The organism is Nonomuraea sp. NPDC059023, assembly GCF_042740095.1.
GTDB lineage: Bacteria > Actinomycetota > Actinomycetes > Streptosporangiales > Streptosporangiaceae > Nonomuraea.
Window position 1 is genome coordinate 56,649 of record NZ_JBHYIO010000020.1, and the last position, 110,014, is coordinate 166,662.

111 protein-coding genes and 3 tRNA genes (2 of these 114 only partly in view) are annotated in these 110,014 nt (G+C 70.2%); 57 read left to right on the plus strand and 57 right to left on the minus strand.

The features are described from left to right. Positions 1-383, plus strand: partial view of an ABC transporter ATP-binding protein gene (locus ACFWYW_RS30930; RefSeq protein WP_379619251.1) — the end only. Its footprint begins 595 nt before the window's first position; only the last 383 of its 978 coding nucleotides appear in the window; its start codon lies beyond the left edge, outside the window; its stop codon occupies positions 381-383. A gap of 847 nt (positions 384-1,230) precedes the next feature. On the opposite strand, the gene ACFWYW_RS30935 is transcribed toward ACFWYW_RS30930, so the two are convergent. Continuing rightward, entirely contained in the window at positions 1,231-2,199 is a 969-nt protein-coding gene (locus tag ACFWYW_RS30935; RefSeq protein ID WP_379619253.1) for a helix-turn-helix transcriptional regulator, read from the minus strand. Positions 2,200-2,244: 45 nt separating this feature from the next. On the opposite strand from ACFWYW_RS30935, the gene ACFWYW_RS30940 reads away from it, so the two are divergent. Next, positions 2,245-2,697, plus strand: coding sequence for a hypothetical protein (locus ACFWYW_RS30940; protein ID WP_379619255.1), 453 nt, complete (start codon positions 2,245-2,247; stop codon positions 2,695-2,697). Here ACFWYW_RS30940 and ACFWYW_RS30945 read toward each other — a convergent pair. After that, on the minus strand, positions 2,694-2,930 hold the full coding sequence (locus ACFWYW_RS30945) for a hypothetical protein (protein ID WP_379619257.1): 237 nt from the start codon (positions 2,928-2,930) through the stop codon (positions 2,694-2,696). The genes ACFWYW_RS30940 and ACFWYW_RS30945 overlap by 4 nt on opposite strands. Positions 2,931-3,452: 522 nt before the next feature. Here ACFWYW_RS30945 and ACFWYW_RS30950 point away from each other — a divergent pair. Further along, the gene (locus ACFWYW_RS30950; RefSeq protein WP_379619259.1) at positions 3,453-4,211 is read left to right on the plus strand and encodes an SDR family oxidoreductase; all 759 of its coding nucleotides are present in this window, start codon (positions 3,453-3,455) and stop codon (positions 4,209-4,211) included. Here ACFWYW_RS30950 and ACFWYW_RS30955 read toward each other — a convergent pair. The 6 genes from ACFWYW_RS30955 to ACFWYW_RS30980 all read right to left on the minus strand — a co-directional run bounded on the left by ACFWYW_RS30955 (position 4,208) and on the right by ACFWYW_RS30980 (position 11,499). Further along, complete coding sequence (locus tag ACFWYW_RS30955; RefSeq protein ID WP_379619261.1) at positions 4,208-4,942, minus strand: hypothetical protein; 735 nt, start codon at positions 4,940-4,942, stop codon at positions 4,208-4,210. The two genes, ACFWYW_RS30950 and ACFWYW_RS30955, sit on opposite strands and share 4 nt — an antisense overlap. Before the next feature lie 59 nt (positions 4,943-5,001). Then, positions 5,002-6,798, minus strand: a complete 1,797-nt coding sequence (gene nhaA / locus ACFWYW_RS30960) for a Na+/H+ antiporter NhaA (RefSeq protein ID WP_379619263.1) — start codon at positions 6,796-6,798, stop codon at positions 5,002-5,004. A gap of 78 nt (positions 6,799-6,876) precedes the next feature. Next, positions 6,877-8,247: a Dyp-type peroxidase gene (locus tag ACFWYW_RS30965; protein WP_379619265.1), complete on the minus strand. Its 1,371-nt coding sequence runs from the start codon at positions 8,245-8,247 to the stop codon at positions 6,877-6,879. Between the two features lie 237 nt (positions 8,248-8,484). Next, positions 8,485-9,477 carry a lytic polysaccharide monooxygenase gene (locus ACFWYW_RS30970; RefSeq protein ID WP_379619267.1) on the minus strand — a complete coding sequence of 331 codons (993 nt, stop codon included), beginning with the start codon at positions 9,475-9,477 and terminating at the stop codon, positions 8,485-8,487. A 52-nt stretch (positions 9,478-9,529) separates the two neighbouring features. Beyond that, positions 9,530-10,825 (minus strand): ATP-binding protein, encoded by a 1,296-nt coding sequence (locus tag ACFWYW_RS30975; RefSeq protein ID WP_379619269.1) that lies wholly within the window; start codon positions 10,823-10,825, stop codon positions 9,530-9,532. Then, positions 10,822-11,499: a response regulator transcription factor gene (locus ACFWYW_RS30980; RefSeq protein ID WP_379619271.1), complete on the minus strand. Its 678-nt coding sequence runs from the start codon at positions 11,497-11,499 to the stop codon at positions 10,822-10,824. Before ACFWYW_RS30980 ends, ACFWYW_RS30975 begins: the two co-directional genes overlap by 4 nt. Positions 11,500-11,610: 111 nt before the next feature. Between ACFWYW_RS30980 and ACFWYW_RS30985 the strand changes: the two genes are divergently transcribed. From ACFWYW_RS30985 to ACFWYW_RS30995, 3 genes are read left to right on the plus strand one after another with little or no spacing between them, the layout of a single operon-like run. Further along, positions 11,611-11,988 (plus strand): hypothetical protein, encoded by a 378-nt coding sequence (locus ACFWYW_RS30985; protein WP_379619273.1) that lies wholly within the window; start codon positions 11,611-11,613, stop codon positions 11,986-11,988. Next, on the plus strand, positions 11,988-12,587 hold the full coding sequence (locus tag ACFWYW_RS30990) for a TetR/AcrR family transcriptional regulator (protein ID WP_379619275.1): 600 nt from the start codon (positions 11,988-11,990) through the stop codon (positions 12,585-12,587). Before ACFWYW_RS30985 ends, ACFWYW_RS30990 begins: the two co-directional genes overlap by 1 nt. Positions 12,588-12,622: 35 nt before the next feature. Beyond that, positions 12,623-12,976 carry a hypothetical protein gene (locus ACFWYW_RS30995; protein WP_379619277.1) on the plus strand — a complete coding sequence of 118 codons (354 nt, stop codon included), beginning with the start codon at positions 12,623-12,625 and terminating at the stop codon, positions 12,974-12,976. On the opposite strand, the gene ACFWYW_RS31000 is transcribed toward ACFWYW_RS30995, so the two are convergent. Next, positions 12,952-13,446: a DUF523 domain-containing protein gene (locus ACFWYW_RS31000; RefSeq protein WP_379619279.1), complete on the minus strand. Its 495-nt coding sequence runs from the start codon at positions 13,444-13,446 to the stop codon at positions 12,952-12,954. The two genes, ACFWYW_RS30995 and ACFWYW_RS31000, sit on opposite strands and share 25 nt — an antisense overlap. A 62-nt stretch (positions 13,447-13,508) precedes the next feature. On the opposite strand from ACFWYW_RS31000, the gene ACFWYW_RS31005 reads away from it, so the two are divergent. From ACFWYW_RS31005 to ACFWYW_RS31030, 6 genes are all read left to right on the plus strand, one after another. Continuing rightward, positions 13,509-13,871, plus strand: a complete 363-nt coding sequence (locus tag ACFWYW_RS31005; RefSeq protein WP_379619281.1) for a hypothetical protein — start codon at positions 13,509-13,511, stop codon at positions 13,869-13,871. Further along, positions 13,868-14,248 (plus strand): hypothetical protein, encoded by a 381-nt coding sequence (locus ACFWYW_RS31010; protein ID WP_379619282.1) that lies wholly within the window; start codon positions 13,868-13,870, stop codon positions 14,246-14,248. Before ACFWYW_RS31005 ends, ACFWYW_RS31010 begins: the two co-directional genes overlap by 4 nt. A gap of 86 nt (positions 14,249-14,334) precedes the next feature. Beyond that, on the plus strand, positions 14,335-15,585 hold the full coding sequence (locus ACFWYW_RS31015; protein ID WP_379619283.1) for a CynX/NimT family MFS transporter: 1,251 nt from the start codon (positions 14,335-14,337) through the stop codon (positions 15,583-15,585). Next, positions 15,582-16,409, plus strand: a complete 828-nt coding sequence (locus tag ACFWYW_RS31020; protein ID WP_379619284.1) for a metal-dependent hydrolase — start codon at positions 15,582-15,584, stop codon at positions 16,407-16,409. Before ACFWYW_RS31015 ends, ACFWYW_RS31020 begins: the two co-directional genes overlap by 4 nt. A gap of 33 nt (positions 16,410-16,442) precedes the next feature. Next, on the plus strand, positions 16,443-16,658 hold the full coding sequence (locus ACFWYW_RS31025; protein WP_379619285.1) for a helix-turn-helix domain-containing protein: 216 nt from the start codon (positions 16,443-16,445) through the stop codon (positions 16,656-16,658). 2 nt (positions 16,659-16,660) lie between these two features. After that, a complete protein-coding gene (locus tag ACFWYW_RS31030) occupies positions 16,661-17,176 on the plus strand; it encodes a Clp protease N-terminal domain-containing protein (RefSeq protein ID WP_379619287.1) in 516 nt (171 codons plus the stop codon). 168 nt (positions 17,177-17,344) lie between these two features. Here ACFWYW_RS31030 and ACFWYW_RS31035 read toward each other — a convergent pair whose 3' ends face one another. Then, positions 17,345-18,223 (minus strand): RNA polymerase sigma-70 factor, encoded by an 879-nt coding sequence (locus ACFWYW_RS31035; protein WP_379619289.1) that lies wholly within the window; start codon positions 18,221-18,223, stop codon positions 17,345-17,347. A 77-nt stretch (positions 18,224-18,300) separates the two neighbouring features. On the opposite strand from ACFWYW_RS31035, the gene ACFWYW_RS31040 reads away from it, so the two are divergent. After that, positions 18,301-18,373 (plus strand) — tRNA-Ala (locus tag ACFWYW_RS31040). 1,135 nt (positions 18,374-19,508) lie between these two features. Further along, positions 19,509-19,575 (plus strand) — tRNA-Ala (locus tag ACFWYW_RS31045). 48 nt (positions 19,576-19,623) lie between these two features. Here ACFWYW_RS31045 and ACFWYW_RS31050 read toward each other — a convergent pair. Then, positions 19,624-19,857 carry a hypothetical protein gene (locus ACFWYW_RS31050; protein WP_379619291.1) on the minus strand — a complete coding sequence of 78 codons (234 nt, stop codon included), beginning with the start codon at positions 19,855-19,857 and terminating at the stop codon, positions 19,624-19,626. A 1,072-nt stretch (positions 19,858-20,929) separates the two neighbouring features. Here ACFWYW_RS31050 and ACFWYW_RS31055 point away from each other — a divergent pair. Together ACFWYW_RS31055 and ACFWYW_RS31060 are read left to right on the plus strand one after the other, a co-directional pair. Beyond that, the gene (locus ACFWYW_RS31055; RefSeq protein ID WP_379619293.1) at positions 20,930-25,396 is read left to right on the plus strand and encodes a LamG-like jellyroll fold domain-containing protein; all 4,467 of its coding nucleotides are present in this window, start codon (positions 20,930-20,932) and stop codon (positions 25,394-25,396) included. A gap of 97 nt (positions 25,397-25,493) precedes the next feature. Beyond that, the gene (locus ACFWYW_RS31060) at positions 25,494-26,099 is read left to right on the plus strand and encodes a hypothetical protein (protein ID WP_379619295.1); all 606 of its coding nucleotides are present in this window, start codon (positions 25,494-25,496) and stop codon (positions 26,097-26,099) included. Between the two features lie 816 nt (positions 26,100-26,915). Here ACFWYW_RS31060 and ACFWYW_RS31065 read toward each other — a convergent pair. Beyond that, positions 26,916-27,248 (minus strand): hypothetical protein, encoded by a 333-nt coding sequence (locus ACFWYW_RS31065; RefSeq protein ID WP_379619297.1) that lies wholly within the window; start codon positions 27,246-27,248, stop codon positions 26,916-26,918. A gap of 531 nt (positions 27,249-27,779) precedes the next feature. Then, positions 27,780-28,007: an SDR family oxidoreductase gene (locus ACFWYW_RS31070; RefSeq protein ID WP_379619402.1), complete on the minus strand. Its 228-nt coding sequence runs from the start codon at positions 28,005-28,007 to the stop codon at positions 27,780-27,782. A 4-nt stretch (positions 28,008-28,011) separates the two neighbouring features. Here ACFWYW_RS31070 and ACFWYW_RS31075 point away from each other — a divergent pair, with 4 nt between their 5' ends. Continuing rightward, positions 28,012-28,644 (plus strand): TetR/AcrR family transcriptional regulator, encoded by a 633-nt coding sequence (locus ACFWYW_RS31075; RefSeq protein ID WP_379619299.1) that lies wholly within the window; start codon positions 28,012-28,014, stop codon positions 28,642-28,644. A gap of 315 nt (positions 28,645-28,959) precedes the next feature. Here ACFWYW_RS31075 and ACFWYW_RS31080 read toward each other — a convergent pair whose 3' ends face one another. From ACFWYW_RS31080 to ACFWYW_RS31090, 3 genes are all read right to left on the minus strand, one after another. After that, a complete protein-coding gene (locus ACFWYW_RS31080) occupies positions 28,960-30,213 on the minus strand; it encodes a hypothetical protein (protein WP_379619301.1) in 1,254 nt (417 codons plus the stop codon). A gap of 72 nt (positions 30,214-30,285) precedes the next feature. Further along, positions 30,286-30,549, minus strand: coding sequence for a serine hydrolase (locus ACFWYW_RS31085; protein WP_379619303.1), 264 nt, complete (start codon positions 30,547-30,549; stop codon positions 30,286-30,288). An 81-nt stretch (positions 30,550-30,630) separates the two neighbouring features. Beyond that, entirely contained in the window at positions 30,631-31,764 is a 1,134-nt protein-coding gene (locus tag ACFWYW_RS31090) for a serine hydrolase domain-containing protein (protein WP_379619305.1), read from the minus strand. Between the two features lie 107 nt (positions 31,765-31,871). Between ACFWYW_RS31090 and ACFWYW_RS31095 the strand changes: the two genes are divergently transcribed. Next, a complete protein-coding gene (locus ACFWYW_RS31095; protein ID WP_379619307.1) occupies positions 31,872-33,074 on the plus strand; it encodes a sensor histidine kinase in 1,203 nt (400 codons plus the stop codon). 5 nt (positions 33,075-33,079) lie between these two features. Then, entirely contained in the window at positions 33,080-33,727 is a 648-nt protein-coding gene (locus ACFWYW_RS31100; protein ID WP_379619309.1) for a response regulator, read from the plus strand. Here ACFWYW_RS31100 and ACFWYW_RS31105 read toward each other — a convergent pair. Continuing rightward, positions 33,724-34,365 (minus strand): helix-turn-helix domain-containing protein, encoded by a 642-nt coding sequence (locus ACFWYW_RS31105; protein ID WP_379619311.1) that lies wholly within the window; start codon positions 34,363-34,365, stop codon positions 33,724-33,726. The genes ACFWYW_RS31100 and ACFWYW_RS31105 overlap by 4 nt on opposite strands. Positions 34,366-34,454: 89 nt before the next feature. Then, positions 34,455-35,207: a GNAT family N-acetyltransferase gene (locus tag ACFWYW_RS31110; RefSeq protein ID WP_379619313.1), complete on the minus strand. Its 753-nt coding sequence runs from the start codon at positions 35,205-35,207 to the stop codon at positions 34,455-34,457. A 69-nt stretch (positions 35,208-35,276) separates the two neighbouring features. Between ACFWYW_RS31110 and ACFWYW_RS31115 the strand changes: the two genes are divergently transcribed. After that, positions 35,277-35,612, plus strand: coding sequence for a nitroreductase/quinone reductase family protein (locus ACFWYW_RS31115; RefSeq protein ID WP_379619315.1), 336 nt, complete (start codon positions 35,277-35,279; stop codon positions 35,610-35,612). Continuing rightward, positions 35,609-36,076 (plus strand): pyridoxamine 5'-phosphate oxidase family protein, encoded by a 468-nt coding sequence (locus ACFWYW_RS31120; RefSeq protein WP_379619317.1) that lies wholly within the window; start codon positions 35,609-35,611, stop codon positions 36,074-36,076. The genes ACFWYW_RS31115 and ACFWYW_RS31120 overlap by 4 nt, the downstream gene beginning before the upstream one ends. A 1-nt stretch (position 36,077) precedes the next feature. On the opposite strand, the gene ACFWYW_RS31125 is transcribed toward ACFWYW_RS31120, so the two are convergent. Then, the gene (locus ACFWYW_RS31125; protein ID WP_379619319.1) at positions 36,078-36,482 is read right to left on the minus strand and encodes a MarR family winged helix-turn-helix transcriptional regulator; all 405 of its coding nucleotides are present in this window, start codon (positions 36,480-36,482) and stop codon (positions 36,078-36,080) included. 68 nt (positions 36,483-36,550) lie between these two features. Here ACFWYW_RS31125 and ACFWYW_RS31130 point away from each other — a divergent pair, with 68 nt between their 5' ends. The 4 genes from ACFWYW_RS31130 to fmdA all read left to right on the plus strand — a co-directional run bounded on the left by ACFWYW_RS31130 (position 36,551) and on the right by fmdA (position 39,733). Continuing rightward, entirely contained in the window at positions 36,551-37,597 is a 1,047-nt protein-coding gene (locus tag ACFWYW_RS31130; RefSeq protein ID WP_379619321.1) for a substrate-binding domain-containing protein, read from the plus strand. Positions 37,598-37,660: 63 nt separating this feature from the next. Next, the gene (locus ACFWYW_RS31135) at positions 37,661-37,876 is read left to right on the plus strand and encodes an FmdB family zinc ribbon protein (protein WP_379619323.1); all 216 of its coding nucleotides are present in this window, start codon (positions 37,661-37,663) and stop codon (positions 37,874-37,876) included. 5 nt (positions 37,877-37,881) lie between these two features. After that, positions 37,882-38,493, plus strand: a complete 612-nt coding sequence (locus ACFWYW_RS31140; RefSeq protein WP_379619325.1) for an AmiS/UreI family transporter — start codon at positions 37,882-37,884, stop codon at positions 38,491-38,493. Next, complete coding sequence (gene fmdA, locus ACFWYW_RS31145) at positions 38,486-39,733, plus strand: formamidase (RefSeq protein ID WP_379619327.1); 1,248 nt, start codon at positions 38,486-38,488, stop codon at positions 39,731-39,733. Before ACFWYW_RS31140 ends, fmdA begins: the two co-directional genes overlap by 8 nt. A 7-nt stretch (positions 39,734-39,740) precedes the next feature. On the opposite strand, the gene ACFWYW_RS31150 is transcribed toward fmdA, so the two are convergent. Beyond that, on the minus strand, positions 39,741-40,064 hold the full coding sequence (locus ACFWYW_RS31150; RefSeq protein ID WP_379619329.1) for a PLD nuclease N-terminal domain-containing protein: 324 nt from the start codon (positions 40,062-40,064) through the stop codon (positions 39,741-39,743). 139 nt (positions 40,065-40,203) lie between these two features. On the opposite strand from ACFWYW_RS31150, the gene ACFWYW_RS31155 reads away from it, so the two are divergent. Both ACFWYW_RS31155 and ACFWYW_RS31160 read left to right on the plus strand, forming a co-directional pair. Continuing rightward, entirely contained in the window at positions 40,204-41,010 is an 807-nt protein-coding gene (locus ACFWYW_RS31155) for an LLM class flavin-dependent oxidoreductase (protein ID WP_379619331.1), read from the plus strand. Positions 41,011-41,046: 36 nt separating this feature from the next. Then, positions 41,047-41,439, plus strand: a complete 393-nt coding sequence (locus ACFWYW_RS31160) for a DUF3224 domain-containing protein (RefSeq protein WP_379619333.1) — start codon at positions 41,047-41,049, stop codon at positions 41,437-41,439. Here the strand turns inward: ACFWYW_RS31160 and ACFWYW_RS31165 are convergent. Further along, on the minus strand, positions 41,427-42,197 hold the full coding sequence (locus ACFWYW_RS31165; RefSeq protein ID WP_379619335.1) for an alpha/beta hydrolase: 771 nt from the start codon (positions 42,195-42,197) through the stop codon (positions 41,427-41,429). The genes ACFWYW_RS31160 and ACFWYW_RS31165 overlap by 13 nt on opposite strands. A 63-nt stretch (positions 42,198-42,260) precedes the next feature. On the opposite strand from ACFWYW_RS31165, the gene ACFWYW_RS31170 reads away from it, so the two are divergent. Beyond that, positions 42,261-43,730: an FAD-binding oxidoreductase gene (locus ACFWYW_RS31170; protein WP_379619337.1), complete on the plus strand. Its 1,470-nt coding sequence runs from the start codon at positions 42,261-42,263 to the stop codon at positions 43,728-43,730. 72 nt (positions 43,731-43,802) lie between these two features. Beyond that, positions 43,803-44,894: a 50S ribosomal protein L11 methyltransferase gene (locus ACFWYW_RS31175; protein ID WP_379619339.1), complete on the plus strand. Its 1,092-nt coding sequence runs from the start codon at positions 43,803-43,805 to the stop codon at positions 44,892-44,894. Here the strand turns inward: ACFWYW_RS31175 and ACFWYW_RS31180 are convergent. After that, positions 44,884-45,843: a helix-turn-helix domain-containing protein gene (locus tag ACFWYW_RS31180; RefSeq protein ID WP_379619341.1), complete on the minus strand. Its 960-nt coding sequence runs from the start codon at positions 45,841-45,843 to the stop codon at positions 44,884-44,886. The two genes, ACFWYW_RS31175 and ACFWYW_RS31180, sit on opposite strands and share 11 nt — an antisense overlap. Before the next feature lie 13 nt (positions 45,844-45,856). Then, entirely contained in the window at positions 45,857-47,620 is a 1,764-nt protein-coding gene (locus ACFWYW_RS31185) for an asparagine synthase-related protein (protein ID WP_379619343.1), read from the minus strand. A 178-nt stretch (positions 47,621-47,798) separates the two neighbouring features. On the opposite strand from ACFWYW_RS31185, the gene ACFWYW_RS31190 reads away from it, so the two are divergent. After that, complete coding sequence (locus ACFWYW_RS31190) at positions 47,799-49,241, plus strand: von Willebrand factor type A domain-containing protein (RefSeq protein ID WP_379619345.1); 1,443 nt, start codon at positions 47,799-47,801, stop codon at positions 49,239-49,241. Between the two features lie 31 nt (positions 49,242-49,272). Here ACFWYW_RS31190 and ACFWYW_RS31195 read toward each other — a convergent pair whose 3' ends face one another. After that, positions 49,273-49,761 carry an EF-hand domain-containing protein gene (locus ACFWYW_RS31195; RefSeq protein ID WP_379619347.1) on the minus strand — a complete coding sequence of 163 codons (489 nt, stop codon included), beginning with the start codon at positions 49,759-49,761 and terminating at the stop codon, positions 49,273-49,275. An 83-nt stretch (positions 49,762-49,844) separates the two neighbouring features. Then, complete coding sequence (locus ACFWYW_RS31200; RefSeq protein ID WP_379619349.1) at positions 49,845-50,525, minus strand: tRNA-dependent cyclodipeptide synthase; 681 nt, start codon at positions 50,523-50,525, stop codon at positions 49,845-49,847. Positions 50,526-50,618: 93 nt separating this feature from the next. On the opposite strand from ACFWYW_RS31200, the gene ACFWYW_RS31205 reads away from it, so the two are divergent. Next, positions 50,619-50,691, plus strand: a tRNA-Ala gene (locus ACFWYW_RS31205). On the opposite strand, the gene ACFWYW_RS31210 is transcribed toward ACFWYW_RS31205, so the two are convergent. From ACFWYW_RS31210 to ACFWYW_RS31240, 7 genes are all read right to left on the minus strand, one after another. Then, positions 50,683-51,498, minus strand: a complete 816-nt coding sequence (locus ACFWYW_RS31210; protein ID WP_379619351.1) for a helix-turn-helix domain-containing protein — start codon at positions 51,496-51,498, stop codon at positions 50,683-50,685. The two genes, ACFWYW_RS31205 and ACFWYW_RS31210, sit on opposite strands and share 9 nt — an antisense overlap. A gap of 18 nt (positions 51,499-51,516) precedes the next feature. Next, positions 51,517-52,044: a DUF6879 family protein gene (locus ACFWYW_RS31215; RefSeq protein WP_379619353.1), complete on the minus strand. Its 528-nt coding sequence runs from the start codon at positions 52,042-52,044 to the stop codon at positions 51,517-51,519. Continuing rightward, the gene (locus ACFWYW_RS31220; protein ID WP_379619355.1) at positions 52,001-52,261 is read right to left on the minus strand and encodes a hypothetical protein; all 261 of its coding nucleotides are present in this window, start codon (positions 52,259-52,261) and stop codon (positions 52,001-52,003) included. Before ACFWYW_RS31220 ends, ACFWYW_RS31215 begins: the two co-directional genes overlap by 44 nt. Positions 52,262-52,705: 444 nt before the next feature. Then, positions 52,706-53,260: a hypothetical protein gene (locus ACFWYW_RS31225; RefSeq protein ID WP_379619357.1), complete on the minus strand. Its 555-nt coding sequence runs from the start codon at positions 53,258-53,260 to the stop codon at positions 52,706-52,708. Beyond that, positions 53,257-53,604, minus strand: coding sequence for a hypothetical protein (locus ACFWYW_RS31230; protein ID WP_379641122.1), 348 nt, complete (start codon positions 53,602-53,604; stop codon positions 53,257-53,259). Before ACFWYW_RS31230 ends, ACFWYW_RS31225 begins: the two co-directional genes overlap by 4 nt. A gap of 507 nt (positions 53,605-54,111) precedes the next feature. Then, a complete protein-coding gene (locus ACFWYW_RS31235) occupies positions 54,112-54,939 on the minus strand; it encodes a carbohydrate deacetylase (RefSeq protein ID WP_379619361.1) in 828 nt (275 codons plus the stop codon). After that, positions 54,936-56,357 (minus strand): MFS transporter, encoded by a 1,422-nt coding sequence (locus tag ACFWYW_RS31240; RefSeq protein WP_379619363.1) that lies wholly within the window; start codon positions 56,355-56,357, stop codon positions 54,936-54,938. Before ACFWYW_RS31240 ends, ACFWYW_RS31235 begins: the two co-directional genes overlap by 4 nt. Positions 56,358-56,583: 226 nt before the next feature. Here ACFWYW_RS31240 and ACFWYW_RS31245 point away from each other — a divergent pair, with 226 nt between their 5' ends. From ACFWYW_RS31245 to ACFWYW_RS31260, 4 genes are all read left to right on the plus strand, one after another. Beyond that, positions 56,584-60,567, plus strand: coding sequence for a ThuA domain-containing protein (locus ACFWYW_RS31245; RefSeq protein ID WP_379619365.1), 3,984 nt, complete (start codon positions 56,584-56,586; stop codon positions 60,565-60,567). 85 nt (positions 60,568-60,652) lie between these two features. Beyond that, positions 60,653-61,387, plus strand: coding sequence for a hypothetical protein (locus tag ACFWYW_RS31250; protein WP_379619367.1), 735 nt, complete (start codon positions 60,653-60,655; stop codon positions 61,385-61,387). Continuing rightward, a complete protein-coding gene (locus ACFWYW_RS31255) occupies positions 61,384-62,727 on the plus strand; it encodes a serine/threonine-protein kinase (RefSeq protein WP_379619369.1) in 1,344 nt (447 codons plus the stop codon). Before ACFWYW_RS31250 ends, ACFWYW_RS31255 begins: the two co-directional genes overlap by 4 nt. A gap of 55 nt (positions 62,728-62,782) precedes the next feature. Beyond that, entirely contained in the window at positions 62,783-63,025 is a 243-nt protein-coding gene (locus tag ACFWYW_RS31260; RefSeq protein ID WP_379619371.1) for a hypothetical protein, read from the plus strand. A gap of 12 nt (positions 63,026-63,037) precedes the next feature. On the opposite strand, the gene ACFWYW_RS31265 is transcribed toward ACFWYW_RS31260, so the two are convergent. Next, complete coding sequence (locus tag ACFWYW_RS31265) at positions 63,038-63,772, minus strand: DUF2071 domain-containing protein (RefSeq protein WP_379619373.1); 735 nt, start codon at positions 63,770-63,772, stop codon at positions 63,038-63,040. Positions 63,773-63,875: 103 nt separating this feature from the next. On the opposite strand from ACFWYW_RS31265, the gene ACFWYW_RS31270 reads away from it, so the two are divergent. Both ACFWYW_RS31270 and ACFWYW_RS31275 read left to right on the plus strand, forming a co-directional pair. Next, positions 63,876-64,424: an RNA polymerase sigma factor gene (locus ACFWYW_RS31270; protein WP_379619376.1), complete on the plus strand. Its 549-nt coding sequence runs from the start codon at positions 63,876-63,878 to the stop codon at positions 64,422-64,424. Continuing rightward, on the plus strand, positions 64,421-64,996 hold the full coding sequence (locus tag ACFWYW_RS31275; protein ID WP_379619378.1) for a hypothetical protein: 576 nt from the start codon (positions 64,421-64,423) through the stop codon (positions 64,994-64,996). The genes ACFWYW_RS31270 and ACFWYW_RS31275 overlap by 4 nt, the downstream gene beginning before the upstream one ends. A 7-nt stretch (positions 64,997-65,003) precedes the next feature. Here ACFWYW_RS31275 and ACFWYW_RS31280 read toward each other — a convergent pair whose 3' ends face one another. Further along, entirely contained in the window at positions 65,004-65,741 is a 738-nt protein-coding gene (locus tag ACFWYW_RS31280; protein ID WP_379619380.1) for a GNAT family N-acetyltransferase, read from the minus strand. Between the two features lie 159 nt (positions 65,742-65,900). Here ACFWYW_RS31280 and ACFWYW_RS31285 point away from each other — a divergent pair, with 159 nt between their 5' ends. Beyond that, on the plus strand, positions 65,901-67,448 hold the full coding sequence (locus ACFWYW_RS31285; RefSeq protein WP_379619382.1) for a serine/threonine-protein kinase: 1,548 nt from the start codon (positions 65,901-65,903) through the stop codon (positions 67,446-67,448). Here the strand turns inward: ACFWYW_RS31285 and ACFWYW_RS31290 are convergent. From ACFWYW_RS31290 to ACFWYW_RS31315, 6 genes are all read right to left on the minus strand, one after another. Further along, positions 67,445-67,642 carry a hypothetical protein gene (locus ACFWYW_RS31290; protein WP_379619384.1) on the minus strand — a complete coding sequence of 66 codons (198 nt, stop codon included), beginning with the start codon at positions 67,640-67,642 and terminating at the stop codon, positions 67,445-67,447. The genes ACFWYW_RS31285 and ACFWYW_RS31290 overlap by 4 nt on opposite strands. Before the next feature lie 25 nt (positions 67,643-67,667). Next, entirely contained in the window at positions 67,668-68,348 is a 681-nt protein-coding gene (locus ACFWYW_RS31295) for a GNAT family N-acetyltransferase (RefSeq protein WP_379619386.1), read from the minus strand. Between the two features lie 21 nt (positions 68,349-68,369). Further along, a complete protein-coding gene (locus tag ACFWYW_RS31300; RefSeq protein ID WP_379619388.1) occupies positions 68,370-68,777 on the minus strand; it encodes a hypothetical protein in 408 nt (135 codons plus the stop codon). Positions 68,778-68,912: 135 nt separating this feature from the next. After that, positions 68,913-69,416: a hypothetical protein gene (locus ACFWYW_RS31305; protein WP_379641124.1), complete on the minus strand. Its 504-nt coding sequence runs from the start codon at positions 69,414-69,416 to the stop codon at positions 68,913-68,915. Positions 69,417-69,599: 183 nt separating this feature from the next. After that, entirely contained in the window at positions 69,600-69,734 is a 135-nt protein-coding gene (locus ACFWYW_RS31310; RefSeq protein ID WP_379641125.1) for a hypothetical protein, read from the minus strand. A 233-nt stretch (positions 69,735-69,967) separates the two neighbouring features. Beyond that, complete coding sequence (locus tag ACFWYW_RS31315; protein ID WP_379619392.1) at positions 69,968-71,260, minus strand: esterase-like activity of phytase family protein; 1,293 nt, start codon at positions 71,258-71,260, stop codon at positions 69,968-69,970. A gap of 148 nt (positions 71,261-71,408) precedes the next feature. Here ACFWYW_RS31315 and ACFWYW_RS31320 point away from each other — a divergent pair, with 148 nt between their 5' ends. After that, a complete protein-coding gene (locus ACFWYW_RS31320) occupies positions 71,409-72,119 on the plus strand; it encodes a sulfotransferase family protein (RefSeq protein ID WP_379619394.1) in 711 nt (236 codons plus the stop codon). A gap of 49 nt (positions 72,120-72,168) precedes the next feature. On the opposite strand, the gene ACFWYW_RS31325 is transcribed toward ACFWYW_RS31320, so the two are convergent. Next, on the minus strand, positions 72,169-72,909 hold the full coding sequence (locus tag ACFWYW_RS31325) for an alpha/beta fold hydrolase (RefSeq protein ID WP_379619396.1): 741 nt from the start codon (positions 72,907-72,909) through the stop codon (positions 72,169-72,171). A 145-nt stretch (positions 72,910-73,054) separates the two neighbouring features. Here ACFWYW_RS31325 and ACFWYW_RS31330 point away from each other — a divergent pair, with 145 nt between their 5' ends. Beyond that, positions 73,055-74,998: an endo-1,3-alpha-glucanase family glycosylhydrolase gene (locus ACFWYW_RS31330; protein WP_379619398.1), complete on the plus strand. Its 1,944-nt coding sequence runs from the start codon at positions 73,055-73,057 to the stop codon at positions 74,996-74,998. A gap of 263 nt (positions 74,999-75,261) precedes the next feature. Here the strand turns inward: ACFWYW_RS31330 and ACFWYW_RS31335 are convergent, their stop codons facing one another. Further along, on the minus strand, positions 75,262-76,770 hold the full coding sequence (locus ACFWYW_RS31335; RefSeq protein WP_379609358.1) for an MFS transporter: 1,509 nt from the start codon (positions 76,768-76,770) through the stop codon (positions 75,262-75,264). Positions 76,771-76,834: 64 nt separating this feature from the next. Here ACFWYW_RS31335 and ACFWYW_RS31340 point away from each other — a divergent pair, with 64 nt between their 5' ends. Beyond that, the gene (locus tag ACFWYW_RS31340; RefSeq protein ID WP_379609359.1) at positions 76,835-79,888 is read left to right on the plus strand and encodes a BTAD domain-containing putative transcriptional regulator; all 3,054 of its coding nucleotides are present in this window, start codon (positions 76,835-76,837) and stop codon (positions 79,886-79,888) included. A 79-nt stretch (positions 79,889-79,967) separates the two neighbouring features. Continuing rightward, on the plus strand, positions 79,968-80,657 hold the full coding sequence (locus tag ACFWYW_RS31345) for a DUF4097 family beta strand repeat-containing protein (RefSeq protein WP_379609360.1): 690 nt from the start codon (positions 79,968-79,970) through the stop codon (positions 80,655-80,657). Here the strand turns inward: ACFWYW_RS31345 and ACFWYW_RS31350 are convergent. Next, a complete protein-coding gene (locus tag ACFWYW_RS31350; protein WP_379609361.1) occupies positions 80,638-81,216 on the minus strand; it encodes a TetR family transcriptional regulator in 579 nt (192 codons plus the stop codon). The genes ACFWYW_RS31345 and ACFWYW_RS31350 overlap by 20 nt on opposite strands. A 72-nt stretch (positions 81,217-81,288) precedes the next feature. Between ACFWYW_RS31350 and ACFWYW_RS31355 the strand changes: the two genes are divergently transcribed. Continuing rightward, entirely contained in the window at positions 81,289-82,143 is an 855-nt protein-coding gene (locus ACFWYW_RS31355) for an SDR family NAD(P)-dependent oxidoreductase (protein WP_379609362.1), read from the plus strand. Here ACFWYW_RS31355 and ACFWYW_RS31360 read toward each other — a convergent pair. The 3 genes from ACFWYW_RS31360 to ACFWYW_RS31370 are packed head-to-tail and all read right to left on the minus strand — an operon-like array spanning position 82,140 to position 84,656. Further along, positions 82,140-82,805 (minus strand): AIM24 family protein, encoded by a 666-nt coding sequence (locus ACFWYW_RS31360; protein WP_379609363.1) that lies wholly within the window; start codon positions 82,803-82,805, stop codon positions 82,140-82,142. The two genes, ACFWYW_RS31355 and ACFWYW_RS31360, sit on opposite strands and share 4 nt — an antisense overlap. A 49-nt stretch (positions 82,806-82,854) precedes the next feature. Further along, on the minus strand, positions 82,855-83,928 hold the full coding sequence (locus ACFWYW_RS31365) for a Gfo/Idh/MocA family protein (RefSeq protein WP_379609364.1): 1,074 nt from the start codon (positions 83,926-83,928) through the stop codon (positions 82,855-82,857). Further along, positions 83,925-84,656, minus strand: coding sequence for a sugar phosphate isomerase/epimerase family protein (locus ACFWYW_RS31370; RefSeq protein ID WP_379609365.1), 732 nt, complete (start codon positions 84,654-84,656; stop codon positions 83,925-83,927). Before ACFWYW_RS31370 ends, ACFWYW_RS31365 begins: the two co-directional genes overlap by 4 nt. A gap of 58 nt (positions 84,657-84,714) precedes the next feature. On the opposite strand from ACFWYW_RS31370, the gene ACFWYW_RS31375 reads away from it, so the two are divergent. Next, entirely contained in the window at positions 84,715-85,146 is a 432-nt protein-coding gene (locus ACFWYW_RS31375) for a hypothetical protein (protein ID WP_379609366.1), read from the plus strand. Here ACFWYW_RS31375 and ACFWYW_RS31380 read toward each other — a convergent pair. Then, positions 85,137-86,096 carry a GlxA family transcriptional regulator gene (locus ACFWYW_RS31380; protein ID WP_379609368.1) on the minus strand — a complete coding sequence of 320 codons (960 nt, stop codon included), beginning with the start codon at positions 86,094-86,096 and terminating at the stop codon, positions 85,137-85,139. The genes ACFWYW_RS31375 and ACFWYW_RS31380 overlap by 10 nt on opposite strands. Before the next feature lie 71 nt (positions 86,097-86,167). Here ACFWYW_RS31380 and ACFWYW_RS31385 point away from each other — a divergent pair, with 71 nt between their 5' ends. Next, positions 86,168-87,454 (plus strand): MFS transporter, encoded by a 1,287-nt coding sequence (locus ACFWYW_RS31385; RefSeq protein WP_379609369.1) that lies wholly within the window; start codon positions 86,168-86,170, stop codon positions 87,452-87,454. Further along, the gene (locus tag ACFWYW_RS31390; RefSeq protein ID WP_379609371.1) at positions 87,438-88,100 is read left to right on the plus strand and encodes a peptidyl-tRNA hydrolase; all 663 of its coding nucleotides are present in this window, start codon (positions 87,438-87,440) and stop codon (positions 88,098-88,100) included. Before ACFWYW_RS31385 ends, ACFWYW_RS31390 begins: the two co-directional genes overlap by 17 nt. Here ACFWYW_RS31390 and ACFWYW_RS31395 read toward each other — a convergent pair. Further along, positions 88,087-89,043: a DUF3616 domain-containing protein gene (locus ACFWYW_RS31395; RefSeq protein ID WP_379609372.1), complete on the minus strand. Its 957-nt coding sequence runs from the start codon at positions 89,041-89,043 to the stop codon at positions 88,087-88,089. The genes ACFWYW_RS31390 and ACFWYW_RS31395 overlap by 14 nt on opposite strands. A 98-nt stretch (positions 89,044-89,141) precedes the next feature. Here ACFWYW_RS31395 and ACFWYW_RS31400 point away from each other — a divergent pair, with 98 nt between their 5' ends. From ACFWYW_RS31400 to ACFWYW_RS31425, 6 genes are all read left to right on the plus strand, one after another. Next, complete coding sequence (locus ACFWYW_RS31400) at positions 89,142-90,173, plus strand: hypothetical protein (RefSeq protein WP_379641127.1); 1,032 nt, start codon at positions 89,142-89,144, stop codon at positions 90,171-90,173. A 5-nt stretch (positions 90,174-90,178) separates the two neighbouring features. After that, the gene (gene ftsH / locus ACFWYW_RS31405) at positions 90,179-92,323 is read left to right on the plus strand and encodes an ATP-dependent zinc metalloprotease FtsH (RefSeq protein WP_379609376.1); all 2,145 of its coding nucleotides are present in this window, start codon (positions 90,179-90,181) and stop codon (positions 92,321-92,323) included. Between the two features lie 578 nt (positions 92,324-92,901). After that, positions 92,902-93,546 (plus strand): DUF937 domain-containing protein, encoded by a 645-nt coding sequence (locus ACFWYW_RS31410; protein WP_379609377.1) that lies wholly within the window; start codon positions 92,902-92,904, stop codon positions 93,544-93,546. 16 nt (positions 93,547-93,562) lie between these two features. Further along, positions 93,563-94,144, plus strand: coding sequence for a Maf family protein (locus tag ACFWYW_RS31415; RefSeq protein ID WP_379609378.1), 582 nt, complete (start codon positions 93,563-93,565; stop codon positions 94,142-94,144). Between the two features lie 309 nt (positions 94,145-94,453). Continuing rightward, positions 94,454-95,215 carry a class I SAM-dependent methyltransferase gene (locus ACFWYW_RS31420; RefSeq protein ID WP_379609379.1) on the plus strand — a complete coding sequence of 254 codons (762 nt, stop codon included), beginning with the start codon at positions 94,454-94,456 and terminating at the stop codon, positions 95,213-95,215. 419 nt (positions 95,216-95,634) lie between these two features. Further along, on the plus strand, positions 95,635-97,194 hold the full coding sequence (locus ACFWYW_RS31425; protein WP_379609380.1) for an ATP-dependent DNA ligase: 1,560 nt from the start codon (positions 95,635-95,637) through the stop codon (positions 97,192-97,194). Between the two features lie 2 nt (positions 97,195-97,196). On the opposite strand, the gene ACFWYW_RS31430 is transcribed toward ACFWYW_RS31425, so the two are convergent. After that, positions 97,197-98,375: an AAA family ATPase gene (locus ACFWYW_RS31430; protein ID WP_379609381.1), complete on the minus strand. Its 1,179-nt coding sequence runs from the start codon at positions 98,373-98,375 to the stop codon at positions 97,197-97,199. 653 nt (positions 98,376-99,028) lie between these two features. Between ACFWYW_RS31430 and ACFWYW_RS31435 the strand changes: the two genes are divergently transcribed. Next, positions 99,029-99,358 carry a septal ring lytic transglycosylase RlpA family protein gene (locus tag ACFWYW_RS31435; RefSeq protein ID WP_379609382.1) on the plus strand — a complete coding sequence of 110 codons (330 nt, stop codon included), beginning with the start codon at positions 99,029-99,031 and terminating at the stop codon, positions 99,356-99,358. Positions 99,359-99,910: 552 nt separating this feature from the next. Here the strand turns inward: ACFWYW_RS31435 and ACFWYW_RS31440 are convergent. Continuing rightward, on the minus strand, positions 99,911-100,513 hold the full coding sequence (locus ACFWYW_RS31440) for a DUF1707 and DUF4870 domain-containing protein (RefSeq protein WP_379609384.1): 603 nt from the start codon (positions 100,511-100,513) through the stop codon (positions 99,911-99,913). A 132-nt stretch (positions 100,514-100,645) separates the two neighbouring features. Here ACFWYW_RS31440 and ACFWYW_RS31445 point away from each other — a divergent pair, with 132 nt between their 5' ends. Continuing rightward, positions 100,646-100,990 carry a hypothetical protein gene (locus ACFWYW_RS31445; protein ID WP_379609386.1) on the plus strand — a complete coding sequence of 115 codons (345 nt, stop codon included), beginning with the start codon at positions 100,646-100,648 and terminating at the stop codon, positions 100,988-100,990. A gap of 438 nt (positions 100,991-101,428) precedes the next feature. On the opposite strand, the gene ACFWYW_RS31450 is transcribed toward ACFWYW_RS31445, so the two are convergent. The 3 genes from ACFWYW_RS31450 to ACFWYW_RS31460 all read right to left on the minus strand — a co-directional run bounded on the left by ACFWYW_RS31450 (position 101,429) and on the right by ACFWYW_RS31460 (position 103,865). Beyond that, a complete protein-coding gene (locus ACFWYW_RS31450; RefSeq protein ID WP_379609387.1) occupies positions 101,429-102,487 on the minus strand; it encodes a DUF4192 domain-containing protein in 1,059 nt (352 codons plus the stop codon). 172 nt (positions 102,488-102,659) lie between these two features. Then, positions 102,660-103,391, minus strand: coding sequence for an EI24 domain-containing protein (locus ACFWYW_RS31455; protein WP_379609388.1), 732 nt, complete (start codon positions 103,389-103,391; stop codon positions 102,660-102,662). Between the two features lie 99 nt (positions 103,392-103,490). After that, positions 103,491-103,865: an FKBP-type peptidyl-prolyl cis-trans isomerase gene (locus ACFWYW_RS31460; protein ID WP_184973397.1), complete on the minus strand. Its 375-nt coding sequence runs from the start codon at positions 103,863-103,865 to the stop codon at positions 103,491-103,493. Between the two features lie 54 nt (positions 103,866-103,919). Here ACFWYW_RS31460 and ACFWYW_RS31465 point away from each other — a divergent pair, with 54 nt between their 5' ends. Further along, entirely contained in the window at positions 103,920-104,537 is a 618-nt protein-coding gene (locus ACFWYW_RS31465; protein WP_379609389.1) for an SDR family NAD(P)-dependent oxidoreductase, read from the plus strand. On the opposite strand, the gene ACFWYW_RS31470 is transcribed toward ACFWYW_RS31465, so the two are convergent. Further along, on the minus strand, positions 104,538-105,977 hold the full coding sequence (locus ACFWYW_RS31470; protein ID WP_379609390.1) for a GuaB1 family IMP dehydrogenase-related protein: 1,440 nt from the start codon (positions 105,975-105,977) through the stop codon (positions 104,538-104,540). A 78-nt stretch (positions 105,978-106,055) separates the two neighbouring features. Here ACFWYW_RS31470 and ACFWYW_RS31475 point away from each other — a divergent pair, with 78 nt between their 5' ends. Beyond that, positions 106,056-106,508: a GyrI-like domain-containing protein gene (locus tag ACFWYW_RS31475; RefSeq protein ID WP_379609391.1), complete on the plus strand. Its 453-nt coding sequence runs from the start codon at positions 106,056-106,058 to the stop codon at positions 106,506-106,508. On the opposite strand, the gene ACFWYW_RS31480 is transcribed toward ACFWYW_RS31475, so the two are convergent. Then, the gene (locus ACFWYW_RS31480) at positions 106,497-107,051 is read right to left on the minus strand and encodes a TetR/AcrR family transcriptional regulator (RefSeq protein ID WP_379609392.1); all 555 of its coding nucleotides are present in this window, start codon (positions 107,049-107,051) and stop codon (positions 106,497-106,499) included. The genes ACFWYW_RS31475 and ACFWYW_RS31480 overlap by 12 nt on opposite strands. Before the next feature lie 60 nt (positions 107,052-107,111). Between ACFWYW_RS31480 and ACFWYW_RS31485 the strand changes: the two genes are divergently transcribed. Continuing rightward, on the plus strand, positions 107,112-108,317 hold the full coding sequence (locus ACFWYW_RS31485; RefSeq protein WP_379609393.1) for an FAD-dependent monooxygenase: 1,206 nt from the start codon (positions 107,112-107,114) through the stop codon (positions 108,315-108,317). A gap of 234 nt (positions 108,318-108,551) precedes the next feature. Here ACFWYW_RS31485 and ACFWYW_RS31490 read toward each other — a convergent pair whose 3' ends face one another. Further along, a complete protein-coding gene (locus ACFWYW_RS31490) occupies positions 108,552-109,739 on the minus strand; it encodes a cytochrome P450 (RefSeq protein ID WP_379609394.1) in 1,188 nt (395 codons plus the stop codon). Positions 109,740-109,827: 88 nt separating this feature from the next. Further along, positions 109,828-110,014 carry the final stretch of a nitroreductase family protein gene (locus tag ACFWYW_RS31495; RefSeq protein ID WP_379609395.1) on the minus strand. 449 nt of this gene lie beyond the right edge of the window, so only the last 187 of its 636 coding nucleotides appear in the window; the start codon falls outside the window, past its right edge — the gene reads right to left on this strand; it ends in the stop codon at positions 109,828-109,830.

Here is a 110,014-nt window from a genome sequence, read left to right on the forward strand (position 1 = left end):
GGCTGGCGCTGCTGTACATCACGCACGACATCGCCAGCGCCCGGTACTTCGCCGAGGACATCACCGTCATGTACGCGGGCCGGCTGATCGAGAGCGGCCCCGGCGAAGCCCTGACCCAGTCGCCCCGCCACCCCTACACCCAGCTCCTCCTCGACTCCGCGCCCGACCCCGCCCGCCACTCCGCGCCCGTCCCGAAGCGCGCCGCGCGCGGGGAGCCGCCGAGCCTCATCGCTCCGCCGGACGGGTGCCGCTTCCATCCGCGGTGCCCGGTGGCGCTGCCGGTGTGCGCGAGCGAGGTGCCCGGCCGTACGGTGCTGGGTCCGGAACGGTGGACGCACTGCTGGCAGGCTGAAGCTCGGCCCACCAGCGTTCCCGGTGGGTAGAGCGGAGCAGGCGGGCGTGCAGCCGGTGCAGCACGGTGACGTTGTGGGTGTTGACCTCCAGCTCCCCGGCCCCGGCCAGGCGCCGCAACGGACGGCCGTGGCAGACCGAGCAGCCGCACACGCCCTCGGGCAGCCGCTCCACCGGCACGAACTCCAGCAGTTCCGGCACCAGCGCGCTCCTGGCCCCGCCCTTCCGCCAGCCGCCGCGGGCCTGGTGCGGCTCGGGGTACAGGTGCCGCAGCACCTCGCGGACCCCCACAGCCGCCCAGGGCGCGCCATGCGCCAGCGCCCCCAGCGCCGCGATCCCCGCCGACAACAGCGGCAGCCCCGGGGTCCGCGCGGCCGGAGGGGCGGCGTCCTCGACGACCAGGGCGACGGGCAGGCCGTAGGCGGCGATGGCGGTGGTGAGGGCGGGCAGGCCGGGGCCCAGCCAGTCGGCGTGGACGGGCAGCACCGCCACGACCTCGCCCCACTGGCTCGCCTGGTCCAGGATGGTGTGCAGCGCCTGGGTGTCGCCTCGCCCGATGTAGCCGGAGTCGGTCAGCGGTACCGTCACCCGGGCCTCGACCTGGTCGGCGATCCAGTGTGCCGACAGGCCGGCCGTACCCCTGACCCGTCCTGAGCCCGCGTACCGGCGGCGGTCGGCGAGGACCGGCGCCGTGTAGCCGCGCCTGCGCACCATGCGGACCGCCTCGTGCGCCGCCTGCCCGGTGAAGACCAGCCCCGAGTGCGGCCGGTCGCCGAGGATCAGGGCGTCGTACACGTCCCGGGTGGAGAGCTGGATGAGCAGGTGGTCGCGGAGGTCCATGGACGGCTCCTCAAGGGCTATAACACCCCATACCCCCAGTTAAGTCTCGCGATAGCGGGCGGTCAGGTCGTCCAGGGTGGCGATGACGCGCGCGCGGAGCTCCGCCGGGCTGCGGACCTCGACGTCGGCCCCCAGGCGCAGGAACTCGCCCAGCGCGTGCTCCACCGACTCGATCGGCAGCGTCACCTCGGTCCTGCCGTCGGGCAGCGGCCGAGCGGACGCCTCCGCCGCGCCCACCACGCCCGGCGTCATCATCTCCCGCAGCCGGTCCATGCCGCGCGGCGTCAGCCGGGCCACGGCCTCGCCCTGGCGCAGGCGGGCCTGGAACTCGGTCAGGTACTCCTGCCAGTGCGCGGCCAGGTCGAAACCGTCCGGGCGGGTGAACGCCTCCTCCCGGACGACCAGGTCGAGGATCTGCCACACCCGGTAGGTGCGCACCTGGTCGCCGCCGCGGGCGACCAGATACCAGCGGCCCGCCTTCACCACCAGCCCGTACGGCTCCAGCCGCCTGGTCACCTCGCCCTTCCAGCTCTTGTACCGCACGTCGAGCACCCGCTCCCGCCACACCGCGTCGGCCACGGCGGGCAGGAACGGCAGCGGGTCGCGCTCCCGGTACCAGGCGGGCGCGTCGAGGTGGAAGCGCTCGCGGACCCGCCCGGCCCGGTCGCGCAGCTCGACCGGCAACGCCGCCATGAGCTTGAGCTGGGCCGCCGTGACCACCGCGCCCAGCCCCAGCTCGGCGGCCGGGCCAGGCAGCCCGGCGAGGAAGAGCGACTCGGCCTCGTCGCTGGTCAGGCCGGTCAGCCGGGTGCGGTAGCCGTCGAGCAACTGGTAGCCGCCGTTGGTTCCGGCGTCGCCGTACAGGGGGACTCCGGCGGTGTGGAGGGACTCCACGTCGCGATAGATCGTGCGCACCGAGACCTCCAGGCGCTCGGCCAGCTCCCGCGCGGTCATGCGGCCGCGCGTCTGCAGCAGCAGGAGGATCGACACCAGGCGGGAAGCGCGCATGCCACTGACAATAGATGTCAGTGAGCCGGCCATAGCGTCCGGGCCATGAACGGATTCGAGTTCTTCACCGGCGCCTGGAACATCCACAACAAGCGGCTCACCACATGGCTGGCGGGCAGCGACGAGTGGGAGGAGTTCCCCGGCCGGTCGGTCGCCAGCAGCCACTTCGCCGGTGGCGCGCACTTCGACGAGGTGGAGTTCCCCACGAAGGGGTTCAGCGGGCTGACGATCCGGCTGTTCGACGTGGACGAGCGGCGCTGGACCATCCACTGGGCCAGCACCCGTACCGGCCGCTTCGACCCGCCCATGAGCGGTACCTGGCAGGGGGACCGGGGCGAGTTCTACGGCGACGACCAGCACCAGGGCACGCCGGTGCGCGCCCGCTTCCTCTGGACCCGGATCGGCGAGGACGAGGCGCGGTGGGAGCAGGCGTTCTCGGTGGACGGGGAGAAGACCTGGGAGACCAACTGGATCATGGAGCTGACCCGGGCGGGCTAGAGGCCGGTGCTCCTGACCCAGAAGATGACGCCGACCGCCACCGCGGCCACCAGCAGCAGCAGACCGCCCACCACGATCACCCACCACCAGCCCGACTTCGGGGTCGCGGCCTCGTACTGCTCGACGTCGGGGAGCATGTCCGGCGTGTACGGCAGGCGCACCGTGCCCTCGCCGAGCCCGTCCTGACCCTGGTGCCGAGCCTGCTGCGGCGGAACCCCCTTCTGCGGCGGCATCCCCTGCGGGGGCCAGGTCTGCGGGCCGGACTGCTGCGGCGGGACCCCCTGCGGCGGGACCCCTTGGGGCGGAACCCCCGGCGGCGGCCAGGTCTGGTGGTGGCCGGGCTGGTGGGGTGGCGTTCCGGGAGGTTGCTGTGGTGGCCAGGTCTGATGCTGGCCGGGGGGTTGCCGCGGGGCTTGTTGCGGGGGTTTCTGCGGGTGATGCGGGGCGGGCTGGTGGTGGGGGCCGTTCGGGGGCGGGGGTTGCTGGGGGCCGGAGTACTGCGGGGGCCATGTCGGGTTCGGGCCGGGCTGTTGCGGGGGCCAGACCTGTTGCGGGGGCGGCGGTGGTCCCGGTGGTCCCTGGTTGTGCGGGTTCGACTGGTCCGGGGGCTGCTGGTGGGGCCAGCGGTGGCGCACCGTCTCCTCCGGATCGGGATACTGCGGGCCCTGCTGCGGTGGAGTCATGATTCCCCCGGAAATCGCGCCGATGATTTCCAGACATTGTCACATCTGTGCGGGGTGGCTCGTCTGGATGTCATGACGCGAATTCTGGTTACCGGCGCCGGTGGCCGTCTCGGCACTGCCGTACTCGGGAGGCTGGGTGGCGAGGCGGAGCTGCGGGCGGTCAGCCGGAGCGCCCGCACGGGTGACAAGGTCGAGTGGGTGGTCGCGGACCTCACCACGGGCCAGGGCATCGCGGCGGCCGTCGACGGGGTGGACGTGATCCTGCACCTGGCCGCGGCGCCCTACAAGGGCCGCTACACCCGCCGGGTCGAACTGGACGGCACCACCGCGCTGCTCGCCGCCGCCCGGCAGGCGGGTGTCGGGCACCTCGTCTACATCTCGATCGTCGGTGTGGACCGGGTTCCGTGGGGCTACTTCAGGACCAAGCTGGCCGCCGAGAACCTCGTCAGAACCGGCGGGGTGCCGTGGACGATCCTGCGGGTGACACAGTTCTACGAGTTCGTGGACCAGGCGCTGACGGGGATGGCCCGCCTCGGGTTCCTGGCCGCGGAGCCGGGCGGCGGCGTCCAGCCGGTCGATGTGCGTGACGTGGCGGATGAACTGGCCGCGCGGGTCGCGGCCGGGCCCGCACAGACCATTCTGGAGTACGGCGGGCCCGAGGTCCTCGACTTCGCCGAGGCGGTCAAGGCCTGGCGGCGAGCCAGGAAGCACCGGCCGATCCTGCGCCTGCGGCTGCCGGGCGGGTTCGGCCGCGCCTTCCGCGCCGGCCACCTGACCACGACCGCCCGGCCCAGCGGGACGATCACCTGGCGGGAGTACCTGTCCGGCTAGCTCTGCCGGCCGGGGTCGGACCACGGCTGAGCGCCGCCGGGCGGAGGGGGAGGCTGCTCGCCGGGCGCGGCCCCCGGCTGAGGCGCCGGCGCGCCACCGGGCTGGGGCACGCCACCATAGGACGGCTCACCATAGGAGGGCGCACCATAGGGCGGCTCACCTTGGGATGGGCCACCATAGGACGGGCCGCCGTACTGCGGACCACCAGGCTGCTGGGCTCCGGGCTGCGGGGCTCCGGGCTGCGGGGCACCGGGCTGCGGGGCACCGGGCTGCGGGGCGGCGCCGGGCTCTTGGGCACCGGGCTGGGGGTAGCCGGGCTGGGGGGCTGCGCCGGGCTGGGGGTAGGCGGGTTGCGGGGTGGCGCCGTAGCCCTGGGGCTGGCCGTACCCGGGCTGGGGGTAGGGGGAGGGCTGGTTCCACGCGGGCGCCTGCGGTTCCGGACGGGACCCGCGGTGGGCGACCACGCCCGCCACCAGCAGGCCGAAGCCCACCAGCGTCAGCGCCATGTTCACCAGCCCGAGAAGCCCGAAGATCGTGGACGCCGTGGAGAAGCCGAGGTCCCGGGCGATCGACGGGGCGAAGACGGACGTGGCGACCGATGGCAGCACGCCGATCATCAGCACGATGCTGCCGAACATGCCCAGCAGCGCGCCCTTGCCATGCCGTCGCCGGGCCATTCCCGTGATGACCGCCCCCGCGCCGAAGGCGATGAACATCACGATATGGATCAAGAGGTTGATGATGCTCAATTCCACGCCCCATATCTATCGGTTAGGAGATCTTCTCGACCTTATGGGGATTTTCGGGCTTCCTCCACCGCGCGGCTGATCGACGCCGCGTCTAGCGCCCCCTGGTAACGGATCCCGTTGAAGAACAGCGTGGGCGTGCCCCGCACCCCGCCGTCCCGCCCCGACCGCTCGTCCCGGGCCAGCCGCCGGGAGTGCCGCGGCACGTCCTGCCACGGCTCCACACCCAGCTCGGCGGCATAGTGCCCGAGATCCTCGTCGGTCAGGAACCGCTGGTTGGCGTACAGGATGTCGTGCATCTCCCAGAACCGGCCCTCGTCGGCCGCCGACTCCGCGACCAGGGCCGCCGCGACCGCGCGCGGGTGCATGTTCCGCAGCGGGAAGTGCCGGAACACCAGCCGCACGTCCGGATCCCGCTCCATCAGCTCCTGCAGCACCCCGTGCATCCGCCCGCAGAAGGGGCATTCGAAGTCGCCGTACTCCACGATCGTGACGGTCGCGTCCGCGGGCCCCCGCACGTGGTCATCAGGCCCCACCGGTACGGCCAGCAGCACCGGAAGCTCCTCCTCCGGCTCCGCGTCGGGCGGTGCGCACACGCCGCCCCGGTCCCAGGCGAGCTTGAACGCGATCCAGCCCGCCAGCGCCGACAGCAGCGAGCCCGCCAGGATGCCGATCTTGGCCTGGGCGGCGATCGCCGCGTCCTCGAAGGCCAGGTCCACGATGAACAGCGCCACCGTGAACCCGATCCCCGACACCGCCGCACCGCCCAGCACCTGGCCCCACACGAGGTTGCCGGGCAGCACGCCCCAGTTGAAGCGCAGCGGGATCCACGTGCCGATCGAGATGCCGGCGAACTTGCCGAGCACCAGGCCCAGCGCGATGCCTAGGGTCACCGGCGAGGTGAGCGCCTGCCGCAGCGTCTCCCCGTCCAGCCGGACACCGGCGTTGGCCAGCGCGAACACCGGCACGATCACGTAGCTGCTCCACGGGTGCAGCCGCAGCTGGAGCCGTTCGTTCACCGACACCGCCCGCTGCACCGACCTGGCCGCCTCACGGGCCGCGCCGGCCGACGGCTCGCTGGTGAACTGCTGCACCGCCTCGCCCGCGCGCAGCAGCTTGTGGTCGCTCGGCGCGTACACGAACACCAGCACCCCGAGCGCGATCCCGACCAGCGTCGGGTGCACGCCGCTCTCCAGCGTCGCCACCCACAGCGCGAACCCCAGCAGGATGTACGCCGGCGCCCGCCAGATCTTCAGCCACCGGAGCGTCACGATCGCGGCCAGCAGGAGCGCGGCGGCGATCAGCGCCGGCACCGACAGCGAGGCCGTGTAGAAGATCGCGATGATCATCATGGCCAGGACGTCGTCCACGATGGCCAGCGTCAGCAGGAACGCCCGCAGCGGATCCGGGCACCGGGCGCCGACCACGGCCAGCAGGCCCAGCACGAACGCGGTGTCGGTGGCGATCGGCACGCCCCACCCGCCCGCGGCCGGGCCGCCGGCGTTGAAGGCCAGGTAGACGGCGGCGGGGACGATCATCCCGCCCAGGGCGGCGACCGCCGGGACGGCGACCAGGCGCCGGTCGCGCAGCTGGCCGAGCCGTACCTCGTAGGAGACCTCCAGGCCGATGACGAAGAAGAAGATCGTCATGAGCCCGTCGTTGACCCAGTGCCGCAGGTCGAGCGAGAACTCGGTGGCCCCGAAGGCGAACCCGGCCTCGGTGTGCCAGAAGGTCTCGTAGCTGTCGCCCCAGGGGGAGTTTGCCCACAGCAGTGCCGCCAGCGTGGCCGCCAGCAGTACGACGGTGCTTCCCGCCTCGGTCTTCAGAAACGCGCGCATCATCCCGGATCCCCCGGGGATGATCTTAAACCCCCAGCTCACGGCCTTCCCGGGAGGGCCGGGAAGGCCGTGGAGACTGGACTACAGACCGCGCAGGAACGCCAGCGACGGCATGAAGAAGTACTCGCCGCCGCGCATCGTCACCGTCTGGGCGACCTGCGGCTGCGGCAAGGACTGCTCCGGCTTTCCCCACACCTTCGGGAAGGTGACCTTGATGTCCCGGCCGCCCTGCCCGATCACCGGGTCGTGGCCGGTGCCCGGGTTCTGGAAGTCCGGGTTGTTGGCCCACGACTGCTGCGTGAACTCGAACTGCTCCAGCAGGCTGGAGTTGAACGCCATGAACAGCAGGCCCACGTCACCGCTGGGCCTGGTCTCCGGCGGCGCCTCGTCCCAGGGCTGGTCGGTGCGCTCGCCGTACGTCTGGCCGCGGCGGGCCATCAGCACGTCGCGGCCGAACGAGCGCGGGTTCGTCTTGCGGACGTGCCCGCTGAACGGGCACTTGGAGCCGTCGTCGCCGTCGAAGGTGAAGTCGTTCGTCACCGGGCCGCCGGCGGCCTTGGGCTTGCTGGTCACCGGCGTCCCGTCCTTGAACCGGCCCACCAGCATCGCGCCGGCCCGCGGCCGGTCGGCGCCGGTGAGGCCCAGGCCGTCGGCCAGGTCCCGCTCGATCTCCTTGAACGCGCGGACGTTCTGCTCCAGCTTCCTGAAGACGAAGTAGCTGCCGAAGTGCCGGGCCGGGTTAGGCGCGAACGGGTCGGCCACCAGGATGTTGCTCAGCGGGAACGCCGGGTTCCAGTGCTCCTTCGGCTCCTGGTCGATCTCGTCCTTCAGGAACAGCGGCTGGCTGCGGCCGTCCACGTACCCGAAGTGCTCGATCCCGTCACCGGCCGGGTTGCGCATGCCCTGGCCGGTCTCCTCGCCGAGCAGTCGCGCGCTCTGCGGCAGTTCGCCGAGGATCTCCTCGCGCAGCCGCTCGACCGGCTCCGGCCTGGCGTCCCCGATCAGGATGACCGCGTGGATCTCCCGCTGGTAGGTGTTCTCCCACTGCTCCACGGGCGGGTCGTCGACCAGGGCGATCCGCCGCTTCATGCCGTCGCGGAAGACCTTGTCGCCGAACCGGCGTACGTCCTCGACGGAGTGCCCGAGGTCGCGGTAGCCCGCCTTGCTGATCCCGATCCCCACGTACGCGCTGCCCGGCCGCCGCTCACGGCTGAAGGACCGGATTTCCTCAAGGTGCTTGCGCGCGGACTTCATGTGGGTGGTGGCGACATGGCGCAGGAATCGCTTGCCTTCCGCCACGTCGTTGAAGCGCACGAACAACACGGTCAGGTACTCGCGCACGTGCGCCCGCAGGATGTTCGGCTGCAGGTTGTCGAGCATCGCCTTGGTGTCGGCGTTGAGCGATGCCGAATCCCAGGCCAGAGGTTGTGCGTTGTTCAGGTCGACAGGCATTGCCCATCCTTTCCCCGTCGTGATGAAGGGGCCCCCAATTAACGCGTCAGTCAGGACATTGCACCCACAGTGCGGCAGCCTGTGCGCCAGTCCAATTCCCCTCGTTCACTAACGCGCCCCACTTAATACGACTCCCGAGTCCCTCAAGAAGTTGCGGAAAAGCCAAATTTCCCGAAAAAGATTCCGGCCGCCCCGTTGAATTGGTCGAAACAGGACGGCCGGCGGGGCGGTTCGTGTTTACGGGGTGACGGTGAGTTTCGTGCGGGCGGTGTCGCCGTTCTTGCAATAGGCGATCACCGGGAAGACGCCGGTCCTGGCCGCCTTGAGAGCCGGGGCCCAGGCGGTCGTGGGAGCGGTGGCGTCGGCGCGGACGGGCGTGAACGCCTTGGACGCGACGGCCCTGACGCCGGATCCGCCGCAGACCGCCGTCACCGTCACCTGCGCGCCCACCTTGACCGTGGCGGGGGAGACGCCGACACCGGCGTTGACGGCCGACAGGGAGATGCCGCCACCGGGCGTGGGCGTCGGGGTCGGGGTGGGCTTCGGCGTGGCGGTGGGGGTGCCGCTCGGGGCGGGCGCGGGGTTGTCGTTGCCGCCGCCGAAGACGACGTCGGAGCAGGAGTAGAACGCCTCGGGGCTGTCGCTGCGCTGCCAGACGGCGTAGATCAGGTGACGGCCCTTCTTCGCCGGGAGCTGGGCGTCCATGACGTACGCGCCGCCGGACAGCGCCGGGTCCTTCTGCGTGTGGAACGGCTTCGCCTCCAGGTCGCTCCACTTCAGCGGCTGGGCGGGGTTGTAGCCGTCCTTGGTCAGGTACAGCTCGAAGCTGCCCCGGTGGGGCGCAGTGGCGCGGAACTTGAACGAGTGCCTGGCGCCGGCGGTCATCGTGGTCGCCGGCCAGTCGGCGCGGGCCTGGTCGAAGCCGCGGTACTTGTCGCGGCCCGCGCTGCACAGTTTGCCGTCGGGGATGAGCTCGCGGTGGCGGCCCGCGGCGGCGGCCAGGTTGACCTCGTTCCAGTCGTAGAGCGGCTGCGTGCCGCCGATCTGGACGGCCTTCTTGCAGGCGTCGGTCTTGGGGCTTTCCGGGCCCTCCGCGTAGCAGACCATGGCCCTGCTGGGCGGGTTGTTCATGGTGCCGTGCGCGCCGGCCGTACCGGGGAAAAGGGAGAGCACGAGCAGGGTGGGGGCGGCCAGGGAGGTGGCGACGATCGCCGTGCGGTTGATCTGCATGCAGCCCACCATGGACCACTCAATAGGCCGAAATTTCGCGCTTATGTCGTCGTTAAGGTCGGCTTAGGGGCTTTTTCAAGGCACGAGTTCTGAGCCATACCTGAATCTGCGCGCCGCCCAGCGACGAGCGGTCCAGGCGCAGCGTGCCGCCGGTCGACTCGGCCAGGCGGCGGGCGATGTCCAGGCCCAGCCCGGTCGAACCGGCGCCGCTCGCGCCGCGCTCGATCGCGGTCTCCGGGTCCCTGATGCCGGGTCCCGCGTCGGCGATGAGGATGCCGACCGTGTCCTTGCCCTCGTGCAGGGTCACGCTGAACGCGGTGCCCTCGCCGGTGTGCCGGAAGACGTTGCCCAGCAGGGCGTCCACGGTCGCGCCGAGCTCGGCCGCCGGCACCGGGACGCGGACCGGCAGCGTGGCGCCGATGAGCTGCCACGGCCGCTGCTGGTCCTCCGCCAGCGCCGACCAGAACGTCAGCCGCTCCCGCAGGACCTCGGCCGCGTCGCAGAACGTGGCGGTGCGCTGCGGCCGGCGCGCCGCCGCGATGATCGCGTCCACCTCGCCCTCCAGCCGGGTCAGCGCCTGCTTGCTCGCCTCGGCCTGCGGCCCGAGATGGTCGAGGCTGAGGCGCAGGCCCGCCAGCGGGGTACGCAGGCGGTGGGACAGGTCGGCGGCCATCTCCCGCTCGGCCGCCAGCAACTGGGCGACCCGGTTGGCCATCGAGTTGAACGCCGTGGCCGCGGCCACCAGCTCCGGCGGCCCGTCGGGGTGGATGCGCTCGGCCAGGTCGCCCTCGCCGAGCGCGGTGGCCGCGCCGCCCAGCCGCCGGGCCGCGCGTACGACGCGGGCGCCCAGCCGGTCGCCGACCAGCACCGAGCCGAGCACCAGCACCACGGCCACCCCGGTCAGCACCGCCCACGAGGAGAAGACGCCCCGGTTGAGGTCGGCGGCGGGCACGAACACCTCGATGACCGCGCTCCTGGTGCCGTCGAGGGCGACCGGGCGCAGCAGCACGTACCCGGAGGGCAGCGCGATCGTGCCGGCCTTGGTCTGCGAGGCGGCCTTGGCGACCTCGGCGGCGGGCGCGCGGGTGCTGCCGGAGGCCGGCCCGCCGCCGACATGGATGGCCAGGTGGCCGCGGCGGCCGGCCGCGGTGCGGGCCATGGCCAGGTCGAGGTCGCCGGTCCTGGTGGTCAGCGCCAGCACCGGAACGAGCGAGGAGGCCTGCCGTTCCGCGTCGGCGACCGCCCGGCTCTGCGCCGTCTCCTTGACGATCATGGCGAGCGGCACGAGGAAGGCGAGCGCCACCATCGAGGTGACGGCCACCATGAGGACGGCCAGCGTCCGCCTCATCGCGGGGCGGAGAGCATCACGCCCACGCCGCGGACGGTGTGCAGGTACCGGGGCTTGGAGGCGCTCTCGCCGAGCTTGCGCCGCAACCAGGACAGGTGCACGTCGATCGTCTGGTCGTCGCCGTAGGACTGCTGCCACACCTCGGTCAGCAGCTCCTTGCGGCCCACGACCCGGTCGGCGCGAGCGGCCAGGTAGGCGAGCAGGTCGAACTCGCGGCGGGTCAGCGACAGCGGGAGGCCGTCCAGCGCCGCCTCGCGCCGGTTGACGTCGATGACCAGCCCGCCGACGCGCAGCACCTGCGGCGGCGGCGCGGACCTCGCCCGGCGCAGCACGGCGTCCAGCCGCGCGCCCAGATGGTCGCCGGAGAACGGCTTGACCAGGTAGTCGTCGGCACCGGCCTCCAGCAGCCTGACGATCTCCGCCTCGTCGTCGCGCGCCGTGGCCACGATCACGGGCACGTCGGAGATGCCGCGCACCATCCGCAGCGCCTCGGAGCCGTCGAGGTCGGGCAGCCCGAGATCCAGGATGACGGCGTCCGGCGGCCGCTGGGAGATCTCCCTGAGCGCGTCGAGCGCGCATCCGGCACTGCGCACGGCGTGGTTGCGCCGGTCGAGCTCGCGGATCATCGCCGACCGGACGAAGTCATCGTCTTCGACTACGAGTACCGTCGCCATGGCGCCTAACCGTACATAATGCAACCCATGCGGCGAACCCTTCGATATGTTGCCATGTGGTGCGGTGCGACCGCTGTGGCCATATCGGTCTCGTGGTTCGGTGTGCGGGGCGTGTTACGCGACGAGTTCGTGGACGACGTGCGGGTCCAGCCGATGGCGGCGAACACGCTCGCCGACGGCAACGACGCGCTCCGGCCGGAGGACAGCCCCACGCCTTCGGCCAGCAGTACGCCTACGCCTCGCCGTACCGTGAAGAAGACGCCCAAGCCACGCGGGGACGTCAGGGTGGTCACGGTGAAGGGCGGCGAGGTGGCCTTCACGATCGGCGCGGCCGGGTGCGGCCTCGTCTCGGCGACGCCCAACAGCGGATACACCGCCAAGGTGAGCAAGAACGACGGCTGGATCCGGGTAGACCTCGTGCAGGCCGAGCATGGCTCGGCGGTGTTCTGCATCGGGGCGGAGCGGCGTACCGACACCTGGGAGTACTGATGAGCAGGCAGTGGAGCCGATCGAGCGGCACCCGAGAGGCGCTGCTGGGCACGGCCAGGAAGGTCTTCATGGCCAAGGGGTACGGCGAGGCCACCGTGGCCGACATCGTCGAGGACTCCGGGATCAGCGTGGGCAGCCTGTACCACCACTTCGGCGGCAAGCCGGGACTGTTCCTGGCGCTGTGGGAGCAGTTCATGCGCAACCAGGAGGAACGCACCGCCAAGGCGGCCAAGGCGGTCGGCGGCACCACGGAACGTTTCCTCGCCGGCGCGCGCGCCTACCTGGAGGGCTCGTGGGAGCAGCGCGACGTGGCCCGGCTGTTCCTGGAGAGCGACGGACCGGCGGAGTTCACGACGCTGCGCAGGCAGCGCGGCTGGGACTGGATCGGCGGTAACAAGAAGCTGCTCGGCCTCGCCGACAACCGGCAGAGCCACATGCTGGTCGTGCTGCTGACGACCGTGATGGGCGAGTCGGGGCGGGAGGTGGCGGCCTGCGAGTCGGAGGAGGAGGCGCGGGTGACCATCGACGCGGTGATCGCGGTGGTCCGGCGGATGCTGTCTACGGCTCCGGATGTAGCACCGGCGTCATCCGAGGGATGATTCGCTCACCGGGCCCGAGTGGCAGCGTGGGAGTCATGGGGAAGGCGCTGGGTGTGTTGGCCGTGGTACTCGCGGCCGTCTTTTACGGCTTCGCGGTCCTGCACAGCGGGGTCTGGTTCGAGCCGAGGATCGTGCCCGCCGTGGTGGTGGAGACCATCTGCGGCACGGGCCTGGTGATCGGCGGCTATGGCGCGATCAGGCACCGACGATGGGACTGGCTGGTGTACGCCTACTCCGCCGCGCTGAGCGGGGTGCTGCTGGGCGTGCTGGCCATGGCGCTCGGTCCCGGCGGCGGCACCCCGCTGACCATCTGGTACCACCGGGGCATGGCGCTCGTCCTGGCCCTGGGCCTGAGCGGCGCGCTCTACGTCTCCAGGGCGCGCAGGTAGTCGGCGGCCTCGGGGATGTGCTCCTCGGAGAACACCCTGATGTCGTGCAGCGCGAACAGGGCGGCCGTGACGCCGTGGCCCGGGGTGCGCCGGCCGTGGAAGGTGCCGTCGTAGATGGACAACGATCCGCACGACGGGCTGCCCTCCTTGAGCACGGCCAGCCGTACCCCGAAGTGCTGGGCGAAGGCGAGCGCGGCCTGCGCGCCCGCGAGGAACTGCGCGGTCACGTCGCCGCCCTCGGTGGTCAGCACGCGCGCGGCGCCCGACAGCACCGCCTCGCCGCCGACGCCGCCCTCGATCTCGGCGGCCGGACGCGGCGTGGGCAGCCCGCCCTCGACCTCGGGGCAGAAGACGACCAGGCGGCCTTCATCGCGCCAGGCGGCCAGGTGCGCGTCGGCGCTGGTCTTGGCGCCGCCGTCGTAGCGCACCTTCCTGCCCATGAGGCACGCGCTGACCAGGATCCTCTCCACGCGGTCGATCCTATGCGGCCTGTCGCCGGGGGCGGCGGGGTGCGGCGGTAGCCTTTTGCGCGATGAACACCATCGTCGCGACCGTCGTCATCGCCCTCTCGGTCCTGCTCATGCTGGCGAGCCTGATCAGCGCGATCCGCAACCGGGCCATGGGCATGGTCCTGCTCGTCGGGTTCTGCCTGCTCGAAGTGGCCGTGCTGGTGCAGGCCGGGTTCGTGATCGCCGCGGTCGCCGGTGGCGAGGGGGAGCACGTCTCCAAGGGCACCCTCTACGGCTACCTCGGCGGCGCCGCGCTGATCCCGCCCGCCGGGGTGTTCCTGGCGCTGGCCGAGCGCAGCCGGTGGGGCTCGGGGATTCTGGCCGTGGCCGGGTTCGCGATCGCGGTGATGACCGCGCGGCTGCAGCAGATCTGGCAGGGACAGTGAGCACGTCGCTCGGCACCGGTCCCGGGCGGGTGCTGATCGCCGTCTACGGGCTGTTCGCGCTGGCCGCGGGCGCGCGGGCGGCGGTTCAGATCATCGGGCGCTTCTCCGAGGCGCCGCTGGCGTACTCGCTGTCGGCGTTCGCGGCCGCGGTCTACGTCCTGCTCACGGTGGCGCTCTGGCGGGGCGCGCGGCGGCTGGCGCTGGTGTCGCTGCTGATCGAGCTCGTGGGCGTCCTGGTCGTGGGTACGGCCAGCCTGCTCGACCCGGCGGCCTTCCCACACGACACCGTGTGGTCGGCCTATGGACGCGGATACCTGTTCATCCCGCTCGTCCTTCCTCTGATCGGGCTCTTCTGGCTACGCCGCCGCCCGGTGTGATCTGCGTAACGGTCAGGAATAAAGAGGTGTTTTGGGCCTGTTAGGCTGCGTGTTGATTCGTCCCATGATTGGAGGACTCTCCCCGCATGAGCATGGCAGCCCAAGAGACCAGAGGTAGAACCGCACCCCTCGCCTGGCTGCTCGTGCTGGGAATCGTCCTCGCGGCGCTGAATCTGCGCACCGCCGTCACCAGCGTGGGCCCGCTGCTCGACCAGCTCGCCGGAAGCCTCGGCATGACGAGCGTGGGCACGGGGCTGCTCACGACGCTACCCGTGCTCGCCTTCGCGACCGTGGGCGCCGTCACCCCGGCCATGGCCAGGAAGATCGGCGAGCACCGCCTGCTCCTCGCCGCGCTCGTCACGCTGGGCCTCGGCCTGCTCGTGCGCAGCCTGGTCGACTCCGCGCCCGTCTTCCTGCTGACCAGCGCCGTGGCGCTGTCCGGCGGCGCGGTCGGCAACGTGCTGATCCCGACACTGATCAAGCGCCACTTCCCGGCCAAGACCGGCATCATGACCACCGTCTACACCACTTCGCTGGCCGCCGGCACCATGCTGGCAGCCGCGGCCACCGTTCCGATCGAGCGGGCCGCGGGCGGCGACTGGCACGTGGCGCTGGGCGTCTGGGCGGCGCTGGCCGCCATCGCCGTCGTCCCGTGGCTGGCGCTGCTGCGCAGCGAGCCGGAAAAGACCGCGGGCACCGCGGACGCCGGGCCGAAGCGCCTGCTCAGGAGCAGGTTGGCGTGGATGGTCGCCATCTACTTCGGCACCCAGTCGATGATCGCTTACATCATGTTCGGCTGGCTCGCCACGATCCTCACCGACAGCGGCTACTCGACCTCGCAGGCCGGCGTGATCCTCGGCGTCTTCACCGCCCTGAACATCCCGGTCTCCATGCTCGTGCCCGCGATCGCCTCCCGCTTCCGCGACCAGCGGCCCGTCGTGGTCGGCCTGGTCGTCGCCTACGTCATCGGGTTCGCCGGGCTCTGGTTCGCGCCACCCTCGACCGCGCTGGTCTGGGTGGTGTTCGTGGCCGTCGGCATGGGCTCCTTCCCGCTGGCCCTGATGATGCTGGCCCTGCGCACCCGCACGCCGGAGGCGACCGCCGCGCTGTCGGCGTTCGGCCAGAGCGCCGGGTACCTCATCGCCGGCGCCGGCCCGCTCGTCGTCGGCGTGCTGCACCAGGCGACCGGGGGGTGGGCGCTGCCGTACGCGCTGATCTTCGGGGTGCTGGTCGTGCAGCTCTTCACGGGCCTGTACGCCGGTCGCAACCGCTACCTGGAGGACGAACGGCTGCCCAAGGCGGTCGCGGAGAGCCTGCCTGAGACAATCAAGAGGTGAACTCCACGCTCGTCACCTTCCCCAACGGCCAGGTCAGCGGCCGTTCAGAGATCGTCGGGACCGTGCCGGCGGGGGACCGGCACGGCCTCGTCGTCGCCGAGACGCCCTTCCATCCGCTCGACCACACCTGGCCCGACCAGCCCGCCGACCGCGGCCTGATCGGCGGCCTGCCGGTCGCCGACTGCGTGACCGCCGCGCGCTCTCCCTCCGGCGAGGTCTTCCAGGCCGCCGACATTCCGGTACGGCGGGGCAAGGACGGATGGCAGTGGCTGGTCGTCCACGTCACCGACACACCCCTGCCCGTCGGTGCGCAGGTGGACCTTGAGGTGGACGCTGGGTACCGGGCGGCGCTGTCGGCCGGGCACACGGCCTGCCATCTGGCGGCACTCGCGCTCAACGCGGCCGTCGCCGGCCTGTGGCGCAAGGCTCCCCGGCTGGACGCGCTGGGCAACCCCGACTTCGACCAGAGCGCGATCACGTCCTCGCGGATCACCTCGTACGCGAGCGTTGACGATTACCGGCTGGGCAAGTCGTTGCGGAAGAAGGGGTTCGCTGCTGACGCGCTGGAGCCCGCTGCCGTCGCGGCCTTCGTGAACGAGCGGCTCAAGGAGTGGGTGGCGGCTGATGTGCCGGTCTGGGTGGATGTGCCGGGGCCTGGGTTGACGGCTCGGCGTACCTGGCACTGCGCGTTGCCCGAAGGGGAGGCCTCGATCCCGTGCGGCGGCACGCACGTGCGGCGGACCTCGGAGCTCGGGGGCGTCACGGTGGCTCTGGAGCTGGGGGAGCAGTCGCTCACCATGAAAACTCGTGTCAGCATGAGCTGACAGATCCGCCTTCGTCAGCTTATGCTGACAGACATGAACGTCACCGAGCTGGCTCAGGCCGCCGCCGACCGCGACCCCGGAACCGGCCTCCAGGCCGTCGCGGCGCTGCGGACCCTGCTGGAAGAGCTCGAAGCCGTGCACGTCACCAATGCCAGGGCGCAGGGCTGGTCATGGGAGCAGGTCGCCGACGCGCTGGGCGTGCGGCGGCAGACCGCCCATCGCAAGCACGCCCGGCGGATCGGGAGGTAGTCATGTTCGCGAGATTCACCGACACTGCTCGTCACGCCTTCGTCACTGCTGGAGTGCTCGCGCTGGAGGCGGGGCATGGGCGGCTGGGCACGGACATGTTGTTGCTGGCTCTGGCTGAGACCCGGCCGTTCGAGCTGGCGTCATTCACCGCCACCGCTGCTTCGCTTCGGGAGCGGCTGGACCTGCGGGACACGCGGGCTTTGCTGGCCGGGCTGGGGATCTCGCTTGACGAGGTACGCGGGCGGACGCTGCCCGGGGTGGGGGAGTGGCGGCTGACCCGGCGGCGGCTGCGGCCCCTCCATGTTGTTCTCTACGGGCCTCGGGGGGAGATCGCGTTGACCGGGGGTGCTCGGAAAGTGGTCGAGGTGGCGTTGTGGCGGCCTGGGGCTGTTACCGGGGAGAGCTTGTTGTGGGGGTTGCTGGCGGACGGGCACAACGGGGCGGCTCGGCATCTGCAAGGGGCGGGAGTGAACGTGCGGGCCTTGGTCAGCGAGGTAGGCATGCCCACCCGCCCCTAACCCCCACCATCCACCGCCCCTTCACAGCCTCGCCCGGCCTGTCCTTGGCCGGTCCTTGGCCTGTCCGCCACCACCTCTTTCGTCGGCCCCACGCGGGCGCCGATCGGTCTTCGTCGACCTACCCCGACCACCATCAGGCCGCCACCGCTCGATCGTGAGACCGGGGTGTCAGGCGAGCCGCTGAAGCTTGTCCGGGTTGGCCATCAGGTAGATCGTCTCGATCCGCCCATCCACGACCAGCAGCGACAGCACCGTCACCACCCGGCCCCCCACGGTCAGCACCACGGCCGGAGCGGCATTGATCTCCTCGATCCGGAGCTCCACCCCCGTATCCCCCGGCATCCCGATGGAGGCCATGAACTTCGTGATGCCGTCCGGGCTGGTGATCGACATGAGGAAGCGGGTGACGTTCTCCACGCCGAGCAGCACCCGCAACGGCGCCCGGGCCTTCCCGCCGCCGTCGCTGACCATCGTCACGTCCTGCGACAACATGGCGATCAGATCGTCGAGATCACCGTTCATGGAAGCGTTGATGAACCGCTCGGTCATCTCCCGCCGCTCGCCCCGATCCGTGGCGAACCGAGGCCGCTTCTCCTGGACATGTTCACGAGCCCGGCGAGCCAGCTGCCGAGTCGCCGGCTCAGCCCGTCCGATGATCTCGGCGATCTCCGCGAACGGCATGTCGAAGGCCTCCCGCAACACGAACACGGCCCGCTCAAGCGGAGACAACGTCTCCAGCACGACCAGCATGGCCAGCTCAACGGATTCGGCCAGCTCGACATGCTCGGCCACATCCGGCGCAGTACTGATCGGCTCAGGCAGCCAAGGCCCCACATAGGCCTCCCGCCGAGACTTGGCCCACCGCAACCGATCGATCGCCAGCCGCGAGGTAACCCTGATCAAATAGGCCTTGGGATCCTCCACAGCCGCCTGATCCACCCCGGACCAGCGCAACCACGCCTCTTGCACGACATCTTCGGCATCGGCCATGGTGCCAAGGATCCGGTAGGCGACCCCGGTCAGCAGATGGCGGTACTCCTCGAACATGGAAGGTAGACGTATCACACGGGGTTTGGCGTGACATGAGCCCCTCCAAGTTCCGATACACTTGTGCCGTACCGCAAGGGGCTATAGCGCAGCTGGTAGCGCACCTCCATGGCATGGAGGGGGTCTGGGGTTCGAATCCCCATAGCTCCACAGGCAAGGTCTTTCACATTGGCGCGCTTCGCGCTTTTGAGTTCCAGGCGTTTCTCCAGTCGAGCTGAAGCTCGACCCCTGAAGGTCCTCCCTCCGGTCGGGCGTTTTTTCTGGGGTCCCGCCCGTTGCCCGGCTAGGTGGTTGGGCCGTTGGAGCCCGCCCTGGTCGTTGGTCCTCGCTTCGCTCGGGCGTCTTGATCGGGCGCGCCGTCGGCGCGCGGCTTGCGCGTGGGGTGAGGGGCTGAGTCGGCTGGAGCGCGTCTTGGCAGGTATGCAGTCGCCGGATGAGGCGGAATACAGCGGACGCCTGTCCTACCCAGCCGCCTGGGTAGCGACTCTGGACGAGCGAGCCCCTTGACGTGGTGATCGTGTAGTGAGCTCTGCAGGTCGTGTACACGATCACCGCGTCGAGGCCGCGGAGTCGATGACACGGTCTTGGACCAGCGGTGGAGTGCTTTGATCTTCACGCTGGTTCAGGCGGGCATAGGCGCACGGCTGTGCGATCAACGCCGCAGTCTGGGGCGTCACTCGGCCCCAAATCGACGAATCCGGCGCCGAAGTCGTTGACGTCCGCTCGCAGGCACGGCATGGCGTCAGGCGAACCGATGGAGGTAAGAGCAGCCTTGACCCGGCCACGGAACGCTGTGCTCGCGCCGGCATCGGTCACCCGCACGCCGTAGCGGTCGGCATAGCCGTGTACGAGTTGCATGCCGTACCCGAACGTGGCCAGTTCCTCGAGCGCGCGCAGGAACCGGAAGGTTGCGCGCGTCGGGATCGCGTACCTCGATGCGCAGGGTACGCGCCGCGTAGATGGCCAGGAGCCGTGCCGGTAGTGCTTCGTCGCTCCGTCCGATGGCGTGGCGGACCGCGTTACCGACCAGTTCGGCAGTGGTCAATGCCGCGGGTTCCACAAGGTCTGGAAGGCGCCATAGGGGGGAGGAGATCCGACATGCAGTGCTGCGTCGTGCGCGACGACTCGAAGGTGAGGGGCAGCAGATAGGCGCGCGTCCGATAGTCGTCCGGAAGGTGCGAGTACGGCAGCGCCTCACGCCCCCGCTGTACAGCGTAGAAGCACAGCACCTGACACGAACGAGCACTCGACACCGGTCACCATCACATGCTTGAGAGGGAGGCAAGCCGGCGGCAGAGGGGCGCCGTTCACTCGCAATGAAGGGGTCTCGGGTTCGAATCCCGAAGGCGGCTCCGCAGGAAGGGGCCCTTCCGGATGATCCGGAAGGACCTCGGCGCCGATCACGACGCACGACGCCGCGCCCTGATCCCCATGAACACGAAACCCGCTGCCGTGACGTAGCAGAGCATCGGCAGGGTCTTCCAGAGCACCCAAACGGCGTCGGCCTCCCACCCAACGCAGTTGACCATCATGAACGACGTTACCGACCAGAACAACCAGTCCATTGCGACGAGCGAGATGCACAGCGCAGCCACGACGCCGATCGCGATGCTGAGTCTCCGTCCGAACAGCACGCTCAGGGCACTTCCGAGCAGAGCAACTACAGAGGGCAGAAGGTTCCAAGCGTAGGCCACCCTCGGATCTACGAGCTGGAGGTCCTGCCGCAGGTTCAACCAGGTCGTCTCAAGGTCGGACCAGAGAGCCGAGAGTCCCATTGGAAGCGGACTGTAGCCTGCGCACCCGACCGACTCGCCAGTGAGCAGCGACGGCGTCCAGAGTGATATAAAGCCCAAAACACAGGCGCAGAGCGCAACTGCCCACCAGCGTAAGTAGTCCCAGTGGGGCCGCCTGGGGAGAGCGGGCATAGCAAGCCTCCGTCACGGGAGCCAGGTATCATCTCGATCTCCACAATTCTGGACGTAGAACCAATTGATCGTCACCAGACTCCTGAAATCGATGACGAGAGCCTGGCGGTTCTTGTCGCCAGCCGAGGTATACGTCCTCGCTGAGCTCCGGACGCTCCACTTTGACCAGTTCCTCGGCCCAGCGGTTGAAGGAGCGTCGAGAATCGGGAGAAACGATCGGATGGGTACGGCAAGCAGAAGGCCCAGGTGGTCAAAGGCGCTTCGGCCGGCCTGCCGGCCGCGCTGCGGCTCTCCGGTCGTCGCGACGAGCACCGTCCACCGCGCTACGCCGTGCGGCAGTCGGAGACATAGGACCCCGCGGACACGGTTCCGCCTTGATGCGTCAACGATTCCGAGCTGATCGTCCGCCTGGCTTGGAGGCACGCGGAAGCTGACCTCATTCTCGCAACAGTGGACGCCATACACAATCACAGCGATTTCACGGAAACCCATCACGCCCATCAGGTCTCATAACAGAGGGACGCTTACCCAATACAAAGTCGATCTTTACCGCGAATTATTAGCGTGTCACGATCGCTTCGTTTGTCCCAATGGGTACGAAAGGGGTCACGTGAAACGCACTCGACCAAGGTTCGGCTTACCGGCCGCGATGCGTCGCCGAGGCGCCATCCTGGCAACACTCACCTTATCCGCCTCGCTCCTTGCATCGCCGGCGACCGCGGAACCCCCGCCGACCGCAACCGCAGCACCGCTCTCGCACACATCGTCCACCCCAGGCCCGGTGGACGCCGCCAAGGCCGAAGCCAAGCGCACCGGGAAGGAGGTGGAGATCCCCAGCCTCCACACCGAGAACATGACCACCGTCGCCACACCCGGCGGCAAGACGGTCAAGACTTATGTTTCAAGCACTGTCGTCCGTGTCAAACGCGACGACGGCTGGCACAAGGTCGATCCCACACTGATTGTGGAGAACGGCGTGGTCAAGTCCCGGATGACCAAGCTGGACATCCGGTTATCCAACGGCGGCAGCGCAACTCCGCTGCTCACCGCCAAGGGCGAATCCCTCGGTGTCGAGAAGAGCCAACCCGGCGAAGTCGGCATCGCTGGGCCCAGCAATCTGCCCGTCCCGGAACTGTCTGGAAATACAGCCACCTACCGCTCAGCTTACGGGCGCAGCATCGACCTGGTTGTCGCCATTACCCCGGCGGGATACCAACACCAGATCGTGTTCCGCGAGCGGCCCCGCGAGCGCCTCAAGCTGCCCGTGCCAATCGATCCGCCCTCCGGCATGCGCTTGGGTAAGTCCTCCAGCGGCAGGCCCGCTGCTCTTGCCGACGGCAAGGAGATCGCCGATCTATCTGCGTTGCCGATCCTGGATGCCAAGGAGATCGCGTCACCAGGCACAGGCAAGGCCAGCACCGTGGCCACAACGCTGACCGGAAGCGGCGACGACACCGCGCTCGTCCTCACTCCCGATGCCACCTTCTTGGCCGATCCGGCGGTTACCTATCCGGTCACAGTGGCAGCCAGCAATTCGACTCCGTGGCATGGGGCCGGCGCCCCCGCGGACACCTTTATCGCCAACGGCGGCAGCTACGTCAACGGCAGCTACGCCGCCAACATGCAAGCGCTGTTCGCCGGGCGCCGGGATGGCTACAACTACCGCTCCTATCTGAAGTTCGATCTCACCAACGCACCGTTCTTCGGCCAGAAGATCGTAGATGCGAACATCATCCTGTGGAACTACCTCTCCAGCGCGTGTGGCGAGGTCGGTGGTATCTCCCTGCACCGCGTTGCCAACGAATGGACCCCCACCACCATCAAGTGGAACGACCAGCCACTCGCTGTAGCTGACGGCCACGTCGTCAACCCTTACGGTAAGGACGAAAGCTGCTCCGACTGGATGGCCGAAGGAGATCTCTGGTATTCCATCGAAGACATCACCCGCGCTTGGGCGAACGGAACGCCTAACCACGGAATCATGGTCCGCGCAGTGGCGGAATCGGGCGCGAACAACTGGCGCCAGTATCTCTCTGGCAACTGGCCCAACGGCACGGAGACCGAGCACCATCCGTTCTTCTACGTCGAGTATGAGGCTCCCCTGCCACCCCTTGGGGCCGTCGGCTGGTACTTCGGAGGGGAAACCGGAATCACGGATCGCTCCGTGATGGAAGCCATCGACGCCAATCCGGATCTCGCTCGCGCCGCGGGTTCGCTTCCCCTCGCCCAGGACATCACGTTCGAGGAGGCAATCGCCGATCGAAACGCCTCGAGCGAACACTCGGAGGTCCTGCCGGGGGAAATCGTCGCCGACAACCCAGAAACCGATGATCCTCCTCCAGCGGACACCTCGCCACCGACCGTCGCACGCACCGACCCGCAGGCGGACTCGACTGTTTCCGCTGTGTCGGAAATCTACGTCCGGTTCAACGAGGATGTGACCGGGGTACAAGTCACGGTCAAGGATTCCTCCGGCTCACCGGTCGGTGGCGTGGTGGAGTCAAGCCACACGGCCGCTGGGTGGAAGTTCAAACCGCAGACTACGCTCAATCCTGGGGCATACCACGTAACGGTCGAAGGTGCAGCGGACGCTGCCGGCAACGCCATGACGGCTCCGTACGCCTGGACATTCAGCGTGGGCAGCACAACTGCCGAGGGCTTGGTGGCGGCGTTCGGTTTCGAGGAAGGCTCTGGGACGACCACGGTTGACTCCTCGGGTAACGGCCACACAGGAACTGCATCCGCCACGACATGGGTCAGCGGCAAATTCGGTAACGCCCTGTCTTTCACCGGATCGAACGGTAGCTGGCTCACCGTGCCACACAGCGAATCGTTGCGACTGACCGCCGGCATGACACTCTCCGCGTGGGTCAAGCCGGCCACGAACGACAGCTACCGAACCGTACTCATGAAGGATCACTCAAACGGCTCCGCCTACGGGATCTACTCCTCCAACGGAACAGTCCCCTCTGCCTGGTTCCTCAAGCCCGACGCCACCAGCCACAACCAGGTGGACGGCACATCCGCCCTACCCGCCAACAGTTGGAGTCACGTAGCAACCACCTACGACGGAACCACAGCCCGCCTCTACGTCAACGGCGACCAAGTCGCGCAGCTCACCACCACCGGCGACCTCGTAGACGATGGCGGCGCGCTCCGCATCGGTGGCAACACCAGATGGGGCGAGTACTTCAACGGCACCATTGACGAAGTACGGATCTACAACCGCGCACAAAGCACCGACGAAATCCAAACCGACATGGCAACTGCCATCACTGAACCTGGACCTCCGCCTGCTGACGGGCAAGGCTTGGTGGCGGCGTTCGGTTTCGAGGAAGGCTCTGGGACGACCACGGTTGACTCCTCGGGTAACGGCCACACAGGAACTGCATCCGCCACGACATGGGTCAGCGGCAAATTCGGTAACGCCCTGTCTTTCACCGGATCGAACGGTAGCTGGCTCACCGTGCCACACAGCGAATCGTTGCGACTGACCGCCGGCATGACACTCTCCGCGTGGGTCAAGCCGGCCACGAACGACAGCTACCGAACCGTACTCATGAAGGATCACTCAAACGGCTCCGCCTACGGGATCTACTCCTCCAACGGAACAGTCCCCTCTGCCTGGTTCCTCAAGCCCGACGCCACCAGCCACAACCAGGTGGACGGCACATCCGCCCTACCCGCCAACAGTTGGAGTCACGTAGCAACCACCTACGACGGAACCACAGCCCGCCTCTACGTCAACGGCGACCAAGTCGCGCAGCTCACCACCACCGGCGACCTCGTAGACGATGGCGGCGCGCTCCGCATCGGTGGCAACACCAGATGGGGCGAGTACTTCAACGGCACCATTGACGAAGTACGGATCTACAACCGCGCACAAAGCACCGACGAAATCCAAACCGACATGGCAACGGCAGTTTCGTTCGCGCCGCCTCTTCGCGGCACCGCCGCGAAATCAGCCGCCGCTGCTATACCGCCGGATCCGGACAACAACCTACCAAAGGCGGCCAACGCCTTCGATAGGCTGACTCCAACCAAGTGCGCTCAGAACGAAAGCCTCTCGGGACGCCCGCAAGGGTGGGTACTCAACCACTACACCTGGTGTCAACTGGGTCGCGTGAACGCCATTTGGCAGTCCGGAAGGTGCATCGATCCCAATTCGACGATCTGTATTCCCGAGCAGGAGACGTTCCGCGCCAAGGTCATGCTGATCGGCCACAGCTTCAACGGCACCGTGGGCGTCGACAGGGCCAAGGGAGATACTCCGCGTGACTTCGTCGTCGAGGCGTACGTGTACGACGCGGCCACGTACGGAGCGATGCCACCCACCCGGCGGATGACACTGAACGTCGACATTGGCAACAAGAAGAACTGCGAAGTTGTCAGGTCTCGGGGCGGGCAGTCCATCGACAACTCCCGGAGCGACATCATTAGTAATTGGAAGGTTAATGGGCGAGCCACCTTCTGGTTCAGATGCTCTCCAGGGAAGGCGCCGGTTTTCCGGACGAATGAGTGGGTAACTCCGACAAAGGTTCGGAACGACGAAGACGTAAGCATTACCACCATCCGTCCGTCGGTCAACCTCCCGGACTGGCCCAACACGCGCTGGATGTACATCACCCCGACCGTCAGAACCGTTATCGGAAACAGCATTCGCTGCGACTCCGCGACCTACATCGCCTTCAGATCGGGCGGATGTATCTTCTACAAAACTAAACCCGCGATCAAGTGGACCCATACCGCACCGACCAGAAACCGCACGCTGCAGATGAAGCAAGCATTCCAGCACTATTGGAATGCTTGTACCGACCCGGACGGGCAGACTTACCCGGATAAGCCCGACAAGAATATCTTCGGGTGTGATGTGGGGAACGGTGCAACACACTTGCACCGCGAGACCCAAGAGCAAAGGGATATCAATCAAACGAACACCAACACCAGGTGCAATCGCATGTGGCCTGGCTACACGAACGGCACCGATCCTGATCCAAACAAGTGGAAGCAATGCGATGAAATTCCGTTCGCTTCCACTATGGAGCGAACGATCGCGCCACTTCAACGCGACTTCTCTCTGTGTCCGATCAGAGCGCAACACAATGGCGATGCAGGACTCTATCTCGCTCGGTTCTACGACCTGGACCGCGTTCTGATCGCGGACGCCTTCACTAACCGATTCGATACTTCACAGAACGATCCCATCTCTAGGGACGAACTCTGTGGAGTGCCTACAAATCCGCACTAAATCGGGAGCCCCGGGAGTCGCTATTATCTACTCCCGGGGCGTTCCCCTGAGAGGATGCATAGTGATTGCCGATACCACGCGACACTACGAGAGATTCGTGAGCGAGAACGAATGGCTCGCTTACGGGAGCTTTGGCTGGACCGTCTACAGGCCGTGGAGCAGCCAGGGCATCACGGACACCGTGGCGATCGCAGCAGACCTATCACGAGCCGGTGAGGCTGAGATCACTGAAATGCTTGTGGCCGAAGAACCCAATCTGGCACCCGCCCCCATCGTGTACTTCGAAGAGCTTGGCCCTGGCTACTTTCTCTTCGAATCCGAAGAGAGTTATGTGAGCGAGAACGCCATTCTGGAACTTCTCAGCCGGAATGGTCAACTGTGGAACATGTCATGGAATGCTGGATTTCATAGCCGCATGACATACGCCGAGAGCGGCATCCTTGCACTAAAATGGCTGAATGTCCAGAATCGGGACTTCCCTCGCCGCGAAACGAGATTGGATATCGATGGCTACATCCACAGCGCACTGGCCCTATGTAATGAGGAGGATCGCAATTTCGGTCTAGCAGACATGATGGCCACAATCGAAATGGCTTCCGGCGCGCACCTGTCGAGCGATTGGGTGCAGAATCCTCAAAAGTGCTTCGTGGTTGGGGACCCGCGAACGTGCATCGGATGGCCTTTCGAGGCGGGAGGGAGCTAAAGGCACAGAGAGTCTGCGGACTATCTGTGAACCAGACTTGCCAATCTAGAGCCATAGGCCCGACGTTTGCTCAGCTCGACGGCTCTGTTGACCCTACTCGACGCCCGTTCTCTGTTACCGCCGACTCACCAAATGAGTCGCCGTCTAGGCGGATGTCATTGCTGCCGGGGCTTCCGCTCCTCGGGCCTTGGTGGCTCTGCAGTACGGGTCCACTTGCTACCGAGGACAACGGATTCTCGCCTCCGCTGTACAGCGCAGAAGTACAGAAACGCGCGCGCGGACGGCACCATCGATACCGGTCACCGCCACATGCTTGACCAGGGCAGCGAGCCTACGGGCACGGACGTGCCGTTCACTCGTAATGAAGGGGTCGCCGAGCCGCGCGATCTAGAGGCGGTTGGTCATGTGCGAGGGTTCGATCTTGTGGCGCAGCTCTGTCACCTGTGACGCCGAGTTCGAGTAAGCGGCGATTAGGTCCACCCAAGTGGCGAGTGGCGCCGACGTGCCAGTAGCGGCGGTGTCAGTGATGACGCCGCCGCTCTTGCGTTTCCTGGTGTGCTGTTGTGCTCGTGTGCGTCGGGGTAGGGCCGGTGGAAGAACGCTTGGTTGAGAAGACGGCGGGCGGTGCCGTACAGGTCGAGCTGTGCTTCCAGGCGAGCGCGTCCGTCTCGGATGCCGCGTAGGCGCTTGACGATCTTCTCCCGTGGCCAGTCGGGATCGCCGACGAGGTCAAGAACCTGATCTTCTTGGGCGTCGATCTTGGCGAGCTGTTTCTTGATCTCGATGCGCAGGGTGTCACTGTTGGCGACGTCGCCTTTATGTGACCGAGTAGGTGAGTTTGTAGTGGGCGCCGTTGCCTTCGAAAAACACTTGCATCACTCCCAGGCCTTTCTGGGATTCTCCAACTGTGTGCGTTCCGAGGCTATCGTCCGGATCAATGGGTTCGGTATCTTCGTCGACCAATTCAATGATCATGGGGTCCTGGTTGAAAGTGAAGGTCCTGGTGATGGGAACCATCTGATGTGGTCCAATTGGCGCCGTACCCGTGTCCGGCCATGCGCGCCAGCCGTTTATCTTGATGTAAACTTCGTCTTCACCGCTGTCCTCCGTGCGGGAACACACGAGTTGGATCAGATTAAGCTGGGTCATAACCGAAATCCCTTCTTGAGATGCTTGTTTCGCTAGGCATAGGAGCTCACTCTTAGTTGAACGCGCCTCTTCGCTGTAGCTGCGCCCCCCCGGGAGTAGGTTGCGCTTTGGCGTTCATGATTGGAGTACCTGTCAGCGAATTGGATGATGGTGCAGGGCCGCGCGTCGATCTCTCTGGCTAAGTGCCCGACATGCATTATGGTCACGCCCTGCAAAACATGACTATCGGACGGGCTCGAGTAAGAAGTAATCGCCGCTTGACTGTCGCACTTATGTGCAGGCACTCCTTTGACCGGAAGGAGGATCGACGCCGACGACTTTATGGCGAATTCGAATCGGCTCTTCACGATTGAGGGTGTGGTCGTGGTCTGAACCCGCCGGTCCCGAACAGGCTTCTGCCTCGACCTCGACATGCTCCTCGACGGCGGACAGCGCCCGCAGCCGGTGGAGTTGCTCGTCGGTGAGTAGTCCGGGCCCCGGTATGCGGCATCGGGCATGCGGAGTCGTTCGGCCCGTGCGGGTCTGGAGTGCTCATGCGGTCTCGGCCTGGAGGGCGGGGCCGAGGAGGAGTCCACCGTCGATGACGTACTCCGACCCCGTGATGAACGACGCCTCTGATGACGTGAGGAACAGGAGGAGACGGGTGACGTCGGTCGGCTCCCCGAGGCGGGGGATGGCGAACGGCTCGGGTGAGTAGAAGTCGGCGATTGCCGCGGTGGCGCCGGCTGCCGGTTCGTGGATGAAGGGGGTCGCGAGCAGAGTCGTGACGACGTATCACCAGCGCGTCGCCCAGGAGAAGCGCGCGCTGATCGTGAAGGCCGCGACCGCACTGTTTCTCGAGCTGGGCTACGACCGGACGTCGCTCGCGCGGATCGCAGAGTGCTCGGGCGTTTCTCGGGCCACCTTGTTCAAGCAGTTTCCGAGCAAGGCCGCCCTGTTCGACGCCATCGTGACCGAGTCCTGGTCGACCGCTGACGAGGGGGATCCGCCGCCGGCAGGCAACGTCGTTGACGGGCTCAGCATCATCGGTCGCCGTTACGCCGAGCTGCTAGGCCGCGCCCAGATGACCGACCTGTTCAGGATCGTCATCGCCGAGCTGCCGCGGTTCCCTGAGCTGGCCCATGCGCAGTTCTCGCACGGGAAGATGCCCTACTTCGAGTCCGTACGCAGCTACCTCCTGGCTGAGCATGAGGCGGGAACGGTGCGGATCGAAGACGTGGACCTCGCGGCCACCCAGTTCCTGGGCATGATCTCCAACTACGTCTTCTGGCCGACACTTCTGATGCCGGGCTGGGAGGTGAGCGCCGAACGCGTCGCTCAGGTAGTCGACGAGGCCGTCCGCACCATCGCCGCCCGGTACGCCACGACTGGACCAGAGGCGTCCACCAACGACTGAGCCCCGCCGCCACCAAAGAACCTGAGCAATCGAGGCCGTCGGTACCAAGGGCGTCGCGGGGCATCCCGGGGGCGGACGCCGAAGGAGGGAGCGCCGATGTTGACCCACCACGATCAGCCTGGCATTCAGCACGCCTGCCCTCTCGGGGTGTGTTCTTCTCGCTGTGCGCGAACCTCCCGGCCGCTTCTCGTCATATCCGTTCCCGGGGCTGAAGCCACCGCCTTGCGCGTATCGCACACGCTCATCAGCTACCCGACAAAACCCATTCAGGTTCGCGTCCGGCTCCAGATGGCCGGACGCGAAGTCGAGGAGGCGTCAGGAGATGGTGAGCGTGCCGTTCGCGTTGCGGGCGCACGCGATGGTCGTGCGGGGCGCCGCGGCGGAGGCGGCGGTCAGGCATTGGCCGAGCACGGCGTGGCCCGCGGCGTTCGGGTGCCACGACTCCTGGCAGGTCTGGAAGTGGGTGACGCATGTGTTCGCCGCCCGCTGGATATCGATCTTGTCCCAGCCGGACAGGCTGGTGATGAACGTGCCGGACGGTCCGTCCTGTACCCGGACCGGCGTCGCTAGCGCGCTCGCCGGGCTGTCGGGGTTCTCGCAGAGCCTGGCGCCGTCGAAGGCCCGCTGGACGTCCAGTACGCGCAGATCGGCCGCCGGGCGTTCGGCTGCCAGTGTGCTGTGCGCGTTCCTGACCAAGGAGCCGAGGTTCTCGGAGAACACGTGCCCGGGAGCGAGGCTCGCGCGGTGGATCGGGCAACCGGCGGCGTACCGTTCGGCTCCGAGGGCGCGGAACTTGTCGCGGGTGTCGGAGCGGTTGTCCTCCTCGTGATAACGCGAGGCGAGGTCGGGGGGCAGCGGGTTGGTGTAGGTCTGCAGAATCACCTGGTGGGTACCGTCGGCGTCGATCTGGGCGAGGGTGTCGAGGATCTGGCGCAGGGCCGCGGTGGTCTCGGTGGTGGCGGCGGCGACCTCGGTGCCGGTGGCCAGGTCCGAGGCGCTGCAGGGCTTCTGCGGCACCGGGCCCCCTAGATAGGCCCAGAACTCCCACCAGCCTGTCCAGGCGTCGGCGATGAAGCGGTTGGCGCACAGCGTGGCCACGTCGCCGAAGGTGAACTGGGTGTTGTTGGAGCCGAGGCCGACGAGGACGACGTCGATGTCGTGCGTCTGGGCGACGGCGCGCAGCTGATCGAGTTGCGAGGCGACGGTACGGCCCCCGGTCCGGGCGCTTGAGGGGGCGGCGATGTCGGCCGGCTGGCCGCCGGAGCACGCGAGGTTGAAACGTTGCTGAATGCCCGGGAGCGCCGCCGCGAACACCGAGGCGTTCGCCGACCGGTGACAGAAGTAGGCGTTGCTGTTGGCCGCCGACCAGCCGGGGAAGGACTGTGCCGTACCGGAGGCGTCGACGACGGGCTGGTAGTTCCCCGCGCCCTCTCCGCTGATGAAGCTGTCGCCGAGCGCGACGGCGGCGGTGGGCAGAGCCGCCTGCGCCGGTCCGCCCTGCACGACCTGGATGCCCGCCGCGCTCACCAGGAGCATGACAACCGCAGCGGCACGCTGGAGTAACCTCACAACCGCCTCATTTCCTACTAAATCAGTACGAAATAGCGCATGCGTGGATCACAACATGCGGCACCACCGGCGTCAAGATCTCCGAGGGGCCGCGCTGATGCGGCTGCACGGGCGAGGTGGTGGTGCGCGAGCATGTCGCCGCTGGAGCCCACCCCGGTCAGCCGTCCTCGCTTCGCTCGGGCGTTGAGCCGGGCCTTCGGCAGAAAGCTGTAGGAGCACGGTGGCGGTGAACGCCTTGGTGCCGCTGGCGATGCGGAAGCGGGCGTTGAAGGGGATCTTTCTGGCGGTGCGGCGTACGGCGACGCCCGCCCGCGCTCGGTCGCCGTCACTGGTCACGGCGAGTACGCCGATCGAGCCGGTGCGGGGGATCCGCTCGACCTCGTGGGGGAGCGAGGACCAGAGCCAAGGCCATGGCGATCATGAGCGGCCTCCGCACAGGGCGCGGTCCACCAGCGGGTGCAGTTTCCGGTGGAAGCGGGCCTGGAGGGCGTCGCCGTTGGTGTTCGTGTGCACCATCACCACTCGGCGGCCGTCGGGGGTGACGCCGCCGCGGGTGGAGTAGCCGAGCGCGTCGCCCCAGTGGGTCCAGTAGCCGTTGCCGCAGGTCAGCGGGAACCACATGAGGCCCAGGCCGTACCTCATGCCGGGTAGGAGCTTTTGGTAGAAGGGGCTGACCGGCACCGTCTTCCGCATCTCGGCCAGTTGCGCGGGTCGCAGCAGCTTCCCGGTGACCAGGGCGGTGAAGAACCGGGCCAGGTCGCCGGGCGTGCTGATGAGGTCCCCGGCGGCGCGGTGGGCGCTCTGGTTGGCCACGGTCGTGTCGACGAGGCGGCCGCGCTCGGCGAACTGCCGGTATCCGGTCAGGTGGGGGCCGGCGAGGTAGGGGACGGGGCCGGGCGCGTACGTCGACGTGAGGCCGAGCGGGACGATCACGCGGTCGGTGACCTGCCGCTCCCAGCTCTGCCCGGTGACCTTCTCGATGATCATCCCGGCGATGACCGAGTTGACGTTGGCGTAGTTCCAGCCCGTGCCGGGGTCGAAGAGCTTCCGCGCGCGCTCGACGACCTGGTGCGGCGTGACGGTGTCCAGGCGGTGGCGCAGGTAGCCCTCCTCGGTGACCGAGCCCGGATGGTCGTCGTCGGCCAGGCCGCTGGTCTGCTGGAGCAGGTGGCGGACGGTGATCCGGGGGTCGAGGCGGGGCAGCCATCGGGAGGCGGAGTCGTCCACGGCGAGGCGGCCCTCGGCAGAAAGTTGCAGGAGAACGGTGGCGGTGAACGCCTTGGTGGCGCTGGCGACGCGGATCTGCGGCCGGCGGGGGACCGGGCGCCGGGTGGCGCGGTCGGCCACGCCGGTGCGCGCGCTCAGATGACGCGCGCCGTCGCGGACCTCGGCGACCGCGCCGATCACGCCCAGATCCCGTACGGCGTCCAGGTCGCGTCGCAACCAGGCGTCCAGGTCGCGTCCCAACGAGGCGTCCAGGTCGCGTCGCAACGAGGCGTCCTGGGGCGGCGGCGCGAGCAGCGCGAGGGTGAGCATCAGTGGTGTCAGCATGCCGCCGACGCTAGGAATCCGGCGCCGCGCGGGCGATCGTGCCGCCCGGCCGTCGATGGTTCGGTTTACCCGATGGACACGGGCGTGATCCTTGGCAGGCTGGGAACGTGCGACGCATCTGGGCGGAATTCCGCTATGCCGTCACCGCGCTGCCGATCGCGGTGGCCGGGCTGGTGGGGGTGGGCGTGCTGCTCATCCCCGGTCTGACGCTGGCGGTCGTGCTCGCCGGACTGCCGTTGCTGGCCGCCGCGGCCGATCTGGCGGGATGGTTCGCGGCAGTTGAACGGCGCCGCCAGGCGAGCCTGCTCGGCACCCGGATCGAGACCCCGCCGGGACCGGGCCCCGGAGGATGGCCGGCCGCCCGGCTCAAGCACGGAGCGGGCTGGCGGGCGGTGGCCTTCGCCCTGCTCAAACCCCTCACCGCGCTGCTGTCCTTCTCCGCCGCCCTGCTCTTCTGGGCCGCCGGCGCGGCCGAGCTCGCGTACCCCCTATGGCGGCATATCGGCGGCCTCACCCAGGTGTGGGGCGGATTCCCGCTCAGCGACTGGCCCCGCTCCCTGCTCGCCGCGGGCGCGGGTGTGCTCCTGCTGGCCTGCGCCCCCTGGGCGGTCCGCGGCACGATCGCGCTCGAACGCCTCCTGGCCAGAGCCCTGCTGACCCCGACGGGCGCGGACCGCCTGCGCCACCTCGAACGCACCCGCACCCAGGCCGTCGACGACGCCGCCGCCACCCTGCGCCGGATCGAACGCGACCTGCACGACGGCGCCCAGGCGCGTATGGTCGCCGTCACCATGGACCTGATCACCGCCGGCAAGCTCCTGCGGGACGCCACCCAGCTCGACCAGGCCCGCGAGCTCCTCGACCTGGCCCGCCAGAACGCCGGCGCCGCCGTGGCCGAGCTGCGCGACCTGGCCAAGGGCATCCACCCGCCCGCGCTCGACCACGGCCTGGACACCGCGCTGACCACGCTGGCCACGTCACGGGGCGGCATCCCGGTCGAGGTCAGCGTGACCATGCCGCGGCGCGCCGACCGCGCCACCGAGAGCATCCTGTACTTCTGCGCCGCCGAACTGCTGGCCAACGTCTTCAAGCACAGCCACGCCACCAGCGCCGCGATCGAGGTGCGCGGCGAGCCGTCCGTTCTGGTGCTGCGCGTCCACGACAACGGGTACGGCGGCGCCGCCCCCACACCCGGCGGCGGGCTGGACGGACTGGCCAATCGCCTGCGCCCGGTCGACGGCCGGTTGAGCGTCACCAGCCCGCCGGGCGGGCCCACCACGGCGGTGGTCGAACTGCCGCACCGGCGGTGACCGGGGTGCGCATCGTGATCGCCGAGGACTCGGCCATCATCAGGGCCGGGCTGTCCAGGCTGCTGACGTACCACGGGCACACGGTGGTGGCCGAGGCGGGCAGGGCCGAGGAACTGTGGGCGGCCGTGGCCGAACACCCGCCCGACCTGGCCGTGGTCGACATCCGGATGCCGCCCGGCTACACCGACGAGGGCCTGCGGGCGGCCATCGCGCTCCGCGGAACCCACCCGGGCGTCGGCATCCTGCTGTTCTCGCAGTACGTCGAGACCCGCTACGCCACCGAACTGCTGACCGGCAACCCGGGCGGCGTCGGCTACCTGCTGAAGGACCGGGTCTCGGCGGTCGAGGACTTCCTGGCCGCGCTCGACCGCGTGGCCGCCGGAGGCACCGCACTCGACCCCGAGGTCGTGGCCCAGTTGATGCGGGCCGGGCGGCGCAGGGATCCGCTGGCCGTACTGACCGGGCGCGAACGTGACGTGCTGGCGCTGATGGCGGAGGGCCGCTCGAACACGGCCATCGCGCGGCTGCTGCGGGTGGGCGATCGGGCCGTGGAGAAGCACGTGAGCAACATCTTCACCAAGCTGACCCTGCCACCGGCCCGCGACGACCACCGCCGCGTGCTGGCCGTACTCGCCTTTCTCCAGGCGGACTAGACGAGGTGGATCAGGCCGGGCGGCAGTTCCGGCAGGGGTACGCCGCGCAGCCGCATGCCGTCGCGCAGGAAGCCCAGCCGGTCGGCGGCGTGGCGCGCCTGCTCGGCGTGCTGGTGGGCCGCCTCCTTCCACTCCCGCTGGTTGGGGTCCTGGGCGTCGGCGGCGCGCGTACCCGCTGTGCGTGCGGCACGCGAGCGCGACGTCCACTCCTCGACGGCGCGGTGGTGGTCGCGCAGCAGCCGTAACGCGTCACGCCGCTCTTCGCCCGCCTCGGTGTCGTCGGCGTCGGGGGCCGGAGCGGTACCGTCCAGCCACGCGGCCGCCTCGGTGGCGGGCGCCTCGACGCCGGGCAGGATCTCCACCGGCTCGTCGTGCAGGGGGACGAGGAGCAACATGGGCGGGGTGTCGAGCGCGCGGGCCAGCACCAGCAGCTCCGCCACGGACATGGACGCGCGGCCGCCGGACTCCAGCTTGTTCAGGTTCGTACGTTCGAGCGGATAGCCCAGGGCGGTGCAACGATCGGCGAGCGCCTGCACGGACATGCGGCGGCGCTCGCGGTGGGCGCGGATGTTGCCGGCGACGGTCCGGGTGTAGGCGACCGACCAGTCGTCGGGTGACGCCGGGTGACGCTTCGGCACGCAGCGGCCCCCTGCCTCTGGCGGAAGCGTCCACCCTAGGCGATCTTGGACACCCCGCACAACACGGGTTTACCGCTCCGGGTCAGTCTCTACTCGATGCGCAGGAAGCCGTGGGTGCGGCCCAGCGGCTCGAAGCCCAGCCGGGCGTAGAAGTCGCGGGCCCAGTTGTCGGTTCCGGTGTAGAGGAAGATCAAGGTGGCGCCGGCGGCCTCGGCCAGCATCGACTGCATGAGTGTGCGGGCGTGGCCTTTGCCGCGGTGCCGTTCGGCGGTGTACACGCTCTCGATCTGGGCGATGTCGTCGTGCACGTACAGGTCGGCGCGGGCGGCGACCTCGCCGTCCGGTGCCCGTACGCCGCGGAAGGCCACCGTCGCGGCGCCGCGTACGCGGTCCTGGATGCGCAGGGCCAGCGCCTCGACCTCCTCGTCGCGGGCGCCGGGCAGCGTCTCCCGCCAGTTCGCCCGGAGCACCGAGATCATCTCGTCGAGGCCGAGCTCGTCCGCGGCGGGTACGCCGGCCGGGACCTGGCCGCGGAACACCATCGTGAGGTACGGCGAGTGCTCGTACCCGGCGGCGGTGAAAGCGGGTGCGAAGGCGGCGCCGAGTTCGTCGTCGAGCACGTGGACGTAGCGGTGGCCCAGCCCGGCCAGCGCCTCGTCGGCCGCCGGGACGGCGGCGGCGGGGTCGTCGCCCGCCCAGATGATCAGCTTGTTGTCGTCGTGCGAGGCGGGGAAGCGGTCGTTCAGGACGGCCACGCCACCGGGTACCTCGATCGTCCGCCGCGCCTTGCGGAGGTTGAAGTCCCGCTGGAACCGGTGGACGCGGGCGAGTTCCTCAGACATGACACAGCAGCCTAAGGGCCCAGAGGGGGTCTGGAGGAAAGCTGAAGTCCCGCCCGCCATGCTGCCCGTATGAGTGACTTGGTGATCACGACAGTGGGCCGCAAGACCGGCCGTCTGCGAACGACGACACACGCCTACAGCTCCGACGACGGTCACTTGGTGCTGATAGGCCCAGGTTCGGAAAGGGGACCGCACCTGCCCGGCTGGTACCGGGACCTGGTCGCCCACCCCGAGGCCGACGTCCAGTTGGGCGACAGGAAGCTGCACGTCCGCGCGCACACCGCGCAGGGCGCCGAGCGGCGCAGGTTGTGGAACAAGCTGGTGGCCCGCCAACCGGTCTACCAGCGTTACGCGAACGCGGCCAGGGGCGAGATCCCCGTCGTGGTGCTGGAGGAGACGGCATGACGAAGTTCAGCGAGATCCAGGACGCCTTCGAGGCCTACATCGGCGACATCGTCTACGCCACCATGACGACCGTGGACAAGCGGAACCGGCCAAGGGCCCGGGTGCTGATCCCGATCTGGGAGATGGTGGACGGCGAGCCGCTGGGCTGGCTGGCCACGTACAGGACTCCGGTGAAGGCGGCGCATCTGGCCAACAACCCGCACACCACGTTCTCCTACTGGACCCCGCGCCAGAACGCGGTGAACGTCGACACGGTCGCGGAATGGGTGACGGACGTCGAGGTCAAGCGCCGCGTGTGGGACCTGTACCGCAGGACCAGCCCGCGCGGCGCCGGCTACAACCTGGGCAACTTCTGGACCAGCCCCACCGACCCGAAGCTGCACGTGCTGCGGCTGGAGCCGTGGCGGGTGCAGGTGATCCGCGGTACCGACCTGCGCAGCCAGATCTGGAAGAAAGGCGCGTAGGTCAGCGCAGGCGGGCGACGATCCTGGTCAGGACCTCGGCGAGCTGGGCCAGGTCCTCGCCCGCCTCCTGCTCCAGCCGGGCGCGTTCGCCCTCGACGGCCGTGTCCCACCGCCGCAGGGCCGCCTTGCCGCGGGCCGAGGCGTAGATGAGCACCCGCCGCCGGTCGGCGTCGTCGACCCGCCGGTACACCAGCCCCTGGGACACCAGCTTGTCCACGATCTTGGTGACGGTCGGCGCGGCGAGGATGACGTGCTCGGCCACCTGCGTCATCGGGTGCCCCTGGCCGTCGGCGAGCAGGCCCAGCACGCGCCATTGATCGACCGTGCCGCCGACCGAGGTGAGCGCGGTCGAGATCCGCTGGGTGAACTGGCGCTCGGCGAGCGTGAGCAGGCGTGCTGTCTCCATGTTCACTCCAGATTAACAGTTCACGCGCAAATACTTCGCGGATAAAGTGACCGCGAAAGGGGCGCGCCATGGACACTCTCGCGGTAGCCCTGGTGATCCCGTTGCGGGGCCCGGCCGGCATCTTCGGTCCCTCCTGCGAGTTGTGCGCCAGGCTGGCCGCCGACGAGATCAACGCCAGAAGCGGGCTGCTCGGCCGCGAGCTGGTCTTCCGCGTGGTCGACGGCGGCCGCCCGCCGCGCGAGGTCGCCGGCGAGGTCGACCGGCTGATCACCGCGGGCGAGGTGCAGGCCGTCACGGGCTGGCACATCTCCGCGGTACGGCAGGCCGTTGCCCCCCGGATAGCCGGGCGCGTGCCGTACCTCTACACCCCGCTCTACGAGGGCGGCGAGCACACCCCGTGGGTCTTCCTGACCGGCGAGACGCCGGGGCGGCAGCTGCGCCCGGCGCTGCGCTGGATGGCCGAGGAGCTCGGTGTCCGGCGCTGGACGGTGGTCGGCGACGACTACGTGTGGCCGAGGGAGTCGGCCAGGGCCGCCCGCCGCTATGTCAGGCAGGCGCGGGGCCAGATCGTGGACGAGATCTACGTGCGCCTGGGCACCGAGGACTTCGGCGGCGCGCTCGGCCGGATCGCCCGGGGGCGCGGCGAGGGTGTGCTCATGCTGCTCGTCGGCCAGGACGCGGTGGCCTTCAACCGGGCCTTCGCCGCTGCCGGGCTCGACCGCGACCACGTGCGCTTCAGCCCGCTGATGGACGAGAACATGCTGATGGCGACCGGCGCGGCCAGCACGCGCGGGCTGTACTCGGCGGCGGGATTCTTCGAGGGCCTGGGGACCGCGGGCAGCCTCGACCTCGGCGGGCGCTACCACGCCAGGTTCGGGCCCGACGCGCCGGTGCTCAACAGCATGGGGGAGTCCTGCTTCGAGGGCGTGCTGCTGCTGGGTGAACTGCTCAACCGGGCGGGGGAGCTGGACCTGCGCAGCATCGGGCGGATCGCCGAGGGACTGGTGTACGAGGGCCCGCGGGGCACGATGCGGATGCGCGGGCGGCATCTGGAGCAGGCGGTGTTCCTCGCGGAGGCCGAAGGCATGGACTTCCGCGTGCTGCAGCAACTCTGAGGTCTTGACAATACTTCCCAGAATAATAGTTTCTGTGTGAAGTATCTGGGCGGAGGAGTGACCATGGCTGTCTACGAGTACACGTGCCGGACCTGCGGGCCCTTCGACGCCCGGCACCCGATCGGGCAGGCGCCCGAGCAGGCCGCCTGCGAAGGATGCGGCGCCGCCGCGGCCCGGCGGTTCTCGCCGCCGGCCGTACGCCAGATCACGCCGGGGCTGCGGCGGGCCCTGGACGCGCAGGAGGCCAGCGCGCACGAGCCCCGAGTCGTCAGGAGGTGACGGCGATGGCCAGCGTGGGCCTGCTGTACGTCGGCGCGGTGCTGTTCGTCAACGCGATGATGCTGCTCGGCAAGGTCGAGGAGAAGGCCGCGGCGATCCTCAACCTGTTCGTCGGCGCGCTGCAGGTCGTGACGCCCACGGTGATCATCATGACCGCGGGCGGGGACCTGCCCACGATCATGGGCGCCTCCGGCATCTACCTGTTCGGATTCACCTATCTCTACGTGGGCATCGGCCTGCTGGCCGGGCTCTCCAGCACGGGCGTGGGGTGGTTCTCCCTGTTCGTGGCGATCTCCGCGCTCGTCTACGCCGCCCACAACGCCTTCGTCGTGGGCGACTACCCCTTCGCGGTCATCTGGGTGCTGTGGTCGTTCCTGTGGCTGCTCTTCTTCCTCGTGCTCGGCCTCGGGCGCGCGGAGCTCACCCGCTACACCGGCTGGGTGACGCTCGTCGAGGCCTGGCTGACCGCGGTCATCCCCGCCTTCCTCCTGCTCACCGGCCGCTACACCCCCTCGGCCACCCTCGCGCTCATCCTGGCGGGCGTCTGCGTCGTCGCCTTCGGCGGCCTGTGGATGTACGCCCGCGTCCCCAAAGAACGGGAGCCGTCCCATGCCTGACGTCGTCTTCTCCGTCGACCAGTCCCGATCCATGCGCGACCAGGCCGCGCCGGGACACAACCGCTGGCACCCCGACATCCCCGCTGTCGCCACCGTCCCGCCCGACACCTCGATCCGCATCGAATGCCGCGAATGGACCGACGGCCAGATCCTCAATAGCGACACCGCCAAGGACGTACGCGACGTCGACCTGTCGGTGGCGCACATGCTCAGCGGACCCGTGGCGGTCGAGGGCGCCGAACCCGGCGACCTGCTCGTCGTCGACATCCTCGACCTCGGTCCCGTCCCCCAGACCCGCGGCGAGGCGCCCGGCGAAGGCTGGGGCTACACGGGCATCTTCGCCAAGGAGAACGGCGGCGGCTTCCTGACCGAGGAGTACCCCCAGGCCTGCAAGGCCGTCTGGGACTTCCGCGGCCAGGTCGCCACCTCCCGCCACCTGCCCGGCGTGCGCTTCACCGGCATCACCCACCCCGGCCTGTTCGGCACCGCGCCCTCGCACGACCTGCTCGCCAAGTGGAACGAGCGCGAGCGCGCCCTCATCGCCACCGACCCCGGCCGGGTGCCCCCGCTCGCGCTGCCCCCGCTGGAGCAGGGGGTCCTGGCCGGCACCCTCGACGGCGCCGACCTCGAACGCGTCGGCAGGGAGGGCGCCCGCACCGTCCCCGCCCGCGAGAACGGCGGCAACCACGACATCAAGAACTTCTCCCGCGGCTCGCGCGTCCTCTACCCCGTGCACGTGCCCAGCGCCAAGCTCTCCGGCGGCGACCTGCACTTCAGCCAGGGCGACGGCGAGATCACCTTCTGCGGCGCCATCGAGATGGGCGGCTTCATCGACATGCACGTCGATCTCATCAAGGACGGCATGAGCAAGTACGCCGTCTCCACCAACCCGATCTTCATGCCGGGCAACGTCGAGCCGCGCTACACCGAGTTTCTGTCGTTCATCGGCATCTCCGTCGACCACAAGACCAACGAGAACCACTACAACGACGCCACCCTGGCCTACCGCAACGCCTGCCTGAACGCCGTGGAGTACCTCAAGCAGTTCGGCTACAGCGGCGAGCAGGCCTACCTGATCCTCGGCTCGGCGCCCATCGAGGGACGGGTGAGCGGCGTGGTCGACATCCCCAACGCGTGCTGCTCGCTCTACCTGCCGACCGCCATCTTCGACTTCGACATCAAGCCCACCGCCGAAGGCCCCCGCAGGGCCGACCGCGGCCGCTGCGCGGTGGCCCTGTAGATCCCGGCTACTCCTTGTCGTCCGGCTTGTCCTTCGGGGCGTTCCTGCGCTGCTCCTCGGCGCGCTCGCGCAGGCGGCGCAGGAACTCCTCGTCGTCGTCCGGGCTGGTCGCCTTCGCGTGGCCCGCCACGCGCGGCGGCGCCTGACCTTGCGGACGGCCCGCCACCAGCCAGAAAAGCGAGCCGATCAGCGGGAACAGCAGGACGATGATCACCCAGAGGATCTTGGGAAGGTTGCGCGCGGCCTCGTCGGGCGTGGTGATCGCGTCGAAGAGGCAGTAGATCCACAGCACCAGCGTGGCCAGCCCCATGGCTTGGTAGAGGTACAGCACGGGCGGAAGGTAACAGACGCGCCGACCCCTGTACAGCCACGGGAGTACGGCACCGGCCGCCCGCTGCGTCCGGTGCGGTAGGAGATCACCGGTCCTGTGGACGATGTCCCGGCGGCCGTCCGGAGAGAAGGTGGGAGGCATGACTTCTCACGCGTTCAGATTCGGAACCGTCGGGGGCTTCGCCGCGACGGGCGAGGCGTGGACCGGGCTGGCCCGGCGCGCCGAGGAGCTCGGATACTCCACGTTGCTGATCCCGGACACGCTCAACACCCTCTCCCCGTTCACGGCCGCCGCCGCTGCCGCCGCCGTGACCAGCAGGCTTCGGGTCGGCACGTACGTGGCGGCGGCGCCGTACCGGACTCCGGCGGTGGTGGCGCGTGAGGTGAGCACGCTGCAGGCGCTGAGCGGCGGGCGTTTCGAGCTCGGCATCGGCGCCGGGCGGCCCGGCGCCGAGCAGGAGGCGGCGGCGCTCGGCGTGCGGTTCGGCACGCCGTCCGAGCGGGTGGAACGGGTCGAGGAGACCCTCGACGCGGTGAAGGACGTCCCGGTGCTGATCGCGGCGGCGAGCACCCGGCTGCTGCGCCTGGCCGCCGAGCGGGCCGACACGGTGGCGCTCGGGCTGCCCGCGACCGCCACCGAGGACGATCTCGCCGCCAAGCTCGACGAGCTCTACGAACTGGCCGGCGACCGCTTCAACCGGCTGGAGATCAACACCAACCTGGCCGCCGTCGGCGACGAACTGCCCGGCTGGCTGTCCCAGCAGCTCGGCGCGGACCCGCGCGAGATCGTGGCCAGGGGCGGCTACGGCATCATGACCGGCTCCACCGACCAGATCGCCGACACGCTCCGCAGTCGCCGCGACCGCCTCGGCATCTCCTACGTCTCGGTCAGCGCCCAGTTCATGGAGAAGTTCGCCCCGGTCGTGGAACGGCTCGCCGGTACCTGACAGAAGGTGACAGGCATTCCTGCCACGCTGGGCTCCATGACAGCGAAAGGCACCTTCGACCTCGCGGACTGGACCCCTCAGCCGCCCTACGACGACCGCGACGGAGTCTCGCTCGGCGTCGTCACCCTGACCAAGACCTTCCACGGCGACCTGACCGGCACCAGCCTGGTCACGATGCTGATGGTGAGCACCCCGGTGGAGGAGTCGAAGGCGTACGTGGCGCTGGAGCGCGTCGACGCCACCCTGGACGGCCGCACCGGCGCCTTCACCGTCGCGCACTCGGCCGTCAGCGAGCCGGCCGGCCAGTCGCTGCGCGTCACGATCGTGCCCGACTCCGGCGTCGGCGGCCTGGCCGGAATCAGGGGCGAGATGGACATCCTCATCGCACCCGACGGCGCGCACTCCTACGTCCTCGACTACACCCTCTGAGCCAGCGCCACCACGGCGGCGATGAGCTCCGGGCCGTCGAGCAGGGTGCGGTCGTTGTGGTCGGCGTCCCGGACCTCGACCAGGGTCGCTCCCGGCGGGGCGGCGGCCCGGCTCAGGCCGGGCGGGATGATCGTGTCGCGGGAGCCGTACACGATGGTGACGGGGGTCCGCACCGTGGCGAGCTGCTCCTTCAGCGGGAAGCGGTCGCGCAGGAGCGGGCGTACCGGCAGGAAGGGGTAGGCGTGCTGACCGGCGTCGGCCAGGCTGGTGAAGGGGGAGCGCAGCAGCAGGCCGTCCGGCGGGACCTCGGTGGCCAGGCGCGTGGCGACGGCGGCGCCCAGACTCTCGCCGTAGTAGAGGACCTTCCCTGACAACGTCGCGCGGGCCGCCTTCGCGTCGAGCGCCAGCCCGTCCTCCGTGGGCGAGCCGGCGTTGCCGCCGTAGCCCCGATAGTCCATCAGGAGTACGGCGAAGCCCTCCCGCGCCAGCGCGGCGGCCAGCGGCGCGCGATGCAGGCGGTTTCCCGCGTTGCCGCCCATCACCATGACGGTGACGCCCCGGTCGCCGGGCAGATACCAGGCGCCGAGCTTCAGCCCGTCGGCGGTGGTGAACGTGACGTCGCGGGCACCGGGCAGGACCGTGGCGGCCGGTGGCACGGGAGCGGCGTCGGGCAGGTAGATGAGCCGCCGCTGGAACACCCAGAGCAACCCCAGCAGCAGCACGACCACGGCCAGCAGAGCCAGCACGGCCTTGATCACGCCAGTACCGTTCGAGCCATGGCTCCGATGATGTCCGGGCCGCCGATGATGTAGCAAGGACCCATGAGCCATTGGGCGTGGGGCGCAGAGCCGGATCTGGACGAGCTGCGGGGCATCGCCCGCATGATCAGCGGAAGCGATGACTTCGAGGAACCCGTCCCCTTCGACCGGGTACGGCTGCCGCCGCCACGGCTGGCCGTACCGGAGGCGTGGAAGGAGTTCGCCACCGCCGAGGCGCGCGCCCGCGCGGGCCGCACCTACGGCCAGGCCTACCGCGACCTCATCCGCGCCTACCGGGGCGACTTCGCCCGCGCGCCCGACCTGGTGGCGCTGCCCCGCACCGAGACCGAGGTCGAGCAGGTGCTGGAGTGGGCCACCGCGCGGCAGGTGGCGGTGGTGCCGCGCGGCGGCGGCACGAGCGTGGTCGGCGGCGTCGAGGCGCGCTTCGACGGGCCGGCGATCTGTCTTGACCTGACCCGGATGGACCGGGTCGTGGAGGTGGACCAGATCTCGCGCGCGGCGCTCGTGCAGGCCGGGGCGAGCGGGCCGACGCTCAACGCCCAGCTGCCCGACGGCCTGCAACTGCGCTTCTTCCCGCAGTCGTATGAGTTCTCGACGCTGGGCGGCTGGATCGCGACGCGGGCCGGCGGCCACTACGCGAGCCTGCACACCCACATCGACGACCTGGTCGAGTCGGTGCGCGCGATCACCCCGGCCGGGGTGTGGGAGTCGCGCAGGCTTCCCGGCTCGGGCGCGGGCCCCTCGCCCGACCGGATGCTGCTGGGATCCGAGGGCGCGCTCGGCGTGATCACCCGGGCGTGGGTGCGGCTGCAGCGCCGGCCCGCGCACAAACTGTCGGCGTCGGTCCGTTTCACCTCGTGGGAGCGGGCGGTCGAGGCGGTGCGCGAGCTGTCGCAGTCGGGGCTGCACCCGTCGAACTGCCGCCTGCTCGACGCCGCCGAGGCTCAGCTCGCGGCGGGCGGCGACGGCGAGCACGCGGTGCTCATCCTCGGCTTCGAGTCGGCCGACCACCCCGTGGACGCGGCCATGGCCAGGGCGCTGGAGATCGCCGGTGGCGAGACCGGCGGCGTACGCCAGGACAAGGAGTGGAAGGGCACCTTCACCCGGATGCCCTACTTCCGCAACGCCTTTCCCGGCATGGGCAGGGTGGTGGAGACGTTCGAGACCGCGGTCACCTGGGACCGGTTCCCGGCCCTGCACGAGGCGGTCATGGGCGCGGTGGACGCGACCTGCCGCTTCGCGTTCGTCTATCCGGACGGGCCGGCGCCCTACTACACGGTCTCCCTGCCCGCCGAGCGCGGCGCGGAGGTCGCGCAGTGGGACGCGCTCAAGGCCCGGGTCTCGCGCATCCTGCTCGACCACGGCGCCACCATCACCCACCACCACGCGGTCGGCCGCGACCACCGCCCCTTCTACGACGAGCAGCGGCCCGAGCCGTTCGCGCTGGCGCTGCGCGCGGCCAAGGACGCGCTGGATCCGGCGGGCGTCCTCAACCCCGGCGTGCTGGTCTGAGGTCCCTTTTGGCTGATCGCAGGCTTTAAACCGGTTGCCCGTCGCAAGGTGGCGTGACACCGTCGGAAGACGATGATCTCCTGGAACGAGGCGGGACACGAGCGGCGGGCAGCCTGGCGTTCGGCGGCGGGAGCACCCGAGCCCACACACGTCGAGCTCGCCGACGACGCCACCAAGGCCGACACCGCGCACCGCCTGGCCGCCGAGGGCACCGCGCTGCTGTGGACGGGCGACTACCACAACGCCCGGCAACTGCTCAGGGCGATGGACCGGCGCTGTCCCCGGCCCAGGCCGGGCAGCGGGTTCCACCGGCAGCGCCAGGCCCAGTCGCAGCGGGCCAGGATTCTGGGGATGCTGCTGGTGCCGTACACGGGAGAGCATGAGATCGCGCTGCGGCGCGCGCCCGACGTGCGCGAGGCCTGCGCCGAGGTCTACGGTCCGGCCGACGGCGCGGCGGTCGGGCCGCTGCGCGAGCTGCTGGGCGTGATCGGGGCGCACGAATGGCGGGCCAAGGGCGTCGAGGTCCCGGCGCTGGGCGAGCGCATCCACCCGCATTATGGGGTGTTCTCCCCGGTCAGGGGCGAATATGTCGACCTGGTCGCCCAGGCGCGGCTGCCCGACGCCGAGGTGGCCTTCGACGTCGGCACCGGCACCGGCGTGCTGGCCGCGGTGCTGGCCAGGCGGGGCGTACGCCGCGTGATCGCCACCGACCTCGATCCCGCCGCCCTGGAGTGCGCCCGCGACAACATGGAACGGCTGGGCCTGTCCGGCCGGGTCCTGGTCGAACAGGCCGATCTGTTCCCGGCGGGACGGGCGCCGCTGGTGGTGTGCAACCCGCCGTGGATCCCGGCCACGCCCATGTCCCCGCTCGACCACGCCGTCTACGACCCGGACAGCCGCATGCTGCGCGGCTTCCTGAACGGGCTGCGCGATCACCTGTCACCCGGCGGTGAGGCGTGGCTGATCCTGTCCGACCTGGCCGAACATCTTGAGCTGCGCTCCCGGCAGGAGTTGCTCGACTGGTTCGAGGAGACCGGGCTGGAAGTCGCCGGTCAGCTCCAGACCTCGCCGAGACACGGGCGGGCGGCCAAGAGCGACGACCCGCTGCACCGGGCGCGCGCCGCCGAGGTCACCTCGCTGTGGCGGCTGACCCTCACACGCTGAACGCGCGCCGGTAGGCCGACGGCGAGGTACGCATCGCGCGGGTGAAATGGTGGCGGAAGGTGACCGGGCTCTCGAACCCGACCGCCGCGCCGATCGCCTCCACCGGCGCGGTCGTGGACTCCAGCATGGTCAGGCTGGCCGCCACCCGCTGGGAGATCACCCAGCGCAGCGGGCTGGTGCCGGTCTGCCGCTTGAAATGGCGGATGAACGAGCGCTGCGACATGTGCGCCCGCATCGCCAGCTCGCGCACCGTGATCTGCTCGGCGAGATGGTCGAGCGCCCACGCCATCGCCCTGGCCACGCCGTCGTCCTCGCCGGCGGGCGTCACCGCGGCCTCGATGAACTGCGCCTGCCCGCCCTCCCGGTGCGGCGGCACCACGAGGCGCCGGGCCACGGTGTTGGCGGTGCTCGCGCCGTGGTCCCTGCGGACGAGATGGATGAGCAGGTCCAGCCCGGCGGCGCTGCCGGCGCTGGTCAGCACGTCGCCGTCGTCGACGTAGAGCACCTCGGGGTTGACCCGGATCTCCGGGTGACGCCGCTGGAGCAGATCGGCGTACTTCCAGTGGGTGGCCGCGTCCCGGCCGTCGAGCAGTCCGGCGGCGGCCAGGGTGAAGGCGCCGGAGCAGATGGAGACCACGCGGGCGCCGCGGGCGTGCGCCTCGCGGACCGCCCCGACGAGCGCCGGGGAGACCGGCCCGGTGAGGTCGGTGCCGGGGATGATGACCGTGTCGGCCGAGGTGAGCACGTCGAGGCCGTGCTCGGCGCGCATCGTGAACCCGCCGACCACACGTAGCGGGCCGTCGGTCTCGGCGCAGACCTTCAGGTCGTACCAGGGGACGTCGAGCTCGGGGCGGGGCAGGCCGAAGATCTCGACCACGCAGCCGAGCTCGAAGGGCGCCATCCCGTCGTAGGCGAGCACGGCGACGGTGTGCGGCCTGAACGGCATCATGGCCGGATAGTACCTACGGCCGGTACACCGTGACGCGTTCGAGCGCCTCGGGGCGTTTGCCCGGGTAGAGGCCAGTCAGCAGCGTGCTCACCGTGTAGAGGTTCCAGGCGGTGGCCGGTTTCCCCACCACCGGGCCGGCGAACAGCGCGCGTACCTCGTCCGGATTCACGATCGTCTCCAGCGCGTCGAGACTGCCCAGCACCTGCTCGCGCAGCACATCGGTGAGCGCGGGACCCGGGCTGGTACGCCAGCTCCACCCGCCGCCCGTCCTGGCCGCCGGCAGGTGCGGCGGCGGCACGTGCGACCACGGCCATCGCCCGGTCCGCCCGTCGACGAACCGCCACGGCTTCCCCTCGATCGGGATCTTCCGCAGCTTCGGGGCGAAGCGCAGGATGAGGGAGTAGATCGGCTCCTCCGACAGGCTCCAGCGCTGGTCCAGGCTCAGTGCGGCGCGTACCACCCGGTTGTCCAGGTAGGGCCGCACCGAGTCGCCGCGCCGCAGCGCGCCCGCGCGGGCGCTGGCCTGCCAGCGGCCCACCCGGTACGACAGGTAGACGTGGTGCAGCGCCTCCAGCTTGTCCGGGCGCTCCTGCCACGGCCTGGCCTGTTCGCGCGCGTGCTCGTTGGCCGCCGCGGTGAACAGCTTCTCGTCCTTGAGGAACGTGGCGCCGATCCGCCTGAGCAGCGCTCTGTCGCTCAGATCCGTCTGCAGCAGGTTGAGGCTCCCGGCGCGCAGCGTCTCGCCGCCCTGCCCGGACATGGTCGGCGTGGCCGAGTACGGCAGATAGCCCACGATCGACTCGTAGGCCGAGGTCATGCCCTCACAGGTACGCAGCGTCTCCCAGGCGCGCGCCAGTGGGTGCTCCACCAGCATCGCGTCGCGGTCCTCCGTCTGCGGCGGCGCGATGACCGTGTGCTCCAGCTTCAGCTCGGCCGCGATCCGCCGGGCGAGGATCACGTCCGGATGGGTGTCCAAACCGTTCGTCGTCACCCGGAACGGCACCTTCGCCGCGTGTAGCAGCGCCGCGAGGATGCGGGTGTCGCGCCCGCCGGTCAGCGCCAGGTTCACCGGCTCGGCCGCCGACCGCAGCGGCGCCACCGTCGCCAGCAGCGCCGCCGCCAGCTCGTCGAGCGCCGCACGCTTCTCCCGCCGCGTCGTGGGCGCGGGCGCCGCCCGCGGCAACTCTTCCCTGGTGACGGTACGGCTGCCGCCGCGCACGTCGAGCCGGGAGTTCGGCGGCAGCGCCAGCACGCCCAGGTACGGAGTCTCGTCCGACAGGAAGTAGCCGGATCTGACCATCGTCTGCAGCGCCATCACGTCGAACGACAGGCGTTCGTCGCGCTGGGCGATCAGGTGTGCGAGCAGGGCGCGGCTGGCCGCGATGTGCAGGTCGGCGGTCTCGGCGTAGAAGACGGGGCAGATCCGGTTGGCGGCGGTGGTGGCGGTCAGCATCCGGTCGCTCGCGGTCCACGCCGAGTAGCAGCCGCCGACGGACGGGTCGGGCAGGCGGGTGACGTCGGCCGGGTCGGCCAGGTGGCCGTTGACTCCCGTGACCTTTTCGTCGCCGGGGTGGAGGAGGGGTGGGTGGCGGGTGTCGTCGGGTTCGTTGGACCAGGCGAACAGGGAGACGCCCGCGCCGTGCCATTCCTGGCCGCGGATGACGTCGGGGGGCACGGGGAAGGCCGTTTCGATAGCGGACCTGGCCCGGTCGAGGATACGGGGATCTATCGCCTGGCCTTTCGCGGCCAGTCCCAAATAGACGCGCACGGCATCCATGCCTACCGGATGGCCCTGGCCTGGCACAACGGTCACGGTTCGAAAACACCGATCACATGGTGAACACGGTTTGTGCTCGCTTGCGTCACCGGCCCGGCCGGCGGTTATGCGGGTCCGTCATAGGGCGTGGAGGTGGTTATCCATGAAATTTCGTCCTTTAGCGGTAGGTGTCGGGTTGGTGGGGGTGCTGCTGCTGGCCGCGTGCGGCGGGCCCGGCGGCGGCTCCTCCGTATCCGAGGCCAAGGCGCCCGCACACGTCGCGCCCAGGCAGAACTCGTCCCCCGACCAGCCCCGGCCGGCGGCCACCCGGACCGACTCGGACACGACCACGGCCCAGGTCTCCACGTTCGCGCTGGATGTGGACACCGCTTCCTACGGGTACGCCCGCCGTACCCTCTCGGAAGGACGCTGGCCCGAAGCGGGCCAGATCCGTCCCGAGGAGTTCGTGAACTCCTTCCGCCAGGACTACGCGCAGCCCGCCGACAACGGCTTCACCGTGCACGTCGACGGCGCCCGCATGGGCGAGGGCGACAACGCGGTCGTCCGCGTCGGGCTGCAGACGCGCACCTCGGAGGCGGCGGCCCGCCGTCCCGCCAACCTCACCTTCGTCGTCGACGTCTCCGGCTCCATGGCCGAGCCCGGCCGCCTCGACCTCGTGCGCAAGTCGCTGCACACGCTGCTCGACCAGCTCGCGCCCGGCGACCAGGTGTCCATCGTGGCCTTCAGCGACCAGGGCATGTTGCTGGCGTCCATGACCCCGCTCGTCTCCCGCGCCGAACTGCACACGGCCGTCGACTCCCTGGCCATCGGCGGCGGCACCAACCTGGAGTCCGGCCTGCGCCTCGGCTACGACGAGGCCGCCAAGGCCTTCCGCTCCGCCGCCACGAACCGGGTCATCCTGCTGTCCGACGGCCTGGCCAACCAGGGCGACACCCAGTGGCGGTCGCTGCTGGACAAGGTCAAGGAGCAGGCGGGCAAGCAGATCACGCTGCTGACCGTCGGCGTCGGGCGGGAATACGGCGACGAGCTCATGGAGCAGCTCGCCGACAACGCCGACGGCGCGGCCGTCTACATGAGCACAGAGGAGGACGCCGCCAAGATCTTCGGCAACCAGCTCACCACCACCATCGAACTGCGCGCCCGCGACGCCAAGGCCCAGGTCGCCTTCAACCCGCGCGCGGTGGAGTCCTACCAGCTCATCGGGTACGACAACCGGGCGCTGGCGGCCGAGGAGTTCCGCGACGACACCAAGGACGGCGGCGAGATCGGACCCGGGCACTCGGTGACCGCCTTGTACTCGGTCAAGCTCAAGCCTGGGGGCAGCGGTCAGCTCGCCGCGGCTACGGTGCGCTGGCAGGACCCCGACACGCGCAATCCGGCCGAGGCCAGTAAGAGCGTGGACGTCGGTGACCTGAGCGGTGACCTCTGGGGCAAGGCGCCGGTGCGGCTTCAGGTGGATGTGGTGGCGGCGGCCTTCGCGATGTACATGCGGGACCGGGAGGCTTTCGGCCTGGACCTCAGGACGCTGGGGCAGCACGCGGGGCGGTTGTCGGCGGCGGCGGAGGACCCGATGGTCACCGAGCTGTCATCCTTGATCGGCAAGGCCGCGGAGGTGGCCTGAGCGTTTGCTGGGGGCCTTAACCGGGGGCGCTTTATCCGGGGCGGCCGAAGATCGGGATCTCTGGGTCGCGGCCGTAGTAGAAGTTGTACAGGGCCTGCGCGAACTCGTCCTTCGACAGTCGGCCGTCGCGGTTGCCGTCCAGCCGCTCGAAGGCCTCTCTGGCGGTACGGCCGGCGACGTCGTAGGCCGCGAACAGGCGTAGATACTCGGCCCGGGTCAGCTGCTCGTCGCCGTCGGTGTCCAGGGCGTCCCACAGGGCGTCGCCGATGGGCCAGACGATCCGGGCCACGAAGGTCATGCGGCCGGAGGTGGGGCGCATCGCGTGCCGTACATAGGAAGCGCGGCTGATGCGCCCCTGGTCGTCGGTCCCGATGAGTTCGACGGCGTGCTGCCAGGCCTGGCGGTAGGCGGAGACGACGGCGTCGCGTTGCTCGGACGGCTCGGGAACGCTGAGCCGATCACAGACCGCGACGCCGACGAGCATCATGTCGTGCTCGTCGAGGAACCCGTCATGGCCCATATCACTACTGTCGAATGCATACCCCGCGTTACGCGCGTGAGGATCCATGGCCGCCCCGCCCCACCCCGGTAAATGACTCAGGACTAATGGTTCTCACCTGCATCAATACCTGTCAACCGAGTCGTCAACATTCCCTGACCAACGCTGGGATATACCGGCATCATCCCGGCATAAAGCCACTTCGCTACCGGGAGCATTCGCGGATAGCAGAACAACGACGACCCCGTCTCCAAAATCGCCGGAGTATCCAGCATGAGCGGCAATTCCGACAAAAGGAACGGAATGGCCTCGCGGACCTGATCGGCGGTGGGCCGGGAGGTTCCGAGCACAGGCTCCAGCGCGGCGTCACAGAGCTCACGGAAGACGGAATCGCACAGGTAGAGCTCGTCCAGGCGGCTCCGGAGCCCGGTGTAGGCGGGCCGGTCGTGGAGGTCGGTCCAGGAGTAGACGCCGACGTCGGGCGCTTCGAGGGCGGAAAGCGCGTGGAGCACGCGGTTGCGCGTGTTGTTGATCGCCGCACGGGCCTTCTTGTTGGCCTTGTGCGGCGGCAGATCCCCCCGGGCCGCGAGCGTCCCGGCCAGCTCGATCCCCGGCACGAGCACATCGACCCGCTTGAAGTACCCCCGGGCCCAGTGAAGCAGCCCGGTAATTGCCCCAAGACTGAAATATCCATTCATAGCGCTAATTCCGAGCAGCGCATGCTCCCGCCCGGCGAAGATACGCGCACACCGCGCCGTCAAAGGCACAGCCTCCACAGTCGTCACGTTACGCACGGTAGCAAGACGGTGACGCATGCTAATCCCGAACTCGGGGAGTCTGGGAGTCGGATACACTGATGCGGTGCCGTGATGCGGCATGGGGCTATAGCGCAGCTGGTAGCGCACCTCCATGGCATGGAGGGGGTCAGGGGTTCGAATCCCCTTAGCTCCACAGGCATGGTCTTTCACATTGGCGCGCTTCGCGCGTTTGGGGTTCCAGGCGTTTCTCCGGTCGAGCTGAAGCTCGACCCCTGGAGGGCCTCCCTCCGGTCGGGCGCTCTTCCTGGCCAAGGGCATGGTGCTTCGCGCGTTCTTCTGGGGTCCCACCCGTTGCCCGGCTGGGTGGTTGGGCGGTTGGATCCCGCCCTGGACAATGGTCCTCGCTTCGCTCGGGCGTTTTGATCGTGCGCGCCTTCGGCGCGCGGCTGGCGCGGTGCTTTCCCCGGCGCCGAGGGTGTGGTGCTGGGATCGGCGGCTGTTCGGTGGTGGGATGCCACGCGTAGACGGCACGATGGCGCTTGCCGTACTCGGCAACGTCGTCCACGCTGATCCCGCGCCGCTGCCGGATGGCGGTGAGCACAGCGGTGACGTACTCCGCGGTCTGCACGGGGCCGGGCACCATGACGGATGAGTAGATCCGGAAGCGCTTCGTGTTCTCGTACAGCTCGCGGACGGCGGCGTTCAGGTGCTTGAGCCCGGAGCGCTCGGCCCGCCGCCAGTCCAGCCACATCAGCTCGACCGCGCGCAGCGCGGCGATCAGCTCGGCCTCGTGCCCGGCGACGTCGCAGACCCGCACCCAGACCTTGATGTCGGCCTCGGATGGGGCCTGCTTGGTGTGCTCGATGCGTGAGGTCTTGGCCTCGTGCCAACCGGCGGCGGCCAGCGCGCGGGCCGTCAACCCGGCATCGAGCCGGATCTGCCGCAACTGGTCGGCGAGAGCCTTGCGTGCGCTCTGCGCGCTGGACGATGGGCTGGACATGGCGCGGGTGCGACGACGTCAGGCGGGCCGGTATTCCTCGTGCGGTGTGCCCAGCTCCCACACCGCCTCGAACGTGGCTGTGCACGCCTGCGCGACCGCCCGATCACGGCTGACCTCGTCCGCCAGGTAGCGGCCGTCACCGGCGAAGTGGCTGAAACGCACCGCCTGGCCGTCCACCACCCAGAAGTCGGCCAGTGGCACCAGGAAGGCGGGGGCCTGACGGCGGGGTAGCCAGCACACCTGCTCGCCGCCCGCCAGGTTCAGCTCGGCCGTCAGGTCGTACTCGTAGCGGACGAAGTTGGTGATCGGCTCGGAGACGATCCGCGCCCGGCGGATCTCCACGCCCCGGCCGGTGGCGGCCTTGACGACGTCGAACCAGTCGCCCCAGCTGCCCGCACGTCGATCGTCCTGCCCGCCACCCAGTCGGCGAACACGGGCCCGTCCGGGGTGTACTCGTCGCGTCTCCAGGTGGATGGCCGTGGGCCGCGCGGCGGCGATCATGTCAACGATCGTCGTCTGGTCCTGCTCCGGGTGCTGTGCCGTCACTGGCTGCCTCCAACAGGATGTGCCGCATGCGCGCCGGTATCCGGATGATGCGCTCGTGGTCCAGGATTGGGCTGCGGGCGGCGATCTGCTCCCGCTCGGCGGGGTCGGTTACTTCCCAGCCCTGCAGCACGATCGAGCCGTCTATCTCGTCCACCCAGACACTCGGGCAGTTTCCGCCCGGGGTATCGGGGTCGATGCCAACGAACCGTAGCGTCATGTTGGCCGCCGCTGTCGGGGAATTGCGGCTGCTTGCGCGCAGTATTCGACACTGATTCGCGGAGCTGCACCGGTCAAGAGCCAGAATCTGCCGGATGGCATATCACGCGCCCACCGGGCTTCGACCCAGTCGACTACCGCGCCCGCTCACTGGTGGAAGGCGGCATCAACCGGCTCGAACGCCATAGCCCTACCGTCACTCGCTTCGACAAACTCGCCATGCGCTACGAGGCGACCATCCATATGCGATGACCAATGCCGAGGTCTGCGGTGTCGTCCGTTCCGAATCGGCGAACCGGCGCCGAACCCGTTGGTGCCCGCACGCCGATACGGCGTGGCTTCGGAGCCCATAGCCGTGGTGTCCGACTGGCACGCACGTGCTGTGTACCAGACGGAACTGATCGTGCCAGTCGAAAAGTACGTCACCGTGGCGGTGATCGCTTGCTCAGCTATTCCTGATCATGCGGTCGCAGCCGAGGGCGAGCAGGCAGAACATGTCGAACTGATGAAGGTCGAGCCTGTCCATGCGTTTGATGGCCTCGATGCCTGAGCGGGCCGTGTTGACGTGACCGAGGGTGCCTAGGCGGGTTACGTCGAAAGCGGGGTCGTAGTCCGCACCGTGCCTGGCTTCCTGAAGCTCGTTGAACGCACTCGCCAGCACTTCCAGATCTGTAGGCACGCCCTGGGTCAGGGGGTCGATCAGAAGGAGCCGGACAGGACCCGGTGGAGTACGTCCGGCCGCGATGTCCTCCACCCATCGGGCTGCCTTCTTGAAGTTGCCGTGGGCGTACCATCGGCCGATGGCCTGCTGGTGCTCGATCGGCCCGTTCCTGGCTGCACGCCTCGCGCCATGCTGCACAAGCTCGTGAAAGAGCGCGTAGTAGGCCGTTGAGATGGCACGCCTCAGGTAGGCGGTCCGAGGGCGGCCGCGCCCTGCGGTACGGCCTGCGAGGGTGTCTGCCAGGTGGAGATAGTCGTCCGCTTTGAAGTCTCGCCTCACTGCCCGTCCCGTTGGTCCCGCGATAGGGCCTGGTCAATGACACCCGTGTTGTTGTCTTCCAGTGCTTCGTCCACGTCTTCCCGGGCCTGGAATTCTTCTGGAGTGAACAGCGTGACGTAGACGTGCTCATCGATTTGACGTTGAGCGGCGAGCTTGTTCACTTCTCTGCGCAGGGCGTGGGTGAACTCGGCCGGCCATCCGTTCTCGTCGGGCGTGTCCACGATGATGACGGCCTTCAACGCAGCCTCACCATCGGCGTCAAGATACGGCTCAACGGAAGCATCCTGGATGTGCGGCGCGTTGGGTATGTGCATGCTCCGGATCGCGCTGGCCAGTTCGTTCAAGACCTCACCCCGCCGATTCATGCTCATGACGACCATCTTCGCACCTGTTGGCTTGATCGGACGGCAGGCAAGAGCCACAGCGCCAGTGCGCCTCTCCTGTGGCCGAGACGCCACTCAACGTAGCGTCGCGGGTGGCTCCGAGCTGCGAAACAGCACAACCTTTAGTCGAAAGGAAGGCTGTGGCCAGATGCGGCGGATGAGCTCACCCGGCCGCTTCGCTCGGGGAGGTCAGTGACCACTCAGCGGTGGATCGGAAAGTGCGAACCGATCGCCTCAGTAGGCATGTTTCACTCAGGCGCCACGGTCCCTGTCGGTGGGGGCGAGCTCGATAATTCGTTCGGCAGCGCGAAACAGCCCTGCTGTATGGAAGGCGCGGGGGCCTCCGGCAAGCGCCTGGAGCAGGCGGTTGATGACCGCCAGCCACTGTTCAACGCACATGCTAGATGCTGTCTGACGGCGTTCAAGGTGTTGCTGTGGTCCCAGCTCATGTCACGGTGAGCGAACGGCTCACCACCAACCCCCGACGACCTCGATGTCCTCGCTCTCAAGGGCCTTGTGCCAGGTGGGGTCACGCAGCAAGAGCGTCTCCCACGTGCGTACGACCCCGTCCGGTCCGTTCACCGCATCCTCACTGGACGGGTGCAGGAACAACTCGCTCGTCCCCTCGGGAAGGTCGGCGAGGCGGCGGAGGTAGTCGTCCCGCAGCTGCTCGTAGGAGCCGAGATCGTCAGCCGTCCGGCGGTTGGTGGCGATCGTCTGCGGGATGGCCACGCCGAGCGTGTCGGCGAGGGTGACGGCGCTCTCGTGTGCCGCTGCCAGTTCCGGTGGCCGGGGGCCGCCGAAGTATGGCTCCGCGTCACGGGGGAGCCGGAAGGCCAGGTCGTGGTGTGCGCACCATTCCAGGGCCGGGGCTAGCCATGATCGGCCGTGCAGGCCGTACAAGGTGCCGGAGTGGGAGTCGGCGGCTACGGGCGGGAGGTCGCGGTTGCGCATCCAGCGCAACTGCGCGTCCGCTTCCTGGATGACGTCCTTGGTCTCGCCCCGGGCGCCGAGAATGAAGGGGTCGTCGGTGAGGGTTCCGTCCGGGTCGGGGAGGGTGGTCGCGCCGGTGAGGGGGCGCCAGCGCCTGAGGCCCTGTTCGCTGGTGAGTGTCACGTGCAGGCGTGGCACGATGCCTAGGTCGCGGACCTGGGTGGCGGCCTGTTCGGCGAGGGGTGTGACGGGGATGAGGGTTGTCGCGCTGACCTGGCCCTCGGTGAGCAGGGCGATGATGACCTCGGTCGTTCCGGCCTCCCTGCCCAGGTCGTCGGCCGTGATGACGACGCGACGGGTCATCGGGTTTCCTCCGAATCGGATGAGCCGGATGAGCCGGGCAAGCCGGACGTGCCGGATGAGCTGGGCGCGCCGGGCGAGCCGGGTGCGCTGGGTAGATCGGGCTCGGGGGATGGTTCGAGTGGGATTGCGATGAATCGTGCGGCTATCGCGCCGATCGTGGTCAGGACGAACGGGTACACGCACAGGTACACCCGGAACGCGAATCCCGGGTCAGCTCCGGGGTCGGCGCCGGAGTTGTAGCCGAAGAAGACGCCCAGCGAGGTGAGCGCGAGTCCCGTCACGATGCCGTTCAGGCGGCCGAAGAAGCCGAACGCGGACAGGAACAGGCCTTCGCGGTGCTCGCCGTTGTGTGCGGCGTCGGCGTCCAGCACTCGCGCGACGATGAGGTCGTTGGTCGCGAGCATGCCCGACCATCCGGCGCCGACGAGCGCGCCGGCGGCGACGGCCGTGATGAGGTCGGTGGCGAAGAACAGGGCGGCGAAGCTGGCGGCGAGGATCGCGAAGGACAGGCGCCAGGCCCACAGGGCGCCGCGGCGGGCGACGACGCGCGTCCACACGACGAGGCCGAGCGCGGAGATGAGGATGACGATGCCCTGGAGATAGAGCGCGTTGGCGACGGGGAGTCCGAGGGAGTAGCGCACGTACAGCTGGATGCCGGCCAGGACGAGCGCCATGGCCGCCCCGTAGCAGGCGCCGGTGAGCCCGACCTTCCAGAAGATCGGGTTGCGGACGATCGACCACAGGCTGGGCAGCAGCCTCTCCCGCGTGGAGTAGCGGGGGTTCTCGCGGGCGCTGAGCGCCATGAACACGATCACGACGACGGCGATGGCGCCGTAGATGATCGCGGTGATCTGGAAGCCTTCGGTGGACTTCTCGGTGCCGAACACCTGCGTCGTGAGCAAGGGGGTGACCGCGAGCGAGATCACCAGGGCCACGAGCTGGAAGCCCTGGCGCAGGCTGTTGGCGACGGCGCGGTCGCGCTCGCGCGGATACAGCTCGGGGAGCAGGGCGCCGTAGTTGGCGTTGAGCATCGAGTCGAACGCCTCGCACAGGATCGCGAACACCGCGAACCACAGGACGAGGCCGACACCCTCCAGCGAGCTGGGCGCGGAGAAGAAGGCGATCATGCAGGCCGCGAGCATCGGCGCGCCGACGAGAAGCCACGGGCGACGCCGGCCGAACCGGCTTCTGGTGCGGTCGGAGAGGTGGCCGAGCAGCGGGTTGTCGAGCGCGTCGATGACCGCGTAGATGACCATGACCACGCCGTACGCGCGGACGTCGAGGCCGAGGATGTCGACGTAGAAGAAGATCATCGATCCCTTGATCATGTTGATCGGGATCGAGGTGCCGAACATCCCGATGGCGTAGCGCCACGCGGGAGTCCGCCCCGGGGCGGCGGCCATACCGGGCTGGGTCACGTGCTCATCCCCTTGTCGACGCCGACACTCGACGGAGAGCACTGATTTTGTCCCACGGGGACGGGAGGGGAAAGAGCCCGACAAGCTTTGACTTGGGGGCTTTTCCTGGCGTGAAGGCAGACTTATGTCGATTTGTGGCGAAAGTTATGGACATTCGCTGTAAACGGATTTACATTACGGCGCAGCGCCGCGGAACATCGCCATCCCCCAGCGAATGGACACCGGCATGATTCGTCGAGGCTCGGTCTTACTCTGCGCCATCGTCTTATCCTCGGCCTGGGCCGTCGCCCCCGCGTACGCCCACGAGGCCATCGATCCCGCCGACTACCAGCGCGTCGAGCTCGCCAAGGGCGTGCCGGACATGGGTGAGCCCATGAGCATGGCCGTCCTGCCCGACCTGTCGGTGATCCACACCGCCCGTGACGGGACGCTCCGGCGTACGGACCGGCTCGGAGACACCAAGGTTATGGGCGCCCTCAGCGTCTACAACCACGACGAGGAAGGGCTGCAAGGGGTCGCGGCCGACCCCGGCTTCGCCACCAATCGCACGATCTATCTCTATTACGCGCCCCGGCTGTCCACGCCCGCCGGGGACGCTCCCGCGACGGGGACGGACTGGAGCGCCTGGCAGGGGGTGAACCGGTTGTCGAGGTTCACCGTCAAGGCCGACTGGACGCTGGACGTGGCCGGCGAGAAGAAGGTGCTGGACGTTCCGGCTGATCGGGGGATGTGCTGCCACGTGGGCGGCGACATCGACTTCGACGCCCAGGGCAATCTCTATCTGTCGACCGGGGATGACAGCAATCCCTTCGACTCGGCCGGGTACGCGCCGCTTGACGAGCGGACCAACCGGAACCCGGCCTACGACGCGCAGCGTACGGCGGGCAACACCAACGACCTACGCGGCAAGATCCTCCGGATCACGGTAAATCCGGCTACGGGGACCTATGTCGTTCCGAGCGGGAACCTGTTCGCCCCCGGCACGGCCAGAACCCGGCCGGAGATCTACGCCATGGGCTTCCGGAATCCGTTCAGGATGAGCGTGGACAAGACCACCGGAGTGATCTACGTCGGCGACTACGGACCCGACGCGGGCAGCACCGATCCCGCTCGCGGGCCTGCCGGCCAGGTGGAGTTCGACAAGGTCGGCAGGGCCGGCAACTACGGCTGGCCGTACTGCACGGGGACGAACACCGCGGCCGAGACCTACAACGAGTACACCTTCCCCTCGGGGCCGTCGGGCGCCAAGTACGACTGCGCGGGCGGCCCGGCCAACAACTCCTTCCGCAACACCGGGCTGAGCACGCTGCCCGCCGCGCTGCCCGCGTGGATCAGGTACGGCGGGGACGCGGGCAGCCCGCCCGAGTTCGGCACAGGGTCCGAATCGCCCATGGGTGGACCTGTCTACCATTACGACCCCTTGCTCAACTCTGCTGTGAAATTTCCGGAAGAGTTGGACAACATGGTCTTCCTCGGCGAGTTCGGTCGCCGGTGGATCAAGGCCGTCAGCCTCGCCGACAACCACATCTCCGCGTTCCCATGGACCGGGACCCAGGTCATGGACCTGGCCTTCGGGCCCGACGGCGCGCTCTACGTGCTCGACTACGGCACCGGCTACTTCGGCGGGGACGCCAACTCGGCCCTCTACCGCATCGAGTACGTGAAGGGCCGCGACCGCAGCCCCGTCGCCCGGGTGGCAGCCGACAAGACCTCGGGCCAGCCGCCCCTGACCGTGACCTTCTCCTCCGCGGGCTCGGCCGACCCCGACGGCCAGCCACTGACCTACGCCTGGGACTTCGGCGACGGCGCCACCTCTGCCGAGCCCAACCCCACGCACACCTACACGGCGAAGGGGAACTACTCCGCGACCCTGGTCGTCGAGGACCCGGGGGGCAACTCGGGCACGTCGAGCGTACCGATCACCGTCGGGAACACCGCGCCGGCGATCACCTTCCAACTGCCACGCGAGGGCCAGTTGTTCGAGTGGGGTGACACGGTGCCGTTCAAGGTCGTCGTCACCGACCCGGAGGACGGTGACGTCGACTGCGCGACGGTCCTGGTGTCGTACATCCTGGGCCACGACAGCCACGGCCACCCCATCACCTCCACGAACGGGTGCGAGGGCACGCTCACCATCCCCACCGACGGCGAGCACGACAGCGCCGCCAACATCTTCGCCGTGTTCAACGCCTCCTACACCGACGACGGCAACCTGACCACCAGCGAGTCCGTCACCCTCCAGCCCAGGCACCGGCAGGCCGAGCACTACACCAACGCCTCCGGCACCGGGGTGTTCAGCAAGGCTCCGGCCGAGGGCGGCAAGACGGTCGGCGACATCCACGCGGGCGACTGGATCTCTTTCACGCCGTACGAGCTCAGCGCCGCCAGGTCGGCCACGTTCCGCGTCTCCTCCGGCGGCGCCGGCGGGACCATCGAGATCCGCACCGGCTCGCAGACCGGACCGGTCGCGGGCAGGGTAGCCGTACCGCAGACCGGAAGTTGGGAGACGTTCGTGGACGTGCGCGCCGCGCTGACCGGCCTCACCACGGCCACCACCGGCCTGTTCCTGGTCTTCACCGGAGGAACGGGCGCGCTGTTCGACGTGGACTCCTTCACGCTGTCGAGGGAGGCCGTCGCCCAGCCCGTGACCGGCCCGATCGGCGGACCCGGCGGCTGCGTCGACGTCGCCGGCGCCAACCCGGCGGACCGCACCAAGGTGCAGATGTACGCGTGCAACCAGTCCGCCGCCCAGCGATGGACCATCGACCCCGGCACCGGCACGGTCAAGGCGCTCGGCAAGTGCATGGACGTCGCCGGCGCCAACCCCGCCGACGGCACCCGGGTGCAGATCTACACCTGCAACGCCACCACCGCCCAGAAGTGGACCGTCGACGCGGGCGCGATCAAGGCGCTGGGCAAATGTCTGGACGCCACCGACCGCGCGCAACTCGTCATCAGGACGTGCGATGGCGGTGCCGCCCAGAGGTTCTCGCCGCCGGCGTCCGCGGCGAGTGACCTGCTGGTCTTCAGCCGTACGGCGGGCTTCCGGCACGATTCGATCCCCGCGGGCATCCAGGCGATCAGGAACATGGGCCACACGGTGACCGCCACCGAGGACCCGGCCGCCTTCACCGGCGCGAACCTGGCCGGCTACAAGGCGGTGGTCTTCCTCAACACCACGGGCGACGTGCTCAACGCCCAGCAGCAGGCCGCCTTCGAGGGATACATCAGGAGCGGCGGCGGCTACGCCGGCGTGCACGCGGCGGCCGACACCGAATACGACTGGCCGTTCTACGGTGAGCTGACCGGCGCCTGGTTCGCCTCCCACCCCGCGATCCAGCAGGCCAGGATCAACGTCGAGGACCGGGCGCACGCCGCCACAGCCCACCTGGGCGCCACCGTGACCAGGACCGACGAGTGGTACAACTTCCGCACCAACCCGAGGCCCGCCGCCCACGTCCTGGCCACCCTGGACGAGACCTCCTACACGGGCGGCAGCATGGGCGGCGACCACCCGATCTCCTGGTGCAAGGTCTACCAGGGCGGCCGCTCGTTCTACACCGGCCTGGGCCACACGATCGCGTCCTACTCCGAGCCGGCCTTCCTGCAGCACCTGAAGGGCGGCATCGCGTACGCCATGGGCGCCGCCCAGGCGGACTGCCGGCCGGAGACCGGATACACGACCCTGTACAACGGCTCGGTCACCGGCTGGGAGCAGGCGGGACCGGGATCGTTCACCAACGCCGACGCCACCCTGACCTCGACCGGCGGCATGGGCCTGTACTGGTACAAGGCCAAGCAGTACACCAGGGGCTACTCCCTGAAGCTCGACTGGAGGATGGCCGGCGACGACAACTCGGGCGTCTTCATCGGCTTCCCGGCCAGCACCGACCCGTGGTCGGCGGTGAACAACGGCTACGAGATCCAGATCGACGCCACCGACGCGGCGGATCGGACCACGGGCTCGGTCTACGGCTTCAAGGCGGCCGACATCCCCGCCCGGGACCGGGCCCTGAACCCGCCCGGCCAGTGGAACACCTTCGAGATCAAGGTCGAGGGCGAAAGGCTCCAGGTCTTCCTCAACGGCGTCAAGATCAACGACTACACGAACGCCGACCCGGCGCGCTCGCTGAAGGACGGGCACATCGGCCTGCAGAACCACGGAACCGGCGACACCGTCTCGTTCCGCAATATTCGCCTCACGGAGTAACGGTGTCGCGTTCGATCTCCACGGCTACGCTGAAGCGGACCAGACCTGGGTGAGGGAGCCGTTCCCCGTGGGGAAGGGGCCGTGGATGTTCAGCATCATCGTCGTGCCCGCGGGCGGTGCGGGGCCGGATGAGCAGATCAGGCTGGCGCCGGGGGAGACGCTGGTCTTCGGGCGGGCTCCGTCGGGGACCGGCGCCTGCCTGACGATCGCCCACGGCGGGGTGTCCCGGGTCGCCGGTGAGGTCACGGCGACCGGCACGTTCTGGACGCTGAGCAATCTGAGCCGTCGCCAGACGTACGTGGTGGAGAATCCCGAGGGCGCGGGCGAGCACATCAAGATCGCTCCGGGGCGGGCCGAGGCGCCGGTGCCGTTCGAGTTCTCCCGGGTGGTGCTGCCCGCCGGGGAGGAATTGCTCGGGTTCGACGTGTGGGCGCCGCGGCACGACTACCGCACCGCGGATGATCGCGAGCTGGCGGGCGCGCTCACCACACCGGCGTTCCCGCTGGACCGCGGCACGCGGTATTTCCTGGTCCTGGTGGCGCTGTGCGAGTCGCGGCTGCGGGGCGAGCTGCACACGCCGCCGCCGACCGTGGAGCAGTTGGTGCGGCGCTTACGGACCACGTGGCCGGACGCGTCACGGACGTCCGTGCAGTGGAACATCGACTACCTGGCCGTCAAATTACGGCTGAAACCGGCACCGGAGACCGCGAACCGCGGATCCCGCCTCAACAGCAAGAAGGCGACCCTCGTCTCGCTGGCCCTGCGGTTCGACCTGGTCGGTGAGGACGACCTGGCGCTGCTGGACGGGGCCGCGCCGTGATCGGGGAGCCGGGCGGGATCTTCGCCGTGTCGGTCCCCTCCGGCTATCGGGTCGGCGACTGGGAGGTACGCCATCCGCTGGCCACCGGGGCGTTCAGCAGCGTGTATCTCGCCCACCGCGTGGGAGCGTCGGACGACCTGCCCGCGGTGGCGGCGCTGAAGTTCCTGCCCACCGGCACGGCCACCCCGCGCCGGCTGCGCCACTACGAGGACCTGGTCCGCCGTGAGGTGGAGCTCCACCGCACCCTGCACCGCCCGCGCCTGATCCGGATGTTCCAGACCCTGGTCGTCGACGACGCCGGACAGCCGGAGCTGGACGGCGCCACCGTCCTCGTCCTGGAACGCGCGCAGAGCTCGCTGGACGCGCTGGTCTCCCTCGTCTCGCTGGTCGCGCCGGCGCCGGTGCCGGGCGGGCCCGTGGTGCTGGCGCAGGTCTGCGAGGGCCTGGCCGACCTGCACGCCGCCGGGTGGGTGCACGGCGATCTCAAGCCGGGCAACGTGCTGCTCATGGCGGACGGTTCGGTACGGCTCGGCGACTTCAACCTGGCCGCCGAGATGGAGGGCACGCACGCCTACGCGCCCGCGTTCGCCACCCCTGACTACACCGCGCCGGAGCTGCTCTGGGCCGAGATCGGCGAGCGGGGCCAGGTCATCCGCCCCAGCGCGGACGTCTGGGCGTTCGGGATCATGGCCCATCTCCTCCTGACCGGCGCGCACCCGTTTCCCGGCGGTACGCCGGCCGCTCGCCGGGACGCCGTGCAGGCCTACGGCCGGGGTGCCGAACGGATCCGGCTGTCCCCGGATCTCCCCGAGCCCTGGCGGCAGATCGTGCGCGACTGCCTGGCGCGTACCCACGAGGAGCGCGCCGCGCACACGAGCGCGGCCCTGCTGCCCCGCGTGGCGTCCGCCGCCGCCGCGACCACCCCGCGGCGGCGCCGGCGTCCGCGGCTCCTGGTGATCACCGCCGCCGCGCTGGTCGTCGGCGCGCTCGCGGGCTTCGGCGCCGCGGGTCTGCGGGAGCCGCCGGGGACGACCGGGTACTACCGCTGTCCCGAGAACAGCGCGTGTTTCTTCTCGGAGAACGACGGCAAGGGTGAGATGTGCAGCTGGACGGAGAGCAGCAAGGACTGGGCGGCCGGGCCGGGGCGTTGCGAGTGGGCGCTGACCCAGCCGATCAAGTCGGTGTTCAACAACGCGAACAAGCTGGACCCCTACCATGCCCTGGCCTTTTACCTGGAGCGCGACCATCAGCGCCGCAAGGGCTGCACCTCGGTCCACGCGCAGGGCAATCTCGCCGGGACCTACATGGCGCGCTCGCACCAGTGGCTCACCCGCTGCTGACCGCCCTCTGATGTGCGAGGTACCCCGCGGGGGGTGATCCCCGCAGGATTTCGGTGTGCGCAACGTCTTGAGAGCCGCCCCGCTCATCGTCGCAGGCGCGCTCGCGCTCTCCTGCGGTACCGCGGACGCCACGAGCGGGGTCAGGCGCGTCGAGACCTCCTACACCAACGGTGATCCGCGCCAGGGCGGGTCGGTGGTGCTCGTGGAGCGGTGCGCCTTTCCCGGTCAGCGCGGCACGTCCCAGGCGACGCACACGATCACCGCGATGTCGTGGCCTTACAACTGCCCGCGTCGCTGACCGGAGTGGGTTTCAGAGACGGCGGGGCGGGGTGTGGATGTCGAACGGCAGGTGCCGCTCCGCCAGGATCGAGTGCGGCTCCGTGTCCGCGGTGATCAGCCCGAGGCGCTCGAACATCGGGAATCTTGCCGAGAGCGCCGTCAGGTAGCGGGGGCGCATGACCGGATGCCAGATGCTGTAGACACCGACGCCGCCGTCCCGGCGCCGGTACCAGCCGTCCATGGGGTGGGTCAGCCGTTCGAGCCAGTCCGGTTCGCCGGCGAAGCCGTCCAGGTGCGCGGGTGGTTCGGGGAGTTCCTCTGCCTCGCAGCGCGTGTCGCCGGCGTCGAGCCGCCAGTGGGCCGGGCTGCCGGTCCAGTCGGCGCCGATGCGGATGCGGTCGCGGCGCCAGGGCATGCCCCACAGGTGCTGCGGGATCAGGACCACGGGGTGGTCGAGGCTCGTGCCGAAGAACCAGACGCCCGGCCGGCCGTTCGCGGTGACGTAGGCGCGGTAGTTGATCTGGCCGCAGTCGATGCCGACCTGCGGGAGGAACCGGAAGTGGAAGTCGCGGTCCCTGAACGCCACGGCCGAGACCAGGCTGCCGGGGCCGCCGGCGAAGTCCAGCGTCATCGGGGTGAAGCCGTCGGGCAGGTGGCGGGCCAGGGCGTCGGCGTCCACCCGGTAACTGATGATGGCGAAGTCGTCCAGGTCGGTCTGCGCGTGGTACCAGCGGGGTCGCGGCCGCGCTGTGCCGGCGAAGCTCATGAACCCGAACATTACGGAACCCGGAGCCATCTGGCGGACAGTTATCAGTGTGGAGTCCTCGCTGCGCGTCCGCCTCCGGGCGGGTGATCACGACGCTTTCTCGGTGCTGTTCGACGAATTCGCCCAGCAGGTCTACGCGCACGCGTACCGGCTGACCGGCGACTGGTCGACGGCCGAGGACGTGACCGCGGCGACGTTCGGGCAGGCGTGGCGCTCCCGCCGCAAGATCCAGCCGGACGGCGGGACGCTGCGACCTTGGCTGCTGGGCATCGCGACCAACCTGGCCCGCGCCGCGCGGCGCGGTGAGCGCCGCCGCCGCGCGCTGGCCGACCGCCTCTCGCCCGACGCGCCGGCGCCGGACTTCGCGGACCAGGTCGCCGACCGCGCCGCCGCCGCGGCCCAGATCCATGCGGTACGGCAGGCGTTCGACCGGCTCCGCCGCCCCGAGCAGGACGTGGTGGCGCTGTGTGTCTGGGCCGGTCTGGACTACGAGCAGGCCGCCCAGGCTCTGGGCATTCCCGTCGGCACGGTCAAGTCCCGGCTGTCACGTGCCCGCGCCCGCCTGGCCCGGGAACTGATCAAGCCTCGGCGGCAGGTAACAGATGACCGCGCGACCGGCGCGGCCGCGGCCGGACGGGAGGACGACAGGTGAACGACCACGACGAACTGACCCGCCTGCTGTCGCCCGCGCCCAGGGCCAGCCTGGACCCCGGCCGCCTCCACCTGCTCAAGGAGCGCGTCATGACCGACCTCGCCACCCCGCCCCGCCGCCGCAGGAGACTGCTCGTCCCCGCCGCCGCGGCACTGGCCCTGGCCGCCGCCACCGCGGCGATCCTCCTGAACACCGGACCGGCCTACGCGGTCACCGACAACCCCGACGGCACGATCACCGTCAAGATCTACCAGGCCGAGAATCCGAAGGGCCTGCAGGCCGAACTCCGGGCCCGCGGCTTCAACGCGATCGTCGACTTCATCCCCGAGGGCAAGAGATGCTCACCCCAGCCACGCTCGACCACCTGGGTGGAAGGGGTACGCCTGGCCGCCCCGCAGACCGGCGAAGAGGAGAGCGGCGGCGCGGGCTTCCGCCTCGACCCGTCCAAGGTGGGACCGGGCCAGACCGCCGTCCTGGAGTTCATGGTCCGCGGCTCCTTCATGAGCATGGAGGCGGGGATCAGCGACCGCGTCTCGGCCGGACCGGTCGCCGCATGCACCCTCGTCGGCTAGCCCCGCGTCAGCGCAGCGAGATGTGCAGCATCTCGCCGGCCTTCCGGTAGCCCACGCGGGCGTACACCCGGCCCGCCGCGTCGTCGGCCGGAGTGAGAAAGGCCGTGGGCGCGCCCGCGCGGGTCAGCAGGGCCGTGACGGCGCCGGCGATGCCACGGCGTCGGTGCGAGGTCACCACCGCGATCCCGGCGACCTCGGCCACCCCCTCGTGGGGGCCGCCGATCTGGCCCGCGCCGACGGCCGTGCCGGTCGTGGTGTCGGTGGCGACCGCGACCAGGCCGCCGCGGTCGAGGACGCGCCGCATGCGGGCGACGTCGTGCTCGGTGGCGTCCGGGGCGTCGAAGGCGGCGTTCATGACCCGGGCGGCCTGCCAGAGGCCGGCGTCGGCGGTGACCGGCGCCACCTCGATCGCGGGGTCCAGCGGGGCGTCCACCACGGTGGCGGGTGTGCACACCAGAAGGGGATAGCGTCCCTCCGCTCGGAACCCGGCCGCCAGCACCGCGGCCTCCACCTTGGGCGCGGCCTGCGGCACGTACTCCAGCCGCGGCACGCGGTCGCGCTCGCGGAAGAACGCGACCAGCGCGCCGACCTCGCCGGCGGTGGGCACGACATCGTCGTCGGGGATGGCGTAGTTGAACGGCAGCGCGTCGTCGTGCTCGTCGAAGCGCACCGTGAACGGCCCGGCCCGGCGAGCCCCCTCCCCGGCGGCCGACCTGAGATAGGCGTGGACGGCGGCGTCGAACACGTATGTTCCTCCCCGGTGCGTGGACGACGGCCACAAGCTAGGACTCCGCCCACACCGGAGGCAACCGGTTTTCCGGCGCGGTGGGGCCGCGAGCCTGAATCCCCTGCTTGGCCCGGGGGCGGGTGGCCGCGGGGGTGAGGTGGCACTAAGGTCGTCTGCGTGTTGCCCCTCGCCGCCGCGGACCCCGGTCAGATCGCCGCCTACTCGCTGAGCGGAGTGCTCGGCCGGGGCGGGCAGGGATCGGTGTACCTGGGGGAGGACGACGCCGGGGTCAAGGTGGCCGTGAAGGTGCTTCACGCCCAGGTGGCCGACGAGGACGCGCATCGCAGGTTCCTGCGGGAGGCGGAGGCGGCGCGGCGGGTGGCGCCGTTCTGTACCGCCCGGGTGCTGGATGTGGGGGTCGCGGACGGCCGGCCGTACATTGTGAGCGAGCACATCGCGGGGCCGTCGCTGGAGCGGATGGTCAAGGGCGACGGAGCGCGGTTCGGCAGCGGGCTGGAACGGCTGGCCGTCGCCACGCTCACCGCGCTGGCCGCGATCCACCGGGCCGGTGTGGTGCACCGCGACTTCAAGCCGGGCAACGTGATCATGGGCGCCGAGGGGCCGGTGGTCATCGACTTCGGGATCGCGCGGGCGCTCGACCAGACGGCCACGAGCAGCGTGATGGGCACGCCGGCGTTCATGGCGCCCGAGCAGTTCGCCGGCGCGGTGGCCGGGCCGGCGGTCGACCTGTTCAGCTGGGCCAGCACGATGGTGTTCGCGGCCACGGGGGAGCAGGCGTTCAAGGGGGACACGATGCCGTCCCTGATGCACTCCATCCTGACCGCGGAACCGGATCTGTCCGGCGTTCCCCACGATCTCCGGCCGCTGCTGCAGGCGTGCCTGAACAAGGACCCGGCCCAGCGGCCCACCGCCGACGGGCTGCTGGCCACGCTCACCGGGGCGCCGTCAGGACCGCAGGCCATGCCCACGGCGCCGGTTTCCGGGCCGCAGACGGTGCCCGCCGCCGGGACGGTCCGCATGGAAGCCGGGCCGCCGCCGTGGCAGCCGCCCGCTTCTGTGGCCGGGGCCGGGCGCTCGGGGACCGGGCGCTCGGGGGCCGACGTCGTTCACCGGATCGCCGCGGTGACGGCGCTGATCTGCGGCGCGGTGCTCGCGCTCAGCCTGTTCGGCCAGAGCTTCGAGGTCCTGGCGAGCTGGATCGACGACGACTACGAGACGTTCCTGAACATGACCTCCTGGCTCACGATCAGCGTGGTGTCGTTGGTCCTGTACATCCCGGCGTACGCGGTCGCGGCCTGGCGGCACAGCGCGGCCGCGGCGATCTGCATGGCGATGACGGTGCCACCGGCGCTGGTGTTCATCTTCTGGGGGTTCGCCCTGGGGGACAACGACCTGCCCGCGTTCCTGCTGGCGGTCGTGCCCGGGGTGCTGATCGGGCTGATGATCTCGGTGTCGGCGCTCCTGCTGTGGCGGTTCAGCGTGCTGGCGGCGCTGGCCGGCGGGGCCGCCGGAGCCCTGATCGCCGTCGAGGCCCTCGGCTTCCTCGTCATACGCCTGCCCGGCTCGCTCCCGGCCGTCCTCCACGACCTGCTTCATCTGGAGTCGATGGTCACGAGCGTGACGCTGGGCGCGTGGGCCCTGCTCACGCCCGCCCTGCTGGTGCTGCGCGCGGGAAGGGGCGCGGCCCGAAAGATCCCCGCCTAGCCTGTACGGCCCGCCACCACCCCCGCGGCCACCGGCGCCCAAAGCCCGATAGCTGGCCGTCCAGGCGCCTCCGTGGTGTAGCCGCCGGTCCGAGGCCGCCCGCACTCCTTGGCCAGGCACGTCCTCAGCAACGGCAGGAGGACGCCGGACAGGTGCGGTTCGGGGGGCAGGGTGGCGTGCGTCAGCGCGGGCATCGTGAATGGGTACCGGCCATGACCCCTAGAGCCCCTCGAACCGCCAGATCCACCCGATGTGCCGCAGTCCGAGCCGTTCGGCCACCCGTTGCGACGAGCGGTTGGCGGCGGTGGTGCTGTAGAACAGGCGCGGGCAGGTGGGGGCCAGCAGGTCCGCCCAGACTGCGGTGGTGGCGGCGGCGTAGCCCCGGCCGCGGAAGCCGGGCGCGGTCCAGGTGCCGGCTTCCGCCCCGGCGGCCGTCCGGTGCGGCGTGTGGCAGATGGAGACCACCTGCCCGGCCGAGACGACCATCGCCCACGGCGCTCCTTGGCCGCCGCCGACGAGGTCCGCCCATTCCTCCGGCTCCCAGTTGCCCGGCCGGAGGTCACGGACGAGGCCGGCGTCGGCGGGGCGGTCGGAGCGCAGCACGTCCACGTGGACGTCGCCGCGGACGGGTGGGGTGAGCAGGTAGCAGGGGCCGCCGGACACCGTAGCGCCGGGGGCGAGCGCGGGCGGGCGGCCGGGAGGCGGCGGCGGGCCGTCCGCGACCCTCTTCAGCAGCGGCCGCGCCCTGTCGTCCGGCACGGTCTCGGCCACCGCCGCCGCCATCGTGCCGTCCGGGGCCACGGCGACGGCCAGGTCCTCGCCGCCGCCCCGGATGCGGTCGAGTCCGTCGATGTCCCATTGCACCCGCATCTCCTGGCGGAGCAGTTCGAGATCCTTCACGATCTTCGATGGTAGGGCGGCTCAGGCCCTGCGCAGACCGGCGTACTGCAGAGCGGTGAAGCCCGCGACCGCGGCGGCCTGGGCGATCACCAGCGCGGTGCCGAGGGCGGTCAGCGGGAACCAGCCGGCGATCAGCGCTTCGGCGCCGGCCAGCACCCAGAGGACGTTGACCGCCATCACGACGCCGACGGCGGCCTTGCTGATCACGGGCCGGGCGGCGAGGACGAGCAGGGCGGCGCCGAAGGCGGCCAGGAAGACGCCGATCGGGTACAGGAGCGCGGCGGGCAGGCCGAACATCCCGCCGAAGACGGCGGCGGCGCCGAGGTAGAGCAGGCCGTTGGCGCCGGTCCCGATCGCGTCGAGGCGGAGCGCGAAGCGCAGCAGCTTGGCGTCGGTGGTGGTGGCGGCGGGGGCGGTGGTGGTGACCATGTCGCGGTCCTTTCGAGGTCGTGTTTCCTTCTGAGGAAGAAATTACGGACCTGGGCGGGGCCGGCGAATCTGTCATCGTGACGGTAGACGGCGACGGCCGCCCCCGGAGGGACGGCCGCCGCACGGTTCAACGGGCTACTTCTGCGGAGGCATGCTCGGCACCGAGACGGTCACACCGCCGACGGAGCCCCACACCGACCACGCCTGGATGACGAAGTCGCCGCCGACGCGCAGCGGGCCCATCTCGCGGCGGCCGCTGGCGCGCAGCACGTCGCGGAAGAGCAGCCGGGTCTGGTCCTTGTTCCAGATCTCGAACCAGACGCCCGCCTCGCGCCCGGGGGTGCCGGTCTGGAAGTCGAAACCGGCCAGGTCGAGCTGGACCCACTGGTCGGCGGTGCCGGCGAAGGTGATGCGCTGCTCCTGGCCGACCCGCTTGAGCTGGACGAGCTTGCCGGGGCCGTCGATGTTGACCCTGCCGAGGTCGGTCACCGAGTTGAGCAGGACGCGGGCGGCCAGCAGGCCGTCGGCGGAGACCGGGGCGACCTCGACCTCGTAGGTGCCGGTGGTCGTCAGCGTGGGTACGGCCAGGCGGTAGATCGGCTGAACCTGCGGGTGACCGCCCTGGTACTGGGCGACCACCTGACCGGACGGGTCGCGGACGATCAGCTTGCTGTGGAAGCCGATCCGCTCGCCGCCGCTGCCGGGCAGGTAGATGCCGACGGTGAGGTTGTCACCGACCTGGCCGGTGAAGGTGAAGCAGTTGCCGACCCCGGGGGCGGGGCTGTTGACGTCGAGCTCGGCGCCGTCGACTGCCAGCGCACCCTAAGGCTGGCAGGCGACGGCCGCGCTCGGCGCGGAGGAAGGGGTTTCGGCGTGTGCCATGGTGCCGGCGCCCAGGATCGTCAGCGTCGCGGCGACGGCGGCGACTCCGGCACGACCGAGCCTTCTCGTGTGCATCAAGCGTCCTCCTGCGTGCTTGCGTGGCCCGCGGGGTGCGGGCCACCGCTTCATGATCAAGATCAAGCTTGACTCACGATCCGCCAACAATCAAGAAACTTTCCTAAAGATTCTGGCGTCGCAGCAGGTAACAGAGGGTGATGCTTCCGTGTGTGCTGGTAGGGGGCGGCCCGCCACCGTGACCCAGCGGGCCACCACGATGGATGAGCTGAGGATGGGCGCCCGCGGAACGGTCAGCGCAGCGGGCGAGGCAGGCGGATGGTGATGAGGTGGCTCTTGACGCCGGAGTCGATCAGCCGGCCGTCCTCGCCGAACGTGCCGAGGCCGAAGTCGTTGTCGTTGGCGATCACGAGGGTCCTGGGGTCGAGCAGGGTCACGCCCTCGATCTTGCCGGGCAGGCCGGGGACGGCCGCCAGGTCGACGGCGAGCTCCTTCTTGGCCGGCTTCACCGAGGCGGGCAGCGAAGACTCCAGCGACGGCTTGGTGGCCGGGTCGTCGTGGCCGCCGCCGGCGAGGTCGGTGGCGCGGCGCAGGTCCACGGTGTAGAGACGGGCGACCGCGTCGGTACGCTCCTGCAGCAGCAGGCGGCCCGGCGACAGCACGGTGAGCGCGGAGATCTTCATGTCGCCCTGCTCGGCCTTGGGGTCGAAGGTGGCGACGTTCTCCATGGTGTGGGCCCACTCGCCGGTCGGCCGCCCGGTACGCAGGTCGACGCGCAGGATGCGGGCGGTGCTGGAGGCCTTGCCGGTCTTCTTGTCCGGGTTGGCCAGCGGGCTCTGCACGGCCACGTAGAGCGCGTTCTCGCGGCGCGACACGTCGACGGCCTCGAAGCCGCGGTTCTGCTGCCGGGTGGCGAGTACGGCGGGCAGCGTCTCCTTCACCGGGTACTTCGCGCCCTTCAGCCCGAGCCCCTTCGGCACGTAGCGGGTCAGGACGCGCCCGTCGGAGCCGACGTGCACCAGCGAGGGCGCGTACTCGTCGACCAGCCAGAAGCCGCCGCGCCCGTCGGGCACGATGTCCTCGGTGTCCAGGCCGCCCGGGTCGTAGGCGAGCTCTTCCTGCCCGTCCCAGCCGTAGGGCACCTCGTCGTGGCCGGACTGGTTGGACAGGCCGGTGATCGGGGTGCCGTCGGCGTTCTTGATGGTGATGGTCCTGGTGATCGCGGCCTTGCCGTTCTTCGCGGACACGCGCACGATGGCCGGCGCGAACTCGGGCACCGGGAACGTGCGCCGCTTCTCCCCGTTGACCTTCGGCTCGCCGTTGGGCCCGCGGTCGGTCACCATCCAGTAGTCGCCGCGCCGGCCGGCCGGGTACAGGCCGCTGCCGATCCCGCCGAGCTTGACCCCGCGGTCGTCCTGGACCAGGCCCTTCTCGAAGTCGGCCAGGGTGGGCGCGGGCAGGACGACATCCGAGGTGACCTGGGCCGCGGCGCCGCCTCGGCGGGGGCGGCCGCGACGGTGGTGAGGGCGGCCGCGGCGGCCAGCCCGGCGATCAATGAACGGGACACGACGCTTCCTAACGATCAAAAGTGTGGCAATGGCCCCCGGAAGCTAGCGATGCCCGGCGTCCGTTCGCTGAAGCACGGATGAACGGCCCTTGACGTCCACGTCAACTCCTTCAATGTTGAACCGGTTTCCGCGCCCGCCCGTTGTGCACGATGAGAGGAGCGGTCTCATGGTCGAGGTCATTGGCGCGGGCATGGGGCGGACCGGTACCTACTCCCTGCGCCTGGCGCTGGAAGCGCTCGGGTACCGGCCCTGCCACCACATGTCGTCCCTGGGCGAGCGCGAGGAGCTGATCCCGAGGTGGGAGGCGGCCGTGCGGGGTGAGGCGGTCGACTGGCCGGACCTGCTGACCGGCTTCCGCGCCGCCTGCGACTGGCCCGCCTGCTCGTTCTGGCGGGAGCTGGCCGGGGCGTTCCCGAAGGCGAAGATCGTGCTCACCGTACGCGACCCGGCACGCTGGTACGCCAGCGCCCACCGCACCATCTACCACTTCATGGCCCGCAAACCGGGCGTGCGCGGCCTGGTCATGCGGCTGGAGGACGCGTTCTACCCGTCGCTGGCCAGGCGCCGCGCCCTGGCTCAGCGGCTGATCTGGGAGGACACCTTCGGCGGCCGGTTCGGCGAGCCGGAGCACGCCATGGAGGTGTTCCGCCGGCACAACGACGCGGTCATGGCCGAGGTGCCCGCCGACCGGCTGCTGGTCTTCGACGTGCGCGAGGGCTGGGCGCCGCTGTGCGAGTTCCTGGGTACGGCGGTGCCCGCCCTCCCGTTCCCGCACGTCAACCAGGCGGAGTCGTTCATCAGGACGGCCGCCTCACGCCGCCGCAGGGTGCTGACCCTGCGCAGGGTGGCGCCGGAGAAGGGTTCGGCGATCAGGTGAGAGTTCGGTGATCGGGTGAGGGTTCGGTGATCGGGTGAGGGTTCAGTGATCAGGTGAGGAAGGTCAGCGCGTCGGGGGCGAAGCGGCGGTCGGTGAAGGTGCCGCTGTGGCTTCGGCCCGCGTAGACGGTCAGGCGGGCGCCGGGGATGCCCGCCGCCGTCTGCCTGGCCAGCTCCAGCGGGTAGACCACGTCCTTCTCGCCGTGGACGAGCAGGGTGGGCGCCTTGATGTCGGCCAGCCTGCCGCGCAGGTCGAAGCCGTCCTCGGCGTTGAGCATGGTGGCGGCGTCGGAGTGGTCGGCCGAGCCGTCGGACAGCCACAGGAGAGCGGACAGGAGCCCGCGGGCGAGCGGTGACGGGGTGACGAGTTCGGCCAGGGCGGGGCTGGGGCGCCTGCCCTGGCGGGCGCGGTCGATGTAGGCCCGCTGCGCGCGCTTGCCGATCGGGCCCAGCGTGCCTGCCGTACCGGCGAGGACGAGGCGTTCGACCAGGTCGGGGTGGTCGGCGGCGAGTTGTTGCGCGACCGAGCCGCCTGTGGAGACGCCCAGCACCCGGGCGGGGCCGTCGAAGCCGGCGGTGTAGACGGCGGCGAGTTCGGCCATGGTCGTGTCCGGGGCCAGCCCCGGCGGGCGGTTGAGCAGGTGGACGGTGAAGCGCTCGGTGAACGGCTTGAGCATCCGCATCGCCGACCAGCGGGCGAGCCCGGCGGGGTTGGCCGCCCGCGGCGTGAACAGCAGCACCACCAGGGGCGGGCCCTGGCCCACCGTGATGCGCGGCAGGTCGTCCCTCATCGCGGTTCCTTCCGTATGAACAATCTGGTTTTTTGTTCATAGTACGCCGCGGAGAAACGGCTGACCGGATGTTGATATTTCGGGTCATTTCATGGCAAGGCGGGCAATATGATCACGCGCAACGAACCCCACACCCGGAGATCACATGCTGCGCAAGCCCTGGTTATCCGCCGTCATGGCGATGGCCGTCGCGATCATGAGTGCCCCGCCGGCCTCCGCACAGGCCGCCGCCGAGCCCAAGACCGTGACGGTGCAGGCCTCCGCCGACACCTACGTCAGCGAGACCAGTCCCACGGCGGACCACGCGGACTTCACCTGGATGTCGGCCTTCAACGGGCCCGGCAACGAGCGCTTCGGCCTGGTGCGCTTCAACGTCACCGGCATCCCGGAGGGCGCCGAGGTCAAGGCGACGCTGGAGATCCACTCCGTGCGCACCACGGACACCGCGCTGGCCGTGCGCAAGACCACGTCCGCGTGGGACGAGCACGTTCTCTACACCAACAGGCCCACGCTCGGCGCCACCGCCGGCACCAAAACCGGCTTCACCGCCGGCCAGCAGGCCAAGATCGACCTGTCGGGTGCGGTGACCGGCGACGGCACGTACGCCTTCGCGCTGACCAGCACCGGCGGCGTCCAGGGCGTCTTCCACTCCTCGCGCGCGACCGCCACCGGCGCCGTCCCGCCGCGCCTGGTCATCACCTACACCACGGCGGAGAAGCCGCCGGTGCCCGCCGGGCCGCTGCCGTTCGACCTGCCGTCGATCAGCACGCTGCGGGCCTCGGAGAAGAAGGTGTTCGCGCACTACTTCACGCCCTACCCGATCTCGCTGGACAACAAGGCGGGCGCCGAGGACTACTACGCCCGCAACTACCTCAACCCGGCCGGTGAGAGCGGCAAGCACGCCGCGTACGGCGGGCTCCTGCGCGACCGCCCCCTGCCCAGAGCGCCCAAGACCGGCGACTGGCAACTGGCCGACATGGAGAGCGAGATCCGCCTGGCCAGGACGGCCGGGCTCGACGGCTTCACCGTCGACGTGCTCTCGCTGACCAGCCAACACTGGACCCGGCTCAAGCTGCTCGTCCAGGCCGCCAAGAACGTCGACCCCGGCTTCAAGATCGTCCTGATGCCGGACATGAACGGCCTCAAGAGCGTCACCCCCACCCAGCTCGCCGCCTCCATGGCCGAACTGGCCCAGCACTCCACCGTCTACCGCCTGGCCGACAAGCGCCTGGTCGTCTCGCCGTTCAAGGCGGAGAACCAGCCGGTCTCGTGGTGGAAGGAGTTCATGGACACCATGCAGGCCAAGCACGGCGTCAAGGTGGCGTTCGTGCCCGTCTTCCTGAACTTCTCCACCCACGCCAAGGCGTACGCGCCCATCAGCTACGGCTTCTCCAACTGGGGCAACCGCAGCCCCGCGCAGCAGGCGGGCATCGCCTCCAACATCAAGCTCGCCCACGACCTGGGCAAGATCTGGATGCAGCCGGTCTCCGTCCAGGACGAGCGGCCCAACCAGGGCATCTACGACGAGGCCAACAACACCGAGAACCTCCGCCTGACATGGGACAAGTCCATCACCGGCGGGGCCGACTGGGTGCAGCTCACCACCTGGAACGACTTCTCCGAAGGCACCCAGTTCACGCCGTCCACGCACAACGGCGGCGCGTACCTGGACCTCACGTCCTACTACCTGACCAAGTTCAAGACCGGCAAGACGCCGGCGATCGTCCGTGACACCGTCTACCTCACGCACCGCCTGCAGAAGGCGGCGCAACGGCCCTCGGGCGGCTCGCAGACCAAGTTCATGGTCCCGAGGGGCGGCACCAGCACCCCGCGCGACACCGTCGAGGTCCTCGCCTTCCTGACCGGGGCCGCCACCGTCCAGGCCACCGTCGGCGGGGCGGCCAAGAAGGCCGACGTCGCCGCCGGGATCACCGCCACGACCTTCCCGCTGGCGTACGGCAAGCACAGCGCCTCGATCGTGCGGGCCGGGAAGACCACCGCCAAGGTCGTCTCCCCGTTCGAGGTCAAGTCCAGCCTGCCCAACCAGGACCTGCAGTACGTGGCCGCCACCAGCGGCCGCCAGTCCTGACCGGCGCCTGAAAGGCCCGGACCGCCAAGCGGCGGTCCGGGCCTTTCCCGGCACGTGCACAAGCGACCGGTACGTGGACACGCGGCCGGTACGTGGACACGCGGCCGGTACGTGGACACGCGGCCGGTACGTGGACACGCAGCCGGTACGTGGACACGCGGCCGGTACGTGCACACGCGGCCGGTACGTGCACACGCGGCCGGTATGTGCACAAGCGACCGGGGCGCGTGCGCGCCCCGGTACGCGCACGCGCCACCGGTAGGTCACGAGCGGCGCTGGGTGACCACCGCCAGCACCGCCGCCCCCGCCATGAGCACCGCGCCGATCGCCGCGACCGTGGTGAGCCCGCCGGTGAACGCCTCCTTCGCCGCCCCCAGCACCTGCCCGGCCAGCGGCGCCCCCAGCCCGTCGGCCGTCGCGACCGCGGTGGCCAGGCTCTCGCGCACCCCTTCCGCGGCGGTCGCCGGCACGCCGTCCAGGGCGGGTGAGCCGGTCATGGCGCCCCGGTAGGCCGCGGTCCCGACGCTGCCCAGGATCGCGATGCCCAGCGCGAGGCCCAGTTCGCCGCTGGTCTCGCCGAGCGCCGACGCCGCCCCCGCCTTCTCCGGCGGCGCCGCCCCCACGACCAGGTCGGTGCTGAGCACGCTGACCGGCCCCGAGCCCACGTAGAGCAGGAAGAAGGCGCCCAGCAGCAACAGCGGCGTCGCCGTCGTCACCTGCGTCATCAGCGCGAACCCCACCGTCGACAGCACGAGCGACCCGGCCAGCACGTGCCCGGCCGGAATCCGCCTGGCCAGCAGCGGCGCGGCCATCGACGTCACGACCAGGCCGACCGCCGGAGCCAGCAGCCACAGGCCCGCCCGCAGGGGCGGCAGCCCGGCGATCAGCTGAAGGTACTGGGTGACGAACAGGTAGACGGCGCCCAGCGTGGCCAGGCTGATCAGCATGATGAACAGGGCGCCGCTGAAGGCCCGGTTGCCGAACAACCTCAGGTCGAGCAGCGGGTCGGCCAGCCGCCGCTGCCTGCGCACGAAGGCCGCTCCCGCCGCCAGCCCGGCCACCAGGGCGATCAGGGGGAGGGGACGCGGGCCGTACACGGGAAGCTCCTTGATCGCGAAGGTGATCGGGAGCAGGGTCGCCAGCGACAGCAGGACGCTCGGCAGGTCCAGCCGCCCGGCGCCCGGGTCGCGGAACTCCGGCAGCAGGAACGGCGCCGCCACCAGCAGGATCGCCATCACCGGAACGCCCAGCAGGAACACCGACCCCCACCAGAAGTTCTCCAGCAGCAGCCCGCCCACGACCGGCCCGAGCGCGATGCCGACCGAGAACATCGTCGCCCACACCCCGATCGCCAGCCCGCGCTCGCGCGGGTCGCGGAACATGTTGCTGATCAAGGACAGCGTGGACGGCATGATCGTGGCACCGGCCACCCCCAGCAGCGTGCGGGCGGCGATCAGCATTTCGGCGCTGGTGGAGTAGGCGGCCAGCACCGACGCTGCCCCGAACGCCGCCGCGCCCGTCAGCAGCAGCCGGCGGCGTCCTATGCGGTCGCCGAGCGTGCCCATCGTCACCAGGAAACCGGCGATCATGAAGCCGTAGATGTCGATGATCCACAAGGTCTGGGTGCTGGATGGTTTCAGGTCGGCGCCCAGGTGCGGGACCGCCAGATGCAGCACCGTGACGTCCAGCGACAGCAACAACGTGGGCAGGGCCAGGACGGCCAGGCCGATCCACTCCTTGGGGCCGGCTTTGAGCTCGATGTCGGTTCTCATGCGGTCAGGGTGGCCGTGGGCGCTGACGGTCGGCTGAGGGCCGTCTGAGGGTAGGTTGGACGCCATGCGTTTCGGGGTGCTCGGCCCGCTCGAGGTGTGGACGGACGGCGGTGAGCCGGTGCGGGTCCCCGAGGTGAAGGTGCGCGCGCTCCTGGCCGACCTGCTCGTCGAGCCCGGCCGCCCGGTGAGCGCCGACCGCCTGGCCGCCGACCTGTGGGGCGACGACCTGCCGGGCGACCCCGCCAACTCGCTGCAGGGCAAGGTCTCGCAGTTGCGGCGGGCGCTGGGTGTCAAGGACCTCGTGGCGTACGGCCCCGCCGGCTACCTCCTGCGGATCGACCCGGACTCCGTGGACAGCGGCCGCTTCACCACATTGCTGGCCGAAGGCCGGGCCAGCGCCGACCCCCGCGAGCGCTCCGCGATCCTGGGCCGGGCGCTGGCGCTGTGGCGCGGCCCCGCCTTCGCCGGCTTCCGCGACGAGGCGTTCGCCACGGCCGCGATCGCCCGCCTCGAAGAGCAACGGCTGACCGCGCTGGAAGAACGCGCCGAGGCCCGCCTGGAGCTGGGCGAGCACGGGGCGCTCGCGGGCGAGCTGGCCGGCCTCGCCGCCGCCCACCCGCTGCGCGAGCGCCTGCGCGCCGCCCACATGCGGGCCCTCTACCTCTCCGGCCGCCAGGCCGAGGCGCTGGCCGCCTTCGCCGACCTGCGCGCGCAACTGGCCGGGGAACTCGGCCTCGACCCCGGCCCCGAGCTGACCGCACTCCACCAGGCCATCCTCGAACACGCGCCCGGCCTGCGGCCCCGTGCGCCGCTCTCCCCGTCGGAGCTGATCGGCAGGGACCAGGAGGTGGCCGAGGTCAGGGCGACGCTGGGCACGGCGCGGCTGGTCACGCTGACCGGCCCCGGCGGCGTGGGAAAGACCCGGCTCGCGCTGGCCGCCGCCGGGGGCCTCGACGGCGCGCTCGTGGTCGAGCTCGCGGGACGGCACCGCCCGGGAAGCGCCAACGCCGACGAGGTGGCCGAGGCGATCGCCACCGCCCTCGACCTCCGCGACGAGGCCCCCACACCCGAGGCCACGGCGGCCGAGGTGCCGCGGATCATCCGGCGCCTGGTCGGCGCCCTGCGCAGCCGGGGAACCCTGCTCGTCCTGGACAACTGCGAGCACCTCATCGAACCCGTCGCCGAACTGGCGGGCATCCTCCTGCGCGAGGTGCCGGAGCTACGCGTGCTGGCCACCAGCCAGGAGCCGCTGGCCCTGACCGGCGAGGTCCTGCTGGCCGTGCCGCCGTTGCGCGCCCCCGAGCCGGACGCCGACCTGGCCACCCTGCGCGCGGCCGGAGCGGTACGCCTGTTCGTGGCCAGAGCCGCCGCCTCCGCACCGGGGTTCGCGCTCGACGAGGGCAACGCGGCCGACGTCGCCGCGATCTGCCGCCGCCTCGACGGCCTCCCGCTCGCGCTGGAGCTGGCCGCCACGAGGGTCCGCGCGCTGGGCGTACGCGGGCTGGCCGAGCGTCTCGACGACCGGTTCCGGCTGCTGGCCTCCGGCCGCCGCGACGCCCCCGCCCGCCAGCGCACCCTCCGCGCGATGATCGACTGGAGCTGGGAGCTGCTCAGCGAGCCCGAACGCGTGGTGCTGCGCCGCCTGGCCGTCCACGCGGAGGGCTGCACGCTGGAGGCGGCCGAGGAGGTCTGCGCGGGCGGGGAGGTGGCCGCGGACGACGTTCTCGACCTGCTGTCGCGGCTCGTGGACCGCTCGCTGGTCGTGACCGCGGACGGGGCGCGCTACCGGCTGCTGGAGTCGGTCGCGGCCTACTGCGTGGAACGGCTGTGCGCCGCCGGCGAGCTCGACGAGGTACGCCGCCGCCGCGACGACCACTACGCGGACCTGGCCGGGCGGGCGGCGCCGTACCTGCATGGCGAGGACCAGCGGCGCTGGCTGGACCGGCTGGACGACGAGTCGGCCAATCTCAGGAACGTCCTGGACGAGGCGCTCCACCGGGGCGCGGCCGGGCTCGCGGTGCGGCTGGTGACCGCGCTGGCCTGGTACTGGTATCTGCGCGGACGTCACCGGGAGGCGTACCGGGCGATGGGCGCGGTGCTGGAGCTGACCGCCGACGGCCGGGTGCTGGCCTGGCACACCGGCTTCGCGCTGCTCGACGCCGACGGCGAGGACCGCCGCGAGCGCAGCCGGCGCGCCCTGGACCTGCTCGAAGCCGACCCGCGGGCACGCGGCATGGCGGCGTGGTTCCTCGCCTTCACCCACCTGAACTTCGGCGACCTGTCGGCCAGCGAGAAGCTGGCCGAGGTCGCCCTGGACGACTTCACCGAGACCGGCGACGCGTGGGGCCTGGCCGCCGTGCTCGCCGTCAAGGCGGGGCAGGCGACGTTCCGCGGCGACCTGGCCGGGCTGGAACGCCACGGCTCCGACAGCGCGCGCCGCTTCCGGCGGCTCGGCGAACGCTGGGGCCAGGTCCAGATCGGCGACACGCTGGGCTTCCTCGCCGAGGTCAACGGCGACTACGAGCGGGCCGCCGCCCTGCACGCCGAGGGGGTGCGGATCGCCGAGGAGGTCGGCCTGTACCTGGACGTCTCCTTCCGGCTGTCCGGCCTCGGCCGCATCGCCATGCTCACGGGCGACTACGAGGCGGCCGTACGCCACCACGAGCGGGCGCTGCGGGTGGCCCAGGAGTGCTCGCACACGTTCGGGGTGCAGTACGCCGAGGTGGGGCTGGGCATGGTGGCCCGCCGTCAGGGCCGCCTCGACGACGCGGAGGCGCACCTGAACCGGTGGCTGGCGTGGACCCGCGCGCTGGAGGCCGACTACGGCATGGCCCTGCTCCTGGCCGAGCTGGGCTTCGTCGCGGAGTTGCGCGGCGACGCCGGCCGCGCCCGCCGCCTGCACGAGGAGGGTCTGGCCGCGGCGCGCAGCAGCGGCGATCCCCGCGCGAAGGCGCTCGCCCTGGAGGGCCTGGCCGGGGCCCGCTCACTGGCGGGCGAGAACGCCGAGGCCGCCGCGCTGCTGGAGCAGGCCGCGCGGCTGCGCGCGTCGGCGGGCGCGCCCCTGCCGGAGGCCGAACGCCGTGACGTGGACCGTATCTCGGCCCGCATCCGCGGCTGACCTCCCGGGGTTCCCCCGAGGGCGGGTCAGGGGTGTACCCGGATGTGGGGCGCAGGCCCGGTTCGACAGGATGACGGTCATGAAGACGATGGTGTTGGCGGGCGGCCTGCTGGCCTCCGCGGTGTTGCTGACGGGGTGCGGGCTGCAGAACATCGGGAAGGCGGCCAACCAGGAGACGGTCGACTACTCGGTGACGGACAAGGTGGTGAAGCTCCGCCTGGCCGGCGGCTCGGGCGACACCGAGATCCGCGAGGGCACCGGCGGCGCCATCAAGGTCGTGGAGACGCTGAAGTGGAACTCCGACAAGCCCAAGACCGAGCACAAGGTCGAGGGCGACACGCTGGTCATGAAGTACGACTGCCCGGCGGCCATGGACAACTGCAGCGTCAACTACAAGATCGAGGTGCCCAAGGGTCTCCAGCTCGACCTGGAGACCGGCTCGGGGGACATCGCGCTCAAGGGCGTGACCGGGCCGATCGTGGCCAGTGTGGGCTCGGGGGATCTGGTGGGCACGGGACTGCTCGGCAAGACGGTCTCGGTGAAGACCGGCTCCGGTGACACCAAGCTGACCTACGCCGCCGCCCCCGACGAGGTGAACCTGGTCACCGGCTCCGGCAACTCCGTGATCGAGCTGCCCGCGGGGCCGTACGCGATCCAGGCCGTCGCCGACTCCGGCGACGCCAACGTCTCGGTGAAGAACGACCCGTCCGCCACCCGCAAGGTCTCGGTCAAGGCCGGCTCCGGGGACGTCAGCGTCCTGCCCGTGTAGGGGCGAACAGCGCGAACGCCTGGTCGACGAGGGCGAGCCGGTCGGCTCGCCCGCCGGAGCGCGTCCAGGCGCGCGCCACGCAGTCAAGGGCGGCCCCGGCCGCCGCGGTGAGCAGGTCGGCGGTGAAGGGGTCCAGCCCCGGCCGGGCGGCCACCGCCCGCGCGATCTGCTCGCGCGTCTCATCCCGTTTCTGGTGGTAGCGGGCCCGCAGCGACGGGCTCGACTCGATCAGCCGCAGGCGCTCCAGCGCCTGCCGCTCGTCGTCGATGCGCTGCTCCCATGTACGCAGCACCGTGCGCAGGCTGGTCCAGGCGTCTTCTCCGGCCGGGCGGGCCGCGATCTCCGCGGCGATCCGCTCGCCCATGAAGTCGATCTCGCCCAGGACCACGTCCTCCTTGACCGGGAAGTAGCGGAAGAAGCTGCGCTTGGACATGCCGGCGGCCTGGACGATGTCGTCCACCGTGGTCTCGTCGAAGCCGCGCTCGGCGAACAGCCGCCTGGCCACCTCCACAACCTCCGCGCGCACCGCGCGCTTGGTCCGCTCCCTCAATCCCGTCATGCCCGGAGTATACCCGTTGACATTTGTGGCACTAGATGCCACTTTTAGGCCATCGCTCTGATGGGAGATGGCATGCACGGGAAGACAGTCCTGATCACCGGCAGCACCGCGGGCATCGGCAAGGAGACGGCGCGCGCCCTGGTGGCCCGCGGCGCGCACGTGATCCTGGTCGGCCGCGATCCCGCCCGTGCGGAGGCGGCCGCGACCGAACTGGCCCGCGGCACCGGCCGGGCCGAGGCCATGACCGCCGACGTGTCCGACCTGCGCGGCCTGCGCGAGCTGGCCGCCCGCGTACGCGAGCGCGGCGGCCGGCTCGACGCGCTCGTCAACAACGCCGGCGCCAACACCGGCAGCAGGCGGCTGACCGCCGACGGCGTGGAGACGATGTTCGCCGCCCACGTGCTGGCGCCCTACACGCTCACCTGGGAACTGCTCCCGCTGCTGCGCGGCGGCGGCCGGGTCGTCAACGTCACCGGCGGCATCCCCGGCGCCCCGATCGAGCTGGACAACCTACAGGCGGAGAAGCGCTTCCTGGGCTGGACGTTCAGCCAGTACAACCACACCAAGACGATGCTCATGGCGATGAGCCACCGGATGGCGGAACGGCTGCGCGAGCACGACGTGGCGGTCAACGTGGTCTACCCCGGCCACGGCGACACGCCGATGAACCGGCAGATCGCGATGTCCGCCTTCCCCTACGTCTACCGGCCCCTGGCGCCGCTGGTCAGGCTGATCGCGCCGCTGGCCTTCGGCGACCTGGCCAAGCCCGCGCGCTCCAGCGTCCACCTCGCCGCCAGTGACGAGGTGGACGGCGTGAGCGGCGCCTACTTCGGCCAGAACCTGCGGCGCCGCCCGTGGCCCGGGACCGTGCTGGACGAGCGCGTCCGCGACGCGGTCTGGGACCTGTGCGAAAAGCTGAGCGCCTAGGACGCGGACGGGATCGGCGGGCCCTCGCTCGCCTGCACCAGCACGAAGCCCTGCCCCTGGAAGGCCAGCTGCATGGCCTCGCCGCTGCCCCGCCCGATCAGCGCTCCCGCCTTGAAGGTGCGGTTGACGCCCACGTTGAGCCCCGCGCTCCAGCACACCGCCGACTGCCCGTCGGCGAACGTCGGCGCCTGCCCCGCGTCCAGCATGACCGGGCTGCCGTGGGCGGTCACCGCCACCCAGCCGGTTCCCGTGACCGTGGTGTTGAACAGCCCCCCGGCGGCCACGCCCGCCCCCTGCACCCGGTTGATGTCCCAGGCCAGCTGCGGCTCGAAGGCCAGCAGGTTGCGGCCGTTGACGGTCAGGCCCTCGTTCTCCAGGTAGAACAGGTGGATGTCGTCGGCGTTGTCGGCGAGGTAGAGCAGGCCGTCGCCCTTCACCCGCATGAGCGGCACGCCCTCGCCGGTCATGACCTTCTTGAAGAGCTTGCTCACGCCGCCCGAGCCTTCGTAGTCGAAGGTCATCTGGCCCTGGAAGGCCACCATGGAGCCCTGGCGGGCCAGGACTTCCTGCGGCAGCCGTACCCGCAGCATCTTGGTGTTCTGCAGCGCGAAGGAGCCCTGCGCCTGCTGGGGGTCGAGGTTGCCGAAGAAGGAGCTACGCATGTCCCGGTCAACGCGCGGATCCCGGCTTCGGTTCCCCGACCCCCTCCGATCAGTCCAGCCAGCCGTCCGGCAGCGGTTCTGGCAGCGGGGCGCTCGTGCGCAGGCGCCGGAACTCGCCCCGCTCGGCCGACTCCGTGATCGCGGTCATGATCTCCAGGACGTGCAGGCCGAGCGCGCCGGAGGCCCGGTGGGGCGTGCCGTCACGCAGCGACCTGACCAGGTCCAGGACGCCCATGCCACGCCCGACCTGCGAGCCCTCGACGGGCAGCTCGCGCCAGTCGGCCTCCCGCGGCCCGCGCACCAGCAGCGGCCCGCCGAAGGTGTTGGGGTCGGGCAGCGACAGCGCGCCCTCGGTGCCGAGGATCTCGATCCGCCGCCTCGGGACGGCCGAGTCGAAGCTGAACGTCGCCGACACCGACGGCCCGCTCGCCAGGTCGATCAGCGCGTGCACGTGCGTGGCCACCTCGACGGGGAACGTCGTGCCCGCCCTCGGTCCCGCGCCCGCCACCCGCACCTCACGGGCCCTGCGCGTGCTGCCCGCCACCTGTACGGCGGGGCCGAGCAGCGCGGCCAGCGCCGTGAGGTAGTACGGCCCGAGGTCGAACATGGGCCCGCCGCCCCGCAGATAGAAGAACTCGGGACTGGGATGCCACGCCTCCGGCCCCATCCCCTGCACGGCCGCGGTGACCGCGACAGGCTCGCCGATGATCCCCGAGCGCAGCGCCCGCCCCGCCGACTGCAGCCCGGCGCCGAGGAAGGTGTCGGGGGCGCTGCCCACGCGCAATCCCAGCCCCTCGGCCTCCGTCAGCAGCTTCTCGCCCTCGTCCAGGTCGAGCGCGAGCGGTTTCTCCCCGTACACGTGCTTGCCGGCCCGCAGCGCCGCCAGGCCGACGGCCGCGTGCGCGGCCGGCACGGTGAGGTTGACCACGATCTCGACCTCGGGCACCGCCAGCACAGAGGCCAGGTCGCCGGAGACCGGCACCCCGTGCTCGGCGGCGACCGCGGCCGCCCGCGCGGTGTCGAGGTCGGCGACCCCGATCACCTCGATCTCCGGGAAGTCGGCCAGGACGCGCAGGTAGGCGGCGCTGATCACACCGGCGCCGACGATCGCCACGCCGGTCATCGCACCTCCAGCGCGCTGAGGTAGGCGTGGCTGGCGGCCAGGGCGTCGAAGATGTCGCCGTCGCAGGAGTCGAGCTCGACGATCCGCAGCGCGCCGGGCTTGGCCGACAGGATCTCCGGCACCGGCACGACGCCGGAGCCGACGGCCGTGTGCGGCTGGTCCTTCACCCCCGGCCCGTCCTTGACGTGCAGGGCCAGCACCCGGTCGCCGAGGCGGCGCAGCAGCGCGGGCACGTCGGCGCCGCCGACGTAGGCCCAGTAGGTGTCGACCTCCAGGAAGATCTCGGGGGCCAGGAGTTCGAGCGCGTGCCGGCCGTCGATCATCGGCTCGATCTCCCACCAGTGGTTGTGGTAGCCGATCCGCACGCCGTACTCGCGGCCCTGCTCCGCCAGGGCCAGCAGTCGCTCCGAGGTGCGCAGCAGGCCGTCGTGGCTCGTGAACTCCTCGTGCGCGATGCCGCCCGGGATGATCGCCAGCTCGGCGCCGAGGGTGGCGATGGCCTCGAAGACGGGGCCGGTCTCCTCGCCGAGCAGCGCGTACGCGTGGGTGCTCGGAACGGCCAGGCCGAGCTCGTCGCAGAGCTCGCGCATGCCCCGGGGGTCGTTCATGGGGTCGAAGGGCTCGACCGCGCGGTAGCCGATGCCGGCGATCCGGCGCAGCGTTCCGTCACGGTCGGCTGACAAAGGGTCGCGGACGGAGTAGAGCTGGACGTTGAGGGGATTGATCATCAACTCTCCAAGGCAGGTGGCCGCTCCACCCATTCGACCACGCCGCTATTTTAGGGACGTGACCTCCCCTATCAAGCTCGACGTCTCGCTGGGTGCGGGCCTGCGCAGCGGATGCGGCTGCGCGAGCCTCGTGGTGCTGATCCTCGTGGCCATGGCCAGCATGTCGGCGCTGGGCGCGGGCATGACGACGTTCCAGACCGCGGTGACGCTGGGGTTGTTCGCCGGGATCCCGATCCTGGGGCTGATCGGGGTCTGGATCTTCCTCAGGCGCGGCACGGCGGCCTGGCTGGAGGGGACGACGCTGGTCAGGAAGGTCGCGTACCGGACCGTCCGGGTCGACCTGACGCGTGCCACGCTCGTCTACACCGGCCACTCGCTGATCGTGCGGGAGCCGGAGACGGGTTCGTTCCGGCTCGCGCTGCGTACCCCGCTGCCCGAGGACGTCGTCGACTTCCTCAAGGAGCACGCCGGCTCGCGGCGTCAGACCTGAACCGCCCGCGTGAACGTGTTGCGGTAGGCCAGCGGCGAGACCCCGACCGCGGCGTGCAGGTTCTGGCGCAGGGAGACCGCCGTGCCGAACCCGGCCCGCCTGGCCACCTCGTCCACCGGCAGGTCCGTCGCCTCCAGCAGGTCCCTGGCGTGCCCGACCCGCTGCCCGGTCAGCCACTTGGCCGGGCTCAGCCCGGTCTCCTCGCGAAAGCGCCTGGTGAACGTGCGCACGCTCATGCCCGCGTGCGCCGCCAGCGTGGCCAGGTCGAGCGGCTCGGCCAGCCGGCCGAGCATCCAGGCGCGGGTGGCCGCGGTGCTGGTGCCGGCGGGGTCGGGCAGCGGCCGGTCGATGTACTGCGCCTGCCCGCCCTCACGCGAGGGCGGCATCACGCACCGGCGGGCGGCCCGGTTGGCCACCTCGCTGCCGAAGTCGCGCCTGATCACATGCAGGCACAGGTCGAGCCCGGCGGCCACACCCGCCGAGGTGAGCACGTCGCCGTCGTCGATGTACAGCACGTCCGGGTCCAGCTCGACCAGCGGGAACAACGACGCGAACCGCGCCGCCTCCCGCCAGTGCGTGGTGGCCGGGCGGCCGTCGAGCAGCCCGGCGGCGGCCAGCACGAACGCGCCCGTGCAGATCGACATGACGCGCCGGTGCCCCTGGAGCGCGGCGCGCACGTCGCCGGGGAGCGTGCCGTCCACCATCACCGGGCCGCCGTGCACGCCGGTCACGAGCACGGTGTCGGCGGTCTCGAGCACGCCGAGATCGTGGTCGGGCGTCACCGAGTACCCGGCGTCGCAGCGCACCGGCAGCCCGCCCGGCGAGCACGTCACGATCTCGTAGAGCTTCTCGCCGTCCGGCGTCTCCGCCACCCGGAACACCTGGCCGGGCACACCGAGGTCGAGCGTGGCGAACTGGTCGAGCACGACGACCGCGACACGATGCACCATGGCCTGATTCTTTCACATATTGGCCCTCCGGCCACTTTCGCCCGCGTCGCCGGATCGATCAGCATGATCCGGTGAGAAGACTGCACCGTGCTTGGCTGGTGGCGGCCGTGGCCTTCGTGGCCATCCTCGGCGCCGCCGGCTTCCGCGCCACCCCCGGCGTCCTGATAGAGCCGCTCCAGCGCGAGTTCGGCTGGTCCACCGCGACGATCTCGCTGGCCGTCTCCATCAACCTCGTCCTGTACGGCCTGACCGCCCCCTTCGCCGCCGCCCTCATGGACCGCTTCGGCATGCGCCGCGTGGTCTCGGTCGCCCTGCTGCTGGTCGCGGCGGGCAGCGGCGGCACCCTGGCCATGACCGCGTCGTGGCAGCTCCTGCTGTTCTGGGGCGTCCTGGTCGGGCTGGGCACCGGCTCCATGGCGCTGGTCTTCGCCGCGACCGTCACCGACCGCTGGTTCGTACGGCACCGCGGCCTGGTCACCGGCCTGCTCACCGCGGCGGGCGCCACCGGGCAGCTCATCTTCCTGCCCGTGCTGGCCCACCTGGCCGAGGGGCCGGGATGGCGGGTGGCCTCGCTGACCGTGGCCGGGTGCGCGCTGGTCGTCGTCCCGCTCGTGTGGTGGCTGCTGCGCGACCACCCGGCCGACGTGGGCACCACCGCGCTGGGGGCCGAGCCGGGGGCGGGCCGTACGGAGCCGCCCGCCGTCAACGCGGCGGTCAGGGCGCTGTCGGTGCTCAGGTCGGCGGCGCGCACGCGGCCCTTCTGGTTCCTGGCCGGCGGCTTCGCCATCTGCGGCGCCAGCACCAACGGACTGGTCAGCACCCACTTCATCCCCGCCGCGCACGACCACGGCATGCCCCAGGCGAGCGCCGCAGGGCTGCTCGCGCTGGTGGGGATCTTCGACGTCGTCGGCACCGTCGCCTCCGGCTGGCTCAGCGACCGGATGGACGCGCGCATCCTGCTCGGCGTCTACTACGCGCTGCGCGGACTGTCGCTGATGGTGCTGCCGGGGCTGTTCGCCGCCACCACCGAACCGAGCATGCTCGTCTTCATCATCTTCTACGGCCTCGACTGGGTGGCCACCGTGCCGCCCACCGTCGCGCTCTGCCGCAAGATCTACGGCGCCGACGGCGGCGTGGTGTTCGGCTGGGTGTTCGGCTCCCACCAGATCGGCGCCGCGATCGCCGCCGTGCTGGCCGGCCTCACCCGCGACCAGCTCGGCACCTACGACCTGGCCTGGTACGCCGCCGGCGCGCTCTGCCTGGTCGCCGCCGCGCTCTCGCTGGCCATCGGAAGGGGGTCGCGCCCGCTCGCGGGGACGCCGTCGGGCATGCTGGTCAGCGATGAACGACGAGCTTGAACTGAGGGTCCTCCCGCTGGTGGTCAGGATCGAGCGGACCGCGCCGCCCGAGCGCACCGACGCGCTGGAGGCGGCCGCCATGGCCGTGCTGAGCGTCCTGGCCGACCCGGGGGAGTGGAGCGAGGAACTGCTCGCCTGGCAGGCCACCGGGAAGATCCGCAAGGTGGTGCGCCGGGCGCGCGGGGCCGAGTGGGCGCGGGTGCTGGCGCTGCCGGGCCGTACCGTCGAGCATCGGTCGGCCGAGGTCCGCGTGCATCCGCCCGTCCCGCTCGACGGGTGGCCCAAGGACCTGTCCCGGCTTCAGGTGTCCGGCACCGACCTGGCCGACAGCGCCGCCGTACCGGCCGCCGAGCCGCCCGTCCTGTGGGAGAACCCCGCGCTGGAGATGAGCGCGGGCAAGGCCATGGCGCAGGCCGGGCACGCCGCCCAGCTGGCCTGGTGGGCCAGCGGGACGGCCGAGCGGGCGGCCTGGATCGAGCGCGGGCTGGCCGTCTCCGTGCGCACGGCGCCCTCGCGCGAGCGCTTCGACGCGCTGTCCGGCAGCGGGCTGCCGGTGGTGCGCGACGCCGGGTTCACCGAGATCGCGCCGGGCTCGTGCACGTTCGTCGCGGAGGCGCCCTGGCTGGCGGGCTCTAGAGCGCGATGATGTCGGCCAGCACGCCGCCCTGCGGGGTGAGGCGGTGCGGACCCGGCGAGTCGTAGACCACCATCAACCGCCCGTCCGGCAGCATCGCCAGGCCCTCCGGATGGTCGAAGCCGATCCCGAACGGCAGCTCGGCGACGGTCTCCAGGTCCTGGGCGCCGACCACGTCCGTGTGCTTGCCCGCCCGCCAGCGCACCACCCGCACCGGCCCGTCCAGGTCCATGCTGGGGCCGGTGAGCAGCAGCAGGTCACCGTCGTAGGGGCACAGGTCCCGCACGCCCAGCCCGCCCAGGTCCAGGAAGTGCTTCTTGTATGGCGTCGCCAGCCTCAGCCTGCCCCGGTCGGCCGGGACCGGGTTCACCTCCAGCACCACGGCCCAGCCCCGCAGCACCGGACCGCGCAGGCCCAGGAAGACCCGCCGGCCGATGACCGCGATGCCCTCGATGTCCAGGCCGTTGTCCTTGCCGGGCAGCGCCAGGAACGGGGCGAGGTGCTCGTCGTCGTCCAGGTGCCGGGCCAGGTTCTCCTTGCCGGACATGATCTCGCCGGGCAGCGGGCTGTTGGTGACCGGGTCCAGCGGGAGGCGTACCAGGATGAACCGGTTCTCCTCGCGCAGCACCGTGGCCAGGCGCTTGGCGGCCTTCTCCGGGTCCTTGGACTTGGGCTTGCGCCGCTTGAGGCTGTGGGAACCCACCAGCCACAGCTGGCCGTCGGTCCTGGCCAGGCCCTCGATGTCGGCCTCGTCGTGCGGGCCGGCGGGCAGGTCCACGTAGTCGGCCAGATGGAACGTTCGCTGGTCGTCGTAGCGCTCGCCGTTCCAGGCGAGGTGTTCGATCGTGGCGGTCTCGTCACCGGCCAGCCAGAGGCCGGCGCCGTCGTGACGTACCGCGGACAGGTTGGTGTGGGTCAGCGTCTCCCGCGAGGCGGGATCGAATCGGAGCTCCACCTGGTGCACCCTGCCATGATGACACTTCCATAGCTTCTTGCACGCAATAGCTGGATTTGTCGTACGCTCCCGTCGTGCTCGATGGGGAAGGTGGGACCGTGGGTTCCCGTGTGACAACGGCGGACAAGCCGAAGAACGCCTCCCCGCCAAGGCGTTCCCGCATCGGCGACCTGCGCATGCGGGACGTCTATCGCGGGCTCGCCGTGCTCGTCGCGGCGGCGGTCGCCGTCGTCGCTGTCGTGCTCGCACTTCCCTCCCGGCCGGACGAGGTCGCGGAACGGCCGGTCGCCGCGCCATCGACCGCCCCGCCGACCTCGTCCGGTGCTTTGCCGGCCGCCCCGTCGGGTGTCCCATCCGCCGCCCCCTCCGGTGCCTTGTCGGCGGCCCCGTCCGGTGCTCCGTCGGCCGCTCCGTCCGGTGCTCCGTCCGGGTCGCCGGCCGCCGTTCCGCCCGCCGGCAACGTTCATCCCGCCGGTACGGCCCAGCCCGCCGTCACCCCGTCCGCGGCCGTGCCCGCGCTCCCCAGCCCGGCGCCGTCGGTCTCCCAGGCGGCGGCGCGGCCCACGCCCTCGCCCGGCGCGTCCCTGGCGCCCGGATACACGGCCATGGAGGCCTTCCACGCCGACCCCCGGCTGCCGGAGGTGCCGGGGAAGCCGAAGAAGGCCGTGCTGCCCAAGCCGGGCCGCCGCGTGCTCGCGGACAAGCGGAGCGGCGTGGCCGTACCCCTGCTGGGCAGGCCTTGGAAGCGGCACCGCGGCGCGCCGTTCACCAGCAAGCAGGTGCTCCCCAAGCTGCGCGGCCGCGCCGAGCGCGGCATGATCGTGAGCTGCCCCGTCCCGATCGAGGCGCAGAAGAACCCGCGCGACACCGCGCTGCTGGCCGCCCGCTGGACGCTCAACCTCCACCCCAAGGGCGCCACCGTCCGCTGGCTGACCTCACAGCGGGTCAAGGGCGGCTGGGCGACGATCTACCAGGTCAAGTACGGCAAGCGGTCCTCTGTCGCCGCCGTCGTCGTGCTGGACGGGGGAATGGCCAAGCCGGGACTGGTGTTCGCTTCGATACCGGACACGCAACGTAAGCGTTGGCGTGACATCTACCGCGTCGTCTCTGGTGCCCGTGTTCTAGGGTAGAGATCATGGATGCGGCGATTTGGGGGAGTGACGCCGTGGAACGCTCTGGGCCGCCTCAGGAGCAGGACAAGAACAAGCAGAAGCCCTGGCGCGCCGAGGGCCTCCCGGGTGGTTCCGGCACCGGACGTCCCAAGATCAATTGGTGGCGCTTCGTCGTGACACTGCTCGTGGTGTACGCGGGCTTCTTCCTGATCTCCTCGTTCTTCGACAGCGAGCCGGTGGAGACGATCTCCTACACGGAGTTCACCAAGCAGGTGACGGCGAACAACGTCAAGGACGTCTACGCCGAGGGCACCGCGGTCCAGGGCGACCTGAAGGCCGCGGCCACGGACCCCGACGACAAGAAGCAGTACACGAAGTTCGAGACGGAGATCCCGGTCTTCGCCAACACCGACCAGCTCTACCAGCAGCTCACCTCCGCCGGAGTGCAGATCAAGGCCGCTCCCGTCGGCGGGCGCGGGCTCTTCCTGAACCTGTTGCTGTCGTTGCTGCCCGTGCTGCTGCTCGCGGCCCTGTGGATCTGGGTGATGCGCCGCGGCGCCAGCATGATGGGCGGCGGCGGCCTGGGCGGGCTCGGCAAGTCGAAGGCCGCCAAGCCGGTCGAGAGCTCCAAGATCCGGGTCACGTTCGACGACGTGGCCGGCATCGACGAGGTCGAGAACGAACTCGTCGAGATCGTCGACTACCTGAAGGACCCGGGCAAGTACCGCAAGCTCGGCGCCAAGCTGCCCAAGGGCGTGCTGCTCGCCGGCCCGCCCGGAACCGGCAAGACGCTGCTGGCCCGCGCCGTGGCCGGTGAGGCCAACGTGCCGTTCTTCTCCGCCAGCGCCTCCGAGTTCATCGAGATGATCGTCGGCGTGGGCGCCTCCCGGGTGCGCGACCTGTTCGAGGAAGCGCGCAAGGTCGCCCCGGCGATCGTGTTCATCGACGAGATCGACGCCATCGGCCGCGCCCGCGGCGGCGCCTCCGGCCTCGGCGGGCACGACGAGCGCGAGCAGACGCTCAACCAGATCCTCACCGAGATGGACGGATTCTCCGGCGCCGAGGGCGTCATCGTCATCGGCGCCACCAACCGGCCCGAGGTCCTCGACCCCGCCCTGCTGCGCCCCGGCCGCTTCGACCGGACCGTACAGGTCGGCCTGCCCGACGCGGCCGGCCGTAGCGCCATCCTCAAGGTGCACACCCGCGGCGTACCGCTGGCCGCCGAGGTCAGCCTCGACCAGCTCGCCAAGACCACCCCCGGCATGACCGGCGCCGACCTGGCCAACCTCGTCAACGAGGCGGCGCTGCTGGCCGCCAAGCGCGGCAAGGAAAAGGTCGGCACCGCCGACTTCGCCGACGCGCTGGAGAAACTGCAGCTCGGCGCCGCCCGCAGCATCGTCATGCCGGAGGAGGAGCGGGTCAGGACCGCCTACCACGAGGCCGGGCACGCGCTGCTCGGCATGCTCCAGCCCGGCGCGGACCCGGTCAGGAAGATCTCGATCATCCCGCGCGGCCGGGCGCTCGGCGTCACCCTGTCCACGCCCGACACCGACCGCTACGCCTACGACGAGAAGTACCTGCGCGGCCGCATCGCCGGCGCCCTGGGCGGCATGGCCGCCGAGCAGGTCGTGTACGACATCATCACCACCGGCGCCGAGAACGACCTGGAGCAGGTCACCATGATCGCGCGGGGCATGGTGGGCCGGTGGGGCATGTCCGCCAAGGTCGGCCCGCTCACCATCCTCCCGAACGACGGCCAGCAGCCCCAGGCCTCACCCGCCACCCTCGCCACCGTGGACGAGGAGACCCGCCGGATCGTGGACGAGTGCTACGAGGTGGCAGTCCGCATCCTGACGGAGAACCGCGACAAGCTGGAAGCCATCGTGGTGGCGTTGCTGGAGCACGAGACGCTGGACGAGGCGGGCGCCTACGCGGCGGCCGGGGTCACCCGGCCGGTGAACACCCCGCTCGAAGCCCCGCGCGCCAACGGCGAACTGCCTCGGGGCACGGACGCTCCCTCGGGCCCGGCGCCGCTGCCGGAGCCGTCGGTGGACGGGTCGCCGGTGGCCGACGCGACCGCGTCGGACGTGTCCGCCCCGCTCCCTCCGTCCTCGAACGGCGTCCCGAACGGGGTTGCGGGCGAGCCTTCCGACACACCCAAGTCCTGAGACGCCTTCCGGAGGCCCTGAGCTCGGGCCGGTTCCCTCCTTCATCTGGAGGGAGCCCGGTTCCCACAGGGCTTCCGAGAGGCGCTGATTCCCGCCGGTCTTCCTGTGGAAGGTCCGGTTCCCCGCCAAGGTGTCGCGGGGCCCTGTTCCGGCCGCCTTGCCGAGGGCCCTGGCTCCTGTCTTCCGCATGGCGGCCCCGGTTCCCTCGCGTGTCTTTCGAGGGTCCCGGATCCCTTGGGGCTTTCGTGAGGCTCCGGGTTTCATGAAGCCCGGCTCCAGAGCTTGCGCGGGGGCGCCGGTTCCTGCCGCGCTTCCGGCGACGCTTGGGTTGCGGCCTTCCGCGTGGTGGCCCCCGGCTTCCCCGCGTTTGGGAGGTCCGGGTTCTGGCTGGGCTTTCGTGGTCCCGGGATCCGCTCAGGGTTTGTCTCGCGGCTCTTGAGGGGCCGGGGGCTCGGTGGGTTTTGAGGTGGGCCGTACCTGATCTGAGGGGTGTTGGTAGACAGTTAGGTCAATTCGGGAAATAGCTCGATAAAGCGGAGGGTAGGTCCACCCGAGACAAACGATCGGGGGGACTTGTCGTGTCACTCAATGATGAGCTACTCGCACAACTGGGCGACTCCGGACTGCAGCAGATCGCCGGCCTGCTCGGCACCGACACGGCCACGGCGCGCAGCGTCGTCGAGGCCGCGACGGGCACCATCGCGGGCGGCATGGCCCGCAACGCCGAGAACATCGACGGCGCGCAGTCGCTGCGCAGCGCACTCGACCAGCATGTGGACGCCGACCCCTTCAGCGGTGACGTCGCCAGCCTGTCGAGGGACGGGGAGGGGATCCTGGGTCACGTTCTCGGCTCGCAGGGGACGGAGCAGGCGGCGCAGGGGCTGGCGCAGTTCGCCGGGATCAACTCCGGCACCATCATGAAGCTGCTGCCGCTCATCGCACCCATGATCATGTCCTTGCTGGCCAACCGCGCCTCCCAGCAGAACATGGACGCCGGAGCCGTGGCCGACGACCTCAACCAGGAACAGGCCGGCATGCAGACCGGCGGCCTCGGCGACCTGCTGGGCGCGGTGCTCGGCGGCATCTTCGGCGGCGAACCGCAGCAGAGCCAGCCGCAGCAGAGCCAGCCGCAGCAGAGCCAGCCGCAGCAGCCGCCCCAGCAGCAACAGCAACAGCAGCAGCCGTCCTCGGCCGCTCCGGGCACGTCGAACCCCGACTGGTGACCGGTAAGCTGGGGTGATGATCGTCCTCGCCTCCGCGTCACCCGCCCGTCTGGCCCTTCTGCGCACCGCCGGGCTCGATCCCAAGGTGATCGTCAGCGGCGTGGACGAGGACGCCTACACCGCGCACTCGCCCGCCGCGCTGAGCCTCGTGCTGGCGCAGGCGAAGGCGCGCGCGGTGGCGTCCGACCTGGACGAGGGGCTGGTCATCGGGTGCGACTCCATCCTTGAGCTGGACGGCCGGCCGTACGGCAAGCCGGGCACACCCGAGGAGACCGCCATCCGCTGGCGGATGATGCGCGGCCGCACGGCCCGCCTGGTGACCGGCCACTGCGTCATCGACGTGGCGGCCGGCCGGGAGGCCGCCGAGACGGCGACCACGGTGATCCGCTTCGGCCAGCCGACCGAGGCCGAGCTGGAGGCGTACATCGCTTCGGGGGAGCCGCTGCAGCTGGCCGGTGGGTTCAGCATCGAGGGACGCGGCGGGTGGTTCGTGGACGGCATCGACGGCGACCACGGCAACGTTCTGGGCATCTCACTGCCGCTGACCCGATCGCTGTTCGACGAACTGGGCCACTCGGTGACGTCCTACTGGCGGTAGCCACCTGTTGCGCCACTAACCACCATCGGCGCCGACCGTGCCGCCTGAACAGTCCTCCAAGCGCCGCCGCCGTCACCCAACACCACCGGCGCTCACCGCGCTGCTGGGCTCCGGGTAGGGATTCGCGTTGAAGAGGGCCTGTCACAGGGCAGCCGACGTGGAGGTTGTCGGCGCGGCGGCTACGTGGTGCCGCGCTGCGGAGCATGCCTGCGCGGGGGCGCCGACGCGGTGATTCTCGTCGTGGCACGTATGTGGCGCACGGGTGCCTTGTGCTCGACTGGGCGGTTGGTGAGCTGCGAAGGTGATCTTATGAAGCGCACATTCCAGGATCTGGTGGACGAGGCCGCGTCGGTGTCCGTTGAAGGCTGGGACTTCTCCTGGCTGGATGGGCGTGCGACGGAGGCGCGGCCTTCGTGGGGGTATCAGCGGCTCATGGCCCAACGCCTGGCTGGAGCTACCGCTGGGCTTGATATTCAGACGGGCGGTGGGGAGGTGCTGGCCGGGGCCGCGCGGCTTCCGTCGTTGATGGTCGCCACCGAGTCCTGGGCGCCGAATCTTGCCAAAGCCACCCGGCTGTTGCATCCGCGGGGGTGTGTGGTGGTGTCGGACCCGGATGAGCCGCCGCTGCCGTTCGCGGACGGGGCCTTTGATCTGGTGACCAGCCGGCATCCGGTGACGGTGTGGTGGGAGGAGATCAGCCGCGTTCTGGCGCCCGGTGGGACATATCTGTCGCAGCAGGTGGGGCCGGAGAGTGTGTTTGAGCTGGTCGAGTATTTTCTGGGGCCGTTGTCTGATGAGAGGCGGCGGGGTCGGCATCCGGATGACGCTCGGGCCGGTGCGGAACAGGCCGGGCTTGAGGTGGTGGATCTTCGGTTCGAGCGGTTGCGGACGGAGTTCTTCGACGTGGGGGCGGTGGTCTACTTTCTGCGGAAGGTGATCTGGATGGTGCCTGGGTTCACGGTTGAGGAGTATTTGCCGCGGTTGCGGGAGCTGCATGAGCGGCTGGAGAGCGAGGGACCGTTCGTGGCCACCACCACCCGCTTCTTGATCGAGGCTCGTAAGCCGGGGTGACCTCTCGTTGCGGCTTTGGCATCTGCGGTCCGCGCGAGCCCTACTGCCGTTCGTGGTGCGGGTGGGTGCTTTCGGGGCGTCGCCGGTGGCCGCAGGTGGTTCTCCTCCTTGCGCTGCCGCTGGCTGCTCGGGGTGGGGTTGTGGCGATAGCGGGGTTGGGGCGCCGTGCGGCGGGTTGGTGGGGGGTGGGCTTGGCGCCCCTCGGCGGTGAGGCTGGTGGGGCACGGTGGCTGGTCAAGGTGGGCCGTAGCGGCGGGGACCCCGTCCGACGTGAGAAGCGATCCCCACGATCGGCGGTCACTCGCGGCGGCGGGTGGGGGTGGGTTGGCTTGCCGTAACGGATGGTGGGAGTTTGTTGTATGGAGGTGCCGCGTCGGCGCTGGTGGGTTTTGTCGGCGGGGTGCGGCAACATAGCGGGTGTGCTATTGATCGACGTGGTCCGGGTGTCGGAGGCGGTGACGCGGACGTCGGCTCGGCTGGGGAAGGTGGGGCACCTCGCCGAGCTGCTCGGCAGGGTTGGCCCCGATGAGGCCGAGATCGCCATCGCCTATCTGTCCGGTGAGCTGCCGCAGCGGCAGGTCGGGGTGGGGTGGCGGACGCTTCAGGACATTCCGCCGCCTCGGCTGGCCGCCACTGCGACGCTGGCCCAGGTGGATGAGCTGTTGAGCCAGATCAAGGCTGTCGCCGGGCAGGGGTCGCAGGCGGCGCGGAAGGGGCTCGTGACGGAGCTGTTCGCGGGGCTGACCAGTCAGGAGCAGGCGTTTTTGACCCGGTTGCTCAGCGGGGAGCTGCGGCAGGGGGCGCTCGACGGGGTGATGATCGAGGCTTTGGCCAAGGCGTCCGGGGCGGCGTCGGCGGATGTGCGGCGGGCGTTGACGTTGCGGGGGTGGCTGCCCGCGGTGGGGGCGGCGGCGCTTTCTGGTGGGATAGCCGCTTTGCGGGCGTTCCGGCTGGAGGTTGGCCGTCCGGTTGCTCCCATGCTGGCCGGTAGTGCGGCCAATGTTGCCGCCGCGCTGGAGAAGGCCGCTCAGGCCAGGCCGCAGGCGGCTGAAGATGGCGCCTCGGGGGTGGTGGCGCTGGAGTGGAAGCTGGATGGGATTCGGGTGCAGGCGCACCGGTCCGGTGACGATGTTCGCGTGTTCACTCGCACGCTTGATGACATCACCAACCAGGTCCCGGAGCTGGTCGAGGCCATGCTGGCCCTTCCCGAGACCGATCTGGTGCTCGACGGTGAGCTGATCGCGCTTCAGCCGGACGGCCGTCCGCATCCCTTCCAGATCACGGCGAGCCGGGTGGCCAGCAAACTGGACGTCGCGCGGCTGCGCGAGCAGACGCCGTTGAGCGTGTTCTTCTTCGACGCGCTGCGGGCCGGTGGCCGGGACCTTCTCGATCTGGCCTATGCCGAACGGCAGGAGGCCCTGGCCACGACCGTGCCACCGGGGCTGCTCACTCCGCGCCTGGTCACCGGTGACGTGGCCAAGGCGGAGGCGTTCTTCGCCGAGGTCGTGCGCGCCGGGCACGAGGGGCTCGTGGTCAAGACCCTCACCTCACCGTACGCCGCCGGTCGGCGTGGTGCCGGATGGATCAAGGTGAAGCCGCGCCACACGCTCGACCTCGTGGTCCTGGCGGCGGAATGGGGTCACGGCCGCCGGGAGGGCAAACTGTCCAACCTTCACCTGGGCGCCCGCGACCCCGAGGGCGGCTTCGTGATGCTGGGCAAGACGTTCAAGGGCCTGACCGACGAACTGCTCGCCTGGCAGACCGAACGCTTCCTGGAGATCGCCGACGGCCCCACCGACGGCTGGACGGTCACGTTGCGCCCCGAACTCGTCGTCGAGATCGCCTTCGACGGGGTCCAGCGCTCCCCGCGTTATCCCGGCGGCATGGCGCTGCGATTCGCCCGGGTACTGCGCTATCGCCCGGACAAACGGGCCGATGAGGCCGACACCGTCGACACGGTCCGGTCCCTTATGGTCTGACGTCAGCGTTTGGGCCATTTCCAGCTGGGTCCGTCGAGCGGCCCCTGCCCGGCCACTCCGGTCTCGCCCAGTTCCTTCACCAGTTCGATCGTCGTGGCCTTGCGTCGTTCCAGCGCGGTGACCAGGGGCTTGGCGTGCGTAACCACGATCACCTGTGTCTCCTCGGCGGCCGCGGCGATCAGTTCGCCCAGGGGTTCGAGGAGGTCGGGGTGGAGGCTGGTCTCGGGCTCGTTCAGGACCAGCATCTCCGGCGGGCGGGGCGTGAGGAGCGCCGCCACCCACAGCAGGTACCGCAGCGTGCCGTCGGACAACTCCGCGCTGCCCAGCGCGCGCAGCAGTCCGTGCTGCCTCAGCGTGAGCTCCATGCGCGTACCCTCGAGCGCGATCTCCACCCGGCTGCCCGGGAAGGCGTGGTCGACGGCCGCGTCGAGCGCGTCCGCGTCGCCGATCTCGCGGATCGTCTGCAGCGCCGCCGCCACGTCGCCGCCGTCGTGTCCCAGTACCGGGGTGCGGGTGCCGATCTGTGCTTGTCGCGCTGGTGCGTGCGCGTCCGTCCGTAGATGGTCGTAGAAGCGCCACGATCTGATCCGCTCGCGCAGCACCAGCAGATCGGGCGCGCGAACCGGATCCGCCATCTCGCTGAGCATGCTGTCGAAGGGCTGCAGGTCGTGCGGTACGAACTCCCACCTGCCGCCGCGATCACGAATCTGTACGGCGGGGCCGCCCCGCTGGGCCAGCAACGTCGCGGGCCGGAGGATGGGCCCCGCCCAGGTCGCCTCGGCCTTGATCTCCGGGTCGAGGGAGAAGGCGGAGGCGGCACCGCCGTACCCGCCGGTGGGGATGGGCAGGCCCAGGTCCATGGCGTAGCCGAAGTCGTCTCCGGCGAAGCCCAGTCTGAGGCTGACCGGGCCGGAACGGGTCGTGCCCTGCACCGGGTGGGTGCCCTCGCGTACGCTCCGGCCGATGCTCTCCGGCCCGGCCCACAACGTGGACGCCAGGCCGCCCTCCCTGGCCAGCGCGGCGACGGCGCCGTTGCGCGCGGAGTCGGCGAGCAGGCGCAGCGCGCGGTAGAGGCTGGACTTGCCGCTGCCGTTGGCGCCGGTCACGACGTTGAGCCGCCCCAGGGAGACGAACAGCCTGCGCAGTGACCGGTAGTTCTCGACGGCGAGCGTGTTCATCATCGTGCCAGGGTACGGCGCGGCCAAATTGATCACGCAGCGTGCTCGCCGGTGAATCCAGGACACCACAAGATCAAAGGCGTACCCTCGAAACTCCAGTGAAACTTGTGATCAAAGTGATATATGTCACTACTTGACTCATTAAGTTGCCTTTACTCGGTCTTTGTCGCGTATGTTCACTCCGTTGCCGGGGCGTTGACTCGCCCCATCCTGCCGGGAACGGCCGAAGCGCGCGCCATACCCCCTCTCGCCTGGCCTTTCCCCGTCCTGTCCCCTATCTAGGACTGTGGTTCCCCTTGGGTCAGCATTCGACCAAGCCGTCTCGTCCGAACCGGTCCTCCGCAAGCGGCAAGCGCCGCTGGACCGCCTTGGCCGCCGGAGTCGCCGTCGTCGCGGCCGCCTCGACCACCGCCTGGGCAGCGGTTACCAACGGTGACGACAGCCGGCGCGCCACCGCCATGAACACCGCGGCCGTCCCTCCGGCCCAGACCCCGTCCGGGCGGCCCTCCGCCGCCTCGCAGACCGCCACCCCGAAGCCACAGCACGGCGGTCCGGCCCCATCTCAGGGCAAACCAGCGCACACCCCCTCGCCCAGTGGCCCCGAGGCGTCCCCCAAGCCGTCGTCAAGCCCCAGCAAAGCGCCTACCGCGCCCAAGGTGGCCAAGGCGGAACGGGCCTCCAAGCCGCGTACCCGGGTCGTCTCCACCGGTACCTGCGGGGCCTCCTTCTACGGCGAGCCCCAGATGACCGCCAGTGGGGAGCGCTTCAACCCGTCCGCGATGACCGCGGCGCACAAGACGTTGCCGCTGGGCAGCCGGGTCCGGGTCACGAACCCCAACAACGGGGACTCGGTGACCGTCCGCATCAACGACCGTGGGCCCTACGTGGGCGGACGGTGCCTGGACCTCTCGGAAGCCGCCTTCGACGCCATCGGCAACACGGGCTCGGGCGTCATGACCGTCAAGTACGAGGTCCTGGCCAGGTAACCCGTCACCTGCGCGTGCTTTGGCAGGCGGGTTTGGCGTGGATGCCCTCTCACGCGGCGGCGGGCTGCCACGGAGGCGGGCGCGCCAGGTCTCGCCGGTGTCCTGCATGGAGCCGGCTGTCCCGTGCTGAATCGGCGAAATTGGCCTCGCTTGTGGAGCCGGGGTCCCGTGTGGGCCGGTGTCCGGGTGCGGGCCGGTGTCTGGTGCTGGCCGGGGCGTGGTTGGGCTGGTGCCCCGCGTAGCCCGGAAGAACGGGCGCGCCAGGCCTCGACGGTGTCCCGCGTGAAGCTGGGGTTCTGTGGGGCCGATCTCGCACGTGCACGTGGGTTTCCGCGTGAGCCGGGTGGTGTGCGCCCGGGTGGTGTGTGTGCCCGGGTGGTGTGTGCGCCGGGTGCTGTGTGGGCCCGGGTCTCCCGCTTTGGGCGGGAGCCGGGTGGGCCGACGGGGCTAGCGTGGGCGGCGGTTGGTGTGAGGCCGGAGGCTCTTCTCCGGAGGCCCTTCTCCGGTCGCCTTCTCCGGTCGCCTGGGCTGATGGCCGCTCGTCGCGGTTGGTTACTTGATCAGGCGGACCGTCAGCGGGTAGCGGAACTCGTTCTCCGACAAAGCGGCCACGCCTCCGGCGATCGACAGGACGACCGCTGCGATCCAGATGACCGGTAGCAAGATGACGCCCACGATGGTGAACGGGAGCAGGAACGTCGCTCCGGTCACCGTGAGGTGGAAGTTGAGCGACTCCAAGGCGTGGCGGCGGATGTAGGGCGAGGTTTTGCCGCCGGTCAGCAGGAGGATCAGCGGGCCGATGATGGGCAGGCCGATCAGCGCCAGGAGGTGGGCCGCGGACGCGCCCAGGCGTTCGTTGCTCTCCGTGGGGCCGTGATGCTTCGGTGGCGCCGGGGCCGCTGTCCGGTGCAGGTGGGCTGCGGGGCGCGAGCCGTACAGCTCGGTCATGATGGGCATGAGGTCGCCGTGCGTGCGCGCGGTCATGGCGCGTTCGAGGCGGTCGTCGAACTCGAGCTTGTCGAACCGGCCCTCGGCATATGCGGCTTGGACGTGCTCCACGACGTGTTCGCGGTCCTGGTTGGTCACCCGCAGTTGGGCTTGGGGCACAGGTCCCGGGCCGCCCGGGGGTGTGGGTGCCTCTGTCATCGCGGCCATGCCTCTCCTTAGCTCAGGCGGTCTGGTCCTATGCTGCATCCTTTTCCGGTGTTGTGGGATCGGGAGGAACCCCGAAGTCTCCCTTAGAACAGCCCCGACGCGGCGGGCGCGAAACCGATATAAAAAGGAACCATGAGATGGCGAGACCGCTATGGGCTCCGGCGTCTGCGCGGGCCGAAGGTCGCTAAGTTCGACCGGGAGGCGACGGACGCCGACATCGAAGCGCTCATCGCCTTTGCCAAGTCGCGGCGCGGCGTCGAGTTCTACGTCGAACCGGAGACCTTTGCCACTGACACCACGGCCGTCGCCGTGGCTGACGACGGGGAGTGGACCCGGCGACGGGTGGGCTCGCCCGCTGTCATCCACAAGGTCGCCCGTGACCTGGCGCTGCCCGTGTACGACGTGCAGCTGACGGGGTATCCGCAGCGCATGCGCGCCTACAACGAGAAGCGGCGCAAGGAGGAGGGCGGGCTGTAGCCCGCCTGCCCTCGGGGTACGCGCCGGTCTGGCGCGTGCCCTTTTCGTGTGCCCGCGATCCTCCTGCCCGTCTCCGAGCAGCCCCTGGTTGTGGCCGCTCTGGTGCTGCTGGTTGTCCAGGGGCGACCTACCAGGCCGCTGCAGTGACCGGGCGGGGTGCGTGGCATCCGCCGGGTGGTGGGATCAGGTCCGAACGGCCTCCGAGTGGTGGGCAGGCCGCTACGGGGTCGCCGGATGGTGGGCTGGGCCGTCGCGGCGTGCGCTCGGGTGATGAGCCGGGCCGTAGCGGCGTTCGCGGGGTGGCCGGGGCGGTCAGGTGGGCGTGGCATCCGCGGGGTGGTGGTCAGGCGGTGATGGCGTCTGCGCGGTGGATGGATAGGCGGTGATGGCGTCTGCGCGGTGGATGGTCAGGCGGTGATGGCGTTTGCGGGGTGGTGGTCAGGCGGTGACGGCGTCTGCGGGGTCGTCCAGGAGTGAGGTCAGGGGGAGGAGCCAGGCGGCTCTCGGGGTGCCCATGGCGGAGTCCAGTTCGGCGGGGGTGGGCAGGCGGCCGCGCAGCAGTGAGGGCGGCAGGAGGTGCTGCAGGGCGTGCATCAGCAGGTTGGCCATGGAGTAGGCGGGATCTATGGTCAGGGCGCGTTCCAGGGCTATGACGGCCAGAACACTGTCACCGGAGCGCCAGCTGGACATGGCCAGCAGGGAAGCGGCGGCGGGGACGAAGCGGGGCTCCAGTCTGCGGGTCAGGTCCTTCCAGAGCGGGGTGTGGGCGTCGTCCATGAGGGTCCAGGCCTCGTCGCGGATGCGGATGATCGTGAGGTCCAGGCCGAGTTTGGCGGCTTCGGTGTCGTCGAGGCGGCGTCCGGCGGCGTGGGAGGCGATGGCGGCGCGGACCCTCACCAGGCCCTCGGCCACGAACTGGCGGGCGAAGGCTTCCGTGTCCGTTGAATCGGCCAGGCGGGCTCGGAGGTCGGTTACGGCGGCTGCCGTGGCGGCGCGCATCGACATGCGGACCGGGCCGGTGCACGGCGCGATGGTGCGTTCCAAGGTCTGGCGGTCGGGGAGGGCCACCATGCCGTGGACCGTCGCCTCGGCGGCCACCGGGCTGGACGTGGGGTCGTACGGGGTGCCTGTGGGCGGGCAGCAGTGGGGGAGGTCGCAGGTGTAGGACCAGTAGCGGCCGTCCTCCGCGCGCAGGGCTTCGCCGATCTTCACGCCCTCCGCTGCCGCCAGGCGTCTGGCCTCGTCGATCGCCGGGGTCACCAGCGGGCCGGTGCCGTAGCCGACGAGGATCAGTTCGGTGATCTTCTCCCGTTCCAGGACCGGGGTCAGGGGCGCGAGGGCGTCCTCGGGCAGGGGCAGGCTCCAGCGGGCCGCGATCTGGGCCTGGTCGGCGGCCATGCCGATCACGATCAGGCTTTCCGACGGATGGAAGCCGACCAGGTACGGCACCGCGGCCAGGATGTCGGACGGGGAGAGGAGGGTGAGGCACGGGGTCATGGGGCATGAGGGTGCCGTGGATGGGGGTGCGGCCGGGGAGCCGAAAGGCGTTCTGGGGATGGCCGGGGCTGGGGCAGATCCGGCTGTGGATAACGCGGGCCGTATTAGATAACGCGGGCCGTACCAGAGAGCCGGGCCGTACCGGATAGCCGGGCCGTACCAGAGAGGACGGTTAGGCGGGAGACAGGCGCTCGCGGACCAGCAGGGCGGCGCCCGCCACCGCGGCCGGCATGGCGATCACGGCGACGAAGGGGACCAGGAACAGCAGGAACACCGCCACCCCGAACCCCAGCGCGGCCGGCTTGTTTCCGCGGAGCAGGGCGAAGCGCTGCTTGCGCGCCAGCCCCCGCCTTTCCATCGAAAGGGTCGTGAGCTCCACTGTCAGGAAAAATCCGGAAACGGCGGCGCCTATCACCGGGATCACCGTCTGGCCCACCACCGGGATGAAACCGAGGAAGAACAGCGGGATGGTGATCAACAGTACCCACCCCAACGTCACCAGGCTGTCCCTGATCGACCGGGGCAGCGTCCGCCACCAGGGCAGTTCCTCATAGCCCGGCACCACGTCCACCGTCGCCGACAGCTTCTCGTAGAACGGCTCCCCGATCACCAGCGTGATCGCGGTGAACGTCACCACCGCCAGCGCCAGCCCGCCCACGAACACGACGATCGCGATCATCACCCGGAACGCGTCCCGCCAGCCCCAGGTGTCGGCGAACGGCGTCATCCAGTTGGCCAGTTCGATGGCGTTGTTGCCCAGGTAAACCAGTGCGGCCACGTAGACGGCAAAGGCGATCAGTGCGGGGATCAGTCCGAAGAGCCACCAACGCCCGTTACGTGCCACCCAGCCCAGCCCTTGAAAGAAGAAGCCGACACCGGCGAAGAAGTCGCGCACAGATCGCATGCCCGGCATGCTAGCGCGCGAAAACGCGCGGCCGTTCGGGGCCGCGGCTCGAAGGCGCCGCCCCGCCCGTCAGGGGCGCGGCGACGCCAGAACAGCCGACTAGCCGACCGAGAGCAGGTCCACCACGAAGATGAGGGTCTCGCCCGGCTTGATGCGGGCGCCGGCACCCCGGTTGCCGTAGCCGAGGTGCGGCGGGATGACCAGCTTGCGCCGGCCGCCGACCTTCATGCCCGCGACCCCCTGGTCCCAGCCGGCGATGACGCGCCCGCCGCCGAGCGGGAACGCGAACGCCTCGCCCCGGTTCCACGACGCGTCGAACTCCTCGCCGGTGGAGAAGGCGACGCCGACGTAGTGGACGTTGACCGTGTGGCCGGGCTTGGCCTCGGGGCCGTCGCCCGTGACCAGGTCGACGATCTCCAGGTCGGTGGGCGGGTTGCCCTCCGGGAAGTCGATCTCCGGCTTCTCGAGTGCCACGAAAGTACTCCTGATGAACGAAACGAATGGACCCGACGACTCTATGCTGTCGGGATGGCCCTTTCTCCCGATGGGATCCTGCTCACCGGGCGCGTCGCCGTGGTCACCGGCGGCGCCGAGGGGATCGGGCGGGTGGTGGCGGAGGCGTTCGAGGCCTTCGGGGCTTCGGTGGCGGTCTGCGATCGGGTCAAAATAGCGGGCGGGCAGGGGCTGGCCATGACGCTCGACGTGCGCGACCCGGTGGCCGCCGACGTGTTCGCCCGCGCGGTGGAAGAGCGCTATGGGCGGGTGGACATCCTGGTCAACAGCGCGGGCGCCGCCTGCCGCACGCGTTTCGCCGAGACCACGGCCATGGGCGAGCGTACCCTCATCGAGGAGAACTTCACCCAGCTCACGGCCATGATCCGGCGCCTGCTGCCGCTGATGCGGGCAGGCTCGTCGATCATCAACATCGGGGCGGCGCCGGGCTTCGCGATCCAGGCCGCGATGACCGCCGCGGTGGCCGGCCTCACCGCCTCGCTGGCGGCGGAGCTGGCGCCGATCCGGGTCAACGCGATCGCGCCAGGTCGGCCGCCGGACGACCTGCCCGGCGCCGCGGCGGTGGCGGTCTTCCTGGCCGGGGAGATGGCGAGGCTCGTCACGGGCACGACCATCCACGTCGGCCAGGAGTGATCACCAGCTCTGGTGGAGCGGCATGCCCTCGGTGTAGCCGGAGGACGACTGGATGCCGACCACGGCCCGCTCGTAGAACTCCTCCAGGGTCGTGGCGCCCGCGTAGGTGCACGAGGACCTGAGGCCGGCCACGATGGCGTCGATCTGGTCCTCGACGCTGGGGCGCAGCGGGTCCAGGTACATGCGGGAGGTGGAGATGCCCTCCTCGAACAGCGCCTTGCGGGCCCGCTCGAAGGGGCTGTCCTCGGCGGTACGCAGGCGTACGGCCCGCGCCGACGCCATGCCGAAGTTCTCCTTGTACTTGCGGCCGTCGGCCGCGGTGCGGGTGTCACCGGGCGACTCGTACGTGCCGGCGAACCAGGATCCGATCATCACGTTGGAAGCCCCGGCGGCCAGCGCGAGCGCGACGTCACGCGGGTGCCGTACGCCGCCGTCGGCCCACACGTGCCGCCCCAGGCGGCGGGCCTCGGCGGAGCACTCCAGGACGGCGGAGAACTGGGGCCGCCCGACCCCGGTCATCATGCGGGTGGTGCACATGGCGCCCGGGCCGACGCCGACCTTGAGGATGTCGGCTCCGGCGTCCACGAGGTCGCGTACACCCTCGGCTGTCACGACATTTCCCGCCGCGACCGGCACGGGCGGGTCAAGCGCCCGCACCGCGCGCAGCGCCGAGATCATCTTCTCCTGGTGGCCGTGCGCCGTGTCCACGACCAGGACGTCGATGCCCGCTTCCAGCAGTTCCTTCGCCTTGGCGGCCACGTCGCCGTTGACGCCGACGGCGGCGGCGATCCGCAGCTTGCCCGCGGCGTCGAGCGCGGGGTCGTAGAGGGTGGCGCGCAGCGCGCCGGTGCGGGTGAGGATGCCGATCAGGCGGCCCTCGCCGTCCACGATGGGTGCCAGGCGGTGGCGGCCGTCGTGCAGGCGGTCGAAGGCCACGCGCGGGTCCAGCCCGGCGGGCAGCGTCAGGAGTTCGGTGGACATCACCTGCGAGAGCTGGGTGTACATGTCCACGCCCTGGCAGTCGGCGTCGGTCACCACGCCGACCGGGCGGTTCTCCCAGTCGACCACGATGACCGCGCCGTGGGCGCGCTTGGGCAGCAGGTTGAGCGCCTCGCCGACGGTGTCGTGGGGCGTGAGGGTGAGCGGCGTGTCGTGGACCAGGTCGCGCTTCTTGACCCAGTCGACGACGTCGGTCACCACGTCGATCGGGATGTCCTGCGGGATGACGGTGATGCCGCCCCGCCGCGCCACCGTCTCGGCCATGCGACGGCCGGCCACGGCGGTCATGTTCGCCACGACGAGAGGGATGGTGGTGCCTGTGCCGTCGTTCGTCGAGAGGTCGACGCCGAGCCGGGATCCGACCGAGGAACGCGACGGGACCATGAACACGTCGCTGTAGGTCAGGTCGTAGGACGGCTCGAGTCCGTTGAGAAACTTCACGTTCGTCCATCCTATGCGGTAGCTGGTCAAGTCCCGCCATATGATCGGCCCTGGATACTTATGGGGGATGGAGGAGCAGTGGACGTCACGGAACGCGCCGAACTGCTGGTGGTCGGCTACGCCGTACGCACGACGAACGCCGACGAGATGGATCCCTCGCGCGCGAAGCTGCCCGCGCAATGGCAGCGGGCGGGGGCGCCGGGTGCGTTCGCCCACGTTCCGGGGCGAACGGACGAGAACCTCTACGCGGTGCTCACGGACTACGAAAGCGATCATCACGGGGCTTACACGCAGATTCTTGGTGTCGGGGTACGGACCGTTCCAAGGTTGCCCGAAGGGATGGTCGCGGTACGCGTGCCGGCCGGCCAGGCGCTGACACTGGCGGCGCGCGGGCCGATGCCGCAGGCGCTCATCGAGGCCTGGCAGCACGTCTGGAAGCACACCGAGTCCGGCGGCAGCCCGGCGCGCGCCTTCACCACGGACCTGGAGATCCACCACGCGGACGGCGCCGACCTCTACCTAGCGATCTGACGCCTCCCGCGGCAGGCCGAGCGCGTCGCATCCGGCGCGCACGGCCACGTCCCGGAGCACCTCCACGGGCGCGTCCTCGAACTGCACGGCGCAGTCGGCCACCCCGCCCAGCGCGATCGTCGCGCGCGCGGCCTGCTCCAGCGTCGGATTCTCCCCCACAAGGAGTACGGCCAGCCGCTCCCGCGAGGTGAACGCCCAGTCGACCAGCCCCAGGTCGGTGAGCGAGATCATCTCCCTGAGCAGGAGCATCACCGTGTCCCGGTGCCGCTGATGGAAGTCGAAGTACTCCCCGAGCAGGTCGGGGACGTCGATCTTCCCCCGCGCCTCCAGCCGTGACACGTACGCCTCGCCGTCCTGGAACAGCGGCTCGACGATGCTGCGTACCAGCTCCTCGCGGGAGGAGAAGTGGTAGTAGAGCGCCGGTTTGGTGATGCCGAGCCGGTCGGCGATGTCCTGCAGGCTCGTCTTCTGCAGGCCCTTGGCCAGGAACAACTCGCGGGCGACGGCCTGGATGCGGCTCTTGGTGTCACCGGGTCTTGCCATGGTCCCCAGTATGGCTTACCTTCCGTTAAGTCAGCTACTTACCTACCGTTAGGTAAAAGCATGCGTGTCCTCATTTCCGGCGCCAGCGTCGCCGGACCCGTCCTCGCCTACTGGCTGGCCCGCCACGGCTTCGCGGTCACCGTCGTGGAACGCGCGCCCACGCTGCGCAAGAGCGGCGGCCACGCGGTGGACCTGTTCCGCCCCGCCATGGACATCGCCGAGCGCATGGGCGTCCTCGACCGGCTCGAACAGGCCAAGACCGGCACCAGCCACCTCACCTACCACCGCGCCGGCAAGCGCCCGGTCGGGCTGGAGCTCGGCCGCCTCGTCACGGCCGTCTCCGACCGGCACGTGGAGATCATGCGCGACGACCTCAGCGAGATCTTCTACGAGCGCTCCCGCGACGGCGCCGAGTACGTCTTCGGCGACTCCATCACCTCCATCTCCGCCGACGGCGAGGTGACCTTCGAGAAGGGGCCGGCCCGGCGCTTCGATCTCGTGGTGGGGGCCGACGGCCTGCACTCGAACGTGCGCCGCCTGACGTTCGGCGACGCCGAGGAGCACTGGATCGGCGCGTACCTGGCGGTCGCGTCCATTCCCAACTACCTCGGGCTGGACGGGCGGATGGAGGTCGCCGCCGAGGTCGGCAGGATCGCCGGGATCTACGGCGCCGACCGGCTGCCGGACGCGCGGGCCCTGTTCCTGTTCCGCCCCGAAGGCCCGCTCGGCCACCACCACCGCGACGTGCCCCACCAGAAGGCCCTGCTCCGCTCGGCGTTCGCCGACATGGGCTGGGAGGTCCCGCGCCTCCTGGACGAGGCCGACGCCGCCCAGACCTTCTACTTCGACTCGGTGACCCAGCTCCGCCTGGACACGTGGTCACGCGGCAGGGTCACGCTGGTCGGCGACGCGGGGTACTGCCCCGGTCCGGCGGTGGGCGGCAGCACGAGCCTGGCGGTCGTGGGGGCGTACGTGCTGGCCGGCGAACTGGCCGCGCACGGCGGCGACCACACGCGCGCTTTCCCGGCCTACGAACACGAAATGTCCGACTATGTACGGCGGAGCCGCACCTTCGCCGTGGCAGCCGCCAAACGCCTGGTCCCCGCGACGCGCCTGGACGTCTGGGCCCTGGCCCAAGGGGCCCGCCTGATCAACCACCTCCCCGGCCCGCTGACCCGCCGCCTGGCCAAGCTGAGCGCCAACGGCCTCCGCCTGCACGACTCGATCACCCTGAAGCCCTACCACCCCCTCAGAACCCACGCCTGACCACCCGCGCGGGACAGGGAGCAACCCGGGACACGGTGCCGTGGCCGGGAACCAGGGGACCAGCCTTAGGGCGCGCGGCAGGACCAAGGCGGCGCCCGGCTTCTCGGCGGTCCGGGGCAAAGGGCGCCGCGTCGCGTGTAGGCAACACACCCGGGGATGGGTCGCGCTCCATCGGAGCCTGGGGTGGGGTGGTGCCTTACCAGGGGCCTGGTGGGGCGGTTCTGGTGTAGGGGGTCAGTGGCGGCGGGGGTGGAGGGTTATGGGGAAGGACGTGACGCCTCGGACGAAGGAGTTGCGCATCAGGCGGGGGCCGTCGGCGTCTGCCCAGGCGGCCGAGTCCACCCGGGCCACCCACTCCTCGAAGAAGATCTTGAGTTCCAGCCGCGCCAACGCCGCCCCCAGACAGAAGTGGGTGCCGAGGCCGAAGGCGATGTGGCCGCCGGGTTTGCGGGTGATGTCGAAGGTGTCGGGGTCGTCGAAGACCGCCGGGTCGCGGTTGGCGGAGCCGTACATGAGAAGGACCTGCTGGCCCTTTTTGATGCTCTGGCCGTGGAGGGTGGTGTCGCGGGTGGCGGTGCGGCACATGTTGAGGATGGGCGTGGTCCAGCGGATGAACTCCTCGACGGCGGTGTCGATCTGGGCGGGGTTCTCGCGCAGGTGGCGCCACTGGGCGGGGTGGCGGATGAGGGCGTCAAGGGCGGTGGCGATCACGGTGCGGGTGGTCTCGGCGCCGCCGTCGAGCAGGAGGAGGGCCTCGTTGGCCAGGTGTTCGTCGTCGTAGTCGGGGCGGGCCGACCATACCGACAGGAGGTCGTCCCGGGGGCAGGTGCGGCGCTCGGCGGCCAGGTCCAGGACGGCGAGGCCGAACTCGCCTGCGGCCACGGCGGCCTCGTGGGTGACGTAGCGCAGGCCGCCGCCGGCCGCGATCGTGGTCTCCGACCAGTGTTTGAGCTTGGGCCAATCGGCGTCGGGGAAGCCGAGCAGCCAGCCGATCATGCGGGCGGGGAGCGGGGCGGCCAGGGCCGGTACGGCGTCCACGGTGCCTTCGGCCAGGGCCTGGTCGATTTGTTCGGTGACCACGGACCTGATCCGGTCGGCATAGCGTTCGTGTACGTGGCGCGGGGTGAAGCGGCGGTAGACGAGGCGACGGCGCTCGGCGTGCTCGGGGTCGTCCATGCCGATCATGGACGGGTCGGAGGGCAACTGGGGACGGTAGCCGCCGGTGCTGGTCCAGAGCTTGGCGTCGCGTTCGATGGCGCAGATGTCGGCGTGGCGGGAGATGCCCCACAGGTCGTTGGCGGCGTCGTAGTGGGCGGGGGAGTGCTCGCGCAGCCAGGCGTAGAGCGGCAGGGGGTCGTCGGCGTATAGGTCGCCGTCGAGCAGGTCGATGCCCGCGTGCGGGCGCGCCGGTGGTACGTGCATGGGTCAGCTCCGGGGGTTCAGGGGTGGTGTCACGGAGCCGCCGCATCGCTCGCGCCTGCGACTGGGCGGTCAGGCGGGAAAGGTCGTCTCAGGGCCTCCAGAGCGGCTCGTCCACGGTGAAGCCGACCGGGTCGCCCCAGCGGTTGCGGTAGCCGACCTCGTGGACGGGACGGCGGGGCGCCACGCCCCAGCGGCCGGTCGGGTAGCCGAAGGTCACCGTGCAGGCCAGCCGCCAGCCTTCGCCTTCGGGAACACCGAGCAGGCGCAGCGTCTCC

What these genes read in the sequence shown, in the direction of transcription:
- ACFWYW_RS30935 (WP_379619253.1), bottom strand. Translation starts at nt 2,199, where the DNA reads ATGCGCGCTTCCCGCCTGGTGTCGATCCTCCTGCTGCTGCAGACGCGC.
- ACFWYW_RS30940 (WP_379619255.1), top strand. Translation starts at nt 2,245, where the DNA reads ATGAACGGATTCGAGTTCTTCACCGGCGCCTGGAACATCCACAACAAG.
- ACFWYW_RS30945 (WP_379619257.1), bottom strand. Translation starts at nt 2,930, where the DNA reads ATGCCGCCGCAGAAGGGGGTTCCGCCGCAGCAGGCTCGGCACCAGGGT.
- ACFWYW_RS30950 (WP_379619259.1), top strand. Translation starts at nt 3,453, where the DNA reads ATGACGCGAATTCTGGTTACCGGCGCCGGTGGCCGTCTCGGCACTGCC.
- nhaA (WP_379619263.1), bottom strand. Translation starts at nt 6,798, where the DNA reads ATGATGCGCGCGTTTCTGAAGACCGAGGCGGGAAGCACCGTCGTACTG.
- ACFWYW_RS30965 (WP_379619265.1), bottom strand. Translation starts at nt 8,247, where the DNA reads ATGCCTGTCGACCTGAACAACGCACAACCTCTGGCCTGGGATTCGGCA.
- ACFWYW_RS30970 (WP_379619267.1), bottom strand. Translation starts at nt 9,477, where the DNA reads ATGCAGATCAACCGCACGGCGATCGTCGCCACCTCCCTGGCCGCCCCC.
- ACFWYW_RS30975 (WP_379619269.1), bottom strand. Translation starts at nt 10,825, where the DNA reads ATGAGGCGGACGCTGGCCGTCCTCATGGTGGCCGTCACCTCGATGGTG.
- ACFWYW_RS30980 (WP_379619271.1), bottom strand. Translation starts at nt 11,499, where the DNA reads ATGGCGACGGTACTCGTAGTCGAAGACGATGACTTCGTCCGGTCGGCG.
- ACFWYW_RS30990 (WP_379619275.1), top strand. Translation starts at nt 11,988, where the DNA reads ATGAGCAGGCAGTGGAGCCGATCGAGCGGCACCCGAGAGGCGCTGCTG.
- ACFWYW_RS30995 (WP_379619277.1), top strand. Translation starts at nt 12,623, where the DNA reads ATGGGGAAGGCGCTGGGTGTGTTGGCCGTGGTACTCGCGGCCGTCTTT.
- ACFWYW_RS31005 (WP_379619281.1), top strand. Translation starts at nt 13,509, where the DNA reads ATGAACACCATCGTCGCGACCGTCGTCATCGCCCTCTCGGTCCTGCTC.
- ACFWYW_RS31015 (WP_379619283.1), top strand. Translation starts at nt 14,335, where the DNA reads ATGAGCATGGCAGCCCAAGAGACCAGAGGTAGAACCGCACCCCTCGCC.
- ACFWYW_RS31025 (WP_379619285.1), top strand. Translation starts at nt 16,443, where the DNA reads ATGAACGTCACCGAGCTGGCTCAGGCCGCCGCCGACCGCGACCCCGGA.
- ACFWYW_RS31030 (WP_379619287.1), top strand. Translation starts at nt 16,661, where the DNA reads ATGTTCGCGAGATTCACCGACACTGCTCGTCACGCCTTCGTCACTGCT.
- ACFWYW_RS31035 (WP_379619289.1), bottom strand. Translation starts at nt 18,223, where the DNA reads ATGTTCGAGGAGTACCGCCATCTGCTGACCGGGGTCGCCTACCGGATC.
- ACFWYW_RS31065 (WP_379619297.1), bottom strand. Translation starts at nt 27,248, where the DNA reads ATGACCCAGCTTAATCTGATCCAACTCGTGTGTTCCCGCACGGAGGAC.
- ACFWYW_RS31090 (WP_379619305.1), bottom strand. Translation starts at nt 31,764, where the DNA reads ATGCTGACACCACTGATGCTCACCCTCGCGCTGCTCGCGCCGCCGCCC.
- ACFWYW_RS31110 (WP_379619313.1), bottom strand. Translation starts at nt 35,207, where the DNA reads ATGTCTGAGGAACTCGCCCGCGTCCACCGGTTCCAGCGGGACTTCAAC.
- ACFWYW_RS31115 (WP_379619315.1), top strand. Translation starts at nt 35,277, where the DNA reads ATGAGTGACTTGGTGATCACGACAGTGGGCCGCAAGACCGGCCGTCTG.
- ACFWYW_RS31120 (WP_379619317.1), top strand. Translation starts at nt 35,609, where the DNA reads ATGACGAAGTTCAGCGAGATCCAGGACGCCTTCGAGGCCTACATCGGC.
- ACFWYW_RS31125 (WP_379619319.1), bottom strand. Translation starts at nt 36,482, where the DNA reads ATGGAGACAGCACGCCTGCTCACGCTCGCCGAGCGCCAGTTCACCCAG.
- ACFWYW_RS31130 (WP_379619321.1), top strand. Translation starts at nt 36,551, where the DNA reads ATGGACACTCTCGCGGTAGCCCTGGTGATCCCGTTGCGGGGCCCGGCC.
- ACFWYW_RS31135 (WP_379619323.1), top strand. Translation starts at nt 37,661, where the DNA reads ATGGCTGTCTACGAGTACACGTGCCGGACCTGCGGGCCCTTCGACGCC.
- ACFWYW_RS31140 (WP_379619325.1), top strand. Translation starts at nt 37,882, where the DNA reads ATGGCCAGCGTGGGCCTGCTGTACGTCGGCGCGGTGCTGTTCGTCAAC.
- fmdA (WP_379619327.1), top strand. Translation starts at nt 38,486, where the DNA reads ATGCCTGACGTCGTCTTCTCCGTCGACCAGTCCCGATCCATGCGCGAC.
- ACFWYW_RS31155 (WP_379619331.1), top strand. Translation starts at nt 40,204, where the DNA reads ATGACTTCTCACGCGTTCAGATTCGGAACCGTCGGGGGCTTCGCCGCG.
- ACFWYW_RS31160 (WP_379619333.1), top strand. Translation starts at nt 41,047, where the DNA reads ATGACAGCGAAAGGCACCTTCGACCTCGCGGACTGGACCCCTCAGCCG.
- ACFWYW_RS31170 (WP_379619337.1), top strand. Translation starts at nt 42,261, where the DNA reads ATGAGCCATTGGGCGTGGGGCGCAGAGCCGGATCTGGACGAGCTGCGG.
- ACFWYW_RS31175 (WP_379619339.1), top strand. Translation starts at nt 43,803, where the DNA reads ATGATCTCCTGGAACGAGGCGGGACACGAGCGGCGGGCAGCCTGGCGT.
- ACFWYW_RS31180 (WP_379619341.1), bottom strand. Translation starts at nt 45,843, where the DNA reads ATGATGCCGTTCAGGCCGCACACCGTCGCCGTGCTCGCCTACGACGGG.
- ACFWYW_RS31185 (WP_379619343.1), bottom strand. Translation starts at nt 47,620, where the DNA reads ATGGATGCCGTGCGCGTCTATTTGGGACTGGCCGCGAAAGGCCAGGCG.
- ACFWYW_RS31195 (WP_379619347.1), bottom strand. Translation starts at nt 49,761, where the DNA reads ATGGGCCATGACGGGTTCCTCGACGAGCACGACATGATGCTCGTCGGC.
- ACFWYW_RS31210 (WP_379619351.1), bottom strand. Translation starts at nt 51,498, where the DNA reads ATGTCCAGCCCATCGTCCAGCGCGCAGAGCGCACGCAAGGCTCTCGCC.
- ACFWYW_RS31220 (WP_379619355.1), bottom strand. Translation starts at nt 52,261, where the DNA reads ATGACGCTACGGTTCGTTGGCATCGACCCCGATACCCCGGGCGGAAAC.
- ACFWYW_RS31235 (WP_379619361.1), bottom strand. Translation starts at nt 54,939, where the DNA reads ATGACCCGTCGCGTCGTCATCACGGCCGACGACCTGGGCAGGGAGGCC.
- ACFWYW_RS31245 (WP_379619365.1), top strand. Translation starts at nt 56,584, where the DNA reads ATGATTCGTCGAGGCTCGGTCTTACTCTGCGCCATCGTCTTATCCTCG.
- ACFWYW_RS31250 (WP_379619367.1), top strand. Translation starts at nt 60,653, where the DNA reads ATGTTCAGCATCATCGTCGTGCCCGCGGGCGGTGCGGGGCCGGATGAG.
- ACFWYW_RS31265 (WP_379619373.1), bottom strand. Translation starts at nt 63,772, where the DNA reads ATGAGCTTCGCCGGCACAGCGCGGCCGCGACCCCGCTGGTACCACGCG.
- ACFWYW_RS31290 (WP_379619384.1), bottom strand. Translation starts at nt 67,642, where the DNA reads ATGCCCGCGCTGACGCACGCCACCCTGCCCCCCGAACCGCACCTGTCC.
- ACFWYW_RS31300 (WP_379619388.1), bottom strand. Translation starts at nt 68,777, where the DNA reads ATGGTCACCACCACCGCCCCCGCCGCCACCACCACCGACGCCAAGCTG.
- ACFWYW_RS31310 (WP_379641125.1), bottom strand. Translation starts at nt 69,734, where the DNA reads ATGCACACGAGAAGGCTCGGTCGTGCCGGAGTCGCCGCCGTCGCCGCG.
- ACFWYW_RS31320 (WP_379619394.1), top strand. Translation starts at nt 71,409, where the DNA reads ATGGTCGAGGTCATTGGCGCGGGCATGGGGCGGACCGGTACCTACTCC.
- ACFWYW_RS31325 (WP_379619396.1), bottom strand. Translation starts at nt 72,909, where the DNA reads ATGAGGGACGACCTGCCGCGCATCACGGTGGGCCAGGGCCCGCCCCTG.
- ACFWYW_RS31330 (WP_379619398.1), top strand. Translation starts at nt 73,055, where the DNA reads ATGCTGCGCAAGCCCTGGTTATCCGCCGTCATGGCGATGGCCGTCGCG.
- ACFWYW_RS31335 (WP_379609358.1), bottom strand. Translation starts at nt 76,770, where the DNA reads ATGAGAACCGACATCGAGCTCAAAGCCGGCCCCAAGGAGTGGATCGGC.
- ACFWYW_RS31340 (WP_379609359.1), top strand. Translation starts at nt 76,835, where the DNA reads ATGCGTTTCGGGGTGCTCGGCCCGCTCGAGGTGTGGACGGACGGCGGT.
- ACFWYW_RS31345 (WP_379609360.1), top strand. Translation starts at nt 79,968, where the DNA reads ATGAAGACGATGGTGTTGGCGGGCGGCCTGCTGGCCTCCGCGGTGTTG.
- ACFWYW_RS31350 (WP_379609361.1), bottom strand. Translation starts at nt 81,216, where the DNA reads ATGACGGGATTGAGGGAGCGGACCAAGCGCGCGGTGCGCGCGGAGGTT.
- ACFWYW_RS31355 (WP_379609362.1), top strand. Translation starts at nt 81,289, where the DNA reads ATGCACGGGAAGACAGTCCTGATCACCGGCAGCACCGCGGGCATCGGC.
- ACFWYW_RS31360 (WP_379609363.1), bottom strand. Translation starts at nt 82,805, where the DNA reads ATGCGTAGCTCCTTCTTCGGCAACCTCGACCCCCAGCAGGCGCAGGGC.
- ACFWYW_RS31365 (WP_379609364.1), bottom strand. Translation starts at nt 83,928, where the DNA reads ATGACCGGCGTGGCGATCGTCGGCGCCGGTGTGATCAGCGCCGCCTAC.
- ACFWYW_RS31370 (WP_379609365.1), bottom strand. Translation starts at nt 84,656, where the DNA reads ATGATCAATCCCCTCAACGTCCAGCTCTACTCCGTCCGCGACCCTTTG.
- ACFWYW_RS31380 (WP_379609368.1), bottom strand. Translation starts at nt 86,096, where the DNA reads ATGGTGCATCGTGTCGCGGTCGTCGTGCTCGACCAGTTCGCCACGCTC.
- ACFWYW_RS31390 (WP_379609371.1), top strand. Translation starts at nt 87,438, where the DNA reads ATGAACGACGAGCTTGAACTGAGGGTCCTCCCGCTGGTGGTCAGGATC.
- ftsH (WP_379609376.1), top strand. Translation starts at nt 90,179, where the DNA reads ATGGATGCGGCGATTTGGGGGAGTGACGCCGTGGAACGCTCTGGGCCG.
- ACFWYW_RS31415 (WP_379609378.1), top strand. Translation starts at nt 93,563, where the DNA reads ATGATCGTCCTCGCCTCCGCGTCACCCGCCCGTCTGGCCCTTCTGCGC.
- ACFWYW_RS31420 (WP_379609379.1), top strand. Translation starts at nt 94,454, where the DNA reads ATGAAGCGCACATTCCAGGATCTGGTGGACGAGGCCGCGTCGGTGTCC.
- ACFWYW_RS31430 (WP_379609381.1), bottom strand. Translation starts at nt 98,375, where the DNA reads ATGATGAACACGCTCGCCGTCGAGAACTACCGGTCACTGCGCAGGCTG.
- ACFWYW_RS31440 (WP_379609384.1), bottom strand. Translation starts at nt 100,513, where the DNA reads ATGGCCGCGATGACAGAGGCACCCACACCCCCGGGCGGCCCGGGACCT.
- ACFWYW_RS31445 (WP_379609386.1), top strand. Translation starts at nt 100,646, where the DNA reads ATGAGATGGCGAGACCGCTATGGGCTCCGGCGTCTGCGCGGGCCGAAG.
- ACFWYW_RS31450 (WP_379609387.1), bottom strand. Translation starts at nt 102,487, where the DNA reads ATGACCCCGTGCCTCACCCTCCTCTCCCCGTCCGACATCCTGGCCGCG.
- ACFWYW_RS31455 (WP_379609388.1), bottom strand. Translation starts at nt 103,391, where the DNA reads ATGCGATCTGTGCGCGACTTCTTCGCCGGTGTCGGCTTCTTCTTTCAA.
- ACFWYW_RS31465 (WP_379609389.1), top strand. Translation starts at nt 103,920, where the DNA reads ATGGCCCTTTCTCCCGATGGGATCCTGCTCACCGGGCGCGTCGCCGTG.
- ACFWYW_RS31480 (WP_379609392.1), bottom strand. Translation starts at nt 107,051, where the DNA reads ATGGCAAGACCCGGTGACACCAAGAGCCGCATCCAGGCCGTCGCCCGC.
- ACFWYW_RS31485 (WP_379609393.1), top strand. Translation starts at nt 107,112, where the DNA reads ATGCGTGTCCTCATTTCCGGCGCCAGCGTCGCCGGACCCGTCCTCGCC.
- ACFWYW_RS31490 (WP_379609394.1), bottom strand. Translation starts at nt 109,739, where the DNA reads ATGCACGTACCACCGGCGCGCCCGCACGCGGGCATCGACCTGCTCGAC.